General features: G+C 65.0%; 96 protein-coding genes, 1 tRNA gene and 3 pseudogenes (2 of these 100 cut by a window edge). 47 read left to right on the top strand and 53 right to left on the bottom strand.

Going from position 1 to position 115343, the window contains the following annotated elements; genetic code table 11:
- Nucleotides 1-1299, top strand: partial view of an MFS transporter gene (locus tag QF047_RS02905; protein WP_307273726.1) — the 3' portion only. The gene continues 9 nt to the left of window position 1, outside the view; only the last 1299 of its 1308 coding nucleotides appear in the window; its start codon lies off the left edge, out of view; its stop codon occupies nucleotides 1297-1299.
- The gene (locus QF047_RS02900; protein WP_307273723.1) at nucleotides 1300-3795 is read left to right on the top strand and encodes a glycoside hydrolase family 3 protein; all 2496 of its coding nucleotides are present in this window, start codon (nucleotides 1300-1302) and stop codon (nucleotides 3793-3795) included.
- Between the two features lie 28 nt (nucleotides 3796-3823).
- Here QF047_RS02900 and QF047_RS02895 read toward each other — a convergent pair whose 3' ends face one another.
- Nucleotides 3824-4534: a FadR/GntR family transcriptional regulator gene (locus tag QF047_RS02895; protein WP_307273720.1), complete on the bottom strand. Its 711-nt coding sequence runs from the start codon at nucleotides 4532-4534 to the stop codon at nucleotides 3824-3826.
- Nucleotides 4535-4639: 105 nt separating this feature from the next.
- Between QF047_RS02895 and QF047_RS02890 the strand changes: the two genes are divergently transcribed.
- Complete coding sequence (locus tag QF047_RS02890; RefSeq protein ID WP_307273717.1) at nucleotides 4640-5986, top strand: alpha-hydroxy acid oxidase; 1347 nt, start codon at nucleotides 4640-4642, stop codon at nucleotides 5984-5986.
- 81 nt (nucleotides 5987-6067) lie between these two features.
- Here the strand turns inward: QF047_RS02890 and QF047_RS02885 are convergent, their stop codons facing one another.
- Entirely contained in the window at nucleotides 6068-6670 is a 603-nt protein-coding gene (locus QF047_RS02885; protein ID WP_307273715.1) for a helix-turn-helix transcriptional regulator, read from the bottom strand.
- 89 nt (nucleotides 6671-6759) lie between these two features.
- Nucleotides 6760-7971 carry an acetoin utilization protein AcuC gene (locus QF047_RS02880; protein ID WP_307273713.1) on the bottom strand — a complete coding sequence of 404 codons (1212 nt, stop codon included), beginning with the start codon at nucleotides 7969-7971 and terminating at the stop codon, nucleotides 6760-6762.
- A gap of 104 nt (nucleotides 7972-8075) precedes the next feature.
- On the opposite strand from QF047_RS02880, the gene QF047_RS02875 reads away from it, so the two are divergent.
- Both QF047_RS02875 and QF047_RS02870 read left to right on the top strand, forming a co-directional pair.
- Nucleotides 8076-9509, top strand: a complete 1434-nt coding sequence (locus tag QF047_RS02875) for a TrkH family potassium uptake protein (RefSeq protein ID WP_307273710.1) — start codon at nucleotides 8076-8078, stop codon at nucleotides 9507-9509.
- Nucleotides 9502-10188 (top strand): TrkA family potassium uptake protein, encoded by a 687-nt coding sequence (locus tag QF047_RS02870; RefSeq protein ID WP_091422541.1) that lies wholly within the window; start codon nucleotides 9502-9504, stop codon nucleotides 10186-10188. Before QF047_RS02875 ends, QF047_RS02870 begins: the two co-directional genes overlap by 8 nt.
- A gap of 89 nt (nucleotides 10189-10277) precedes the next feature.
- On the opposite strand, the gene proC is transcribed toward QF047_RS02870, so the two are convergent.
- The 5 genes from proC to QF047_RS02845 form a co-directional block, all read right to left on the bottom strand.
- Nucleotides 10278-11111, bottom strand: a complete 834-nt coding sequence (gene proC / locus QF047_RS02865; protein WP_306635609.1) for a pyrroline-5-carboxylate reductase — start codon at nucleotides 11109-11111, stop codon at nucleotides 10278-10280.
- A 387-nt stretch (nucleotides 11112-11498) separates the two neighbouring features.
- Entirely contained in the window at nucleotides 11499-12485 is a 987-nt protein-coding gene (locus QF047_RS02860; protein WP_307273706.1) for a Ppx/GppA phosphatase family protein, read from the bottom strand.
- A gap of 7 nt (nucleotides 12486-12492) precedes the next feature.
- Nucleotides 12493-12912, bottom strand: coding sequence for an SseB family protein (locus QF047_RS02855; RefSeq protein WP_306635613.1), 420 nt, complete (start codon nucleotides 12910-12912; stop codon nucleotides 12493-12495).
- Nucleotides 12913-13109: 197 nt separating this feature from the next.
- Nucleotides 13110-15836 (bottom strand): type I DNA topoisomerase, encoded by a 2727-nt coding sequence (gene topA / locus QF047_RS02850; RefSeq protein ID WP_307273701.1) that lies wholly within the window; start codon nucleotides 15834-15836, stop codon nucleotides 13110-13112.
- A 136-nt stretch (nucleotides 15837-15972) separates the two neighbouring features.
- Nucleotides 15973-17658 (bottom strand): methyltransferase, encoded by a 1686-nt coding sequence (locus QF047_RS02845; protein WP_307273698.1) that lies wholly within the window; start codon nucleotides 17656-17658, stop codon nucleotides 15973-15975.
- A gap of 101 nt (nucleotides 17659-17759) precedes the next feature.
- Between QF047_RS02845 and QF047_RS02840 the strand changes: the two genes are divergently transcribed.
- Both QF047_RS02840 and QF047_RS02835 read left to right on the top strand, forming a co-directional pair.
- Nucleotides 17760-18236, top strand: coding sequence for a hypothetical protein (locus QF047_RS02840; RefSeq protein WP_307273695.1), 477 nt, complete (start codon nucleotides 17760-17762; stop codon nucleotides 18234-18236).
- Between the two features lie 38 nt (nucleotides 18237-18274).
- Complete coding sequence (locus tag QF047_RS02835; protein ID WP_307273692.1) at nucleotides 18275-18844, top strand: hypothetical protein; 570 nt, start codon at nucleotides 18275-18277, stop codon at nucleotides 18842-18844.
- Nucleotides 18845-18867: 23 nt separating this feature from the next.
- On the opposite strand, the gene QF047_RS02830 is transcribed toward QF047_RS02835, so the two are convergent.
- On the bottom strand, nucleotides 18868-19761 hold the full coding sequence (locus tag QF047_RS02830; RefSeq protein WP_307273690.1) for a rhodanese-related sulfurtransferase: 894 nt from the start codon (nucleotides 19759-19761) through the stop codon (nucleotides 18868-18870).
- A 151-nt stretch (nucleotides 19762-19912) separates the two neighbouring features.
- On the opposite strand from QF047_RS02830, the gene QF047_RS02825 reads away from it, so the two are divergent.
- Both QF047_RS02825 and QF047_RS02820 read left to right on the top strand, forming a co-directional pair.
- On the top strand, nucleotides 19913-20605 hold the full coding sequence (locus QF047_RS02825) for a GNAT family N-acetyltransferase (protein ID WP_306635625.1): 693 nt from the start codon (nucleotides 19913-19915) through the stop codon (nucleotides 20603-20605).
- 90 nt (nucleotides 20606-20695) lie between these two features.
- On the top strand, nucleotides 20696-23071 hold the full coding sequence (locus QF047_RS02820) for a DEAD/DEAH box helicase (RefSeq protein WP_307273685.1): 2376 nt from the start codon (nucleotides 20696-20698) through the stop codon (nucleotides 23069-23071).
- A gap of 18 nt (nucleotides 23072-23089) precedes the next feature.
- On the opposite strand, the gene QF047_RS02815 is transcribed toward QF047_RS02820, so the two are convergent.
- The 7 genes from QF047_RS02815 to ssd all read right to left on the bottom strand — a co-directional run bounded on the left by QF047_RS02815 (nucleotide 23090) and on the right by ssd (nucleotide 28398).
- On the bottom strand, nucleotides 23090-23464 hold the full coding sequence (locus QF047_RS02815; RefSeq protein WP_306635629.1) for an Rv3654c family TadE-like protein: 375 nt from the start codon (nucleotides 23462-23464) through the stop codon (nucleotides 23090-23092).
- Between the two features lie 92 nt (nucleotides 23465-23556).
- Nucleotides 23557-23982 (bottom strand): TadE family type IV pilus minor pilin, encoded by a 426-nt coding sequence (locus QF047_RS02810; RefSeq protein WP_306635631.1) that lies wholly within the window; start codon nucleotides 23980-23982, stop codon nucleotides 23557-23559.
- Nucleotides 23979-24368: a DUF4244 domain-containing protein gene (locus tag QF047_RS02805; protein WP_307273677.1), complete on the bottom strand. Its 390-nt coding sequence runs from the start codon at nucleotides 24366-24368 to the stop codon at nucleotides 23979-23981. The genes QF047_RS02810 and QF047_RS02805 overlap by 4 nt, the downstream gene beginning before the upstream one ends.
- 262 nt (nucleotides 24369-24630) lie before the next feature.
- A complete protein-coding gene (locus QF047_RS02800; RefSeq protein WP_306635635.1) occupies nucleotides 24631-25245 on the bottom strand; it encodes a type II secretion system F family protein in 615 nt (204 codons plus the stop codon).
- A complete protein-coding gene (locus QF047_RS02795; protein ID WP_307273674.1) occupies nucleotides 25242-26048 on the bottom strand; it encodes a type II secretion system F family protein in 807 nt (268 codons plus the stop codon). The genes QF047_RS02800 and QF047_RS02795 overlap by 4 nt, the downstream gene beginning before the upstream one ends.
- Nucleotides 26045-27337: a TadA family conjugal transfer-associated ATPase gene (locus QF047_RS02790; protein ID WP_307273672.1), complete on the bottom strand. Its 1293-nt coding sequence runs from the start codon at nucleotides 27335-27337 to the stop codon at nucleotides 26045-26047. Before QF047_RS02790 ends, QF047_RS02795 begins: the two co-directional genes overlap by 4 nt.
- Nucleotides 27334-28398, bottom strand: a complete 1065-nt coding sequence (gene ssd / locus QF047_RS02785) for a septum site-determining protein Ssd (RefSeq protein WP_307281730.1) — start codon at nucleotides 28396-28398, stop codon at nucleotides 27334-27336. The genes QF047_RS02790 and ssd overlap by 4 nt, the downstream gene beginning before the upstream one ends.
- A gap of 280 nt (nucleotides 28399-28678) precedes the next feature.
- Here ssd and QF047_RS02780 point away from each other — a divergent pair, with 280 nt between their 5' ends.
- Together QF047_RS02780 and QF047_RS02775 are read left to right on the top strand one after the other, a co-directional pair.
- Entirely contained in the window at nucleotides 28679-30397 is a 1719-nt protein-coding gene (locus QF047_RS02780) for a bifunctional 3'-5' exonuclease/DNA polymerase (protein WP_307273669.1), read from the top strand.
- Between the two features lie 186 nt (nucleotides 30398-30583).
- Nucleotides 30584-30775 (top strand): DUF1508 domain-containing protein, encoded by a 192-nt coding sequence (locus QF047_RS02775; RefSeq protein WP_307273666.1) that lies wholly within the window; start codon nucleotides 30584-30586, stop codon nucleotides 30773-30775.
- Between the two features lie 29 nt (nucleotides 30776-30804).
- Here the strand turns inward: QF047_RS02775 and QF047_RS02770 are convergent, their stop codons facing one another.
- The 3 genes from QF047_RS02770 to QF047_RS02760 all read right to left on the bottom strand — a co-directional run bounded on the left by QF047_RS02770 (nucleotide 30805) and on the right by QF047_RS02760 (nucleotide 33725).
- Complete coding sequence (locus QF047_RS02770; RefSeq protein WP_307273665.1) at nucleotides 30805-31482, bottom strand: CoA pyrophosphatase; 678 nt, start codon at nucleotides 31480-31482, stop codon at nucleotides 30805-30807.
- Complete coding sequence (nth, locus tag QF047_RS02765; RefSeq protein ID WP_307281726.1) at nucleotides 31479-32273, bottom strand: endonuclease III; 795 nt, start codon at nucleotides 32271-32273, stop codon at nucleotides 31479-31481. The genes QF047_RS02770 and nth overlap by 4 nt, the downstream gene beginning before the upstream one ends.
- A 102-nt stretch (nucleotides 32274-32375) precedes the next feature.
- The gene (locus tag QF047_RS02760; RefSeq protein WP_307273664.1) at nucleotides 32376-33725 is read right to left on the bottom strand and encodes a hypothetical protein; all 1350 of its coding nucleotides are present in this window, start codon (nucleotides 33723-33725) and stop codon (nucleotides 32376-32378) included.
- Nucleotides 33726-34122: 397 nt separating this feature from the next.
- Between QF047_RS02760 and acs the strand changes: the two genes are divergently transcribed.
- Together acs and QF047_RS02750 are read left to right on the top strand one after the other, a co-directional pair.
- Complete coding sequence (gene acs, locus QF047_RS02755; RefSeq protein ID WP_307281723.1) at nucleotides 34123-36141, top strand: acetate--CoA ligase; 2019 nt, start codon at nucleotides 34123-34125, stop codon at nucleotides 36139-36141.
- A gap of 102 nt (nucleotides 36142-36243) precedes the next feature.
- Nucleotides 36244-37032: a DeoR/GlpR family DNA-binding transcription regulator gene (locus QF047_RS02750; protein WP_307273661.1), complete on the top strand. Its 789-nt coding sequence runs from the start codon at nucleotides 36244-36246 to the stop codon at nucleotides 37030-37032.
- Nucleotides 37033-37042: 10 nt separating this feature from the next.
- Here the strand turns inward: QF047_RS02750 and QF047_RS02745 are convergent.
- Nucleotides 37043-37162: pseudogene (locus tag QF047_RS02745) on the bottom strand (LacI family transcriptional regulator); the annotation flags it as partial.
- Nucleotides 37163-37449: 287 nt separating this feature from the next.
- Between QF047_RS02745 and aroQ the strand changes: the two are divergent.
- Entirely contained in the window at nucleotides 37450-37908 is a 459-nt protein-coding gene (gene aroQ, locus QF047_RS02740; protein WP_307273658.1) for a type II 3-dehydroquinate dehydratase, read from the top strand.
- Nucleotides 37909-37921: 13 nt separating this feature from the next.
- On the opposite strand, the gene QF047_RS02735 is transcribed toward aroQ, so the two are convergent.
- On the bottom strand, nucleotides 37922-39106 hold the full coding sequence (locus tag QF047_RS02735; protein WP_306635658.1) for a MarP family serine protease: 1185 nt from the start codon (nucleotides 39104-39106) through the stop codon (nucleotides 37922-37924).
- Nucleotides 39107-39290: 184 nt separating this feature from the next.
- On the opposite strand from QF047_RS02735, the gene QF047_RS02730 reads away from it, so the two are divergent.
- Both QF047_RS02730 and QF047_RS02725 read left to right on the top strand, forming a co-directional pair.
- Nucleotides 39291-39968, top strand: a complete 678-nt coding sequence (locus QF047_RS02730; RefSeq protein ID WP_009359192.1) for a Crp/Fnr family transcriptional regulator — start codon at nucleotides 39291-39293, stop codon at nucleotides 39966-39968.
- 520 nt (nucleotides 39969-40488) lie between these two features.
- A complete protein-coding gene (locus QF047_RS02725) occupies nucleotides 40489-40671 on the top strand; it encodes a hypothetical protein (protein WP_307273655.1) in 183 nt (60 codons plus the stop codon).
- Nucleotides 40672-40682: 11 nt separating this feature from the next.
- Here QF047_RS02725 and QF047_RS02720 read toward each other — a convergent pair whose 3' ends face one another.
- Genes QF047_RS02720 through QF047_RS02710 form a run of 3 tightly spaced genes read right to left on the bottom strand, consistent with a single transcriptional unit; the run spans nucleotide 40683 to nucleotide 42300 of the window.
- Nucleotides 40683-41594, bottom strand: coding sequence for an NUDIX hydrolase (locus QF047_RS02720; RefSeq protein WP_306635662.1), 912 nt, complete (start codon nucleotides 41592-41594; stop codon nucleotides 40683-40685).
- A 15-nt stretch (nucleotides 41595-41609) separates the two neighbouring features.
- Nucleotides 41610-42143, bottom strand: a complete 534-nt coding sequence (locus QF047_RS02715) for a RidA family protein (protein WP_306635664.1) — start codon at nucleotides 42141-42143, stop codon at nucleotides 41610-41612.
- A 1-nt stretch (nucleotide 42144) separates the two neighbouring features.
- Nucleotides 42145-42300, bottom strand: a complete 156-nt coding sequence (locus QF047_RS02710; protein WP_003797879.1) for a DUF4177 domain-containing protein — start codon at nucleotides 42298-42300, stop codon at nucleotides 42145-42147.
- A 37-nt stretch (nucleotides 42301-42337) separates the two neighbouring features.
- Here QF047_RS02710 and QF047_RS02705 point away from each other — a divergent pair, with 37 nt between their 5' ends.
- The 5 genes from QF047_RS02705 to QF047_RS02685 all read left to right on the top strand — a co-directional run bounded on the left by QF047_RS02705 (nucleotide 42338) and on the right by QF047_RS02685 (nucleotide 49608).
- Nucleotides 42338-44650 carry a transglycosylase domain-containing protein gene (locus QF047_RS02705; protein WP_306635667.1) on the top strand — a complete coding sequence of 771 codons (2313 nt, stop codon included), beginning with the start codon at nucleotides 42338-42340 and terminating at the stop codon, nucleotides 44648-44650.
- Between the two features lie 6 nt (nucleotides 44651-44656).
- Nucleotides 44657-45604, top strand: a complete 948-nt coding sequence (locus QF047_RS02700; RefSeq protein WP_307273648.1) for a metallophosphoesterase — start codon at nucleotides 44657-44659, stop codon at nucleotides 45602-45604.
- Nucleotides 45605-45815: 211 nt separating this feature from the next.
- Entirely contained in the window at nucleotides 45816-47624 is a 1809-nt protein-coding gene (locus tag QF047_RS02695) for an ABC transporter ATP-binding protein (RefSeq protein WP_307273646.1), read from the top strand.
- Nucleotides 47621-49447 carry an ABC transporter ATP-binding protein gene (locus QF047_RS02690; protein ID WP_307273643.1) on the top strand — a complete coding sequence of 609 codons (1827 nt, stop codon included), beginning with the start codon at nucleotides 47621-47623 and terminating at the stop codon, nucleotides 49445-49447. Before QF047_RS02695 ends, QF047_RS02690 begins: the two co-directional genes overlap by 4 nt.
- A gap of 84 nt (nucleotides 49448-49531) precedes the next feature.
- A tRNA-Pro gene (locus tag QF047_RS02685) sits at nucleotides 49532-49608 on the top strand.
- Nucleotides 49609-49743: 135 nt separating this feature from the next.
- On the opposite strand, the gene QF047_RS02680 is transcribed toward QF047_RS02685, so the two are convergent.
- A complete protein-coding gene (locus QF047_RS02680) occupies nucleotides 49744-50070 on the bottom strand; it encodes a hypothetical protein (protein WP_307273641.1) in 327 nt (108 codons plus the stop codon).
- A gap of 641 nt (nucleotides 50071-50711) precedes the next feature.
- Here QF047_RS02680 and QF047_RS02675 point away from each other — a divergent pair.
- Genes QF047_RS02675 through QF047_RS02655 form a run of 5 tightly spaced genes read left to right on the top strand, consistent with a single transcriptional unit; the run spans nucleotide 50712 to nucleotide 62749 of the window.
- Nucleotides 50712-53147, top strand: a complete 2436-nt coding sequence (locus tag QF047_RS02675) for a type I restriction-modification system subunit M (protein ID WP_307273638.1) — start codon at nucleotides 50712-50714, stop codon at nucleotides 53145-53147.
- A 20-nt stretch (nucleotides 53148-53167) separates the two neighbouring features.
- Complete coding sequence (locus QF047_RS02670) at nucleotides 53168-54391, top strand: restriction endonuclease subunit S (protein WP_307273635.1); 1224 nt, start codon at nucleotides 53168-53170, stop codon at nucleotides 54389-54391.
- Between the two features lie 37 nt (nucleotides 54392-54428).
- The gene (locus tag QF047_RS02665) at nucleotides 54429-57527 is read left to right on the top strand and encodes a type I restriction endonuclease subunit R (RefSeq protein WP_307273631.1); all 3099 of its coding nucleotides are present in this window, start codon (nucleotides 54429-54431) and stop codon (nucleotides 57525-57527) included.
- Nucleotides 57514-58233: a M48 family metallopeptidase gene (locus tag QF047_RS02660; protein ID WP_307273628.1), complete on the top strand. Its 720-nt coding sequence runs from the start codon at nucleotides 57514-57516 to the stop codon at nucleotides 58231-58233. The genes QF047_RS02665 and QF047_RS02660 overlap by 14 nt, the downstream gene beginning before the upstream one ends.
- Before the next feature lie 55 nt (nucleotides 58234-58288).
- Nucleotides 58289-62749 (top strand): hypothetical protein, encoded by a 4461-nt coding sequence (locus tag QF047_RS02655; RefSeq protein ID WP_307273626.1) that lies wholly within the window; start codon nucleotides 58289-58291, stop codon nucleotides 62747-62749.
- A gap of 78 nt (nucleotides 62750-62827) precedes the next feature.
- On the opposite strand, the gene QF047_RS02650 is transcribed toward QF047_RS02655, so the two are convergent.
- Entirely contained in the window at nucleotides 62828-63316 is a 489-nt protein-coding gene (locus QF047_RS02650) for a hypothetical protein (protein ID WP_307273624.1), read from the bottom strand.
- Between the two features lie 102 nt (nucleotides 63317-63418).
- On the bottom strand, nucleotides 63419-63637 hold the full coding sequence (locus tag QF047_RS02645; RefSeq protein ID WP_307273622.1) for a hypothetical protein: 219 nt from the start codon (nucleotides 63635-63637) through the stop codon (nucleotides 63419-63421).
- Nucleotides 63638-63767: 130 nt separating this feature from the next.
- Between QF047_RS02645 and QF047_RS02640 the strand changes: the two genes are divergently transcribed.
- Entirely contained in the window at nucleotides 63768-65030 is a 1263-nt protein-coding gene (locus QF047_RS02640) for a helix-turn-helix transcriptional regulator (protein ID WP_306635677.1), read from the top strand.
- 52 nt (nucleotides 65031-65082) lie between these two features.
- On the opposite strand, the gene QF047_RS02635 is transcribed toward QF047_RS02640, so the two are convergent.
- Both QF047_RS02635 and purD read right to left on the bottom strand, forming a co-directional pair.
- The gene (locus QF047_RS02635; protein ID WP_307273617.1) at nucleotides 65083-66021 is read right to left on the bottom strand and encodes a phosphoribosylaminoimidazolesuccinocarboxamide synthase; all 939 of its coding nucleotides are present in this window, start codon (nucleotides 66019-66021) and stop codon (nucleotides 65083-65085) included.
- A 1-nt stretch (nucleotide 66022) separates the two neighbouring features.
- Entirely contained in the window at nucleotides 66023-67339 is a 1317-nt protein-coding gene (gene purD, locus QF047_RS02630) for a phosphoribosylamine--glycine ligase (protein ID WP_307281720.1), read from the bottom strand.
- Nucleotides 67340-67432: 93 nt separating this feature from the next.
- Here purD and QF047_RS02625 point away from each other — a divergent pair, with 93 nt between their 5' ends.
- The 3 genes from QF047_RS02625 to QF047_RS02615 are packed head-to-tail and all read left to right on the top strand — an operon-like array spanning nucleotide 67433 to nucleotide 70472.
- A complete protein-coding gene (locus QF047_RS02625; protein ID WP_307273615.1) occupies nucleotides 67433-68998 on the top strand; it encodes a molybdopterin-dependent oxidoreductase in 1566 nt (521 codons plus the stop codon).
- Between the two features lie 36 nt (nucleotides 68999-69034).
- Nucleotides 69035-70051, top strand: coding sequence for an asparaginase (locus QF047_RS02620; protein WP_306635684.1), 1017 nt, complete (start codon nucleotides 69035-69037; stop codon nucleotides 70049-70051).
- Between the two features lie 40 nt (nucleotides 70052-70091).
- Nucleotides 70092-70472, top strand: coding sequence for a sterol carrier family protein (locus tag QF047_RS02615; RefSeq protein WP_307273608.1), 381 nt, complete (start codon nucleotides 70092-70094; stop codon nucleotides 70470-70472).
- A 21-nt stretch (nucleotides 70473-70493) separates the two neighbouring features.
- Here QF047_RS02615 and QF047_RS02610 read toward each other — a convergent pair whose 3' ends face one another.
- From QF047_RS02610 to QF047_RS02600, 3 genes are read right to left on the bottom strand one after another with little or no spacing between them, the layout of a single operon-like run.
- Nucleotides 70494-71255, bottom strand: coding sequence for an SDR family oxidoreductase (locus QF047_RS02610; protein ID WP_307273605.1), 762 nt, complete (start codon nucleotides 71253-71255; stop codon nucleotides 70494-70496).
- A 44-nt stretch (nucleotides 71256-71299) separates the two neighbouring features.
- Nucleotides 71300-72043 carry an aspartate/glutamate racemase family protein gene (locus tag QF047_RS02605; protein WP_307273602.1) on the bottom strand — a complete coding sequence of 248 codons (744 nt, stop codon included), beginning with the start codon at nucleotides 72041-72043 and terminating at the stop codon, nucleotides 71300-71302.
- A gap of 24 nt (nucleotides 72044-72067) precedes the next feature.
- Nucleotides 72068-73636: an NCS1 family nucleobase:cation symporter-1 gene (locus tag QF047_RS02600; RefSeq protein ID WP_307273601.1), complete on the bottom strand. Its 1569-nt coding sequence runs from the start codon at nucleotides 73634-73636 to the stop codon at nucleotides 72068-72070.
- 314 nt (nucleotides 73637-73950) lie between these two features.
- On the opposite strand from QF047_RS02600, the gene aceE reads away from it, so the two are divergent.
- Together aceE and nboR are read left to right on the top strand one after the other, a co-directional pair.
- Nucleotides 73951-76713: a pyruvate dehydrogenase (acetyl-transferring), homodimeric type gene (aceE, locus tag QF047_RS02595; RefSeq protein ID WP_307273599.1), complete on the top strand. Its 2763-nt coding sequence runs from the start codon at nucleotides 73951-73953 to the stop codon at nucleotides 76711-76713.
- A gap of 83 nt (nucleotides 76714-76796) precedes the next feature.
- On the top strand, nucleotides 76797-77426 hold the full coding sequence (nboR, locus tag QF047_RS02590) for a nicotine blue oxidoreductase (protein WP_307273595.1): 630 nt from the start codon (nucleotides 76797-76799) through the stop codon (nucleotides 77424-77426).
- On the opposite strand, the gene QF047_RS02585 is transcribed toward nboR, so the two are convergent.
- The 7 genes from QF047_RS02585 to QF047_RS02555 all read right to left on the bottom strand — a co-directional run bounded on the left by QF047_RS02585 (nucleotide 77423) and on the right by QF047_RS02555 (nucleotide 86374).
- Nucleotides 77423-78073 carry a uracil-DNA glycosylase gene (locus QF047_RS02585; RefSeq protein ID WP_307273593.1) on the bottom strand — a complete coding sequence of 217 codons (651 nt, stop codon included), beginning with the start codon at nucleotides 78071-78073 and terminating at the stop codon, nucleotides 77423-77425. The genes nboR and QF047_RS02585 overlap by 4 nt on opposite strands.
- Before the next feature lie 76 nt (nucleotides 78074-78149).
- On the bottom strand, nucleotides 78150-79130 hold the full coding sequence (locus tag QF047_RS02580) for an aldo/keto reductase (protein WP_307273590.1): 981 nt from the start codon (nucleotides 79128-79130) through the stop codon (nucleotides 78150-78152).
- Nucleotides 79131-79225: 95 nt separating this feature from the next.
- Nucleotides 79226-82057, bottom strand: a complete 2832-nt coding sequence (locus QF047_RS02575) for a molybdopterin-dependent oxidoreductase (RefSeq protein WP_307273588.1) — start codon at nucleotides 82055-82057, stop codon at nucleotides 79226-79228.
- 2 nt (nucleotides 82058-82059) lie between these two features.
- Nucleotides 82060-82995: an FAD binding domain-containing protein gene (locus tag QF047_RS02570; RefSeq protein WP_307273586.1), complete on the bottom strand. Its 936-nt coding sequence runs from the start codon at nucleotides 82993-82995 to the stop codon at nucleotides 82060-82062.
- Nucleotides 82986-84245 carry an XdhC family protein gene (locus tag QF047_RS02565; protein WP_307273583.1) on the bottom strand — a complete coding sequence of 420 codons (1260 nt, stop codon included), beginning with the start codon at nucleotides 84243-84245 and terminating at the stop codon, nucleotides 82986-82988. The genes QF047_RS02570 and QF047_RS02565 overlap by 10 nt, the downstream gene beginning before the upstream one ends.
- Before the next feature lie 99 nt (nucleotides 84246-84344).
- Nucleotides 84345-85865 carry an NCS2 family permease gene (locus tag QF047_RS02560; RefSeq protein WP_307273580.1) on the bottom strand — a complete coding sequence of 507 codons (1521 nt, stop codon included), beginning with the start codon at nucleotides 85863-85865 and terminating at the stop codon, nucleotides 84345-84347.
- Nucleotides 85866-85879: 14 nt separating this feature from the next.
- Nucleotides 85880-86374, bottom strand: a complete 495-nt coding sequence (locus QF047_RS02555; RefSeq protein WP_306635713.1) for a nucleoside deaminase — start codon at nucleotides 86372-86374, stop codon at nucleotides 85880-85882.
- A gap of 410 nt (nucleotides 86375-86784) precedes the next feature.
- On the opposite strand from QF047_RS02555, the gene QF047_RS02550 reads away from it, so the two are divergent.
- On the top strand, nucleotides 86785-88146 hold the full coding sequence (locus tag QF047_RS02550; protein ID WP_307273578.1) for an 8-oxoguanine deaminase: 1362 nt from the start codon (nucleotides 86785-86787) through the stop codon (nucleotides 88144-88146).
- Nucleotides 88147-88280: 134 nt separating this feature from the next.
- Here QF047_RS02550 and QF047_RS02545 read toward each other — a convergent pair whose 3' ends face one another.
- Nucleotides 88281-88466: a hypothetical protein gene (locus QF047_RS02545; RefSeq protein WP_307273575.1), complete on the bottom strand. Its 186-nt coding sequence runs from the start codon at nucleotides 88464-88466 to the stop codon at nucleotides 88281-88283.
- A 351-nt stretch (nucleotides 88467-88817) separates the two neighbouring features.
- Between QF047_RS02545 and pucL the strand changes: the two genes are divergently transcribed.
- Nucleotides 88818-89726: a factor-independent urate hydroxylase gene (gene pucL, locus QF047_RS02540; protein ID WP_307273573.1), complete on the top strand. Its 909-nt coding sequence runs from the start codon at nucleotides 88818-88820 to the stop codon at nucleotides 89724-89726.
- Between the two features lie 137 nt (nucleotides 89727-89863).
- Nucleotides 89864-91369 (top strand): nucleobase:cation symporter-2 family protein, encoded by a 1506-nt coding sequence (locus tag QF047_RS02535; RefSeq protein WP_307273570.1) that lies wholly within the window; start codon nucleotides 89864-89866, stop codon nucleotides 91367-91369.
- A 73-nt stretch (nucleotides 91370-91442) separates the two neighbouring features.
- On the opposite strand, the gene QF047_RS02530 is transcribed toward QF047_RS02535, so the two are convergent.
- Entirely contained in the window at nucleotides 91443-92198 is a 756-nt protein-coding gene (locus QF047_RS02530; protein WP_307273568.1) for an IclR family transcriptional regulator, read from the bottom strand.
- 233 nt (nucleotides 92199-92431) lie between these two features.
- On the opposite strand from QF047_RS02530, the pseudogene QF047_RS02525 reads away from it, so the two are divergent.
- From QF047_RS02525 to QF047_RS02505, 5 genes and pseudogenes are all read left to right on the top strand, one after another.
- Nucleotides 92432-93875 (top strand): annotated as a pseudogene (locus QF047_RS02525) (NAD-dependent malic enzyme).
- Nucleotides 93876-93912: 37 nt separating this feature from the next.
- Nucleotides 93913-95511, top strand: coding sequence for a malate synthase A (aceB, locus tag QF047_RS02520; RefSeq protein WP_307273565.1), 1599 nt, complete (start codon nucleotides 93913-93915; stop codon nucleotides 95509-95511).
- A gap of 3 nt (nucleotides 95512-95514) precedes the next feature.
- On the top strand, nucleotides 95515-96792 hold the full coding sequence (locus QF047_RS02515; protein ID WP_307273564.1) for an aldolase: 1278 nt from the start codon (nucleotides 95515-95517) through the stop codon (nucleotides 96790-96792).
- Nucleotides 96793-96807: 15 nt separating this feature from the next.
- On the top strand, nucleotides 96808-97620 hold the full coding sequence (locus tag QF047_RS02510; RefSeq protein WP_307273561.1) for a bifunctional allantoicase/(S)-ureidoglycine aminohydrolase: 813 nt from the start codon (nucleotides 96808-96810) through the stop codon (nucleotides 97618-97620).
- 89 nt (nucleotides 97621-97709) lie between these two features.
- Nucleotides 97710-98864, top strand: coding sequence for a serine hydrolase (locus tag QF047_RS02505; protein ID WP_307273558.1), 1155 nt, complete (start codon nucleotides 97710-97712; stop codon nucleotides 98862-98864).
- Here QF047_RS02505 and QF047_RS02500 read toward each other — a convergent pair.
- Nucleotides 98861-100038, bottom strand: a pseudogene (locus tag QF047_RS02500) (zinc-dependent alcohol dehydrogenase). The gene QF047_RS02505 and the pseudogene QF047_RS02500 sit on opposite strands and share 4 nt — an antisense overlap.
- A 162-nt stretch (nucleotides 100039-100200) precedes the next feature.
- On the opposite strand from QF047_RS02500, the gene QF047_RS02495 reads away from it, so the two are divergent.
- Nucleotides 100201-100449, top strand: coding sequence for a hypothetical protein (locus QF047_RS02495; RefSeq protein ID WP_306635732.1), 249 nt, complete (start codon nucleotides 100201-100203; stop codon nucleotides 100447-100449).
- 7 nt (nucleotides 100450-100456) lie between these two features.
- On the opposite strand, the gene QF047_RS02490 is transcribed toward QF047_RS02495, so the two are convergent.
- The 3 genes from QF047_RS02490 to QF047_RS02480 form a co-directional block, all read right to left on the bottom strand.
- Nucleotides 100457-101170, bottom strand: coding sequence for an HAD family hydrolase (locus QF047_RS02490; protein WP_307273554.1), 714 nt, complete (start codon nucleotides 101168-101170; stop codon nucleotides 100457-100459).
- The gene (locus tag QF047_RS02485) at nucleotides 101170-101460 is read right to left on the bottom strand and encodes a hypothetical protein (RefSeq protein ID WP_306635736.1); all 291 of its coding nucleotides are present in this window, start codon (nucleotides 101458-101460) and stop codon (nucleotides 101170-101172) included. Before QF047_RS02485 ends, QF047_RS02490 begins: the two co-directional genes overlap by 1 nt.
- A 116-nt stretch (nucleotides 101461-101576) precedes the next feature.
- Nucleotides 101577-103565: a glycoside hydrolase family 15 protein gene (locus QF047_RS02480; protein WP_307273551.1), complete on the bottom strand. Its 1989-nt coding sequence runs from the start codon at nucleotides 103563-103565 to the stop codon at nucleotides 101577-101579.
- Between QF047_RS02480 and QF047_RS02475 the strand changes: the two genes are divergently transcribed.
- Complete coding sequence (locus tag QF047_RS02475; RefSeq protein ID WP_307273549.1) at nucleotides 103470-104201, top strand: DUF72 domain-containing protein; 732 nt, start codon at nucleotides 103470-103472, stop codon at nucleotides 104199-104201. The two genes, QF047_RS02480 and QF047_RS02475, sit on opposite strands and share 96 nt — an antisense overlap.
- A gap of 67 nt (nucleotides 104202-104268) precedes the next feature.
- On the top strand, nucleotides 104269-105366 hold the full coding sequence (locus QF047_RS02470; protein WP_373427791.1) for an App1 family protein: 1098 nt from the start codon (nucleotides 104269-104271) through the stop codon (nucleotides 105364-105366).
- Between the two features lie 52 nt (nucleotides 105367-105418).
- Here QF047_RS02470 and QF047_RS02465 read toward each other — a convergent pair whose 3' ends face one another.
- The 4 genes from QF047_RS02465 to QF047_RS02450 form a co-directional block, all read right to left on the bottom strand.
- Entirely contained in the window at nucleotides 105419-106981 is a 1563-nt protein-coding gene (locus QF047_RS02465) for a GH1 family beta-glucosidase (RefSeq protein ID WP_306635741.1), read from the bottom strand.
- Nucleotides 106982-107154: 173 nt separating this feature from the next.
- Nucleotides 107155-107532: a hypothetical protein gene (locus tag QF047_RS02460; protein WP_306635744.1), complete on the bottom strand. Its 378-nt coding sequence runs from the start codon at nucleotides 107530-107532 to the stop codon at nucleotides 107155-107157.
- A 100-nt stretch (nucleotides 107533-107632) separates the two neighbouring features.
- Nucleotides 107633-108016: a J domain-containing protein gene (locus QF047_RS02455; RefSeq protein WP_307273542.1), complete on the bottom strand. Its 384-nt coding sequence runs from the start codon at nucleotides 108014-108016 to the stop codon at nucleotides 107633-107635.
- A gap of 85 nt (nucleotides 108017-108101) precedes the next feature.
- The gene (locus tag QF047_RS02450) at nucleotides 108102-108527 is read right to left on the bottom strand and encodes an Hsp20/alpha crystallin family protein (protein WP_307281717.1); all 426 of its coding nucleotides are present in this window, start codon (nucleotides 108525-108527) and stop codon (nucleotides 108102-108104) included.
- 140 nt (nucleotides 108528-108667) lie between these two features.
- Between QF047_RS02450 and QF047_RS02445 the strand changes: the two genes are divergently transcribed.
- Nucleotides 108668-108988 (top strand): MerR family transcriptional regulator, encoded by a 321-nt coding sequence (locus tag QF047_RS02445; protein ID WP_307273540.1) that lies wholly within the window; start codon nucleotides 108668-108670, stop codon nucleotides 108986-108988.
- A gap of 9 nt (nucleotides 108989-108997) precedes the next feature.
- Here QF047_RS02445 and QF047_RS02440 read toward each other — a convergent pair whose 3' ends face one another.
- Nucleotides 108998-109810, bottom strand: coding sequence for a phosphatase PAP2 family protein (locus QF047_RS02440; RefSeq protein WP_307281714.1), 813 nt, complete (start codon nucleotides 109808-109810; stop codon nucleotides 108998-109000).
- Nucleotides 109811-109952: 142 nt separating this feature from the next.
- On the opposite strand from QF047_RS02440, the gene QF047_RS02435 reads away from it, so the two are divergent.
- Nucleotides 109953-110327, top strand: coding sequence for a DNA alkylation repair protein (locus tag QF047_RS02435; RefSeq protein ID WP_307273537.1), 375 nt, complete (start codon nucleotides 109953-109955; stop codon nucleotides 110325-110327).
- 174 nt (nucleotides 110328-110501) lie between these two features.
- On the opposite strand, the gene QF047_RS02430 is transcribed toward QF047_RS02435, so the two are convergent.
- The 3 genes from QF047_RS02430 to QF047_RS02420 all read right to left on the bottom strand — a co-directional run bounded on the left by QF047_RS02430 (nucleotide 110502) and on the right by QF047_RS02420 (nucleotide 113944).
- On the bottom strand, nucleotides 110502-112376 hold the full coding sequence (locus QF047_RS02430; protein ID WP_307273535.1) for a S8 family serine peptidase: 1875 nt from the start codon (nucleotides 112374-112376) through the stop codon (nucleotides 110502-110504).
- 105 nt (nucleotides 112377-112481) lie between these two features.
- Nucleotides 112482-113354: an NAD(P)-dependent oxidoreductase gene (locus QF047_RS02425; RefSeq protein ID WP_307273532.1), complete on the bottom strand. Its 873-nt coding sequence runs from the start codon at nucleotides 113352-113354 to the stop codon at nucleotides 112482-112484.
- A complete protein-coding gene (locus QF047_RS02420) occupies nucleotides 113351-113944 on the bottom strand; it encodes an adenylate kinase (protein WP_307273530.1) in 594 nt (197 codons plus the stop codon). The genes QF047_RS02425 and QF047_RS02420 overlap by 4 nt, the downstream gene beginning before the upstream one ends.
- Before the next feature lie 342 nt (nucleotides 113945-114286).
- On the opposite strand from QF047_RS02420, the gene QF047_RS02415 reads away from it, so the two are divergent.
- Both QF047_RS02415 and QF047_RS02410 read left to right on the top strand, forming a co-directional pair.
- Entirely contained in the window at nucleotides 114287-115030 is a 744-nt protein-coding gene (locus QF047_RS02415) for a GAF and ANTAR domain-containing protein (RefSeq protein ID WP_307273528.1), read from the top strand.
- A 103-nt stretch (nucleotides 115031-115133) separates the two neighbouring features.
- Nucleotides 115134-115343: the 5' portion of a response regulator transcription factor gene (locus QF047_RS02410; protein WP_307273525.1), read on the top strand. 204 nt of this gene lie beyond the right edge of the window; the window shows 210 of its 414 coding nt (coding positions 1-210); it begins with the start codon at nucleotides 115134-115136; its stop codon lies off the right edge, out of view.

Raw genomic sequence — 115343 nt, 5'->3', positions numbered from 1 at the left:
AAGACCATCACCGGGGATTCCGCAGGGCTGCCAGCCCGTGGAACTTCATCCAGCAACACCGCTAAATCCGCTCCCGCCCTGGGAGCGCCCACCAGTACACCCCGCGCCTACGTCGTCGGCATGCCGATCGCCAGCGCCGGCCTGTGGATGGCTGTCCTGGCGCCGGCCCTGGTGGTGCTGGCCATCAAGGTTTCGGAGATCACCACTCCGGAAACCCGAGCCGGAGCCCTGAGCCTGGTGGCAGGTGTGGGCGCACTGATCGCCCTTTTGGCCAACCCCCTTTTCGGCCGCCTGAGCGACCGGACCACGTCCCGGTTCGGCATGCGCAAGCCCTGGATAGTCGGTGGCTCCATCGTGGGGATGGGCTCGCTGATCCTGCTCGGGTCAGCCACCGACGTTGCCGGCGTGCTGGTGGCCTGGGTCCTTGCCCAGCTCAGCTTCAACGCGGCCCTGGCAGCACTGGTGGCAACCCTCCCGGACCAAACAGCACCCGCTGAGCGCGGGCGCCTGTCCGGGCTGATCGGAATGACCTTGCCGGTTGGCCTGGTTGCCGCCGCCTATTTCGCCCAACTCTTCGACAACGCCTTCCAGATGGCCGTGGTCCCCGGCGCTGTTGGAACAGCAGTAGCCATCGCCTTCGCCTTCACCTTCAAGGACCGGGTCCTCACCGAGAAGCCGGCCCCGCTGAGCCTGAAGGAAATCGGCGGGTCCTTCTACTTCAACCCACGCACCTACCCGGGCCTGGGCTGGGCCTGGTTCACCAAATTCCTGGTGTACATCGGCTATTGCGCCGGCTTGCTCTACCTGCCCTACTTCTTCGCCGACCACCTCCGCGTCGCGGAGACCGAAGTGGCATCACTGGTCTTCCAGGCAACGTTGGTCAGCTCCCTGGGAACTGTGATTACCAGCCTCGCCGGCGGTTGGATCAGCGACAAGATCGGCAAGCGCAAAGGGATGGTTATTGCCTCCGCCATCATCATGATGGCCGGCCTGATCGTCATTGCCACCAGCACCACCACTGACCAGGTCCTCGTGGGTCAGGCTATCGCCGGTCTCGGCCTGGGCTGCTTCGGAGCTGTGGACGTAGCCCTCATCGCCGATCTCCTGCCCGGCAGCCAGAGCGAGAACGCCAAAACGTTCGGCGTCTTCAACATCGCCCAGGCACTGCCGCAGTCCCTGGTCCCCGCGCTCGCATTCCCAGTCATCACGCTCGGCGGTTACCCCGCGCTCTTCATCGGCGGGGCGGTCGTCGGCATCATCGGCGCCGTCCTCGTCACCCGCATCAAAGGAGTCAAGTAAATGAACCCCGCCCTTGCCCCAGCCGTCACGGTTCCAGCCGCCGGTTCCCCGGATGCAGAAGCGCGCATCCGGGAACTCGCCGAAAACCTTCCCCTGGAACAGCAGATCCAGCTGCTGACCGGCGCGGACGTGTGGGCCACCCACGCCCTCCCCTCCATTGGCCTCTCCCGGGTTGTCCTGTCAGATGGTCCGTCGGGCGTACGGGGCGAAGACTTCGACGAGCGGCATGACTCAGTCTCCCTGCCGTCGTCGTCAGCGCTGTCGGCCACGTGGAGCGTGGAAATGGCACAACGCTACGGCCAGGTCCTGGGCCAGGAGGCGCGCCGCAAGGGCGTGCACGCGGTGCTGGGACCCACCATCAACCTTCACCGCTCCCCGCTGGGCGGCCGGCACTTCGAGTGCATGAGCGAAGACCCGCGCCTCACCGCCACCCTGGCGGCCGGCTACGTGGCCGGCGTGCAGTCCATGGGCGTCGGCGCCACGCCCAAGCACTACCTGGCCAACGAGGCGGAGACGGAGCGTTTCACGGCGGATTCGGTGGTGGACGAGCGTCCGCTGCGCGAGCTCTACCTGGCGGCCTTCGAGGACGCGATCACCGAGGCCCGTGCATGGCTGGTCATGAGCTCCTACAACTCCATCAACGGCACCACGGCCAGTGAGAACAAGCTTCTGAAGACGCCGCTGTCCACCGAATGGGGCTTTGACGGTGTGGTTGTCTCGGACTGGACCGGGGTCCGCTCCGTGGAAGCGGCGAACGCGAACCAGGACCTGGAGATGCCGGGGCCGGTAGGACACTGGGGCCCCAAGCTGCTGGCCGCCGTGAATGACGGCCGCGTCAGCCACTCTGCGATCCTCGAAAAAGTTATCCGCATCCTCCGCCTCGCGGCCCGTGTGGGCTCGCTGGAGGGCGTAGCTCCTGCAGTGACCGAACTTCCGGCAGCCCTCAACGCCACCGCCGTGGCGCGTGAAGTGGCCGTGCGCGGTGCGGTCCTGGTCCGCAACAGGGACGGACTCCTGCCCCTTGACCCGGCCGCGCTGCAAAGCGTCGCGGTCAGCGGGCACAACGCGGAGGAAGCCCGCACGCAGGGCGGCGGCAGCGCCACGGTCATGCCCAAATACACGGTCTCACCCCTCGAGGGCCTGCGTGAGGCGCTCCCGGACGTCAGCGTCAGCTACGCCCGTGGGGCCAAGGTGGCCGAAGGCCTGCAGGCCTTCCCGCGCACCTCGCTCCACAACCCTGTCACGAACGTGCCCGGGATGCGGGTGACCTTCCTGGCTGAAGACGGCTCGGAAATCTCGGGCGAGGACCGGCTCGCGTCGCACCTGATCTGGTTTGGCGTCGGCATCCCGGAGGGCGCGGCCGCCATCCGCATGGAGGCGGACTGGACTGCTCCGACTGCCGGCGTCCATCACCTGGGCGTCGGAACCGTTGGCCAGATCCAGCTCTCCTTGCAGGGTGAGGAGGTGTTCAACGGTGAGATTAAGGACGACACCGACGTGCTGGGCGCCGCCCTCTTCGACCCGCCCAAGACCGTCCACCGCGTGGAAACCATTGCCGGCGAACCGTTCCGCATCGAGGCGGTCTACCAGCTGCCGAAGGAACAGGTTATTCCCTTCACCGCCATCCTCCTGGGCGAGGAAACCGTGGTGGAGGACCCGCAGGCCGAGATCGATGCGGCCGTGGAAGCGGCAAAGGCTGCGGACGTGGCAATCGTGGTGGTGGGAACCAGCGCCGCCATCGAATCCGAGGGCTTCGACCGCCAGGACCTGGATCTCCCCGGGTTGCAGAACCAGCTGGTGGAGGCAGTCGCCGCGGTGAACAGGCGCACTGTGGTTGTGGTCAACTCCGGTTCACCGGTCCTCATGCCGTGGCTCGACAAGGTGGGTGCCGTCCTGCTGGGTTGGTTCGGCGGCCAGGAATTCGGCCGGGCCATCGCCGACATCCTGCTGGGTGTGGAGGAACCGGGCGGCCGTTTGCCCACCACCTGGCCCGCCGCACTTGAGAACGTGCCGGTGCTGAAAACCACCCCCGTCAACGGCAAGGTTGTGTACTCCGAGGGCATCCACGTGGGCTACCGTGCCTGGCTCAAGCAGCAGGCCGAAGGAGGCGCGGCCCCGGCTCTCCCGTTTGGCTTCGGGTTGGGTTACACCACCTTCGAGCTGGGCGCGCCGCACGCCCCGCAGTCGGTCCTGGCGGGCAAGGACGTGGTGGTACATGTGCCGGTGCGCAACACGGGCAGCCGTTCCGGCCGCGAGGTGGTCCAGGTGTACCTGGAGCGGGCTGAGTCGTTAGTGGACCGTCCCGTCCAGTGGCTGGCGGGCTATGCGGGGACGCACCTGGCCCCCGGCGGCACCGAAAGCGTGGCGGTCCGGATTCCGGCCAGGTCCTTCGGGCATTACGACGGCGGCTGGCAGTTTGAGTCAGGGACGTTCCGGATCCTGGTGGGCCGCCATTCCGCCGATGACTTCCAGTCGGTGGAGATAGAGCTGCGCTAGCAGACTCCGTCACCGACGCAAACCCGACCTACGGCCGGGCTGGCTCCGTTCTATCGGCGGCCAGCCCGGCTTCTTTGTAGTAGCCCTCGATGTGCGCTGCGACAAGCTTGGCCGCCCGTTCGCCGTCGTTATGCTGCACGGCGGCCAGGATGTCACGGTGCTCCGCCCGCAGCCGCGCCGCCGTGGAGTCCCAGTCCGGCAGGTTGGCCGTAAGCCGGGACGCGTAGCCGGTGATGGATTCGCGCAACGATCCCATCATGGCGCTGACCACCACGTTGCCGGCAGCGTCTGCGAGCGCCAGGTGGAAGCGGACGTCCAGCGCCAGGAACTCATCCACCTCCACCTCTTCGGCATCCATCTCAGCAAGGAGCCGGGCGGCGCCGGCCAGCTCAGGCGAATCCGGCCTGGCGTGGGACACCGCCCATGACTCCAGCAGCACGCGGGTTTCCACGATGTCCGCCACAGGAAGGTGCTGCGTGGCCACGTGCAGCCGCAGGGCTGAGCCGAGTGCCGCCGTCGGATCCGAGATGACAACCGTCCCGGCTTCGGGGCCGGACCCAACTCCCGCCCGCACCACGCCCATCGCCTCAAGGATCCTGACCGCCTCACGGACAGACGTGCGGGACACCTTCAGCTGCTCGGCGAGGGAACGTTCGGCGGGAAGCCGCCCGCCCACTGCCAGCCGCCCCTCCGAGAGCTCGGCCTCAATCCAGGCGAGGACAAGTTGATGGGTCTTCATGGAGCAATAGTAGTTGATGTGGTTGGACCACATGCCCTAGAGTGTGGTTAGACCACAGCTGGTCGCTGCACCCAGGACCTTGTCACCGGCCCAACGGAGGACGCCATGACCCACACTATCCAGCCCAACAACCCGGAAGCCACGCCGGCACCGGACGCCACGGATATCCCGGCGGCGCCCTCAGCCACGGCTCCCGACGCTGGCGGCGCCTCGTCCGCCGTGCCCGCGGCGCTGAAACGCCGCATCCCCAAGTACTCGGACCTCGCTCCCCTGATGCAGTTCAAGAAGCCCGGGTTCAGCAAGGAAGCCCGGCTCAAGCGGGCCAGCACCATCTGGGAGCTGCGGGACATGGCCAAGCGCCGCACCCCGCAGGCACCCTTCGACTACACCGATGGCGCAGCGGAAGAAGAAATCACCCTCCGCCGCGCCCGCCAGGCCTTCCTGGACATCGAATTCCGCCCCGGAATCCTGCGGAACGTCTCCGCTATCGACCTGAGCACCGAAATCCTGGGCAAGCCCTCCCGTCTCCCCGTGGGCATCGCCCCCACGGGTTTCACCCGGATGATGCAGTCCGAAGGCGAGTACGCCGGATCCCAGGCAGCTGAGGCAGCCGGCATCCCCTACACCCTCTCCACCATGGGCACGGCCTCCATCGAGGACGTCGCCGCCGCCGCACCCAATGGCCGCAACTGGTTCCAGCTGTACCTGTGGACGGACCGCGACCGCTCGCTGGAGCTGATTGAACGTGCCGCCAGGGCCGGCAACGATACGCTCATGGTCACCGTGGACACGGCAGTGGCGGGCGCCCGCCTCCGCGACGTCCGCAATGGGATGACCATCCCGCCGGCGCTGACCGTCAAGACGGTACTGGACGCGTCGTACCGCCCCGCCTGGTGGTTCAACTTCCTCACCCACGAGCCGCTCACGTTCGCCTCGCTGTCCCGTTACACCGGCACTGTGGCGGACCTGATCAACTCCATGTTCGATCCCACGCTCACCTTCGAGGACCTGGACTGGCTGCGCGAAACCTGGAAGGGCAAGCTGGTGGTCAAGGGCATCCAGACGCTGGAGGACGCCCGCCGCGTGGTGGACCACGGCGCCGACGGTGTGGTCCTGTCCAACCACGGCGGCCGCCAGCTGGACCGTGCCCCCATCCCGTTCCACCTCCTCCCCGAGGTCAAGCAGGCGTTCACCACGGACAACACCAACGCCGCGATCATGCTCGATACCGGCATCATGAGCGGGGCCGATATCGTGGCTGCGCTGGCCCTCGGCGCCGACTTCACACTGATCGGTCGCGCCTACCTGTACGGCCTGATGGCTGGCGGGCGTGCCGGTGTGGACCGCGCCCTCCAGATCCTCGAAAAAGACATGGCGCGCACCATGGCGCTGCTGGGCGTCAGCAAGCTCTCCGAGCTCACCCCGGACCACGTCCGCCTGCTCAACAAGTAGGGCGGACCCCAACTGAGTAGCGCCAAGTGTCGTTTTGACGGGTCAGAACGACACTTGGCGCTACCTACTTGGGTTAACGGGCTATTTTTTGCGGCCGAACTTCGGCAGGTTGGGGAGGTTCGCCAGCAGGTCGGCTGCTTTGGTGGCCGCGCGGCCCACGGTCCGGCCGATCTGCTGGGGCACGCTGTCATCGCTGAGCGGCGCAGCTGTTCCGCCGGGAATAACGACGGCGGGACCCAGGTCTGCGCCATCGGGCGCCAGGACGCCGGCGGAGACAGCATCCGCTGCCACGGCATCGACGGTTGCGTGTTCCTTCGCCGGCGCTACCTGCAGCGCTTCCGCCAGGGATGGGGCCGGCGCCTCGTCCCGGCTCACGACGGCGGAGGCAGGGGCGGCAGGTGACGTCACCGCGGCGGCTGCCGAGCCGACGTCGAACGTTTCCAGCCAGCTGGCGATCCCCTCCAGCGGCTTGCGGTTCAGCGCGTAATAGCGCTTCTGGCCCTGCGCCCGCATGCTCACCAGCTGCGCTTCACGCAGGACTTTCAGGTGCTTGGAAATGGTGGGCTGGCTTGCCGCCAGTTCCTCCACCAGCTCCCCCACTGCCTTGTCTCCGGAGCGGAGGGAGGTCAGGATGTCCCGCCGGGTCGATTCCGCTATGACGGCAAATACGTCGTCTGTCACCATGCCTCCCACCCTAGCGACATATACGCCGAAAGGCATCAACTATTTCGCCGGGCCAAGCCGTTGGGACGAGCGTGGGAGGGAGCGGGGTTCTAGTCGAACCAGGGGTCCAGTCCGTGCAGCGGAAAGACTGCCTTGCGGGTAGCCATCACGGTCCGGTCCACGGCGTCGTTGGGGTCGAATCCCACTTCCCAGGACCGCCACCACAGCTCCACGTCGTCGCCCATCAGGTCAGGCGCCGACGCACCGAATTTCTCCTCAACGTACCTGCGCCAGTCCTCCGGGACCGCCGTGCGCAGCGGCACCGGCCGGCCTGCCGCGATGGCAATGAGGTGGCTCCAGGACCGCGGAACCACCTGCAGCACGTTGTACCCGCCGCCGCCGGTGGCAATCCAGCGGTTGTCGCAGTAACGGGCGGCAAGATTGCCGACGGCGGTGGCCGCCTCCCGCTGTCCGTCAACGCTGAGGTTGAGGTGCGTGAGCGGATCGGTCCGGTGCGAGTCACAGCCGTGCTGGCTCACGATCACCTCCGGCTGGAACGCCGCCACAAGCTGGGGCACCACCGCGTGGAAGGCGCGCAGCCACCCGGCATCGCCTGTTCCTGAGGGCAGGGCGATGTTGACCGCGCTCCCTTCGGCTTTGGGTCCGCCGATTTCGTTGGCGAACCCAGTGCCGGGGAAGAGGGTGAGCCCGCTTTCGTGCAGGGATACCGTGAGCACCCGGGGATCATCCCAGAAAATACTCTCCGTGCCGTCCCCGTGGTGGGCATCGACGTCGAGGTATGCCACCTTGCCGACCCCGCCGTCGAGCAGCTTTTGCACGGCGAGTGCGGCGTCGTTGTAGATGCAGAACCCGCTGGCCCGGTCGCGGGAGGCGTGGTGCATGCCGCCGCCGAAGTTGACCGCGTGCAGGGCCGAGCCGTCCAGGATCTTTGCAGCGGCCAGCAGCGAGCCGCCGGCCAGCCTGGCGGCAGCCTCATGCATCCCGGCGAACGCAGGATCATCCTCGGTACCCAGGCCGCGGGCTTCGTCCGTCGCGTACGGGTCACCGCTGACGCGGCGGACCGCTGCCACGAACTCAGCCGAGTGCACCGACTCGAGTTCGGCGTCCGTGGCGACGTAAGGGGCTTCGACGGAAACGTGGTCGAGGTCGAAGAGTCCCAGGCTGCGGGCCAGTCGTGCCGTGAGGTCCATCCGCTCGGGTGCCATGGGGTGGCCCGGACCGAAATTGTAGGCGGTCATGTCGGCGCCCCACGCCACCGTCGTTGGCGGCGCGGGCTTGCTGAGACCGGGCAGATATGTCATCAATCACAGGCTACCCGAGCCCGTTGCCCTTCCCGCCCGGCCATTACGCGGACATAAGTGGTTTACTACTGAGGGAAGAAGAGTCAACCGAGGAAAAGCCACACATGACGCAAAGCCAGTCGAGGCCCCGGAACCCGGCCAGCTGGCATCCCCCGGAGCAGGAGCGGGAGGGCCTCTGGGTTTTCACGCGGGTGCGTGACTTCATTGACGACATTGCAAACACCTCGCCGGCCCGGCTCGCGCTGAGCGCCTTCGCCGCCGTGTGCCTGGTGTTCACGTTCCTGCTCTCCCTGCCCATCTCCTCCGCCACCGGCACGGCCACCCCGTTGCACGAGTCGATGTTCACGGCCGTCTCCGCCGTGTGCGTCACGGGCCTCACCGTGGTGTCCACTGCGGTGCACTGGTCCTTCTTCGGCCAAATGGTGATCCTGATCGGCATCTTCATCGGCGGCCTCGGCACGCTGACCCTGGCGTCGCTGCTGGCGCTGATGGTGAGCAAACGGCTTGGCGTGCGCGGCAAGATCATCGCCGCCGAATCCATGAACAACGCAGGCCGCCTTGGAGAGGTGGGTACCCTGCTGCGGATCGTTATCACCACGTCGGTGGTCATCGAAGGGACCCTGGCGCTGGCCCTGATCCCCCGCTTCCTCACCCTGGGCGAGCCCTTCTGGCAGTCCGTCTGGCACGGCATCTTTTATTCAATCTCGTCCTTCAACAACGCCGGTTTCACCCCGCACTCGGATGGCATTGTGCCGTACGAGACCGACCTGTGGATCCTGGTCCCCCTGATGCTGGGCGTGTTCCTGGGCAGCCTCGGATTTCCTGTGGTGATGGTCCTGCAGCAGAACGGCCTGAACTGGCGCAAGTGGAACCTGCACACCAAGCTCACCATCCAGGTGTCCTTCATCCTGCTGGCGGCGGGAACCGTGCTGTGGGGCCTGATGGAGTGGGACAACGCCCGGACCATTGGCCCCATGGAACTCGGCGACAAGATCACCCACTCACTTTTCGCCTCGGTGATGACCAGATCCGGGGGATTCAACCTGGTGGACCAGAACCAGATGGAGTCCACCACGATGCTCCTGACGGACGCACTGATGTTCGCGGGCGGCGGCTCGGCTTCCACTGCAGGCGGCATCAAGGTCACCACCATTGCCGTGATGTTCCTGGCCATCATTGCCGAGGCCCGGGGCGACGCGGACGTCAAGGTCTACGGGCGGACCATCCCCCAAGGCAGCATGCGCGTAGCCATCTCCGTGATCGTGGCCGGTGCCACCCTTGTTTCAGTGTCCGCGTTCCTGCTGCTCCACATCAGCGGCGCCTCCCTGGACCGGGTGCTGTTCGAAACCATTTCCGCCTTCGCCACCGTGGGGCTCAGCACCAACCTCAGCGCCGAACTGCCGCCGTCGGGCGTTTATGTCCTCACGGCGCTGATGTTCGCTGGCCGCGTTGGCACCGTTACCCTTGCAGCCGGCCTGGCCCTGCGCCAGCGCAGCCAGCTGTACCACTACCCGGAAGAGAGGCCAATCATTGGCTAGTTCCCCAGACGCCCCACGTCGGCCCGCCCACAATGCTCCGGTTCTGGTGATCGGGCTGGGCCGGTTCGGTTCCTCCACGGCCGAGCAGCTGGTCAAACAGGGCCGGGAAGTACTCGCCATTGAGCGTGACCGCAGCCTGGTGCAGAAGTTCGCCCCGCTGCTGACTCACGTGGTGGAGGCCGACGCCACCAACATCGACGCGCTCCGCCAGCTGGGGGCACAGGAGTTCAGCTCGGCTGTGGTGGGCGTTGGCACGTCCATCGAATCCTCGGTATTGATTACCGTCAACCTCGTGGATCTGGGCATCGAGCACCTGTGGGTGAAGGCGATTACGCCCTCGCACGGCAAAATCCTCACCCGCATCGGCGCCAACCACGTGATCTACCCGGAGGCCGATGCCGGTGTCCGGGCCGCCCACCTGGTTTCCGGGCGCATGTTGGACTTCATCGAGTTCGACGACGACTTCGCCATCGTGAAGATGTACCCGCCGCGCGAAACGGTGGGGTTCACCCTGGACGAGTCCAAGGTCCGGTCGAAGTACGGCGTCACGATCGTGGGCGTCAAATCCCCGGGCGAGGACTTCACCTACGCGCGGCCCGAAACCAAGGTGTCCTCCCGGGACATGCTGATCGTGTCCGGCCACGTGGACCTGCTGGAACGCTTCGCCGCCCGTCCGTAATCCCCACCGGCTCCCAGCCTTCGCAAGCTCAGGCAGGGTCCCTCGCCGGCGTGGGCCCCGGCCACGGAACCCCGCGATTGTGGGCCCAGTCAGCCCAGCTGTTTGGTGATCTCTGCTGCCCGGTCCGCCGCTGCGCGGGCGCCCGCGGCGATGATGGACGGGATGCCCCGCTCGTCGAAGGTTGCGATAGCCCTCTCGGTAGTACCGTTCGGGCTGGTCACGGCTTTGCGCAGGGACGCCGGGTCAGCCCCAGGCTCGGCGAGCATAAATCCGGCGCCGGCCACGGTTTCCCTTGCCAGGAGCAGGGACAGTTCAGCGTCCAGGCCCAGCTCCTGCCCTGCCGCTGCCATGGCCTCGGCAAGATAGAAGGCGTACGCCGGTCCTGAGCCGCTGATGGCGGAAAGGGCATCCACCTGTTCCTCCGGCACCTCGACAACGGTTCCCGCGCCCTGCAGGATGTCCTTGACCTTCTGCAACTGTTCCTGCGTGCAGCTGGTGCCCGGCGAGACCGAGACAACACCGCGCCCGAGCTTGGCGGGAGTATTGGGCATGGTGCGGATCACGGGCTGTCCGGCGGGGAGGGCAGCCTCCAGCTGGGCGATCGAAACCGCAGCAGCCACACTCACCACTACCGTTTCCGGCGCCAGTGCCGGGCTGATCTCACGGGCGAGATCCGCGATGCCAACCGGCTTGACGCCCAGAATCACGACGGCTGCGCCCTTGCTGGCCTGCTTGTTGTTGTCCGGTTCCTCCTCGCCGGCGATCGCGGTGATGCCGTGGTGGCGCTCCGCCAGTTCCGCGGCCCGTTCTGCACGCCGGACGGTGGCCACGATGTCCGCCGGATCCGTCCCGGCTTCCAGCAGACCTCCGAGGATGGCTTCGTTCATGGACCCACAGCCAAGGAATGCGATTCGGTTGCTCATGGCTCCATCATTGCAGTTTGATCCTGCAGGCGCAGAAATGCGTTAAGCGCAGCGTTCCCGCCGGTCCAGGCAAGAATTCCTGCCGGCCGGGAACTTCCCGAAACACACTCACAGCTGACTCACATGTTGGATGCAGGTACTTCCCAACTAGCGCCCCTACTGTAGTTACTACCTCATTGAGGGTGCGAGTGATGCGGCAGGCATGGGGATGTCTGCCAGGGCACCGGCGTACGCAACAGGTTTTCCCCCATTTTCCTGTCGCGGCCGCCGGTGCTTCCGCTTTTAACGCGCACTTTGACCCATTAGGCGCCTTTGACCATTAGCTGCCTTCTTGCCCTCGGCCTGTCCCTGTACCTGAAACTGACTGATTGGCCTATGCTGCTGCGCTCAGACGGCGGCCTGGACGGCGGGCGGCGTAACGTGCGGGGCCAGCTCCAGGGGCCCGGAGAACACCAGTTGGTCGAGCCGCCGGAGAATTAGGCCTTCCCTCAGTGCCCACGGACAAATCTTGATCTTCTTGAACTTGAACAACTCCAGGGCCGCTTCCGCCACCAGCGCCCCGGCCAACAGCTGGTGGGCCCGGGCTTCGGAAACGCCGGGCAGATGGAGGCGGTCTTCGGCTTTCATGGCGGAGATGCGCTGCGCCCACACCCCCAGGTCGGAGCCGTGCAGCTCGCGCTTAACGTAAGGGCCGGCCGCGCTGGGGGCGGCTCCCGCAATCCGCGCAAGGGACCGGAAGGTCTTGGAAGTTCCTGCGACGACGTTTGCCCGGCCCAGTCCGTCGAATTCGCGGACCGCGGGCTTCAGGGTGGCCCGGATGTAGCGGCGGACTTCCTTGACGCTCCTGGCCGAGGGCGGGTCCTCGGCAAGCCAGTCCCGGGTAAGCCGGCTGGCGCCCAGCGGCACGGACGTGGCAACTTCGGGCAGCTCGTCCTGGCCAAAAGCCATTTCGAAAGAGCCGCCGCCGATGTCCAGGTTGAGGATGGGTCCGGCGCCCCAGCCGTGCCAGCGCCGGACGGCGAAGAAGGTCATGGACGCTTCTTCGCTTCCCGTCAGTTCCTGCAGCGTGACGGTGGTTTCGTGCTTGACGCGGGCCAGGACTTCGGGCCCGTTGGTGGCTTCGCGGATGGCGGAGGTACAGAACGCCAGAAGGTCCTCGGCCTTGTGCCGTGCCGCGAATTCCCAGGCTTCCAGGACGAATTCCGTGAGTTCGTGTTGGCCTGCGTCACTGATGCTGCCGTCCCGCTCCAGGTACTGGACCAGGGAAAGCGGACGCTTGTGCGAGGCGAAGGGCACTGGCCGCGCGCCGGGGTGGGCATCCACCAGCAGGAGATGGACAGTGTTGGACCCGATATCGAGGACGCCTAGCCGCATGCTGACATTATTCCCCGTCGGCGCGCTTGAAGTCGCGTTTGATGTTGGCCACGCCTTCGGGATTGATCTCAAAGCCGTAGGCTGCCCCCGGGTTGATGACCATCCCGAGCTCGTCACCGATGTTGGCGATGATTGCCGCGCCCTGCGTTCCGAGCACGTTGGGTGCTGCCTCCAGATACTGCTGGTCAACCCGGCTGGGGTGCGAGAAGACGGCCAGGACGGGGTCGCCGTCGGCGTTGGCGAGGACCAGCGGCTCCACTTGGGAATCGACGCCCTCGATATTGTCCGGGCTGACGATGTAGACCTCACTGTTCAGGAAGGACAGGATGACGTCCACAGGATTGGCATCAGGCTGTCCGCCCGTGGCGAGCTTCTCCTCGAGGTCATTGAGGGGAGTCTGGTCGGCAATGCCTGGCTGTTCAGTCATATACCTACTCGACCACGTTGGGCTCTCCACTGCAATTCGGCCAATGCTTGCTGACGGCCGACTGGGAGGAATCCGGCAGCGTAGCGTCAAGCGTGGGCCCACACCGTCCGGGTTCCCTGGCCGAGCTTGCGAGGCGAGGGGGACGGTGGGGCGAACGAGCGAGCACGCAGAGGATTTCTTCCAGTCGGGCCAACCACTTACTTCTTGGCCGTTGCCTTCTTCTTGGCAGGAGCCTTGCGGGTGGGTGTGCGCTTGACCGGGCCCTTGGCGCGCTTCTCGGCGAGGAGCTCAACAGCCTGTTCACGGGTGAGTTCCTCCAGGGAGGTGGCGCGGGGAACCGTGATGTTGGTGATCCCGTCAGTGATGTAGGGGCCGAAGCGGCCTTCCTTCACCACGATGTTTTTCTCCGACACCGGGTCCGGGCCGAACTCCGCCAGCGGCGGGACGGCGGCACGGGCGCCGCGCTGCTTCGGCTGCGAATAGATCTCCAATGCCTGTTCCAGCGTGATGGTGAAGATCTCCTCCTCCGATCCGATCGAGCGGGAGTCGGTGCCCTTCTTCAGGTACGGACCGAACCGGCCGTTCTGCACAGTGATGAGGTTGCCTTCGGCGTCCTCCCCCAGCACCCGGGGCAGGCTCATGAGCTGAAGTGCCTCGTCCAGGGTCACGGACTCAACGGTCATGGACGTGAACAGCGAGCCCGTGCGCGGCTTGGCCTTGACCGGCTTCTTCGGCGGCTTGGGCTTGCCGTTCTTGTAGTACTCCACCGGCTGGTTGGCGATCTGTTCCTCGGTCATCTCAGGGATGATCTCGGTAACGTACGCACCGTAGCGGCCGTTCTTGGCGACGATGGTGTGCCCGGTGTGCGGATCGGTACCCAGCACGCGCTCCTCGGGAGCAGCCGTTTCCATCAGCTCAATGGCCTTGGCGGCGGTCAGTTCATCGGGGGCGAGGTCCTCCGGCACGTTCGCACGCGCCGACTCCACAATCTCCCCCGTCTTTGCGTCCACGGTGGCCGCGGAGCTTTCCAGGTACGGGCCGAACTTGCCCACCCGGAGCGTGATCTCGTCCGTGATGGGAATGGAGTTGATTTCCCGCGCGTCGATCTCGCCGAGGTTGTTGACGATGCTCAGCAGGCCCGGATCGGAGTCCTCGCCGAAGTAGAAGTGCCGAAGCCAGGAGGCGCCGACGGCCTGGCCGTTGGCGATCTTGTCGAGGTCGCCTTCCATGTCAGCGGTGAACTCATAGTCCACATAGTCGCTGAAGTGCTGTTCCAGCAGCCGGATCACGGAGAAGGCGATCCAGCTCGGCACCAGGGCCGAGCCCTGCTTCCGGACGTAGCCGCGGTCCTGGATGGTGGAGATGGTGGAGGCATAGGTGGACGGGCGGCCGATGCCTTTCTTTTCCAGCTCCGCGGTGAGCGATGCTTCGGTGTAGCGCGGCGGCGGTGACGTTTCGTGGCCGATGGCGATGATGTCCGCGGCGGTGAGTGCGTCGCCCTTGGCAACGTTGGGAAGGCGGCGGGCCTCATCGGAATCGTCGTCGCCGCGGGTCTCGTCCTTGCCTTCCTCGTAGGCTGCCAGGAAACCGGGGAACGTGATCACGGTGCCGGAGGCCGAGAACTCGGCGTCACGCCCGTCAGTAGCCACGGCGCCCAGGCGGATGGTCGCCGTCGAACCCTTGGCGTCAGCCATCTGCGAGGCGACCGTCCGCTTCCAGATGAGCTCGTAGAGCCGGAATTCGTCGCCGGACAGCTGCTTGGCCACCTGCGCGGGTGTGCGGAAGGAGTCTCCGGCGGGGCGGATGGCCTCGTGGGCTTCCTGGGCGTTCGCGGCCTTGCCGGTGTACACGCGCGGCGACTGCGGGATGTACTCGGGGCCGTACAGCTCGGAGGCCTGGCGCCGGGCGGCGGTGACGGCTTCGTCGCTCAATGAGGAGGAGTCCGTACGCATATAGGTGATGTAGCCGTTTTCGTACAGGCGCTGGGCCACCTGCATGGTGCTCTTGGAGGAGAACCGCAGCTTGCGGCCCGCCTCCTGCTGCAGCGTGGAGGTGGTGAAGGGCGCCGCCGGGCGGCGGGTGTAGGGCTTGGTGTCGACGGAGCGAACGCGGAACTCGGCGTTCTGCAGCCCGGCGGCCAGGGACGTAGCCAGCTCTTCGTTGAGGTGGGCGACGTTCTTCGAGGTGAGGACGCCGTCGTCGTTGAAGTCACGGCCGCTGGCAACCTTGGCACCGTCGACGGAGGCGAGCTTGGCTTTGAAGGAGCCGGCGTCTGCGCCGAACTGGCCGGTGAGGTCCCAGTAGGAGGCGGCCCTGAACGCCATGCGCTCGCGTTCGCGGTCCACCACCATGCGCGTCACCACTGACTGCACGCGGCCGGCGGACAGGCCCCGGGCCACTTTGCGCCAGAGCACCGGGGAAATCTCGTAGCCGTACAGGCGGTCCAGGACACGGCGGGTTTCCTGCGCGTCCACCAGGGCAGTATCGACGTCGCGTAGGTTGCCCATGGCGCGCTGGATAGCTTCCTTGGTGATTTCCCCGAACGTCATCCGGTACACCGGGACCTTTGGTTTGAGTACTTCCAGCAGGTGCCACGCGATGGCTTCGCCCTCGCGGTCCCCATCGGTTGCGAGGTAAAGTTCGTCGGCGTCCTTGAGCGCAGCCTTGAGCTCGGTCACCTTTTTCTTTTTGTCCGGGGACACCACGTAATACGGCTTGAAGTCGTGGTCAATGTCGACGGCGAACTTGCCCACGGAGGTTTTCTTCAGCTCGGCGGGGAGTTCGGACGGCTGCGGCAGGTCGCGGATGTGACCAATGGAGGCCTCTACGATGAAGCCCTCGCCCAGGTACTTGGCGATGGTCTTGCTCTTGGCCGGAGACTCCACAATCACGAGTTTCTTGCCGGTTTTGGCCTTGCTTGGCACGGTGCTCCTACAGAAAAAGGTTGCTCGGGCAGATGCGCCCATACTGGCCTAGTTCACCATATTTTGCAGAAATGTGCGCATCCATGTGGAAAAGAGGGGGCTTGGCCGGGCTGCCTTCCGCCCCTCAGTCCCTGCCTTAATCCGTGGCTGGAATCAGGAAGCCGTCCCGGACCAGGTTGGCTGCTTCGGCGAGCAATGCGCTCCGGAACGTGCCGGCGTCGAACGCTTCTTCCCGGATGCCGTCGGCGTCCGGACTGACGCCCGAACTACCCCCGAAACCGCCGCCCAGCAGCGCCTCCAGCGCCCCGGCGATCTGGCCGGCGGTGAGGTCACCGTCGCAGGCGGAGACGAACCCGGCAAGTTCGGTGCTGAGCAGGTTGGTCCGGCGCAGGCCGGCTCCCTGGCGCAGCAGGATCACGCCCGGGTGTTCGGCGCCGGGCCGCTGGTGGCGCTCCTCGGTCACGTCGTCCGCCACCAGCAGGTGCGCGTCCTCGATAGTGTTGGCGGCCAGCCAGTCCTGGCGTTCCAGGGCCGCGCCCAGGTGCGGGCCGATGGGCTGCTCGATGGGGTAGGTGATTTCCTCGAACCGGGTGAAGGGACCCTGCCCTGGCGAAAGGGGCCGGCGCAGCAGCACCATGCCGAAGCCGATCCCCGCCACGTTCCTGGACTCGAAGTCCGCGAGGTACGCCGCGTACGCGTCCTGGTAGTGTTCCCGGTCCCGGCCCTCTGAGGCGTCGCGCAGCCACGTTTCGGCGTACTCCTCCGGGCTGACCAGCTCCCGCTGGATGAACCAGGCGTCCAGGCCTGTGTCCACCCAGGACTGGGGGCGCTCCTGCCAGGCGGTACCTTCGGCCACTTCCCAGTTGCCCAGCATCTGGGCCGTTCCGCCGGGAGCCAGGACCGCCGGAAGATCCGCCACGAGGGCCGCCACGATGCCGTCGCCCGGCATGCCGCCGTCGCGGTAGGTGAACTGTTCGGAGGCGTCCTCCCCCGCGCTGCGCGGCGTGATGACGAAAGGCGGGTTGGAGACCACCAGCCCGAATTCCTCGCCGGCAACCGGTTCCAGCAGCGAGCCGAGGCGCAGGCTCACCCGGTCCCCCAGCCGGTCCGGGTCCACGGACAGGGCCTCCGCGTTCAGCAGGATGTTGAAACGGGTAAAGGCGAGCGCGCGTTCGGAAATGTCTGTCGCCGTCACGTGCTCGCAGTGGTGCAGCAGGTGGAAAGCCTGGATGCCGCAGCCCGTGCCAAGATCCAGTGCCCGTTCGGTGTGGCGGCGGAACGTTGTCTGCACCAGGGTGGTGGAGGCCTGGCCGATGCCGAGGACGTGGTCGTGGCAGAGGACGCCTTCCTGCTGGTGCGCCGCGAGGTCGCTGGCCACCCACAGTTCGGCGCCGCCGCTGCCGTCCTCATTAACGTCCCAGCCGTAGGGCCGCAGGTCGGCTTTGGCGGCCAGGAGCGCGGTGCCGGGAACGGGCTCCACCAGCCCCAGTGCCAGCAGGCCTTCTGCGCGGATGCCTGGCAGCGCGGCGTCGAGCGTTTCCTCCGGCTGCGGCTCGGCGAGCAGCCACAGGCGGACGACGGCGGCAAGCGCCTTCGCGCCGTCATCCCGCCGGACGGCGCGCTCGGCAGCCAGCAGCCCGGGAATGGTCTGGTCCCGGTTCAAGGCCGTGTAGGCCGGTTCGCCCAGGAGGTTCGCTACGCCGTCGAGCGTGTACTCCACGGCGCGCAGGTCCGCGGCAAGTGCGGTGAGCAGGTCCGGAAGGTCGCTGCGGGGCGCGTCGGGGGTGTTGCCGGCGGTGAACTCGTACAGGGAATTAGGCACCGCTCAAGTTTAGTGCGGCGGCTTCGGTCAGCCGGCAGGTCCGGCTTCGGTCCGGCGGCAGGTGGAACGTTGCGGCCGGCCGGACGGGGTAGCGTTGAGGTATGCCAACACCGCTTTCCGTCCTTCCGCGCGCCCGGAAGCAGCCCGCCCACCGGAGGCGCCTCGCCCTCAAAGCATGTGCGCCGGCAGGCCTGGCGGCTCTTGCCTTGGCGGGGTGCTCGCCCGTGGTGTCGATTGAGAACGCTGACGTTCCCGGATGGCGGGCCACCGCGCTGCCAACAACCCCGGGGGCCCTACTGGAGGACGCCGGAAAAATCCTCAACCGGAACCGGATCATCCAGGAGGCTACCAACGTCAGCGCCGGCCGCTACACCTTGACGGCGACCTGCGAGGGCGGGGGCAAAGTGTTCTTCGCGGTGTCCCTGGACGGGGAAGACGTTGTGGACGCCGGAGCGGCCTGCAACGGCAGCAAAGAGGTCACCGGGATCACGCTGCCGCGGTCAGGGACCCTGGAAATCAGCACTTCCAGTGTGGACGCGCCCCTCATCTACGCCTACCGGCTGGCGCCCGCCGAATAGCTATGGCCCGCAGGGGCGTGCGGGCTTAAAGTCGGACTATGCCCAGTGTGCGGAAATCCTCCGCGCCCCGTCCGGTGCGGACAGCCCCGGCGCCGCTGACGCGAAAACCTGCGGCCGCCGTCGTCTTCGGCCTTGTGCTCACGGCGGGGCTGGCGCTGGGCGGCTGTGAATACACATACGACGACGGCCGGTTTGCTGATCCCGCTGATGCGGAGCAGACAGTGGCCCCGGCTCCGGCATTTACCCGCGATCCCCTGCAGCGCGAGCCTGTCAGCGAGGCGGAACTGGATTCCTGGGTGGCCCGCACCCTGCCCGATACGGATGATCCTGTGGTTGATGCGGCGGCCGGGCTGCTGGCCGCGGGCGAGGTGCGCAGCGAAACCACTCCCGTGGTGGGGACGGGAACCTATGCCTTGGCGTTGACCTGCCGGAGCCAGCGCAGGGTGAACTTCACCGTGCGCAGCAACGCGCTCACACTGGTTGACCTTGGGTTGCGGTGCGGCATCAACCGGGAGAACGTCATTTATCTCTCGGCCGAAACGGCGCTGACCATCACGGTAGAGGCCAGGACGGGCGCCAACTACGCCTACCGCCTCCGGCGCCTGTGATGGCTGTTGCCGGTGCCTGGACTTTAGGCCGCGCAGCCTTCGGGGCACCTCAGGGTGTCCGGGCTGGAGGCGCACTCAGCGCAGTACAGGGTGAGGGTGCGGCAGCTCGGGTTGGAGCAGTTCTCGAATTTGCTGGTGGGGGCGGCGCAGCGGGTGCATTGGCCGATGGTTTTGGCGTCCTCGCTGAACTCGAGGTGCATACGCTTGTCGAACACGTAGAGCGAGCCTTCCCAGAGGCCCTGGTCCTTGAAGGTTTCGCCGTAGCGGACGATTCCGCCGTCGAGCTGGTACACCTCTTTAAAGCCGCGGTTGACCATCAGGCTGGAGAGCACCTCGCAGCGGATACCGCCGGTGCAGTAAGTGACCACCGGTTTGTCCTTGAGGGAGTCGTACTTCCCGGACTCGAGTTCCTTGATGAAGTCGTGGGTGGTGGCGACGTCCGGGACGATGGCGTCCTTGAAGCGGCCGATCTGTGCTTCGAAGGCGTTCCGGCCGTCGAAAAAGACCACGTCTTCGCCGCCCTGTTTCCTGGCGTCGACGAGTTCGTGCAGCTCTTCGGGTTTAAGGTGCCTGCCGCCGCCCACCACACCGTTGGCGTCCACCTTGAGTTCGCCGGGGGCGCCGAAGGAGACGATCTCATCGCGCACCTTGACGCTGAGCCGGGGGAACTCTTCCGCGCCGCCGTCGGACCATTTGACGTCGATGCCGTGGAAGCCTTTGTACTCACGGGTGGTCTTGACGTACTGCTTCACGGCGCCGATCTCGCCGCCGACCGTTGCGTTGATGCCGTCCTTGGAGATGAGGATGCGGCCGGTCAGTCCCAGCTTTTCGCAGAGGGCACGCTGCCAGAGCCGCACGGCGTCGGGATCAGCGATGGGGGTAAAGCCGTAAAAAAGGACGATTCGGTTCAAAGCCACGTATTTAAGGGTACCGGCTTGGATTCGGGCGGCCTGACCCGGTTCCGCCGCCCCTGGCCGCTGGATGGTGCTGCATCACAATTGCATAAGCAGCGGACTTCTGGCCTGCCACCCCCTGTTGCTTGTGATCCGGGTGGAATAGTCTCATCGCATGAGCCCGGAAACCATGGTTAACGACATCACTGGCCTTCTCGAAGTATGGGTGGCCGGCTGGGCAGGCTGTCGCGGTTACCGGACATCCTCCGAAGGCCGCTTCCCCGCCGCACTCCGGTCCGATACCACCGGTGAATGGGAATTTTTCGCCTCCGAGCCAACGGACACCGAGTTTGCCGTTCTCGCGGCCAAAACGGCGGAAGTGCCGGCCAGGGTCCTCACGATCCTGACCAACGACACCGCCCGTTATTCGGAACTTGCCCGCCAGCACGGGCTGAACGTGACCTCCGACTCCCAAGCCATGATGATCGTGGACATGGAAACCCAGGATGCCGAGGATCCCTGGCTTTCAGATGACGATCTTTCCCTGGCGACCTCCGAGCAGGACGGCGTGCACTATGCGGAGGTGCGTTCCGGTGACACCGTGGCCGCCAGCGGCCGGGTCTATGTGGTGGGCGATACCGCCGTGTTCGACAAAATCATCACCGAACCGGCCTTCCAGCGGCGCGGCCTTGGCAGCTTCATCATGCGGGCACTGGCAGCGCAGGCGTTTGGCCATGACGTCCAGAGCGGGCTGCTGCTGGCATCCCTTGACGGCCAGAAGCTCTATTCCCATCTCGGCTGGACCACTGTTTCCCGTGTGCTGATGCTTTCGGCATCCCACGACGGGTCCGATCTGTCCCTGAGCTGAGCGCCCGGCGGTACGTCCGTATCGGGTTCCCGGTTTACCCCGACGGCGAACCCGGCGCGTCCGGCTCCTGGCGGGTGAAACAATATTGGGGTGAACCCCCATGACTCCCTGATTCCCTTGCTGGGCCGCGGCCCGGACCCGGAACAGCTGCGTCATGTCCGCACCATCCCTGCCCGCGAGGCCGTGCACGAACCGTGGCCGTCGTGGGTCCACCCGGATCTGGTTGCTGCTTACGGTTCGCTCGGCGTCCGGCAGCCCTACCGCCATCAGGTGGCAGCCGCTGACATTGCCCACGGCGGCGAACACGTTGTGGTGGCCACCGGGACGGCGTCCGGAAAGTCGCTCGCCTACCAGCTGCCGGCGCTGGATGCCATCCACCGCTCCGAGCTTCGGGTTCTTGCCGAGCCAGGAAAGATCCACGACGACGGCGCGGTCACCCTTTACCTGTCCCCCACCAAGGCCCTCGCGGCCGACCAGCTGAACGCCATCCGGGCGTTGCAATTGCCAACCGTCCGCGCGGAAACCTACGACGGCGACACCGACCCGGCCTCCCGGCGGTGGATCCGCGACCACGCCAATTTCATCCTGGCCAACCCGGACATGCTGCACTTCGGTATCCTTCCCAACCACGCCTGGTGGGCGGGGTTCTTTCGACGCCTTCGCTACGTGATCGTGGACGAGGCGCACAGCTACCGGGGCGTTTTCGGCTCGCACGTGGCCAACCTGATGCGCCGGCTCCGGCGGATCTGCGCCTACTACGGAGCCGGCTCCTCATTCCCCGAGCCGGTGTTCATTGCCGCTTCAGCCACTGCCTCTGAACCGGATGCCTCCTTCGCCCGGCTCATCGGCGCCCCCGTCAAGGCCGTGTCGGAGGACGGCTCCCCGCACGGCGCAACCACCGTGGCGTTCTGGGAACCGGCGCTGACCGAAACCCGCGGCGAGAACGGCGCTAAGCAACGGCGGACGGCCGTGGCCGAAACGTCGGACCTCCTGGCCAACCTGGTGTCGGCACACGTCCGCACCATTGCCTTCATCAAGTCGCGGCGCGGAGCGGAGACCATCTCCTCGATCACGAAGCGCCTCCTGGACGAGGTGGACCCCAGCCTCCCGCAGCGGGTGGCGGCCTACCGTTCCGGATATCTGCCCGAGGAACGCCGGGCCGTGGAGAAGGCACTGCGCTCCGGCCGGCTGCTGGGAGTTTCCAGCACCTCCGCGCTGGAGCTGGGGATCGACATCTCCGGGCTCGATGCTGTCCTGGTAGCCGGCTGGCCCGGCACCAGGGCCTCACTGTTCCAGCAGATCGGGCGGGCCGGCAGGGCAGGACAGGACGCCATCGCGGCCTTTGTTGCCAGTGACGATCCGCTGGACACCTTCCTGGTGAACCATCCGGAGGCCATCTTCGACGTCTCGGTGGAAGCCACTGTTTTCGACCCGTCCAACCCATACGTGCTGGGGCCCCATCTGTGCGCCGCGGCCGCCGAACTGCCGCTCGGACCGGCAGAGCTGGGCCTCTTCGGGAGTACGGCCGAGACACTTCTCGACCGGCTGGTGGCCCAGGGGTATCTCCGGCGCCGCCCTGCGGGATGGTTCTGGACCCATTCCCAGAGTGCGGCCGCCATGGTGAACCTGCGGGCCGACGGCGGCGGGCCGGTCAGTATTGTGGATGCCGATACCGGCTCCCTCCTGGGGACGATGGACTCGCCGCAGACCCACTACCAGGCGCACACCGGCGCCGTTTACATCCACCAGGGCGACAGTTACGTGGTGGAGGACCTCAACGAAGACGATCACTGCGTAGTGGTCCGCCGCGCCAATCCGGACTACTACACCACGGCCCGGGACGTCACCCAGATCGAGGTGCTGGAAACCCAGCGCAGCGCCAGGTGGGGTGAGGTTTCCCTGCACTTCGGCGACGTGAAGGTCACCACCCAGGTGGTTTCCTTCCAGCGCAAGGCCCTGATTTCCAACGAGATCCTCGGCGAGGAACCCCTCGACCTCGGCGCCCGGGAGCTGTTTACCAAGGCAGTGTGGTTTGAGGTGGACAACCGGTCGCTCACTGCCGCCGGCCTGATCGAAGCCCAGTTCCCTGGTGCCCTGCACGCCGCGGAGCATGCGGCAATCGGCCTGCTTCCGCTGGTGGCTTCGAGCGACCGGTGGGACATCGGAGGCGTTTCGACTGCCTTGCATGCCGACACCGGAGTGCCCACCATTTTTGTCTATGACGGGCACCCTGGCGGAGCCGGTTTTGCCGAGCGCGGTTTCGACAAGGCAAAGGTGTGGCTGGCCGCGACCCGGGACGCCATCAAGGCCTGCGAATGCGAATCGGGCTGTCCCTCCTGCGTCCAGTCGCCCAAATGCGGGAACAAGAACAATCCGTTGGACAAGGCGGCCGCGGTCACCCTGCTCGATGTCCTGCTGAAAGACGCCACCGAGGCCAGCTCCAAGAGCGCGGAAGCCCTGCTCTGAGGCCCGTCCTTCGCCTGCTCAGGGTGGAGGCCCGGCCCGGGCGTGCCCGCTTGCCGTCCCAAGCATGGTCCCTTCGATCAGCTCGGTCTGGACCTCCACGGTCTGGCCTCCGCCCTCGGAGCAGCTGACGACTGTGGCGGCGTGCCGCGCCGCGACTTCCGCAGCTACACCACACGGTTCCCCGTCCGTGACCCCGCGCAGGGCGTCCGCCGCGGCGAGTGCAGCAAGATCCGCAGCTGCGGCGGCCCTGCTGGCCAGAACAGCCGACTGTGCCAGGAGCAGCAGAAGTGCCATCACCGTCATCACCATCAACGCGAGGCCCGCTGCCAGAACGGTGCCCGAGCCGCGCTCCGTGCCCTCCCGGCTGTGCTTGGCCTGAACAGTGGCTTTCACCTGAGGCCGCTCCTTCCTGCTGTGTTTGCTTGGTTGCAGCGGGCGAGCCCGACCATCCGCTGTACCGGGTTGACTGCGGCGGGCCGGTCCGGTCATCCGGCACCTGCCGCAGCCGCAACTGCCGACGGAATGGCAGGGCCCGCTGCCACTGTCTCGCTGCGGGTTGAGGCCCGGGCCGTCAGGGTCCACGGGATCGATGACCCGAGCGGACCCCCTACCCGACCGGTGACAGTGACGCTGAGCCATTCGCCCTCCGCTGCAACAGCTGCGGACGCCGACGCCCCCGAAAGGGTCCTGACGATCCTTTCCACGGCCGCAGAATCGTCTCCGCGGGCCAGTGCGCGGGCACCCGCCCTGGCTCCTTCCTCCAGCCGCAACTGGGTGACTCCGGCCGCCGCACCTGTAAGCAGCATGGCCAGCAGCAGCAGGACGGCAGGCAGTGCCACGGCAAACTCTGCGGTAACGGCGCCCCGGTCCTCCGCCCGCCGAAGGTACACCGCCTCCGGGGCATTGGTCATGGCAACGCCAGCGCCGTGCGGATCAGGTTGAGCAGGAAGCCGCGCACTTCCTCGCTGCGAAGGATGAAGACCAGCAGCCCGGCAAAACCGACGGCCGCCAAGGTGGCGATGGCATACTCGGCAGTTGCCATGCCTGCTTCTGATCCCGACAGCCTGCCGATGCCGGTGCGACGCCCGCGGATGCCGGTGCGACGCCCGCGGATGCCGGTGCGACGCCCGCCGGTGGCGCCCGGGTAGGGCTCCACCACATTGGCCGGCAACGATGCAGCGCCGGCCGGGGGTGCACCCGCGGATCGAGCTGTGGCGGCGCCCCGTCGGATGTTCGGCCGGGCTGCTGCGAGCGCTGCTTTTCCGGCGGCATATTGGCGGTCCTGGTTGATGGTCATGCGGTGGTTCCTTTCGATGGGCCGGCACGGTTGCCGGCTGGTTTGACTCTTCCCGGCCCTGCCTCAAGCGGTAAGGCCGGCTGGTGCGTAAGTGGAAAAGTTGAGGTGGTTTGGCTGCTGTGGAGGGAAAGAGCAGGACGCGGGGTCCTGCCGGAATCCGTGGTGATAACCCCGTGCTGGGAAGGCCAACGCGGCGAGGAGAGCATTTCCGGCGGGGGCAGCCGCAGGTCTCGTAGCCTGCGCCGACGGGGTCGCCCCAGGGCTAGGAGCCGGACGGGACCAGGGCGAGTAAAACGGGCACTACACCCAGGCAGATAAAGGCCGGGAGTGAACACAGTCCCAGCGGTACCACCAGCTTGACGCCGAGGGACGCAGCCCGCTTTTCGGCTGCCCGGAACCTCTCCCGGCGAAGCCTTGCAGCCTGGGCGTAGAGGATCGCCGACGACGGTGCACCTGTCAGCGCCGCGAACCCTAGGGCATCCCGCAACTCCAGAATCCCCGGCAACCGGACGGCAGAGCTTCGCCACGCAGTTTCCCAGTCCGCTCCGATGGCCAGTGCGGAAACGACGGGACGGAGCGACTCCCGGTACTGGGAAGACGCGGAAGCAGACACGAGATCGAGGGAACGGCCGATGCCGCAACCGGCGTCCAGCATTGCGGCGACGAGTTCAAGCATCATGGCGGTGTCCTGCAGGCCGTCGGGACCATCCCGGTTGCGGGGCCCCGCGGACCATGGATAGGCCACCTCATCAGGGCGGCGCACCGTGGACAGGGCATTCAGCCGCTTCCGGACGCCGCCCTTCCCGGTGCATAAGAGGCAGGCCGCGGCGGCCAATATGGCTAAGAGCGCGAGCGCCTGCGGCAGTGGTTCGGTCATGGGACACCCGCACCTGCTGCTGCCGCCACCAGCCGGGCGGACCAGAACCGGCCGGCAACGGTAAGGACAATCCCGGCAGCGAGCGCTGCCAGGCCCAGCGGCGTGCCCAGCAGAATGGCCAGCGGATCCACGCCGAGGGCTATTCCGAGGCCCAGCCCCATCAGCGGAAGCCAGGTCAGCAGCCGGACGGTGGCTTTGGGGCCTGCCAGTGCCGTCTGCCGGGCGGCGTCGGCATCGTCCTCTACTTCCAGTTGCGCCGCGAACCTCGTCAGCACGTCGGCCAGGGGGCAGCCGCTTGCTTCTGCGATGTCTAAGCAGGCGGCCAGTTGGGACCAGATCCGGCACTCCCTGTCCGCCCGCGGAAAAGCCGCGGGCAGGGAGCGCGTGATGGCCTCCGATACGGGAGCCCCCGTTGCCGCAGCCGAGCGGGCCGCAGCAAGGGTGGCGGCTGACCCCTGGGTAAGCCCATTAGCCTTCTGCGCCGGAGTTGCTCCATCCGGCCGTGTTTGGCTCTTGGCGCCGTACATAAACCACAGCTCGTCCCACAGCCGGGCCGGCGTCCGCCCACCTTTGAGCAGCGCGGCCAGTTGCTGCACCACCAGGGTCATGGCTACCGCCGAGCCAGCCGCAGCCGGCTTTCCGGTTTCAGGCCTGACCCAGCCCGGCAGGCGCGCCCACGGGCTGCCAGCCGATGCGTGAGCAACGCCTCCGGTTGCCCGGCGGAACCTCACCGCTGCACTCTGCGGCGGGCGAAGAATCAACAGCGCAGCCAGCACCAATGCGGCTGCCAGGAAGAAGTTCACAGGCCTTGCCCGGGTTCAAGTCCAAGCCTGCCCGCCAACGCGCCCCATGCCGGACCCGCAACGGCCGCGCCTTCCACAACCTGCAGGGCGGACAGGACGCGAAGCCCGTCAGGGCCGTCCCCGATAACGCCGATGCAGGTCACCTCCCGGCCGCGGCTGGTCCGTTCGACATGGATCACCACGTCAAGCGCGCTGGCCGCCTGGAGCCGGACACCGTCCGGGCCCATTCCGGCGAGCGCGCCCAGCGCCGTGAGCCGGGCAGGCACAGCGCCCGCAGTATTGGCGTGAATCGTTCCGCCTCCTCCGCTGTGGCCGGTGTTCATCGCCGTCAGCAATTCGCGGACCTCCGCGCCGCGGCACTCACCGACCACCAGCCGGTCGGGCCTCATCCGCAAGGCCTGCCGGACGAGCTCGCCGAGCCCCACTTCCCCGCCGCCTTCAAGGTTTCCGTGCCGCGATTCGAGGGAAACCACATGCGGATGGACGGGATTCAGCTCGGACGCATCCTGAATGAGGACCAGCCGCTCCTCCGGCGCGCACAGCCCCAGCAGGGTGGACAGCAGCGTGGTCTTCCCGGAACCGGTGGCACCGCTGATCAAAAAGCTCAACCGAAGTTCCAGCACCCGTTCCAGGACGTCCTTAACCAGGGGGCCGAACATTCCGGCTGACTCCAACTCGTCCATGGTGAACACCCGCTCCCGGCGGATCCTGACGCTCAGAAGTGTTCCCGACGTGGAAACCGGCGGCAGTACTGCATGGACGCGGTAACCGCCCGCCAGCCGCACATCCACGCAGGGTGAGCCGTCATCCAGGCGACGCCCTCCCGCGGCAACCAGCCTGCAGGCCAGGGCCCGCAGTTGGGCTTCATCGCCGAATGCCACCGGAACGCGCTCGATGCCCCGACCGCGGTCAACCCATACCGAGTCCGGAGCATTGACGAAGATGTCCGTGACGGCCGGATCCCGGGTCAGCGACTGGAGCGGTCCCAGCCCGTTAAGCTCGGCGCTGATGCGTTCCACCGCAGCGAGCGCGCCGGCCGTGCCCAGCAACTTGCCGGTGGCCTGTACGGCGGCTGCTACCCGCGAAGGCGTGACAACCCCGGCTTCAGCCATCATGGACTCGCGTACCGATTCCAGCAGCCCGGCGTCAACAACCTGCCGCTCCGCCTGGCGCGGGTCCGGGCGCCGGCCCGCCGGGCGTTGGCCTGCCAGTCCTTGGCCATCTATGAGCCGGGCACGCCGCCGGAGCCCGTCGGCTGCTCCCGAACCCCGTGCCGGTTGCTGCTTCATCCAAACTCCCCAGCGGGCAACTCATCACCGAGTGAATCGAGCACCGAGGCGGCAAAATGCCGGACGCTGCGCCGCTTGCCGAGGTCCAGGAGGCGGCCGGACTCCATGGCAGCGCCAACACCGCGGAGCTCAGGGACGCGGCCCTGCACGGGAAGTCCGATTGCCTCGGAAATGAGCGGGCCATCCAGGGCGGCCCCCGGCCGGCCCCGCACTAAGAGCCCGGCCTCAACTGGCGGGAACTCATGGAGCAACCGCACCGCCGCCACGGCCGCCTTCAGCTGCGCGGGAACCACCACCATGATGCGGTCGCAGTCCCAGGCATAAGACTGAAGCGGCCCGGCGCCCCTGCCGATGTCCAGCACCACCAGTTCGTATCCCCGCCGGGCGGCATCGAGCACGACGGTGGTGGTTGGTGTGGCTACGGGCACGGGCTGTTCACGGCTGGCGGGCCAGGAGAGGAAAGAGAATCCCCCGGCGACGGGCAGTGAGTCGGACAGCTGGCTCGAATCAATGCTGCCCCGCGCCTCGGAAAGGTCGGGCCAGCGCAGGCCCGGGTTTTCCTCTGCGGCGATGGCGAGTTCCAGCCCGCCGCCCCATGGGTCGCCGTCAACGAGCAGTACCCGGGCTCCCATCCCTGCCGCCGCCTGGGCTATCCAGATTGCAGCCGTGGTGGCTCCGGCCCCGCCGCACCCGCCGGTGACCCCCAGGATAATCCCGCCGGGGCCGGGCGCCCGGGAGCGGCTGAGGTGGTCCGCCAGCCAGGCCGCGGCATCCGGAAGTACGGCCACCCGCTCCGCCCCGAGCGCCGCAGCCAGGTGCCACAGGCTGTCGCCTTCACCGTCCAAACCCACGAGGACGGCCGGTGCCCGCCGCCGGGGCGGCAGCTCCCGGATGTCGCTGCCCACCAGGACCGCGGCCGAGCCATCCCAGTACCTGGCCCCTTCCGGCGCATCGGCAACAACGCGAAGATGGGCACCGGCCGCCGCCACGATGCGCTCCACCTCTGCGCGAACAACAGCAGAGGAAGTTACCAGCAGCACCTCTTCCTTGCTGTCCGGCAGCCACGCATCGGCTGGCCCGCCTAACCCCGGGGCGAAACCCGCCGTGACACCTGGGGCGCCGGACCGCAGCTCCTCATCCGGACTCCGGGGCAAACGCCCGGCAAGGACTGGAACCGAGTGGGAGGGGGTCGACTGGTGCCTGCTCATGAAGCCACTGTCCACCCCCGTTCAGGCAAGGATAAGCAAGCCCCGTCCGTATGTGGACAAGTCGGGTTTCAACAATCCTGTGCAGGAAGAGTCCGCGACAGAACAGCCTGGAAAGACAAGGCAGAATTGGAGCATGTACCTCCTGCTCGGCCCCCACCCCTCCGGCGCGGTCCTGCAGGAACTCACCCAAGCTGGCCACCCCCACCCCGCCAATCCGGAACCCCGGCCGGTCTCCGCAGGCGAACTGGCCGACGTCGTCCTCGAACTGGAACGAAGGCCGCGCGGCGGGCAACCTCCCCGCTGGATCTGGCACCGCACGCAGGACTGGTATCCGTCCCTGCTGGCACGCGGGGTGGAACTGGAGCGCTGCTATGACCTCAGCCTCTGCGGGAACATCCTGGCCCTCTCCCAGTTCACCGCCCACACTGGCTATGCCCGGAACGCCGAAAAGATCACCCTGGATGACCCGCAGCAGCCACAGCGGGCGCTCCAGCCGCCACCTCCGCCGCCGGAACAGGACGCCCTGTTCGATAATCCCCATTCGGGTTCCGAACCCCGGCTCAGCCTTGAAGACCTCCGCGCGGAATACGCCGCCCAGCAGGAAGCCCTGGCCGCCGTCAGCCCGGAGGAGAACCGCCGGCACCGGCTTCAGCTCCTGCTGGCCGCCGAATCCGCCGGCGCGATGATCGCGGCTGAAATGCAGCACACCGGAGTTCCCTGGCGGGAGGACCTGCACGAAGAAATCCTGGCCGATTACCTCGGCCCGCGCCCGCCCGTGGGCCACCGCCCGGCAAAACTTGAAGCGCTGAACCTCGAACTGCGCGGGCTGTTGAACGCTCCAACGCTAAACCCGGATTCCCCGCAGGAACTCATCCGCGCCCTGCACCGGAACGGCATAGAGGTGAAAAGCACCCGGCAGTGGGAGCTGAAGGAGTCAACCCACCCCGCCATCGGGCCGCTCCTGGCCTACAAAAAGCTTTCACGCCTGCACACGGCGAACGGCTGGGCCTGGCTCGACGCCTGGGTGGCCGGCGGCAGGTTCCGGCCTGAATACGTGGTGGGCGGGGTGGTCTCGGGCCGCTGGGCATCGCGCGGCGGAGGCGCACTGCAGATTCCCCGCCAGATCCGCGGCGCCGTCCATGCCGATCCCGGACACAAGCTGGTTGTGGCGGACGCTTCCCAGCTTGAGCCGCGCGTTTTGGTGGCCCTGGCCCAGGACTCAATCATGGCCGAAGCTGCCCGTGACCAGGACCTGTACGCGGGAATCGCTGCGAAGGGCTTCGGCGGCGACCGGGCCAAGGCGAAGGTGGCCTTGCTGGGTGCCATGTACGGCGCCACGTCGGGTGAGGCCGGGCGCCTTATGCCGCAGCTCACCAGGACGTATCCGCGGGCAGTGGGTTTCGTCGAGCAGGCAGCCCGCGCCGGTGAGTCCGGCGGGACGGTAACCACCCGGTTGGGCCGCAGCAGCCCTCCCCCGTCGGAGCGGTGGTTCCAGAGCCAGCGTGCGGCGTCGGCCGAAGAGCAGCGGCGGGCCGAATCGATAGCCCGTTCCAGGGGGCGTTTCACGCGCAACTTTGTTGTCCAGGGTTCCGCCGCGGACTGGGCGGCCTGCTGGCTGGCGGAATTACGACGGCGGCTGCGCACCTTACGCACGGAGGGACAGGCGGGCGCGGAACTGGTTTTCTTCCTCCACGACGAGGTGATGATTCACGCTCCTGTGCAGCAGGTGGACGCGTGCATCATGGCGATCGAGGACGCCGCAAGTGCCGCAAAGGAGCTGCTGTTCGGACGCATCCCGGTCGAGTTCCCGGTGAGCGTGGCAGTGGTGGATTCCTACAACCATGCCAAGTAGGAGCAGCGTTCTTGAAGGCGCGCAGCGTGCCCTCCGGCGCGTCCAGCGCGACGTTTGTCGAGGAAAGTAACCTACCCGGCAGTAGCTCGCAAGGGTCCCGTGACGCGGGTTACAGTCTTATGGTGACTGAAACAGATCGGTCCAGAGGTTGATGCAAGGGCGCAAACACCAGGGGAGGTCCGGCGCATGGCGGGCAGGTTTGAAATACATCGGGTTGGGGACGAGTCGTACAGGCTTCGGCTTACGGACGGGGAGGGCAACATCGTTGCCGTTTCACCGAACTTCAAGTCGCTGAACACACTTGTGGAAGGCATCAACGCGATGCGTGAGAACGCGGCGACGGGGATAGTAGTGGATCTGCGCCACCAACAGGCCTAGGGCACAGGAATTAACGCGATCCACAAAAATTAAACGTTTATCGGGTGCACCCGGCTCCGATCCCACGGGACGGCCCAGCCGAGCTGTTCAAAGAGGCCGTTCAGGACGATTCCGGTAAAGCCCCAGACCACCACGCCGTTGACGGTGAATGCCGGGCTGTCGAAGGTCCGCCCGGCCCGGTGGACCGTGGCCATGACCCTGTTGTCCGGGTCCAGCAGGTCGCGGACGGGGACCCGGAATACCTGCGCGGACTCGGCATAATCCACCACCCGGACGGGTGACGGCGAGCGCCACCATCCCAGGACAGGGGTGACGAGGAAGTTGCTGTGGGCCAGGCCCAGTTCCTGCAGTGTGCCCAGAACTTCGACGCCGTTCGTGTCCAGTCCCGTTTCCTCTACGGCCTCGCGCAGTGCTGCCTGCACCGGCGTTTCCGGCGCGTCAATGCTGCCGCCGGGAAACGCCACCTGCCCGGGGTGGGAACCCAGCGTGTGGGCGCGCTCCAGGAGCAGTACGTCCAGGTCTGCCGGGGCCAGCGGTTTGTCCGACGCAGCCGGGACCTCGTCGAGGGCCCCGAACAACATCAGGACCGCCGCCCTCCGCGCCGTTTGGGCATCAACGGTCAGGGCTGCCCAGAGCGGGTCAGGGGGCGATGCCGATCCTGACGCCGCCCGTCCCGCCAGCCGGATCAGGTCTTCGCGGGCGCTCACCGGGTCCTCTTTTGGGATTCCATCCGGATTTCAGCTGCCCTGTGGGTTTCAGCCAGCAGTTGGGCGAGGAGGGCTTCATTGCCGGGAGCGAGTTCGTACTTTAACAGCTTGGCCGCCTTGGCCGGGTCTGTTTCGCCCATTCCGTAGCTGGGGCACCAGTTGGCCACGGGGCACGCGCCGCACGCCGGTTTGCGGGAGTGGCACACCCGCCGGCCGTGGAACACCACCCGGTGGGACAGCATGGTCCAGTCCCTCTTCTCGAAGAGCTCCGCGACGTCGTATTCGATCTGGACCGGGTCCTCGGACTGCGTCCAGCCGAACCGGCGGGCCAGGCGGCCGAAGTGGGTGTCCACCGTGATGCCCGGGACGCCGAAGGCGTTGCCCAGCACCACGTTGGCGGTCTTCCGGCCAACCCCCGGCAGCGTGACGAGATCCTCCAGCCGGCCGGGAACCACTCCGTTGTACTCATCCACCAGTCGGGTGCACAACGCGACGAGGCTTCGCGTCTTGGCCCGGAAGAAACCCGTGGGCTTGATGATTTCTTCGATCGTGGCAGGATCCGCTTCGGCCATGGACCGTGGGTCCGGATAGCGTGCGAACAGCAGCGGGGTGATCTGGTTGACGGTGACGTCGGTGGTCTGGGCCGACAGGACGGTGGCCACCAGCAGTTCGAACGGATTGCGGAAATCAAGTTCCGCATGGGCGTAGGGATACTTCTCCGCCAGCGCCCTGTTGATCCGGCGCGCCCGCCGCTTCAGCCCGAGCATGGACTCAGAGGAAACCACGGGCATGCCTGCGGCCTGGCCGGCGGCTGCCGTCACACCGCCGGCGTTGGGCGCCTGCGGTGCAGTAGCGGCCCGTGGGGCTTTGGCCGCCCGGGGCGGGGCCATGTGCTAGCCGCGCTCGATATTGCTGAGGTCGCGCAGCACGCCCAGCCGCCCGTCGGTGTGCTGGACGAGGAACTCGTGCCCGCGGTCCTCCAAGGCCAGCACCCAGCCGCCCGGTTCGATAACGAACGCCGGGGCACCGGTGCGGGGATCGAACGCGGTGCGGTGCTGTGCGACGGCGAACCAGAAGGCTTCGTGGATGGGCTGCTCGTCCGATTCCTCGGGCCGGCTTGCCGGGTCCACAGTTGCCCCGATCGGAACATCGGCACGGACCTGGGGGTGGACAGCGGTAGCGGCAGGCGGCTCCCAGGAGTCCTGCGCAGCGGAGGCAGCGGAGGCAGCCGTACCGCCGTCGTGATTGCCCGCGGCAGCCTGCCCTGCACCCGACCCAGCGCCCACAGCCGGTGAAGCACCGGCACCGGAGGCAGGACCGGTCGCAGCAGTGCCGGCGGAAGGAACGTCCCCCAGCTGCGTCTCCTCCGCGGCGGGCGCCGAAGCAGGGCGGACGACGTCGGAGGCCTGGGTTGCGGGGCCCTGGCCACCCGCCGAGTTGGCATCGGAGGCTTCGGGGGCGGTGGAAACGGGTGCGGGCCCCGCGGCCGGTGCACCGGCAGCAGCAGCACTGGTGGTGGGAACTGCTGCCGTGGCAGGCGTGTGGTGCGCAGCATTGGGCTGGACAGCGGAAGATCCGGCACCGGCACCGCTGAACAGGCCTCCGCCGGCAGCAGGTTTGGCAGCGCCGGACTCGGCCTTGGGCTTTTTGGGAGCGCGAGGTTTGTGTACAGGAACAGCGGCTTCCCGCGCCACCACATGCGCCGGGGCTTCCGCGCGCCCCTGGAAGTCGGGTGAGACGTAGGGAAGGAAGCGGCCCAGGACGGTCGCGGCGAACAGGACCAGGGCGCCGATCAGGCCCACCAACAGGCTGGGAACATAAGCGCCCGCAACGGAGAGGAAGAAGAAGGCGACCGCGAAGGACGCCACCACGGAGGCGAACTGGTCAATGGACAGCGACCCGATCCGGATTTTTGTGCCGGGCGCCAGCCTGCGTGCGGCGAAAAGCGCGCTCACCACAAGGGGCAGGACAATGCCCAAGCCCAGGAAGAAGAGGTTGTTCAGGTTCCAAAGGTTGTAGCGGCCACCGAAAATGGGCAGCAGGGACGCGATGAACAAAATGAGGGTAGCGCCAAACACGGCCAGGTCCCGGATGGTGAACGGACCCAGCACCGCCTGGTGGGCGCTGGCGCCCTTGCCTTCGGACGTGGCCGGCTTGCCTGCCCCGGCTGCCGGAGCACTGGTGCTGCCGGAACCCGCCGCGGTGCCAGGGCCTGTCTTCTGGCCGACGATCTGCTGGTTCATTCTGTTCTCCTTAGCGTGGCGGCACCGGGGCCAGGGCGGCCCCGAAACCGTGCCGTCGTACAGCGGTCCCTCCCGTCCCGGGCGCTTGCGCGGCCCGGACGGGAGGGTCCAAAGTGAAGTCACAATTCCATCTCAGCCTAGCTAAGAGCCTGACTGATCACTAGCTGGGCGCGGACAACCGGCTGCCGCAGCATATCCATTCACCGCTTAATAAATGCCGCTCGCGGGCCTATCTGTGACAGCGCACACATGCACCGCCGGGCAAGCATTAGTCTTGGTTGCGGAACAGCTCTTTGCGGAAATCCGTGACCAGCCGGTGCCCGGAGCCGTGCAGGCGGCGGAGCCCGGCCGGCGGCGGATGCCCGCGCAGCAAAGATCGATGAATGATGAGGTTCACATGTCCCAGGACACTTCAAGCTCCACAGCCACCGCTTCCACCGGCTCCGGACAAGGCGGACAGGCCGGCCAGCAGGGCGATGCCTTCGAAAACCTGCTGCACGAGACCCGGACGTTTCCGCCCACTCCCGAGTTCGCCGCTGACGCCGTGGTCAAGGCATCGGAATATGAGGAGGCCGCCGCCGACCGGCCCGCTTTCTGGGCGAAGCAGGCGCGCGAGCTGCTGACCTGGAGCAAGGACTTCGACCAGGCCCTGGACTGGTCCAACCCGCCCTTTGCCAAATGGTTCGTGGGCGGGGAAGTCAACGCCGCCTACAACGCCCTGGACCGGCACGTCGAGGCCGGCAACGGGGACCGGGTAGCCATCTACTTCGAGGGCGAGCCCGGCGACACCCGCACCTACACCTACGCCCAGCTCACCGAAGAGGTGAAGAAGGCTGCGAATGCGTTCGAGTCCCTGGGCGTGGCCAAGGGCGACAGGGTGGCGGTGTACCTGCCCATGATCCCCGAAGCCGTGATCACGCTCCTGGCGTGCGCCCGGATCGGCGCCGTGCACTCGGTGGTGTTCGGCGGCTTCTCCGCGGACGCGCTCCGGTCCAGGATCGAGGACGCCGAGGCCAAGCTCGTGGTCACCGCGGACGGCACGTACCGCCGCGGGAAGCCCAGCGCTTTGAAGAGCGCCGTGGACGAGGCCCTCGCGAACGACGGCCACAGCGTGCAGAACGTGGTGGTGGTCAAGCGCAACGGCCAGGACGTGGACTGGCACGAGGGCCGGGACCACTGGTGGGCGGACACGGTGGAGACCGCATCGGCCGAGCACACGGCCGTGGGGCACGATTCCGAGCACCCGCTGTTCATCCTCTACACCTCCGGCACCACCGGCAAGCCCAAGGGCATCCTGCACACCACCGGCGGGTACCTCACCCAGAACGCGTACACCCACAAGGCCGTCTTCGACCTGCACCCCGAGACGGACGTGTACTGGTGCACGGCCGACGTCGGCTGGGTCACCGGCCACTCCTACGTCACTTACGCCCCGCTCATCAACGGCGCCACCCAAGTGATGTACGAGGGCACGCCGGATTCCCCGCACCAGGGCCGCTGGTGGGAGATCGTGGAGAAGTACAAGGTCTCCATCCTCTACACCGCCCCCACCGCGATCAGGACCTTCATGAAGTGGGGCCGGGAGATCCCGGACAAGTACGACCTGACTTCCCTCCGCGTGCTCGGTTCCGTGGGCGAACCCATCAACCCCGAAGCCTGGATGTGGTACCGGAACGTCATCGGCGGGGACAAAGCCCCCATCGTGGACACCTGGTGGCAAACCGAGACCGGCGCCCAAATGATCGCCCCGCTCCCCGGCGTCACCGCCGCCAAGCCGGGCTCCGCCCAGGTCCCCCTGCCCGGCATCGCCGTGGACGTCGTGGACGAAAACGGCGCCTCAGTCCCCAACGGGCACGGCGGCTTCCTGGTGATCCGCGAACCCTGGCCGGCCATGCTCCGCGGCATCTGGGGCGACCCGGAACGGTACAAGGACACCTACTGGTCCCGGTTCGACAACATCTACTTCGCCGGGGACGGCGCGAAGAAGGACGAGGACGGCGACATCTGGCTGCTCGGCCGGGTGGACGACGTCATGAACGTCTCCGGGCACCGGCTCTCCACCACCGAAATCGAGTCCGCCCTGGTCTCCCACCCCGCCGTGGCCGAAGCAGCCGTCGTCGGCGCGGCCGACGAAACCACCGGCCAGGCCGTCGTCGCGTTCGTCATCCTCCGCGGCGACGCCGTGGACTCCGGCGATGACATCGTCCAGGAACTCCGCAACCACGTGGGCAAGGAAATCGGCCCCATCGCCAAGCCGAAGAACATCCTCGTGGTCCCCGAGCTGCCCAAGACCCGCTCCGGCAAGATCATGCGGCGCCTGCTCAAGGACGTCGCCGAAGGCCGCGACCCGGGTGACGCCACCACCCTCTCAGACCCCACCATCATGCAGCAGATCGCGCAGTCGCTCAGAAAGTAACAGGACTCCGGATTACGACGGCGGCGCCGCCCACCTTGGGCAGCGCCGCCGTCGCCGTATGCTGGGAGCAGTCCTGCTCCCTGCCCCGAAGGAACCGCCCAGATGCTCGCCGTCGCCCGCCACCAGGCCATTTTGGACGCTCTCCAGCGCGAACGGGTTGTCCGGATCTCGGACTTGGCCCAGCAGCTGGGAGTGTCCCTGATGACGGTGCGGCGGGACATCGAGGTGCTGGAGGAAGGCGGGCGCCTCGAGCGGATCCACGGCGGCGCCAAGATGCCGGGCGACACCAGCACCCACGAGCCCGGATTCGACCTGAAGTCCACACAGCTCACCGCCGAGAAGCGTGCCATAGCGGTCGAGGCGGCCGGCCTGGTGCAGGAGGGCATGGCTGTGGGGCTCAGCGCCGGAACCACTACATGGGCTCTGGCGAAGGAACTCACCAACGGGCCCAGGATCACCGTGGTCACCAACTCGGTACGAATCGCTGACCTTTTCCACCACGGCGCCTCCGCCGGCGCCGCCCGCTTCGCTTCCACCGTCATCCTGATTGGCGGCGAGCGCACGCCGTCGGACGCCCTGGTGGGTCCCATCGCCACAGGTGCGCTGAAACAGCTGTACCTCGACGTGCTGTTTCTCGGCGTCCATGGAATGGACGCCGACGCGGGATTCACGACGCCCAACCTGCTGGAGGCGGAAACGGACCGGGCTTTCGTGGCGGCTGCGCGAAAAACCGTAGTCCTGGCGGATCACACCAAGTGGGGCATGCTGGGCATCAGCTCCATCGCCTCACTGGAGGAAGTGGACGAAGTCATCAGCGATCCGGGCCTTGGGACCGAAGCGCAGCGCATCCTGCAGGAAAAGGTGGGCCGGCTGAGGCTCGCCGCCCTCTAGTCGACAAATCCTAGGGACAGCCGCAGGATTGCCGGACATGCAGCTTGGTGGGGAAGATCCGGTGTCGGGGCTTCTCGCCGCGGCTGGCTCCCACCAGCGCTTCCACCGCAGCTTCCGCCATGGCGGCCACGGATCTTCCCGGCCCCGGGTGATGCCGACTACGGCCACACCTTCGCACAGGTCCAGCCGCTGGCCTGGCTGGAGAATGGTGCTGTTGCCAATGGCCGCTTCCTGGCCGAGGTGGGCCCGCCCATGCCCATTCTCAACCCTGAACACGCGCTGCTGCTGCGCTTCACCGCGCTCTAGAAGTCCCCTTGCGGTGGTTGAGCCTGTCGAAACCCAATGACAAGCTCAACCACCGGGGGCTGTTGGGCGTAAGAAATGCGCCCGGGCCCCCGCCGCACTAGATTTGCATGCATGACTGAAGCCACCACCACAGCCAGCCGCGGCACCATCCTGGTAATCAACGGACCCAACCTTAACCTGCTGGGCACCCGCGAACCCGAGAAATACGGAACGTCCACCCTGGCTGATGTGGAGGACCTTGCTGCGCGCACTGCAAAGGCACACGGCTTTGGGGCCGAATGCGTGCAGTCAAACCACGAGGGCGTGCTGCTGGACGCCATCCACGCCGCCCGGGAATCCGCCGTGGGAATTGTCCTTAACGCCGGCGCCTTCACGCACACGTCCGTGGCACTTCGCGATGCCCTCGCCGCCGTGCAGCTTCCCGCCGTCGAGGTTCACATCACCAATGTGCACCAGCGCGAGGAATTCCGGCACCACTCATTCTTGTCGCCGGTATGCTCCGCGGTGATCGTCGGCGCGGGGGTGTTCGGCTACAAGCTGGCCATCGACTACCTCGCGGAAGTCCTCTGAGGCCCGGTTCCGGCTACTTCTGGATGCACTGCCCCGAGGAGACCTGTGCGCTCAATGAGGCCGCCTGTGAAGCAACCGGGTTCAGGTCGTCCATCGTGATGGCGAAGCCCATCTCGGCGTCGGACGTCGCTTTCGCGAAGATCACGCCGGCTACCTGCCCTTCCGTGGTCAAGAGCGGGCCGCCGGAGTTGCCGGGCTGAACATTTCCGGCCAGCCGGTAAATCTCTTCGGGCGACGGGTTGCTGCCGTAGATGTCCGGCACCAGCACGGTGGTGATGTCTTGGATGGTGGCGGGCCGGGACTGGAAGGGGCCACCGTGCGGATAGCCTGCGAACGCTGCGGGGCTGCCGTTGGGCAAATCAGGGCTTAGCGGCAGTGGCTGGACGGGGAGGTCCTCCACGGCAAGCACGGCGAGGTCATGTTTGGTGTCAAAGTAAACAACCCGCCCGGGCATCGCTCCGCCGTCGGGCATTTCCACTACCGGCTCCGACACGCCCGCCACGACATGCGCGTTTGTGACTACACGGTCCTCGGAAACGACGAAGCCGGTACCTGTCTGGTTTTGGCCGCACTGGTACGCCGTTCCGGCAATTTTGAGCACGGATCCGGCGGCGCGGTTCAAGGCGGGGGTGTCAGTGCTCGCGTCCGGCACCGGAACGGCCTGCCCCTGGTCCAAGCCTTCAATCAAGGTGGGAATGCCGTTGCCGATCACTTCCGACCGCAGCTCGGCCATGGTGGCCTTCACAGGGTCCGGCGTCATGCCGTCGATGAAGCGGATGACCTTCGATTCGGCGAGCTGCTGGGAAACAAACGGCACGCCCAGGGAGCCGATGCTGAAGGCCAGCATGGACATGACCAGGGCGGAAACCACTAAGTTCACGGCGCCGCCCACGAGGCGATCGACAGCCCGCAGGGGCCTGATCCGCATAGCCCCGCGGATTTGCCGGCCGATCATGGTTCCGAGGCCGTGGCCAAGAACCACCAGGGCGACGGCGGCGGCCACGATGGCTGTCAGCCTCCATCCGGAGTCCGCCACGAAGCCGCTCACCAAGGGGACTGCGAAAAAGGCGGCGATGGCTCCGGCAGCAAAGCCGGCAATGCCGCCGACGGTGACGAGGAAGCCGTTGCGCAGGCCGTAGGCCAGGTAGGACAGCAGCGCCAGGATCAGGACGAGGTCCAGGACAGTCAAGCCGACCACTAAGGCTCCTTATAAGCAGTTGTAGGCCCATTCTAATGGCGCAGGCTGACAATCTTCTGAGGGTTGGCGCCGCCCCTCCTGCCCGTCGTTTGGGCGTTTTGGCTGCCAAGTTCGTCACAGAACCTTGAAAATTCTGAAACAATGGCACAAGCGCCACAGCCGAAACTTTTATTCAGGAGATTTTATGGACATCGAGGTACTGCGCCGAGCACCACTTTTCGCCACGCTCGACGACGACGCATTCCGCCTGTTGACGGACGAGCTCACCGAGGTGGACCTTTCCCGCGGTGCGTCGGTTTTCCGTGAGGGCGACCAGGGCGATCAGCTTTACTTCATCGTTTCCGGCAAGGTAAAGCTGGGGCGCACTTCCCCGGACGGCCGTGAATCGCTCCTTGCCATCCTCGGCCCGGGTGAGCTTTTCGGCGAAATGGCCCTGTTCGATCCCAGCCCCCGCACCGCCACCGCCACCGCAGTGTCGGAAACCCGCCTGGCCGGGCTTAAGAACGAAAGCCTGAACAACCTGCTCCGCACCCGGCCCGAGGTTTCCGCGCAGCTTCTGCAGGCTCTTGCCCGCCGGCTCCGCCGCACCAACGACTCCCTCTCGGACCTGGTGTTCTCCGACGTGCCCGGCCGCGTCGCCAAGGCACTCCTGGACCTGGCAGACCGCTTCGGCCGCCCGGCCACCGACGGCGTGCTCGTAGCCCACGAGCTCACCCAGGAAGAACTCGCCCAGCTGGTTGGCGCTTCACGCGAGACCGTCAACAAGGCCCTCGCCGAGTTCGTCCAGCGCGGCTGGCTCCGCCTGGAAGCCCGCGCCGTGGTCATCCTGGACATGCAGCGCCTCCGCCAGCGCTCCCGCTAGCCCTTACAGCACAAAGGCCGCCCCAAGGGGCGGCCTTTTGCATGCCCCCTTGGTGTTGGGCCCGAGGCCGACATCCTCCGCGTGCTGCTCCTTCGTCGCTCTGACGCACACTTCCCGATGCCGGACCTCGGGCCTTTTGCTTGACGCCCCATCACATCCTGCAGCTTTCCAGGCAACGCCCCATCAGCATGGAACGTGATAGAGCGTTCGCCCAAAAGCCGCGAAAAGTGATGGAGCGTTCGCCCAAAAGCCGCGAAAAGTGATGGAGCGTCCTAGCTGGGTGGCAGACTTTCGCGTAGGAGCGCATCGCGACGCATCGGGAGCCGGAGGTCGCCCAGCGACCGGGGGCTCCCCTATGCGGTGTGTCTAAGCGACGGCGAAAGGCGGCGGGACAGCGAAGTAAACCACCGGCCCGGCTCCCGTCAGGCCAACCACCGTCAGCTCAACCACCGGATCGAGTTCGGTCAGCTCAACCAGCGGGCCGGGAGCGGCGTAAAATTGAGCTTAGAGGTGCATGGCGATGTCCGTGGCTATGGTTGTTGTTTTGATCCTGCTGGGCCTGGCTTCTGTTGCAGCGATTTTGGGCACGGTGGTCCTGGTGATCCGCGACGGCCGCGGGCAGATTCCGCTGGAACCGCCGGTTCAGGCGTGGACCGCCGGGAACCTCCCCAGCCGCCCGTACTCAACGCTCCGGCGCATCTAGCGTTTCCGGGGTCAGCGTTCCCGCTGGTGATCCCCCGCCACCGTCTTGGCGGCCTCGACCTCGAGCAGCAACTTGCCGCCTTCCTCCACGAGCTGCGGCTGGTAGACGTGGGCCTTGCGTTTGTAGCTGAGGTACGCGATGCAGCCGTTGGCCATGGCCATTTTTTCGAGCATGATCTCCGAGCCGGGAACCAGGAGCTCGCCGAGGGTGCGGCCTACCGTGTTTTCCTGGCCCACCTCGTCGCCCAGTGCGGTGGTATCCCGGCCGGCAATGACGTCGTGCGCGTTCACCCACCGCCCCCAGACGCCCTTGCCTTCCAGCAGGGCGGGCTGCTGGTTCAGCGGAACGGTGGCGGCGAAGTACCGGGTATCGAACCGGCGGTGGGCGAAGTCCGGGCTGCGCCAGTTGACGAGGGACTTCAGCAGGTCGGTCCGGAGGGACAGCCCCCGTTTGCCGAGGACCTCCGGGAAGGTCTTTTCCTGGTCGGCCACGGCGAGGCGGGCACGCATCCATTCAGATGTGGACGTCGCTTCAAACGTGGTGGACATATCCGGGCCGGCAAGGAGCACGCCGGTTTCCTCGAAGAGTTCCCGGATGGCGCCCACCACATGACGGCGAGCCAGCCCGACGTCGTCCGTTCCCATCTGCTCGGCCCAGTGCTGTGGTGAAGGGCCCAGCCAGCCGACGGGGTCGTCGTCGGCGGCGTCCAGGGAGCCACCGGGGAAGGCGAGGACCCCCAGCGGCGAGGAACCGGGCCGGTAAGCAAGCCAGGTTTCGAGGCCGGTGGGGGAATCACGCAGCAGGACAACAGATGATGCTAAGCGAGCGGCCCGGGGGCTCCTCTCGCCATGTTCAAGCCAGCTCTGCGCTGCCCCTTCAAGGTCCTGAGGGAGTGCGAACAGGCGTCGGGCGAGTTGAGGCAAAGGAAGCGACCGGTCCTAGCTGAATTCAGCGATCAGTTCGACCTCTACGGGAGAGTCGAGCGGCAGCACGGAAACGCCGACGGCGGAACGGGCGTGCTGGCCTGCGTCACCGAGGACGCGGCCCAACAATTCCGAAGCACCGTTGATGACGCCGGGCTGTCCGGTGAACGACGGGTCCGAAGAGACGAATCCCACAACCTTGACGATGCGGGTGATGCGGTCGAGGTCGCCGATGACGCTCTTGACGGCTGCCAGGGCGTTGACGGCGCAGACCGCGGCGTACTGCTGTGCGTCTTCGGGCGAAACAGTGGGCTCGTCGGCGTAGCCTTCGGTGCCGGCGGAAACTTTCCCGGTTGCTGGGAGTTTGCCATTAATAAAGGGCAGCTGGCCCGAGGTGTAAACGTGGTTGCCGGAGATCACGGCGGGAACGTAGGCCGCCACCGGGGCGGCAACGTCGGGGAGGGTCAGTCCAAGATCCGCCAGGCGCTGCTCAACAGCGGAAACGGGGGCGGCTGCGGTGCCGGACGGGGCTTCTGCGGAGGTGCTCATGCTACTGCTTCTCCCTCTTCAGGTAGGCAACCAGACCGTTTCCGTCCGGTCCGGGGACTACCTGGACGAGCTCCCAGCCGTCATCTCCCCACTGGTCCAGGATCTGTTTTGTGGCATGGATAATGAGCGGAATCGTGGCGTACTCCCATTTGGTCATGAGAGAAAGACTAGTCCTTGCCGGTAAAGTGGAAAACATGGCTCCTCGTAAGAACCCATTATTCGACACTGCCACCACCCTTGGAAAGATCCTCGTTTTCCTTGGCGTGAGTGCAATTTGTGGTGTCCTGGTAGCAGGCCTGCTGGTCCCCGCGGCGGCAGTCTCAGGCAGCGCGGCCAGTGGTTCGATCGAGTTCTTCGACACCCTTCCGGCAGAGCTGAAGGTTGACCCGCCCAACCAGACCACCAGGATCCTGGCAGCAGACGGTAGCGAGATTGCCAACGTCTACACCGAGAACCGGACCAAGGTTGCGCTGGACCAGATTTCGCCATTCATGAAGGAAGCTGTCATCGCGGTCGAGGACAGCCGTTTCTATGAACACGGCGGTGTGGACACCACCGGCATCCTGCGTGCCCTGGTCAGCACAGCGCGCGGCAACAAGCAGGGTGCCTCCACCGTCACGCAGCAGTACGTCAACAACGTCCTCAACGCCAACCTCGCCGCCGAGGGCAACGAGGACCAGATCAAGCTCAACGGTGTGAACAAGGGCGTGGGCGACAAGCTCCGCGAAATGAAGCTGGCCATCGCCATGGAGAAGGAGTTCAGCAAGGAGCAAATCCTTGAGGGCTACCTGAACATCGTGTTCTTCAACCGTGACGCGTACGGGGTCGAGGCTGCCTCCAAGTTCTTCTTCAGCACCTCTGCCAAGGACCTCAGCCTTCCGCAGGCTGCACTGCTGGCCGGCCTGGTCAACAGCCCCTCCGCGTTCGACCCCATCACCAACCCTGAGAGCTCGAAAGAGCGCCGCGACCTGGTCCTTGGCCTGATGCTGAACCAGCGCAAGATCACCCAGGAGGAACACGACGCTGCCGTCGCCACTCCCGTGGAGACCAAGGTGACCCAGCCCAAGCAGGGCTGCGCCTACGCGTCCACCGCACCGTACTTCTGCGACTACATCCTGCACCTGCTGGAGAACAACACCGCTTACGGCGCGGACCTCAAGGAGCGCCAGCGCCTGATCTACGGCGGCGGCCTCACCATCACCACCACCCTGGACCCGAACGCCCAGGCCGTGGCCCAGGAGCAGGTCAACGCCTCCGCCGGCGCCAACCCGGACAAGTGGGGTGCCGCCATGGTTTCGGTGCAGCCCAACACGGGCAAGATCATTTCCATGGCCCAGAACACATCGTTCCTGCCCGGCAAGGCCAGCTTCGATTCCCAGTTGAACTTCAACGTGGACAAGCTGGACAAGGACGGCAACGACCTCAACGGTATGGGCGGCGCCCAGCCCGGCTCCACCATGAAGCCGTTCACGTTCGCGGAGTGGCTCAATGAGGGCAAGTCCATGAACACCGTGGTCAACGCCGCCCAGCGCATCTACCCGCTCAACTTCCCGTGGCGGAACACCTGCGGCAAGGTGACCGGCGGCTACAGCACCGCCCAGAAGAACCAGGGCCTCGGCACGGCAGACGACCTGCAGAACGCCGAACCCCAGTGGTACCGGAACCTGTCCGTCCTCGAGGGCCTGTACAACTCCATCAACACGGTGACCTTCGCCTCAGCAGCCCAGCTCGACTTCTGCGGCATCCAGAAGGTGGTTGACGCCGTCGGACTCCACAGCGGCCTGCCGTCGGCAGACGAGCCGAACCCCAAGGTCAACATGTCCACGCTGGGCAACCTCCTGGGTTCCACCCAGACGTCCCCGCTGACCATGGCCAGCGCGTTCGCCACGTTCGCGAACGACGGCAAGTTCTGCGAGGCCATCGCCATCACCTCGGTGACGGATGCAACGGGGAAGCAGCTGCCTGCGCAGTCCACCAGCTGCCGGGACGCCATCAAGCCCGAGGTGGCCCGCGGCGTGAACTACGCACTGCAGGAAGTCCTCAACCGGGGCTCCGGCTCGCTCATCCAGCCTAGGATTTCCACCCGGACCAGCTTCCCCATCGGCGCCAAGACCGGTACGTCCAACAACAACGGCTCCACCTGGGTTGTCGGCCACACCACCGGCCTGGCCACCGCTGCCTGGTTCGGTGACGCACTGGGCGCCCAGGACCGCGCCGGGCAGAACATCACGGTCAACGGGAAGTTCTACCCGGGCATCGACGGTTACATGATCGCCGGGCCGATGTTCTCCAACTTCATGTCGAAGATCGCTCCTGCCTACGGCACTAATCCGTTCCCGGCGCCGCCCAGCAACCTGCTGAACGGCACCACTACACGGACCACTCCCTCCACGCCGCAGGCCACCCAGGCCCCGGCTGCGCCGGTCGCCCCCCAGCCAGCACCGCAGCCAAGCAGTAACGGCAACGGAAACGGGAACAATAGTGGCAATGGAAACGGGAACGGCTAGCCGCCGATGATTTCAACCAGCGCTTTGGCCAGCCGCGCCCGGACTATCGGGCGCGGCTTTGCCGTCACCGCGGGGGCCGGGGCAGCGGCAGGACTGGCGGCCTTCGGGTACGGCCTGTGGGAGAAAAACCAGTTTGTCCTCCGCGAAGAGACACTGGACATCCTCCCGCCCGGACAGGCACCGTTCCGGATCCTGCACCTGAGCGATATCCACTTTGTCCCGGGGCAGGACAAGAAGGCAGCCTGGCTGCAGTCCCTTGCGGGCCTTGAACCGGACCTGGTGGTCAACACCGGCGACAACCTCAGCCACGTTAGAGCGGTGGACCCGCTGCTGGCGGCGCTCCGCCCCCTCATGGAGTTCCCGGGCGTGTTTGTCCCCGGTTCCAACGACTACTTCGCTCCCAGCCCGAAGAACCCGGCATCGTACCTTCTGGGCCCGTCCCAGGTGAAGCCAAAACCGGCCCGGCTGGACTGGCCGCGCCTGCGCTCGGGCTTTGGCATGGGCGGCTGGATAGACCTGACCAACCGGCACCAGTCGGTGGTCCTGAAGGGCATCCGCTTCGACTTTTCCGGCGTGGATGATCCCCACCTGAACCGGGAACGGTATGCCGGCTGGCCGCGCGGCACCGTCAACCAGGACGCCACTCCGCACCTCCGCGTCGCGGTTATCCACGCCCCCTATCAGCGCGTGCTCGATCACTTTACGGAGGACGGCGCGGACCTCCTGCTCGCCGGACACACCCATGGCGGCCAACTGTGCCTCCCCGGGTACGGCGCCCTGGTCTCCAACTGCGACCTCCCCACCTGGCGGGCCAAAGGCCTGAACGACTGGCAGAGCAACGGCAGTACGACGCCGGTGAACGTATCGGGCGGTATCGGCACCTCGCGCTTCACCCCGATCCGCATCGCGTGCAAGCCCGAAGCGGTCCTGCTCACCCTCACCCCGCCCCATTAGTCCCCCTTGCCCTATCACTCGTGGTTCCCAACCATCGCTTTTGGGGACCATAACTGATGGCGCACGGGCGGGCAGGGCCGGCCGTCCATTGCGCAACGCAATAACTCGCCAAGCTTCACGGGGAGTAGGGAAGCCTGTGAATCGCCTCACGCCATGGCATAGGGTAGTTGCTACGGGAAACTACATTCGTTTTAGAGCTTGAGAAGCAGGCATGGCCAAGCAAACTCCATTTTTTCGATCCATCAGTCGCCTCTACCCCCACGTCCGGCCGATCCTCCCGCGGCTTTTGCTGGGACTTCTCTGCGCGTTACTGGCCAGCGTTGTTGCACTCGCCATCCCGCAGGTCCTCCGGGTGCTGGTCAACGAATCACTGAAGCCCGGCGGCGCATCGGAAGCGGTCTGGATTTCCGCGGGCGTCATCCTGGTACTGGGCGTGGCCGAAGCCGGACTGGTGGCCCTCCGCCGGCAGTTCGTCATCAACCCCGCCACGACGGTGGAAACCAAAATGCGGGTTTCGCTGTACGGCCATCTCCAGGATCTGACCGTCTCCTTCCACGACCGCTGGGGATCCGGCCAGTTGTTGTCGCGTGCCATGACGGACCTGAACTTCCTGCGACGCTGGATGGCGTTCGGTGCCATCATGCTGGTGGTCACCACCCTTACGGTGATCATCGGCATCACAGTGATGTTTGTGATGAGCTGGCAGCTTGCCCTCATCTTCCTTGCCGCGGCGGTGCCTATCATGGCTTACAGCTTCCGGTTCCGCACCCGCTTCAGCAGGGTGGCCCGCCGCAGCCAGGACCAGGCCGGTGATCTCGCCACCACCGTTGAGGAATCAGTCCACGGCATCCGCGTGCTCAAAGCGTTCGGGCGAAGCCGGGAGGCGCTCGAAAACTTCAACGAGCAGGCCGAGGAGCTCCGCCAGACGGAGATCGAAAAGGCACGCCACCAGGCAACCTTCACCATGGTGGTCACCCTGCTTCCCGAACTCGCCCTCGGCGCCGGCCTGGTGGTCGGCGTGATGCTGTGCGCCAGCGGGCAACTCAGCATCGGCGCGCTCGTGGCGTTTTTCGCCACCGCCGCGGTGATGGCCTCACCCGTGGAATTTTCCGGCATGCTGCTGGCCATGGCACTCACCGCCAAGACCGCCGTCGACCGCCACTTCGAAGTGATGGACTCCCCCAACACCATCACCAGTCCTGCGGAGTCCCGGCGGCCCGGTCAACTCGCCGGTGGGCTCCGTTTCAATAAGGCCACGTTCGCTTTTGAGGATGCCCCGGACAAGCCCATCCTGAAGGAAATCAACCTCGATGTCCGGCCTGGCGAAACCATGGCGCTGGTGGGAATCACCGGCAGCGGCAAAAGTGCGCTGATCCAGCTCGTTCCGCGCCTGTACGACGTCTCCGGCGGGGCCATCACCATCGACGGCGTGGACCTGAGGGACTTCGAGGTTGAGGAGCTCCGCCGGATCGTCGCGGTTGCCTTCGAGGACACCACCCTGTTCTCCAATTCGGTCCGGGACAACGTCCTGCTCGGCGCCCCCGTGCGGACGGACGCCGTCCTCGATGAGGCCCTGGACGTGGCCCAGGCGCACTTCGCCTACTCCCTGCCCGAGGGGGTGGACACGCTGATTGGCGACGAAGGGCTCAGCCTTTCCGGCGGGCAGCGGCAGCGGATCGCGCTGGCGCGGGCCATCGCTGCGCGCCCCAGGGTACTGGTGCTGGACGATCCGCTGTCTGCCCTGGATGTCCAGACCGAGGAACTTGTGGAAACGCGGCTCCGGGCCGTACTGAAGGAGACCACAACACTGATCGTGGCCCACCGCCCGTCCACCGTGGCGCTGGCGGACCGTGTGGCGCTGCTGGAGGACGGCAGCATCACCGCCGTCGGCACGCACACCGAACTGCTGGCGGGCAACCACCACTACCGCTACGTCATCGCCAGCCTGGACCAGGAACCACGAGACCTCGACTCCGAGCTGTCCGCCCTTGAGGACCAGGCAGAGGAAGTGACCCGATGAGCACCACAACCTTCGGCACGGCCAACGAGGACAATGCCCACCTCAGCAAGAGTGACAGCAGGGCCGTCCGACGGCGGTCGCTGGCGCTGCTGCGCAGCCTGATCCGGCCGGTGCAGCTCCGGTTCTGGCTGACCATAGCCACGGTGGTCCTTTCGCAGGCGGCCCGCGTGGCCGGCCCGGCACTGATCGCCTTCGGCATCGACCACGCGCTGCCCGCCCTGCAGGCCGGAGACAACCTGCCCCTGGTGCTTACCGGCGTCGCCTATCTGCTGGCGGCTTTTGCGACGGCGGGACTGACCGCCCTATACGTGACGTCCACCGCGAAGCTGAGCCAGGCCATGCTCCTGGACCTGCGTCTTCGGGTGTTCCGCCAGACACAGCGGCTGAGCCTGGAGTTCCACGAAAAATACACGTCCGGGCGGATCATCGCGCGGCAGACCTCGGACCTGGAGGCCCTTCGCGAACTCCTGGACTCCGGCGTCAGTTCACTGGCCTCCGGCCTTCTGTTCATGATCTTTACCGCCGTCACCGTGTTCGCCCTGGACTGGCGCAGCGGCCTGCTGGTGCTGGCCGCAGGTGTCCCCATGTTCTTCCTGGCCCGCTGGTACCAGAAGCACTCCCAGATCGTGTTCCGTGAATCCCGGGTGGTCTCCGCGCGGCTGATCGTGCACTTCGTGGAAACCATGACCGGCATCCGTGCCGTGAAGGCTTTCCGCAAGGAACAGGAAAATGCTGACCGGTACGGGAAGCTCGCCGAGGACTACCGGTTGGTCACCGTCCGCTCCATCAACCTCAACGGCATCTTCCAGCCGGGGCTGGTACTGATCGGGAACGTCTGCGTGGCCGTGGTGCTGCTCTTTGGCGGTTTCCGCACCCTCACCGGCGACCTCGCGGTGGGGGTGCTGCTGGCGCTCATCCTGTCCACCAAGCGGTTCTTCCAGCCCGTCGACCAGATGGCGATGTTCTACAACTCCTTCCAGAGCGCCCAGGCGGCCCTGGAAAAGGTGTCCGGGCTCCTCGAGGAAGTGCCCACCGTCCGCCCGCCCAGGAACCCGGTAGCACTGGACAACGCCAGGGGGTCGATCGACTTCAAGGATGTGGAGTTCCGGTACGGCGACGGCCCGCTCATCGTGCCGCGGCTGAACCTGCACATCCCCGCCGGCCATACGGTGGCCCTGGTGGGCCAGACCGGTGCCGGGAAATCCACCCTCGCCAAGCTGATCGCCCGCTTCTACGATGTTTCCGCCGGGTCCCTGACCCTGGACGACGTGGACCTGCGCAACCTCAGCACCACCGACCTGAGGCGGAACATCGTGATGGTCACCCAGGAAGCCTTCCTGTTCAGTGGATCCGTTGCCGACAACATCGCCCTGGGCCGGCCGGAGGCCTCCCGCACCGAAATCGAGGAAGCAGCGAAGGCAGTGGGCGCGCATGACTTCATCCTGGAGCTTCCCGAAGGATATGACACGGATGTCAATAAACGCGGCGGCCGGGTGTCGTCCGGGCAGCGCCAGCTCATCAGCTTCGCCCGGGCGTTCCTGGCCCGCCCCGCCGTGCTGATCCTGGATGAGGCCACGTCCTCACTGGACATCCCCTCCGAAAGGCTGGTGCAGCACGGGCTGGCCCGGCTGCTGGCGGGGACGGACGCCGGCAGCAGGACGGCGCTGATCATTGCGCACCGGCTGTCCACGGTGGAAACCGCGGACCGGGTACTGGTGGTCCATGACGGCCGGATCGTCGAGGACGGCTCGCCCGCGGAACTGATCGGCGGCGGCGGACGATTCGCCGACCTGCACGGTGCGTGGAAAGACTCCCTGGTCTGACGCAGGAAAACGACCGCGGGCTTTCAGGATTTCGCATCGGGGACCCGCATCGGCTATCCTTGTAAAGTTGCTTTTGCAGCGGATCGGGATGTAGCGCAGCTTGGTAGCGCGCTTCGTTCGGGACGAAGAGGTCGCAGGTTCAAATCCTGTCATCCCGACCAGAGTCGCTTTATTCGAACCATGGTTTGAATAAAGCGACTTTAGTTTGAACAACAGAGATGGCGTCGAGAAATCGGCGCCATTTTTGGTTCCCCGGAATTGCGGGGCGAGTACGCCTGAATCGCCCGAAAACGACCCTATTTGGGACGATTGGGACGATCCTGGACCAAAGGTACCGTATGCGGCGTCTTGGACGCGCGGAAGGCGGTCTGGGCGGCGAAGATGTCGTCAAACGGTTCGTTAAGATCCGCACCAACCGCGCCGTCTTGATAGACAAAGAATCGCAGGAAGAAGGATTCGTTAAGGAGCCTCCGAACCTTGTCCGTTGCCTTCTCGTAGTACGCCTTCGGGTCGGCAATCTGATCGAGCGCCTTGGTAAGCAGCTGACCACCTACGGCAATCTCTTCACCGATATTGGCGAGACTATCTTCAATACGGGAACGCTGTACAGGCAGCTCGTGCATCTTCTCGCGAACCTTCGACGCAGGCAGGATGCCGTCAGCGGCAACGTCGACGAGGCGACCTCTTTGGCTTCGACTTCCTTCAGCTGATTGGTGTACCGCGCATACATCTCCTTGATGTCCTTTTGTTCACCCAGGAGGGCATCTTCCAGTCGCCTGCGCACATCCTGTTTGAAGTCTTCGTCGAGAACGAGTCGGCTGTAAGAATCAGCCACGCTGTCCTCGACGAGGTAAGCCGGCAGATACGGAAGGTCGCACTTGCCTTCCTGACGAGCCCGGCAGAAGAAGTATTCGTGAATGGTGCCACCCCTCCCCTTTGCCTCCGTATAGATGACACGGCTCTGTCGGCCGAGCTTAAGACACTTGCCGCAGTAGAGCATGCCCCTTGAGAAAGTGGTTGTGGATACGGTCACGCGAACCCGCACCACTCCGCGAGCTCAAAACCTCCTGCACTTGCAGCCAGTTAGCGGGCCCGGTTGAGGCTTCTCCCACCCGCGGACCTATCTCCCGATATCCGGCCTAATCTGATTGGCCGCCTCTCCCCGGTAGATTGAGATCAACACTAAGTAGCTGCCGTCGTGCGGCTGGAGACTGACCGCATGACAAGTTCTACTGAACCAGGATCAACGCAAGGGGTACGAACCGTGGCGCTCAAGAAATCAGACCTTTACAGCTCACTCTGGAAGAGCTGTGACGAGCTGCGAGGCGGCATGGATGCTAGCCAATACAAGGACTACATCCTGACGATGTTGTTCATGAAGTATGTGTCCGATAAAGCCAAGACGGACCCAAACTCCCTTATCGAGGTCCCAGTCGGCGGCTCCTTCGACGACATGGTCGCTCTGAAGGGTGATAAGGAGATCGGCGACAAGATCAACAAAATCATCTCCAAGCTGGCAGAAGCCAATAATTTGGAGAATGTCATCGATCTCGCCAACTTCAACGATGATGAAAAGCTCGGTAAAGCTAAGGAGATGGTCGACCGACTCTCCAAACTAGTCACCATATTCCAAGAACTCGACTTCCGCGGCTCCCGCGCAGAGGGAGATGACCTTCTGGGCGACGCCTATGAGTACCTCATGCGCCACTTTGCCACCGAATCCGGCAAGTCAAAAGGGCAGTTCTACACCCCCGCCGAGGTCTCCCGTGTGCTAGCCAAACTAATCGGCGTCACCGATGAAACCCCGCGGTCAGCCACTGTGTACGATCCGACCTGTGGCTCAGGCTCCCTGCTACTGAAGGTGGCTGCAGAGTCCCGCCACGGCCTGACCATCTATGGCCAAGAAAAGGACAACGCGACCTGGGCTCTATCTAAGATGAATATGATCCTCCACGGCAACGAGATCGCCGACATTCGCAAGGGCGATACCATCACCAACCCGCAGTTTACAGTTGCTGATACCCTCGACACCTTCAATTTCATCGTGGCTAACCCGCCGTTCTCTATCAAGTCCTGGAGTAACGGTCTCGAGAACGAGTTCGGTCGTTTTGAATACGGCATGCCTCCGGAAAAGAACGGCGACTATGCGTTCTTACTGCATATTCTCAAATCAATGAAGAGTACCGGTAAGGCCGCTGTGATCCTTCCCCACGGAGTGCTGTTCCGCGGCAATGCCGAGGGAGTAATACGTAAGCAGCTACTAAAACACGGCTTCATTAAGGGAATCATTGGACTGCCCGCGAACCTGTTCTACGGTACTGGCATCCCGGCCTGCGTGATCGTGCTGGACAAAGAAAACGCTCAGTCCCGAACCGGCGTATTCATGATCGACGCTTCTAAGGGCTTCCTCAAGGACGGAAACAAGAACCGGCTGCGCTCTCAAGACATGCACAAGATAGTCGACACCTTCACTAATCAGCTGGAGATCGAGCGCTATTCACGCATGGTGCCACTGACTGAAATAAGCAACGCCGCGAACGATTTCAACCTCAACATCGCCCGCTACATTGACTCGTCCGAGCCCGACGATATGCAAGACCTATACGCTCACCTGCACGGCGGCATCCCCAATCGGGACATCGAGGCACTCAGCGACAGCTGGGACGCGTTCCCAAACCTGCGCGAAAAGCTCTTCCGTGGCAGCAGCCAGGATGGCTACAGCGAGTTGACTGTGGATATTTCCCACGTGCAGCAGGCCATCCTAGATGCAGCTGAATTCACCAACTTCTCGGAGAAAATTCGTGCCCAAGTTGCTGATTGGTTCAGCGACCACCGATCGGAATTGGAGTCGATCGACGAAACAACCAAGCCCAACGAGCTGATCACCATCCTAGGTGACGACCTTCTTGACAGGTTCAAGAACACCCCTCTGCTCAACGAGTACGACGTCTACGAACGGCTCATGACGTACTGGCACAGCACCATGCACGATGATGTCTTCCTGATCATGAATGAAGGTTGGAGGGCTGCAGCTAACCCTCGTAAGACCATAGAGGACAAAGACCGCAAGATAACCGAAACTCCCGACCTAGTCCTTGGTTCAGGGCGAAGCTCAATCAAATACAAGATGGACCTCATCCCGCCAGCGTTGATTATTTCGCGATACTTTGCCAGCGAACAGACCCAGACTGTCGAGCTCACAGCCAAGGCGGATCTCTGCACAATTCAGATCGAGGAATACACCGAAGAGCACGCCGTTGAGGACGGACTCCTTGCTGACGCCATGGACGAGGGCAAGATCACCAAGGCTCTCGTCGCAGCTCGACTCAGAGATGTAAGGCGCGGAGACGCCAACGATGACGAAGTTCAAGCGCTTAACTATCTACTCGAACTGTTCAATGCCGAGGCTAGCGCCAAGAAGCTAGCTAAGGATGGACAGGCAAAACTCGATGCTGCAGCACTAGCCCAGTACGGGCACCTTACGGAACAAGATGTCAGATCACTGGTTCTTGAGGATAAGTGGCATGCGTCAATCACCGCCGGCATCACCAGTGAAATAGCGAAGCTGGCGCACAACCTCGTGGCTCGTATTCGGGAACTTGGCGAGAGATATGACGAGACCGTGGCAGACCTGGAGTCAGAACTCGAAGAGTACAGCGCAAAAGTTGCCGTTCATCTAACCGAAATGGGGGTCAAGTGAATTTCTCACATGATGAAGCCATGACTACCGCTGCCACGTGGCCAACCCGTCGTCTTCGCGAAATTTCAACGAAGATCCAAGATGGAACTCACTTCTCCCCCCAACTCGGAGGCTCGGAGTATCGATACATCACGTCGAAAAATATCGGACCCGGACACCTAAAGCTTGACTCCGTCGACATGATCTCCGAATCAGAGCATCGAAAAATATACGAGCGATGCGATGTCAAGTTCGGTGATCTCCTCTTAACTAAAGATGGCGCCAATACTGGCAATGCAGCACTCAGTACTTTTCATGACGAAATAAGCTTGCTATCAAGCGTGGCCTTCATCCGCGCCAATCGCGCCGTAGCGCTGGAACGCTACATTCTCCATTACTTTCTTTCGCGTCCTGGTCGAAAGCAGATCCAAGATGCTATGGCCGGAAATGCCATTACGCGTTTAACGCTGCAGAAAATCAATGATCTGACAATCGAGCTACCTCCAATTGAGGAGCAAGGGCGCATTGCTGACGCCTTAGACGCTGCAGACGGCATGATTAATGCCCTTGACTTGCTGATTGCCAAGAAGCGGGCTATCAAGCAAGGGATGATGCAAAAGCTTCTCATCGGCAAGACGCGACTCGCTGGCTTTACCCAACCGTGGCGGACGGTACACCTTGGTGATGTCGCTCAGTTTGGCAAGGGCATGGGCCTTCCCAAGTCTGACATGGAAGCTACTGGTAAGTACTCGTGCGTGCACTATGGCGAGCTATTTACGCGCTATGGCGCTGAGATCAAGGCAGTCATAAGCCGAACAAACAATGCCAGCTTGGGCGTGCGCTCGTCAGCCTTGGATGTGTTGATGCCGACCTCTGACGTCACACCTAGGGGCCTGGCCAAGGCCAGTGCCATCCACGACGCGGGCGTCATCCTGGGGGGAGACATATTGATTATTCGACCCGACCCACGCCAACTTTACGGTCCTTTCCTGGCCCACGCCATTCGACAAGATGCCAATCAGATTCTTCAGCTAGTTCGAGGGTCTACCGTGTTCCATATTTACGCAACCGACATGAGGAGCTTCGCCTTCCAAGCACCGGCAGCGGATGAACAACGAGCTATTTGCAACGTACTTGGAGACGTACAGCAGGAAATTGAACTACTGGGTCAGAGGGTCAGGAAAGCTCGTGCGATGAAGCAAGGGATGATGCAACAGCTACTTACCGGCAGCGTCCGCTTGCAATCAACGGAAGTTTCGGCATGACATTGACTAGGGACATTAATTTTGGGGGAGATGAATAATGAGCGACGTTGGACAGATTGAACGTAAAACACAGAACCGCGTTGTCGATCTGTTTCAGCATGAGCTTGATTACGAATACATAGGTAACTGGGAGTACCGAGATAACAACTCTCACATCGAGGCCAGCTTACTGAAGCAAAACCTCCAGGCCCGCGGCTACGACACTAATCTGATCAACAAAGCCGTTGAACAGTTCAAGAAGACTGCATCTCTCGGTGGTGGCCGCAATCTGTACGAAGCTAACCACGAGGTCTACAACCTGCTCCGCTACGGCGTGAAGGTCAAGCCTGGGGTCGGCGAACAGACGGAGACTGTCTGGCTTGTCGATTGGCACAACCCAGAGGCGAACCACTTTGTTATTGCCGAAGAAGTCTCGATCAAGGGCGAGCATAACAAGCGGCCAGATGTCGTTCTATACGTCAACGGCCTAGCGCTTGGCGTCATCGAATTGAAGCGTTCGAAAGTTGCTGTCTCTGAAGGCATCCGACAGAACATTGGCAACCAGAAGAAAGACTTCATCCGTCCGTTCTTCTCTACCGTGCAACTGGTCATGGCTGGTAACGACGTCGAAGGCCTGCGCTACGGTGTCATCGACACTGCCGAGAAGTACTGGCTGGAATGGAAAGAGCCGTCTGACGTCGAGGAACCCCTCGATCGTGCTCTCATGCAGATGTGTTCAAAGAGCCGTTTCCTGGAAATTATCCACGACTTCATGGTGTTCGATGGTGGAGTCAAAAAGACCTGCCGTCACAACCAGTTCTTCGGCGTTAAGGCGGCCCAGGATCGCATCGCCAGGCGCGAAGGCGGCATTATCTGGCACACCCAGGGCTCCGGGAAGTCACTCACTATGGTCTGGTTGGCGAAGTGGATTCGCGAGCATCAGACTCATGGAGAGAATCAGGCGCGCGTCCTCATTATCACCGACCGCACCGAGCTGGATGACCAAATCAAGCGAGTCTTCAATGGCGTCAACGAAGACATCTACCGCACGAAGAGTGGCGCCGACCTTATCGCTTCCCTGAACAGCAATGATCCGTGGCTAATGTGCTCGTTAGTACACAAGTTCCGGGGCGGCGACGACGAGTCGGCTCAGACCGAGGCCAGCCGAGACTTCATTGCCGAACTGAACTCCAAGATTCCTGCCGGATTTAGTGCCAAGGGCAACATCTTTGTCTTCGTTGACGAGGCCCACCGCACGCAGTCCGGCAAGATGCACAGAGCCATGAAGGAGTTGCTACCTGGAGCCATGTTCATCGGTTTCACGGGTACCCCATTGCTCAAGGCCGACAAAGCCACCAGTATCGAAACATTCGGCAGCTTCATCCACACATACAAGTTCAATGAAGCGGTCGAAGACGGGGTCGTACTCGACCTGCGTTACGAAGCCCGCAACATCGACCAGGATCTGATTTCGCCCGCCAAAATCGACCAGTGGTTTGATGCTAAAACCAAAGGCATGACTGACCTTTCTAAAGCCGAGCTGAAAAAGCGGTGGGGCACCATGCAGAAGGTCGTCAGCTCCGAGCCACGCTCTAAGCAGATCGTCAACGACATTTTGCTCGACATGGAAACGAAACCACGCCTAATGGACAACCAGGGCAACGCCATGCTCGTTGGCTCTAGCATTTATCAAGCTTGCAAGTTCTACGAAATGTTCTGCCAGGCGGGGTTCAAGGGCAAGTGCGCCATCGTGACAAGCTACGTCCCTCAAGCGAGCGACATTTCCAAGGAAGACTCAGGGCACGGCGCGACTGAAAAGCTGCGCCAATACGACATCTATCGGCAGATGTTGGCGGACCATTTCGATGAACCTGCCGACCAAGCCGTAACGAAAATTGAGCAGTTCGAGAAGGAAGTCAAAGACCGGTTCATCAAGGAACCCGGTCAGATGCGTCTCCTCATCGTCGTAGATAAGCTCCTGACTGGCTTTGATGCACCGTCTGCCACATACCTATACATCGACAAGAAGATGCGGGACCACGGTCTCTTCCAAGCCATTTGCCGCGTCAACCGGCTGGATGGAGATGACAAGGACTACGGCTACATCGTCGACTACCAGGACCTGTTTAACTCCCTAGAGGACGCCATTACCGATTACACATCCGGGGCCCTTGACGGCTACGAAAAAACCGACATCGAAGGCCTGCTCAAGGATCGAGTACAGCAGGCCCGCGAAGAGCTCGATGAAGCGCTCGAGCGTATTCGGGCGCTCTGTGAGGCTGTCGAACCGCCTAAGGGAACGCTGCAGTACCAGCACTACTTCTGCGCCAAAGAACAGGGCAATGCGCAGCAGATCAAGAGCAATGAAGCCAAGCGCGTCGAGCTCTACAAGTCTGTTGCGGCTCTCGTGCGCACCTACGGTGCCATTGCTAATGATATGACTGAAGCTGGCTACGACGAAAATGAAACATCGTCAATCGCCAAGGAAGTAGCCCATTACGTTGCCGTTCGAGACGAGGTCAAGCTAGGTGCTGGCGAGAACGTCGACTTCAAGCAATACGAAGCCGGCATGCGGTTCCTACTCGATACTTACATCCGTGCCGATGCCTCCGAAGTGGTCGCCGACTTCCAGGATGTCGGGCTTGTGCAGCTCATTGTTGAGCAGGGATCGGCCGCCCTCGACAAGCTGCCCAGCGGTATCAAGAAGGACCCTGAGGCCGTCGCCGAAACCATCGCCAATAACATCCGCAAAGTCATCATCGATGAAAATGCGATGAACCCGAAGTACTACGAGAACATGTCTAGCTTGCTTGACGCGATCATCGAGCAACGCCGACAAGGTGCTCTCGATTACAAGCAGTACCTCGAGCAATTGATTGCACACGCAAAAAAGGTCGGTTCAAAGGAATCCGACACCATCTACCCCACTTGGGCAGTAAACGGTGCACAGCGAGCCATAGTCGACTTCGGTTGGGCAGATCCTGCGACACCAATCCAAGTTGATACAGCTATCACGACCAGCAAACCGCATGGATGGGTCGGCAACACCTTCAAAGAAAAGGAAGTCGCCCGGGCCATCCGCCGCGTCCTACCGGCTGACTTCGATCGCTTCGATGAACTTTTTGAGTTGGTAAAGGCCCGAAATGAGTACCGCTAGCGCCTATCTCAAGGTTTCAGGCATCGATGTCGATATCATCTATAAGAACATCAAGAATCTGCATATCGCCGTCTACCCTCCCCTAGGCCGCGTCCGCGTGGCAGCGCCAACGCGACTGGATGACGACGCTGTCAGACTCGCAGTGGTACAGCGACTGCCTTGGATCAAGAAGCAGCGGGAGCAGCTTCGCAATGCTGTTCGTCAATCTGAACGTGAGATGGTCACCGGTGAGTCCCACTACATCTGGGGGCGGCGGTATCGGCTGAAGGTGGTCGAACGACCGGGCCGCACCCATTTCGAAATCGATGGTGAACGACTTGTGCTGTACACGACGAGCCATTCAACGGCCGAACAGCGCCGCGCTGCACTCGACCTATGGCACCGACAGCAACTACGCGAAGCCATTCCTACCATCGTCGATACCTGGGAACAGAACTTCGAAGTGTCAGTGCCCAAATGGACGATCCGCCGCATGAAGACCAAATGGGGTTCATGCAACCGCGAGACGCGTCATCTGTGGGTTAACGTTGAGCTAGCCAAGAAGCACCCCGACTGTCTGGAGTACATCGTGGTCCACGAGATGGCTCATTACTTCGAGCGCAACCACGGCGAGCGCTTCACCAGCCTGATGGACAAGCACCTCCCCGATTGGCGCAGCCGACGCGATTTGCTCAACGGTGCGCCCTTGGCTGAGGAGGCCTGGTGATGCCTGAGCGCATGGAGTACGCGGAAACACGGACCACCGGCAGGTTGGAGTCGCTGTGAGTCCGAGGCCGGGAGGTGAAGCCGACAAGCTGGGCAACAAGTACGAGGCTGCATGGGCAATTCGGCATGCGCTCTACTGCATCGCCGATGACCGCCATTCACTGACGCTAGAAGACGTGGATATCGAAGTCGGCAAGGGTTCGGAGTTCACCTTTGAAAGCGGTACATCCACCGAGGTTCATCAGCTCAAGCGCCAGAACGGAAGCAGTAATAGCTGGACTGTGAAGTCCCTTGCTGACCTCCACGTCTTCGATGCGGCGGCCAATCATGTGGCGGCAGGTCGCGAGTTTCACTTCGTATCGCTGGTCCCTTACCGTCCACTACAGGAACTGACGGAGCGAGCCCGTAGGTCGTCTGACCTGACGTCATTCACCCAGTCCTGGCTGACAGAAAAGCTCCGCGATATCTTTGATCAGTTGTCCGCCGCGAGCATTCTTGGCAGTCCACAAAGGACATGGGACACCTTGCGGGGCATGTGGTTCTCGGTGCAGGACGAACACGATATCGTCCGAATGAACGCGATGTTCGCCGGAAGTCACTTGGGTGGAGCTACGGGACATTTGATTGCGCTCGCGATCGGAGACATCCTTCTCGAAAACCTAGGCCGCCGTCTTTCCGGCACTGATCTTCGGGAGATGCTCGCCCGGCAAGGCATCCATCCCATTGAGGCTACCTCCCACCAGAGCGCACGCGAGCAGGTACATGCCCTCACCAACAGTTGGCGCGAGTCGATCCGTCGCGAACTATTGCAGCCCACCATCACGCGTGCAGAGGCCGGTCAGCTAATAGACGTGCTTCGCGATTATCGGATGGGCTTTGTCACCGGTACGGCGGGTGGTGGCAAGAGTTCCGTTTTGGAGCAGTCCATCGCTTTACTTGAAGCGACAGGCGCAGAAGTACTCGCGATTCGGCTTGACCGCCTAGACTCGTTCGCGTCGACGACGGACTTAGGCCGACAAATTGGATTAGAAACCTCCCCGGCTGTTGCGTTAGCGAGGGCCGCCGAGAACCGGGACGCGACTCTTGTCATCGACCAGCTTGATGCGGTCAGCCTCGCGTCGGGACGAATGCCCGAGAGTTTTGATGTCATTGCAGACCTCATCAAAGAGGCATTGTCGGTGTCGAACGTCAACGTCGTCCTCGCCTGCCGGGAGTTCGACATCGACAACGACTATCGGATCCGATCGTTAACTGACCGACCAGATACGGCAAAGGTGTTGGTTGGCCCTCTCTCTGATGAAGTAGTCAACACTGCCGTCACTGACATGGGTCTCGATCCCACAGGCTTGACTGCTTCGCAGCGATCGATCCTTCGAACTCCAATGCACCTCGTTCTACTCAAAACTATCGCTGGGCAAGATGGAGCGTTGGCGTTTCAATCCAAGGGCTCGCTGTTTGAGGCTTACTGGGAACGTAAACGACAAACTTCTCGCGCAAGGCGAGCTGATGTGCGATTCAACGAGGTCCTAAGCCGGGTCGCGAACGCGGCGAGTGACCGCCAGACGCTTTCCGTTCCAGTCGAGATCCTTGATGACGGTGAACTGATCGAGGATGCGAACGTACTCGTTTCGGAGCACGTCCTGGCACGTGAAGGAGACCGTATCGCATTCTTCCACGAGACGTTCTTCGACTACGCCTTTGCTCGACAATGGGTGTCGCGATCAGAATCATTGGTCGACTTTCTGCTTCGGGACGAGCAAGAGCTGTTCCGCAGAGCTCAGGTTCGTCAGATCCTTCATCACCTATATGAACGCGAACCCGAACGTTTCCGAGTTGAAGCATCGGCCGTGTTGACGAGTGAACAGATACGCTTTCACATCAAGGCGACAGCGCTGGCAGTCCTTTCGAACCTGAGCGCTCCAACCAGCGAGGACGCCGAAGCGGTCTTCGAGATTGCCACAACGGCGCCGCAGCTCGCGGAGCAACTTTGGTTGCATACACGCCGAGCTCCGTGGTTCAAAAGGTTTTACGAAGACCACACGATCGCCGCCTGGCTTGATAGCGGAAAGCCAGCTCTTCAGCAACGCGCAGTAAATCTGATGGCAAGCACTATCAAGGAAGCACCGGGCGAAGTCGCTGAGCTTCTACGTGCACGTCGAACTGCGCCAGAGTATCTCAACTGGCTGCGCTGGATCACCCGGTTCTCTGATGCCCACGAGAGTCGTGCGCTATTCGACCTAGTACTCGCGGCGGTCGTCGAAGGTGGCTTCGATGCCGCTGATCATGAGTTATGGCTATCGGTCCATGACCTCGCGAAGCACAAGCCACTTTGGGCGATTGAGTTGCTCCAAGCACGTGTTGTTAACCACGCAGAAGGTTCAATGCTTGAGAACAGCGGGAAGGTGGCTCTCCTCAATCTTCGCGAGTACGGCGCAGCAGAGCTGGTGCGTGAATCCGCCGCAGCCGAGCCTCTAGCTTTCGCCCAGGCGGTCGTACCGTATCTACTTAGGGTCATGGCCGCCACGGCCTATGAGCCGCGGCGCGGTGCCCCCATTCGTGACCGACACTTCTCCGCGCGGTTTGATGTCGACGATCCAAATGACAGAGAGCTTGACGATGCGCTCTTCAACGGCTCAATCCGTGCACTCGAAGCGCTTGCTCGGACCCCACCTCGGGAAGTTCAAGCGCTACTTGAGGAACTTGCCGCCGATCCTCACGATGCGGCACAGTTCTTGCTATACCGCGCGCTTACTGCCGGTGCTGCCAACTTCGCTGACTGGGCAGCGACCCTGATCTTTGAAGGCGGCGCTCGTCTTGATTGTGGCTACATGTCAGACTCGGACTGGGCCGCGCGTGAATTGGTCAAAGCCATTGCTCCGCACCTTAGCGATGAATTTCATCGGCAGCTTGAAGACCAGTTCCGCGACCTGCGTAATGAACACGAGAGTCGACTCAGCTCCGGACGGTGTGCGTTCACCTTCCTTTCGGCCCTTGAGGAGCGGCGACTAAGCCCAGCCGGTGTGCGTCGGCTGGGCGAGTATCGCCGAAGGTTCCAGGAAGACGAACCTTCAAAGCCACAGGGCATTATTAGCGGCACTATCGGGTCGCCAATCGGGTCGGAAGCGGCCAGCAAGATGACCGATGAGCAGTGGCTCAAAGCCATGGTCAAGTACAAATCTGACGAAACGAATTGGGGTACCTTCACTGGTGGAGCCCGCGAATTGTCGCATGTTCTACGGCAGCAAACTGCTGCCAACCCAAACCGCTTCGCACGTCTGGCACTCAGGCTGACACCAGAACACAATGCAGCCTATGCCGATGGCATCCTCATGGGCTTCGCGGATGCCAACCACGCGGACGAGACGGCACCTCTGATTTATGACGCTGTTCGACACATCGCGTCCCTGGGGCATAATGACGTCGACCGTTGGCTTGGTAACGCGCTGCGACACTACTACCGGGACGTGCCGATTGATCTAGTCGAACTTCTCCGCGATCGCGCACTTCAGTCCTCAGACCCCGAAGACGACTCGCCAATTTTCACTCGCGAGGGAGACGACGGCAGAAGTGCTGCCGATATGCACAACAACGCCATCAACACGGCGAGGGGCAGTCTTGCCGAGACGCTTGGCGATCTGCTGGTCTATGACGCTGATGGCGAGCGAACCGAGATCGTCCGACCGCATCTCGACACCCTCGCTAGCGACCCAGTGCTCTTCGTCCGCTCTTGTGTAGCACATACGGTGGCCGCATCACTTCGACACGCTCGTCCGGATGCCGTCGCGGCGTTCGAGAAGTTGATCGATGCCGACGATCGAATCTTGGCGGCGGTGATGGTGCAGCGGTTAATGCTCTACATTGGCAATGTCGATCCAGAGATCATCGCCCCAGTCATTCAACGGATGCTCGAGTCTCGCGACGCAGAAGCGCGGGAGGCGGGTGGGGCCCTCGCCGCATTCGCTGCCCTTGAATGGAGCCGTCCGGACTTGATGAGGCAAGTGTTGGCGGGTGACGCCAAGACGCGCAAGGGGGCCGCGGAGATGTGCGCCAATCGAGTTGACCGCACATTGAACGCTGAGCTTGCAAGTTCTACTCTCATCGACCTAATGAATGATGACGATGAAGAAGTCCTAAAGGCGGCCGCGAATGTTGCTCCTCATCTACGCGACCGTCCACTACGCCCCTTCGCTGGCCTGCTGACCGCACTCATTGAATCGCCGGCCTACAACCATGCCACGCCGCAGCTACTGATCACACTGCAGCACGCGCCAGACAAGATTGATGAACTCGTTTTGAAAGCGTCGCAACGGTTCATTTCCGTCTTTGGCAGTGATGCCAAAGACATCAGGACCGGTGCCGCTGGCGACGCGCATTACATCAGCGAGCTTGTAGTCCGTGGCTTGGCCCAATCTCGTAGCAGAGGCCATCGCGCGGCACTGCTCGACGTGCTTGACACCCTCCTTGAGCTCGGCGTATACGGCGTAGATACCGCAATTGCAGAAGCTGAGCGGCTGTAGAAACCGTAGACAAACAAACCTGTGCTTGCATGCGCGTCACATATGCTGCGCAGGGATCTTTAACGACCGATCGGAGCGCTAGTCGGCTCTACTGGCCAGGAGAAACAGTCGGGCAGTGTCATAGCTACAGCCAACGCGCTTAGCGATTTCGCGGATAACCATCCCCTGCTTACGGAGCCGGAGAATCTCTTTCTCTTTGGCCGGGGTCAGGCCGCGAGGTCTAGTGTCGACGCCATACTCGGCGAGCAGTCGGAGGAATGTCGATTTGGCGATACCCTGCTCCCGAGCCAGCGTCGTGCTCATTTCACCGGCTTGGTAGCGAGCGACAAGCTGACGGAGTTCGTCAGCCGTGAAGCGATCCGTCAGGCGATAGCGCTGAGTGGGACGAGGTTTCTTAGCGGCAGGACGGTGGAGCTTCCCTGCATCGATCTGATCCAAGGCGTGGTGAATGGCATCGAACTTGTCGATGGTCCATCTGGCCCGGTTCGAGTAACATCCTAGGACCTCGACCAAAAACAAAAGGGGGCCTCCCACCGGAGGCCCTCTTTTGCGCTGTCCGGCCGTCATAGGAGTTAGCCTGTCATTGCGAAAGATAACTTTCCGGTAAAGGGAAAGGCCCCGGAGCAGTAGCTCCGGGGCCTCCCTCGCCTCCTGTGATGAGGAAGCTATTTAGGCAGGGTCAGGCCAGTTACCGATGTAGGTGGTGACCGTGGCGTCGGTGCTCGTGTTCTTCTTGACCTTCTGGGAAGCCGGATCAGGCCAGTTCCCAATGGCTACGGAAGTCTGAGAGTTATCAGCCAGCGAACCTGCAGACAGTACGGCCGGAGCCGCTGCGGAAAATGCCAGCGCCCCCGCCAGTACGGCGGCGGCAGCAATTTTCTTAAACATATGAGTTCCTCAATACGAGTCGGATTCGTTACAAAGCCAGCACTGTCCTTGTTGACACCCATTGTAAAATGTTTTCCACAGAGACTGTCAAGCATTCGTCAACTGACTGTCCGGAAAAGGAGGAAATCCCGTGGGCAACGGATTCGGGGAGAAGCTCCGGGCGGAGCGGCTCGAACGGGGCTTAACACAGGCCGAACTGGGCAAAGACCTGTATTCACCCAGCTACATTTCATTGCTTGAGACAGGCCGCAGGGAACCCACGGCCGAGGTCATCGAGGAACTGGCGCGGCGCCTTGAACTGGCGCCAAAGGCCCTGGAAGCGTGGAGCCAGCCAATTACCGTCAGCGACGCAGAGTACGTCCTAGCCGGCCTTTACGCCCGCCAGGCCTGGGACCTGCGCGACTACCCCTTGGCCGCCAGCCACGCTGCCACTGCAGCGCAAATTGCCCTGGAGGGCAAAAACACCAGCGCCTGGTGGAACATGACCTACATGCAGGCCGAGTGCCTGATGAAACAAGGCGAACTGCGCGAATGCCAGAAAATCGTCGAGCGGCTCCTTGAGCACCCGATGGCGACGGAATCAGTGGGCCTGGGCGTGCGCGCGCGGCAAATGCTGGCGGCCGTCTGCCATGGACAGGGGCAACTGGCTGTGGCAGTCCAGCACGGGCTTGAGGCTGTAGAACTTTCAGCCAGGTTGCCGCGCAATTCAACAGTGCTCATTGGTGCCCACCGGATTCTCATCGGCGCACTGGCTGAAAGCGGGCGGCTCGACGAAGCCTGGAAGTACTGCATGGCCCTCTACGAACAGGTGGACGAACACGCCATGTCGCAGCTGGCCGGGGAGGTGGCCTGGGTTATCGGCAACGTCGCCTTCATGCGGCATGACTACACCGAAGGCGTCAGGCACCACGAGCGGGCAGCCAAGCTCCTCTCCCCTGCCAACGACATCGAGCTCTGGGCGCGCTTCAACAAGGCGTCCGCCGCCGTCAGGCTGTCCTCGGGAATTGTCGAGCCCGAGACCCTGTCCTCGATCGAACGGGCTGAGCTCGCCTTCTCCATCGTGGGCGGGACGAAGAGCGATGAGCTGGAGGTCGCCTTCATCCGCGCGCGCTGGCTGTACCTGACCGGGGACATTGTTGCCGCCGTCGAGAAGCTGCGGGAAATCCACGCCGAACGCAAGGCCCTGGCCAAGCACACGGCGGGCGAGGTTTCACTTCTCCTGGGCAAGTCCCTGAAGGCCGCCGGCGAAGCCGACGAAGCACTGGTCCACCTGGAGGAAGCCCAGAAGGCCTTCAGTGCGGCAGGAGCAGCGGACCGGGTCCAGCAAGCCCTGGACGCGGTGCTGGAAATCCGCCTGGCCCAGCAACGGGCCGCGGCCTCCACGGCCAGCTAAGCTGCACGCCACTTGCCGGAGCCGCTGGGGCTCCGTACAAGCGGGGCATCAATCAGGCGAAGCTTTTCCCGGTCAGTTTCTCGTACGCCTCAACGTAGCGGCTGCGGGTCCGGTCCACAACGTCAGCAGGCAGTACCGGCGGAGGCGTGTCGGAAGCCCTGTCCCAGCCCGATTCGGCCGATGTAAGCCAGTCGCGGACGTACTGCTTGTCATAGGACGGCTGTGCCTGTCCCGGCTGGTAGGTGCCGGCGTCCCAGAACCGTGAAGAGTCCGGCGTCAGAACCTCATCACCAAGGGTGATGGAACCCGAGACGGCGTCGTAGCCGAACTCCACCTTGGTATCGGCGAGGATGATCCCGCGCTCCCGGGCGATTGCCTCGGCGGTGGTGTAGATCTGCAAAGTCAGTTCGCTCAGCCGGCCGGCAATGTCGTCACCCACCATGGCCACCACGGCGTCATAGGTGATGTTCTCATCATGCTCGCCCACTGCGGCCTTGGCCGACGGTGTGAAGATGGCGTGCTCCAGCCGCGACCCGTCCAGCAGGCCCTCCGGGAGCGGGATGCTGCACACTGTTCCGGACACCCGGTATTCCTGCAGGCCGGAGCCGGTGAGGTACCCGCGGGCGATGCACTCCACCGGAAACATGTCCAGCTTCTTGCAGATCATGGCCCGGCCTTCCACGGCCGCAGGCACCCCGTCCGCCACGGTGGAGCCCAGCACGTGGTGCTCCACGTCCAGCTGGTCGAACCACCACAGGCTCAGCTGGGTGAGGATGCGCCCCTTGTCTGGAATCTCGCTGGCCAGGACGTGATCGAAGGCGCTGATGCGGTCGCTTGCCACCACCAGCACGCACTCCTGGCCCACGCGTTCGACGATGGAATCGTCGGCGGGCTCGTAAAGGTCGCGCACCTTGCCGGAGTAGACGTGCTTCCAGCCCGGCAGGTCCAGGGTGGCGGTGTTGAGGCCTCGTGCTGCGGGAGTTTCGCTCATGCTATGCCTTCGCCTTCGTGATCGGCAGGGATCCGGTAGCGCCGGACGATACCCTGATCTCGCCGCGGGCGGCCTTGCGGCCGATGTCCGTACGGAACTGCGAGCCTTCAAGCTGAACCAGTTCCACGCCGTCGTACGCCTTTTCGCGCGCCTCCACCAGGTCGCTGCCCAGCGCAACCACGGCCAGGACGCGCCCGCCCGCGGAGATCACCTTGCCGTCCTCGTCCACGGAGGTCCCGGCGTGGATCACGTGCACGCCTTCGAGTTCCTCCACCTTCTTCAGCCCGCGGATGCGGTCACCGGTGCGGGGAGTGTCGGGGTAGTTTTCAGAAGCGACGACGACGGCGACAGCCGTTTCCTTCGACCAGCGCAGCTCTTCCGCCTGGTCCAGTTCGCCCTTGGCAGCTGCCAGCAGCAGGGCACCGAGGGGGGTCTGGAGCCGGGCCAGCACGGCCTGGGTTTCGGGGTCGCCGAAGCGGACGTTGAATTCGATCACCCGGGTGCCGCGCGAGGTGAGGGCCAGCCCCACGAACAGCACGCCCACAAAGGGGGTGCCGCGGCGGGCCATCTCGTTGACGGTGGGCTGGGCCACACGGCCGATGACTTCCTGGACCAGGCCTTCGGGGGCCCACTCGAGGGGGGTGTAGGCGCCCATGCCGCCGGTGTTGGGTCCTTCGTCGTTGTCGAAGATCCGCTTGAAGTCCTGGGCCGGTGACAGCGGAACGGTGTTCTGCCCGTCGCAGAGGACAAAGAGGGAAACCTCGGGGCCGTCGAGGAACTCCTCGATCACCACGGAGCCGCCGGCATCAAAGCAGGACTGTGCGTGGGCCAGGGCTTCATCTCGGTTCTTGGTGACCACGACGCCCTTGCCGGCCGCCAGCCCGTCGTCCTTGACCACATACGGCGCACCGAAGGTGTCCAGGGCTGATGCGGCCTCGTCGGCGTTGGTGGCCACCAGGGCCATGGCCGTGGGGACACCGGCTTCGGCCATGATCTCCTTGGCGAATGCCTTGGAAGCCTCGAGCTGGGCGGCAGCCTTGCTGGGACCGAACACCGGAATCCCGGCGTCGCGGACGGCGTCGGAAACACCTGCCGCGAGCGGCGCCTCCGGACCCACCACCACCAGGTCCACGGCGAGCCTGGCGGCCAGGGCGGCTACGGCCTCGGGATCATTGGCATTGACCGGGTGGGTGGGGACCAGCTTGCTGATCCCGGCATTGCCGGGTGCTGCGTGGACCTCGGAGACGTTGGGGTCGGCGAGCAGGGAGCGGACAATGGCGTGTTCGCGGCCTCCGGGGCCGATGACGAGTACCTTCACAGTCTCCAAGGGTACTTTGTGCACCCTGCCCGCTCCTAAGCTGTGTCAGCCCCGAAGAACAATCCAGGGGGCGCTCCGCTCCGAATGAATGACATGGAAAAGCTTCGGAACTTGCTCAAGGGTCCCCCTGCCATGGCCGCACTGGCAGGTGTGGTGGCGGCCGCCGTCGTGCTTGCCGTGGCCGAGCTGGCGGGAGCGTTTTTCACGGCCCGCGCCACCCCTGTGTTCGCCCTCGGATCCACGTTCATCGACTTCACGCCGTCGTGGATGAAGGACTTCGCGATTGCCACGTTCGGCACCAATGACAAGGCTGCACTATTTGTGGGCATGGGACTGACCATCGCGGTGCTGGCGTGCGTGCTGGGCGTGGTGGCGTACCGGCGGTGGGCATTGGGCGTGCTGGGTGTCCTGTTGATGGGCGCCGTCATCGTGACGAGCGTGGTGACCAGGGCGGGCGTAGGGCCGGCGGACGCCATCCCCTCTGTTGTGGGTACCATCGCCGGCTTGATGGTGCTGCGGCTCCTGGTGAACCGCTTGCGGGGCTTGAAGGCCTGGCCCGACGCACCGGCAGACTCTGCCGTGCCTGGCGGTTCTACCCGCCGCCGCTTCTTCGCCGCCGCCGGGATCACTGCGGCCGCTGCCGGCATCGCCGCGACGGGTGGCCGGCTCCTGGGCGCGGCACGCAGCAACATCGCCCGGGCGCGGGACGCCATGCAACTGCCCGCACCGGCCATGGCAGCGGCTGCTGTTCCGGACGGGGTCCAGTCCCCGGTAGCGGGCGTCCCGCCATGGCTGACCCCCAATGGTGAGTTCTACCGCATCGATACCGCCCTCAGCGTCCCGGAAATCAACGCCGGCGAGTGGGAGCTCCGGGTGCACGGGCTGGTGGAGGAAGAAGTGCGGCTCACCTTCCAGGACCTGCTCGACGCCGACCTGATCGAATCGCACGTCACGCTCACCTGTGTCTCCAATCCAGTGGGCGGCAACCTCGCCGGCAACGCCAAATGGCTGGGCTTGCCCATCCGTGAGGTACTGGCGCGGGCCAGGCCCAGGGACGGGGCGGACATGGTGCTGTCCACCTCCATCGACGGTTTCAGCGCTTCCACACCGCTGGAGGTCCTCCAGGATGACCGCGACGCCATGCTGGCGATCGGGATGAACGGCGAGCCGCTGCCCCTGGAGCACGGCTACCCGGTGCGGATGGTGGTTCCGGGCCTGTACGGCTTCGTCTCCGCCACCAAGTGGGTGGTGGACCTCGAGGTAACGAGGTTTGCAGACAACAAGGCCTACTGGACGGAACGCGGTTGGTCCGAGCGGGGGCCCATCAAGACCATGGCGCGGGTAGACGTTCCCCGGTCCTTCGCAAAGGTGCCCGCCGGGAAGGTGGCCGTCGGCGGCACCGCCTGGGCCCAGACCCGTGGCATCAGCAAGGTGGAGCTCCAGATCGACAACGGCGACTGGGCGGAGGTGGATCTCTCCGCTGAGGCGTCGCTGGTCACCTGGCGCCAATGGTCCTATGAGTGGGACGCCGCGCCGGGCCCGCACTACCTGAAAGTCCGCGCCACTGACGGCACGGGCGAGGTGCAGACTGAGCAGCGCGCAGATCCGGTTCCCGACGGTGCGTCCGGCTGGCAGTCGGTGATGGTCACCGTGGAGTAGCCGGGCATCCGTGATGCTGGCCCCTAGACTGGCAGAATGCCGCATAACCCGCATGCCACCTTTACCGTGGACTCCGCCGTCGAACTGGCCGTGATCGAACGCAGTGGGTTTGTGGAATCCCGGCACATCGGCTCCGCCGTGCTGCTCGCCGCCGACGGGTCCGTGGTCACCGAACTTGGCGACATCAACACGCCCATCTATGCAAGGTCCGCCCTGAAGCCTTTCCAGGCGCTGGCGTCGATGCAGTCGGGCGTGCCCCTCCGCGGCGCCCAGGTGGCGCTGGCGTGCGCCAGCCACGTGGGCTCCCTGGACCATATGGACGTGGTGTCCGGCATGCTGAAGGCGGCCGGGGTGCGCGAGGACCAGCTGCAGTGCCCGGAAGCCTGGCCGCAGGATGAAACAGCCCGGAACTGGCTGGTGCGTTCCGAACGCGGCAAATCCAAGCTGGCCTTCAACTGTTCAGGAAAGCACGCCGCCTTCCTGTGGGCGTGCACCGAGAACGGCTGGGATACGCACAGCTACCTGGAGCCCAACCATCCGCTGCAGCAACGGGTCCGCAGCGTCATTGAAGAGTACACGGGCGAGAAGATCGCGCACCTGGGAATCGACGGGTGCGGTGCGCCGGTGGCAGCCGTCTCCCTGAAGGGCCTGGCGCGGGGCTTCTCGCAGCTGGCCAAGGCGCCCGGTGACCAGAGCTTCAGCGCCCGGGCCGCCACCATCGCAACATCGATGCTGGACTACCCGTGGGCGGTGCAGGGCCGCGGCGAGGCGAACACCGTGGTGATGGATGAGCTGGAAATCATCGCCAAAATAGGGGCGGAAGGCGTCCTGGCCATGGCCACGCAGCAGGGTGTTTCCGTGGCCGTCAAGATCCTGGACGGGAACCTCCGGGCCACCTCGCTGGTGGCGCTGACCCTGCTCGCCGCTGCCGGCGCCGTGGAAATTCCCGGTGTTGCCAGTGTGCTCGAGAAGGTAGTTGAGCCGGTGCTGGGCGGTGGCCAGCCCGTGGGAAAGATCCGGCTCGGCCCGGCTGTCTCGGCGCTCCTGGACTGAATCCCCGCCATCCGATCCATCACCAACGGAAGACCTAACCATGCCTGTAGCCCGCCGTCGTATTGACGTTCAAGAAGGCGCCGCGGCGGTTGCGGCATGGCGGAAAGCTGCCAATCCGCCGTCGGACGGTCCTCCAGTTCCTCGGGCCGTCCTGGCCACCGCTGTGCGGTACACCCTGGAGGAAGTCACGGCCCGGGCGCCGGGGAATTCGGTGGAGGTGCGCGTGCCGCCCTTCGGCGTCACGCAGTGCGTGGAAGGGCCCCGCCACACGCGCGGAACACCGCCCAACGTGATCGAGTGCGACGCCGCCACCTGGCTTGCGATGGCTACCGGCGAGTTGAGCTGGGCGGAGGCAGTCGCGGCCGGCAAGGTGGCCGCCTCGGGCCTGCGTGCTGACCTCTCGGCCCTCCTGCCGCTGTAGTCCGGGAGTTTATGCGCCGGGTCAGCCGCGGCCGATGAACGGCATGCCGGCGGCGGTGATCACCACGGACCCCACACTTGCCGACGGCGGCATGTTGGCCATCATCAGCACTGCGCGGGCTGCATCCTCCACCGGAAAGGTGGGCTCAACCCGGCGGCTGCCGTCGGCCTGGAGCGCGCCCGCCCCAACGCCGATGGTGTCCATGATGTCGGTGGCGGTGTTGCCGATGTCGATCTGCCCGCAGGTGATGCCGAAGTCCCGGCCGTCGAGCTCGATGCTTTTGGTCAGCCCGGTCATGGCGTGCTTGGTGACGGCGTAGGCCACTGTCCTGGGCCGGGGCGAGTGCGCTGAGATGGAACCGTTGTTGATGATCCGGCCGCCCTGCGGATCCTGCGCCTTCATGGCCCGGACGGCGGCCGCGGCACAGAGCATGGATCCGGTCAGGTTCACTGCCAGGGTGGCATCCCAGTCGGCCAGGGAGATCTCGTCCACGCTGGCCGCCGGGCCGAACACGCCGGCGTTGTTGAACAGCAGGTCCAGCCGCCCCCACCTTTGGCGGGTTGCCTCGAAAAGGCGCTCGACGTCGTCGGGCCGGGTGATGTCGCAGGTGACCGGAAGAGCGTGCGGATAGCCGTCCGCGGTCTCCACCAGCTGCTGTTCGCGCCGCCCGGCGAGGGCAACGGCATAGCCGTCGGTCAGGAGAAGGCGGGCCACCGCCCGGCCGATGCCGGAACCCGCTCCGGTGACCACTGCGATGCGGCCCGGGGCCTGGGGATGGTTCAAACTGTTCTCCTGTTGTGCCTGTTGCCGCCGCGCAAGGCCGTGCGTTAGAGGGAGGCCGGCACGCCCGCGCTGTTCAGCGGCCAGCCTACGACGGTCTTGGGCCGCGGCGCAGCGTAGGTCCGGACCTTGGATGTGGAAAGGCGCATGCGGACCAGGGATTCGGCGATGGTTACGGCGGAGGCAACACCATCCACAACCGGCACGCCGGCACGCCGCCTGATCTGCTCATCCAGGCCGGCCATCCCGCCGCAGCCGAGCACAATCACCTCGGCTTTGTCCTGGCTGACGGCCAGCATGGCCTGGCTGATGATGGCTTCCACGGCGCGGTCCGGTTCCTCCTCGAGTTCCAGGACGGCCATGCCGCTGGCCCGGACTGATGCGCAGCGGGCATCAAGGCCGGCAAGTTTGAGCCGGTCCTCGATCAGCGGGACGGTCCGGTCCAGGGTAGTGACCACCGAATACTTGTGGCCCAGGAACATCGCGGTGCTGGCCGCCGCCTCGGTGATATCCACTACCGGGACGTCGAGCAGCTCCTGGAGCCCCTCGCGACCCTGCTCGCCGTACCCGGCCTGGACGACGGCGTCGAACGGCTCGGGATAGCGGGTCACCGCATCCATCACGGCGATGGCCGCAAGGTAGCTTTCGAAGTTCCCCTCGCAGGAGTCCGCCCCGAAGCGCGGCGTGATGCCGACGATTTCCGTTCCCGGGGACGCGATGCTGCGGGCCTGGGCGGCGATGGAGTCCGTCATGGACCCGGTGGTGTTGACGTTGGCGACGAGTATGCGCATGGGAATCCTTTGTGGGTGCTGGAGTTAGTGGGTGCTGGCGACGGCGATGGTCTCGCCATCGCGGTCTTCCAGCCGCTGCGAGCGGTCCGCGATGAAGAAGTACATCACTGCTGCGATGCCGGCGGCGAAGAACCAGGCGAACGGTGCCGCCGGCGCCAGCGCGGGGACGAACGCAATGAGGAGGGCGACGGCGGCGGCCGGCACCAGTGCGGTAATCGCCTTGGGGTTGACGCCGTTTTTGTAGTGGTAGGCACCTTCCGGGGAGGCGGTGTAAAGCTCCGGAACGTTGACCTTGCCGCGGCGGATGAGCCAGTAGTCGGCCATGACCACCCCGAACAGCGGGCCGAGGAGGGCACCGAGGCCGCCCAGGAAGTACACGATCACCAAGGGGTTGTTGTAGAGGTTCCAGGGCAGGATGACCAGGCCGATAACGGCGCTGACGATCGCTGCCTTGCGGAAGTTCAGGTGCTTGGGGAACAGGTTGGTCAGCGCATAGACAGGGGCCACGAAGTTGGCCATGAGGTTGACCGCGATGGTCAGGATGAGCAGCGCCAGGCAGGCCAGCACCAGGAACAGCGTGTTGGGGATGGTCCGGACAATGTCCGAAGGGCTCTCGATGATGGTGCCGTTAATCTTGAACTGCCCGCCCGCCAGGACCACCACAATGGCGCCGAACACGAGCATGTTGATGGGGATGCCCCAGAAGTTTCCCCGCACGATGGCCTTTTTGGAGACCGCGGAGCGGGTGAAGTCGCAGAAATTCAGGACGAACGTTCCGTAGATCGAGACCCAGAGGGCGCCGCCGGCGAAGATGGTGAGCCACATCTGGGGCCCTTCCAGGGCGTTGTCCGAGGACCAGGCGATGGCGCCGCCGGCTTCGATGAAGATCCAGATTGCGATGGCCGCCATGGTGGCCAGGATGACCGGCCCGGCAAACGCCTCATACTTGCGGATCATCTCCATGCCGAAGCTGACAATGACCAGCTGGACGATCCAGAGGATGACGAAAGCGATCCATCCGAGGGTGGACAGGCCGAGGATGGAGTTTTTGTCCAGCTCCACCAGCGCGGGGAACATCGCCACGAGCATTACGCGGAAGACCACGGAGGCGAGGTAGGTCTGGATGCCGAACCAGGCCACGGCCACGGCGCCGCGCAGGAGGCTGGCGATTTGTGCTCCGCGGATTCCGAAACTGATCCGGCTCATCACGGGGAAGGGGACGCCGGTTTTGACTCCCATAAACCCGGAAAGGGTCAGGAGCCCGAAGAGGAGCGCTGCGCCGATGCCCAGGGCGAGGAGGATCTGCCAGCCACCGAGGCCCAGGGCGAAGAGCCCGATGGCGAAGGCATAGTTGCCGAGGCTGTGGACGTCGTTGGCCCAGAGGGTGAAGATGCTGTAGCCGGACCAGCTGCGGCCGGCCCGTTTGGTGGGGGCGAGGTCTGCGTTGTAGAGGGTGGGGCTGATGGCCTGGCCTGACGCCGCACTTGCTGATGCGCAAAGAGCGTCAATGCCTGTTGCCGGGTGTGCGGAAGAATCTGACGGCGCTGTCAGGTCAGGAGCCGCGTCAACGCCCGCCGGTGGAGGGGTCTGCATAGGGGGATCTCCAGTTCTAGGTATTCCGCCGTGGTGAGCTCACGGCCCCTAGGGCCGGTTCTGTTATTCCACATTGCGAAATGAAGATATTGAATCGTGAAAACAGCTTATGATGTGGATCACCTTCGGTCAAGGAGTGTCGCCTGCATAGCCGGTCATAATTCGCTGGTTCGCCCCAGTCCACCGGTGCAGTCAGGCGGCGGAAGAACCTGCTTTGACCGGGAACATTAGCCGCAGCTATTCTCATAAGGCAATAATGTTTTCTCACAATACGAAAACGTAGAGCCAGTATTCAACGACGAAAAGAGGCTGCCGTGGCTGCAGGAGAAGATACCTCCCATATCCTCAGCGGGTTGACTAACCAGCTGCCTGATCGTGATCCGGAAGAGACCGCCGAGTGGGTTGAGTCCCTGGATTCGTTGATCAGGGAACAGGGTACTGAGCGTGCCCAATACATCATGCGGAGCCTGCTGCAGCGCGCGGGTGCGCAGAGCGTGGGCGTGCCGATGGTGACCACCACCGATTACGTGAACACCATCCCGGTGGACCAGGAAGCAGAGTTCCCGGGCAACGAGGAATACGAGCGCCGGTACCGGGCGTACATGCGGTGGAACGCCGCGGTGATGGTGCACCGGTCCCAGCGGCCCAACATCGGCGTGGGCGGGCACATCTCCACCTACGCCGGGGCTGCGACCCTGTACGAGGTGGGCTTCAACCACTTCTTCCGCGGCAAGGACCACCCCGGCGGCGGGGACCAGGTCTTCTTCCAGGGCCACGCCTCCCCCGGCATGTACGCCCGGGCGTTCATGGAAGGCCGCCTCAGTGAGGAGGACCTGGACGGGTTCCGGCAGGAAAAATCCCGCGAAGGCCACGCCCTGTCCTCCTACCCGCACCCGCGGCTGATGCCGCACTTCTGGGAATTCCCCACCGTGTCCATGGGCATCGGGCCGATGAACGCGATCTACCAGGCCCAGTCCAACCGGTACCTGCACAACCGGGGCCTGAAAGACACCTCCGACCAGCAGGTCTGGGCGTTCCTGGGCGACGGGGAAATGGACGAGCCCGAATCCCGCGGCCTGCTCCAGCTCGCCGCGAACGAGAACCTGGACAACCTGAACTTCGTGATCAACTGCAACCTCCAGCGCCTGGACGGGCCGGTGCGCGGCAACGGCAAGATCATGCAGGAACTCGAAGCGTTCTTCCGCGGCGCCGGCTGGAACGTCATCAAGGTCGTCTGGGGCCGGGAATGGGATGACCTGCTCACCCGCGACACCGACGGGTCGCTGGTGAAAATCATGAACGAAACCCCCGACGGGGACTACCAGACCTACAAGGCCGAATCCGGCGGGTTCGTCCGCGAACACTTCTTCGGCAAGGATCCCGCCACCAAAGACCTCGTCGCGGACCTCACCGATGACCAGATCTGGAACCTCAAACGCGGCGGCCACGACTACCGCAAGGTCTACGCCGCGTACAAGGCCGCCACCGAGTTCAAGGGCAAACCCACCGTCATCCTCGCCAAAACCGTCAAGGGCTACGGACTGGGACCCCACTTCGAGGGCCGCAACGCGACCCACCAAATGAAAAAACTCACCCTCGACGACCTCAAGGAATTCCGGGATTATCTTCGCATCCCGATTTCCGATGCCCGGCTGGAGGAAGACCCTTACGGCCCGCCCTACTTCCATCCCGGCCATGACGCACCAGAGATTGCCTATCTCCACGAGCGGCGCCGTGCACTGGGCGGTCCCGTGCCGGAACGCCGGCCTAACCACGAAACCGTTGAGCTGCCCGAGGCCAAGACGTTTGACATCGCCAAACGCGGCACGGGCAAGCAGCAGGCCGCCACCACCATGGCCTTCGTCAGGCTCCTGAAGGACCTGATGCGGGACAAGAAGTTCGGGCACCGGATTGTGCCCATTGTTCCGGATGAATCCCGGACCTTCGGTATGGATGCGTTCTTCCCTACGGCGAAGATCTACAACCCGGGCGGACAGAACTACCTGTCCGTGGACCGGGACCTCGTCCTGGCCTACAAGGAATCCGCGCAGGGCCAGCTCATCCACCCCGGCATCAACGAAGCCGGCGCCGTGGCAGCCTTCACCGCCGCCGGCACCGCGTACGCCACCCACGGCGTGCCCCTGGTCCCCGTCTACGTGTTCTACTCCATGTTCGGCTTCCAGCGCACCGGCGACGCCTTCTGGGCAGCAGCAGACCAAATGACCCGCGGCTTCATCATCGGCGCCACCGCAGGACGGACCACCCTCACCGGCGAAGGCCTCCAGCACGCCGACGGCCACTCCCCGCTCCTGGCCTCCACCAACCCGGCAGTGGTCACCTACGACCCCGCCTTCGGCTACGAAATGGGCCACATCATTCGCGACGGCATTGAACGCATGTACGGGGAGCATTCCGACGGCGGCCCGGCAGGTCCCGCAGACCGGAACCTCATGTATTACCTCACGGTGTACAACGAGCCGATCACCCAGCCCGCCGAACCGGAGAACCTTGACGTGGAAGGTGTACTGAAAGGCATCTACCGGGTCTCGGCGTCGGACCTGGAAGGCCCGAAGGCCCAGATCCTGGCGTCCGGCGTCTCCGTGCCGTGGGCCCTCGAAGCCCAACGAATCCTGGCCGACGACTGGAACGTCTCCGCCGACGTCTGGTCCGTGACCTCCTGGAACGAACTGCGCCGCGACGGCATGGCCGCCGAAGAGGAAGCCTTCCTCATCCCCGGCCAGCCGGCCCGCGTCCCGTTCGTCACCAAGCAGCTCGAAGGCGCCACCGGCCCCGTCGTCGCCGTCTCGGACTACATGAAGGCCGTCCCGGACCAGATCCGCCAATTCGTCCCCAACGAATTCGCCACCCTCGGTGCCGACGGCTTCGGCTTCTCCGACACCCGCGCCGCAGCCCGCCGCTTCTTCAAAAACGATATCCACTCGATCATCGTGAAAACGCTGCAGATGCTCGCGGCGAGGGGTGACGTGGAGGAGGGCGCGCCGTCGTACGCCATGGACCGCTACAAACTCCTGGACGTGAACGCCGGGACCACCGGCGGGGCCGGCGGCGACGCCTGACCAGCCATCCAGATGACAGTTGGCGGCAGTCCCAGCGTGTGACACTGCTGCCAACTGGCATCCCGCGTGGATAGTGTGAGGCTATGGGGAACATGGAGGAGGTCCGGACCACGGGGATTGTGCTTGCAGCCGGCGCCGGCACCAGGCTGGGCAAAGGTCCCAAGGCACTGCTCCCGTACCGTGGCCGGCCGCTGGTGGAATCCGTCGCAGGGGCGCTGCTCGACGGCGGCTGCCGGGAGGTGGTGGTGGTGCTCGGCGCCGGCGCTCCGGACGTGGCGGCCATCGCCGAACTGGACCGCTACCGGACGGTGGTGAACCACGAATGGCAGTCAGGGATGGGCAGTTCCCTGCTGCTCGGCAACGCCAGCGCGGATCCCAGGGACCATCTGATGGTGGCACTCGTGGACCAGCCCGGCCTGACTCCCCGGGCAGTGGGGCGGCTGCTTGCGGCCCACCGTGCGGGCCGGGTCACCGCGGCTGCCTACGACGGCGGGGCTGCCGCAACAGAGGGTGCAGGCGGCGGGTTCCGGCGCGGTCATCCGCTGGTCATCGACGCCGGCCTGCGGGACGCTGTGGCCGGTACAGTTACGGGCGACTCCGGGGCGCGCGGCTTCCTGCAGGCCCATCCGGAGCTGGTGGACGAGGTGGACTGCAGCGACCTTTCCACCGGACTGGACGTTGACACGCCGGAGCAGCTGTACCTCCTGGGCTAGCGGCGGATCACGCCGGTGCTGAACAGTTCCTCCAGGCCCCGCTTGAAACCGGACCTCCCGCCGTGGGAAGGGTGCCGGACTTTTGGCACGTCCATTCCGCTGGACAGCAGGCTGCGGTGTGCCACGTTGCCCACCGCCACCACGGTTTCGATGCCGAACAGCTCCGCGAGCGACTGCCAGAACGGCGTCCCGGCCCTGGCGTCGGCAACCGTTGGCGTCCGGTTGGTCTGGGGCTTTCCGGGCACGTGGGTATGCCACGGGCAGGCGCTCCACAGCAGGGGCAGGAACTGTAATTCGGCCAGGACCTCCCACATCACGGTTGCAGTCGGCTCGGCCGCGACCTCCGCTGCCTCCGGCGGCAGCGAGTAGCCCTTGCCCGGGCCGAACAAGCCGAAGCTGTTGGGCGGCCCTTGGAACATGGTGCGGTTGGTGAACGGAACTCCGGTGATCCTCATGCCCCGGAAACCCGGAGCCTCGCCCAGGAGCAGTACCGAGGGCGGCCGGTTCAGCATCTCCTCGAGGTACAGCTCCAGGTTCCGCCGGCGCCCTGCATTGCCGGGGCTGCTGTGGTCAAAGAAGTTGTTGCGCCCCGGAACCGTGGGCACGGCAGCGAGCCGCTCCACAAAGTCGTTGACAGAGGCATTCACCGGCGTGCTCCCATGCGGACGTGTGTAAGAGAGCCGCCCGGGCGAGCGCAGCGAGGCATGGGGCAGGCGGCGAACGCTACCAGCGCGGGTGGATAACCTCACGGAAGTAGTGGTCGTAGATCCAGCGGACGCCGCCGTCGAACTCTTCATTGACTGCCACGGAAGCCGCGGCAGCATTTGCCGCAGTCTGTTCCACGTTGCGCGCCCCGGGGATTACGGTAGTGACGCCGTCCTGCGCCGCGATCCAGGCGATAGCTGCCTGGGCAGTGCTGGCACCTTCCGGAACGATCTGCTCAAACTCGGCCACGGCCTTCAGGCCCAGCTCGTAGTCCACGCCGGAGAACGTCTCGCCGACGTCGAAGGAGTCGCCGTTGCGGTTGTAGTTCCGGTGGTCGTTCTCCGCGAAAGAGGTCTCCTTCGTGTACTTGCCGGAGAGCAGGCCGGACGCGAGCGGCACCCGCGCGATGATGCCCACGTTGGCTGCCTTCGCATCGGGTAGGACCTCGTCCAGGGGCTTGAGCCGGAAGGCGTTCAGGATGATCTGGACGGAGGCGGTGCCCTCATGGCGGATCGCTTCCAGGGCCTCGTCGGTGCGCTCCACGCTGACGCCGTAGTTGCGGATGGCGCCCTCAGACACCAGGGTGTCCAGGGCGTCATAGACCTCCGCGTTGCTGTACACCGGGGTGGGCGGGCAGTGCAGCTGGACCAGGTCCAGGGTGTCGGTGCCCAGGTTTTTCCGGGACCGGTCCACCCATTGGCGGAAGTTGGCCAGCGTGTAGTGCTCCGGCTTCTGGTCCACGCGGCGGCCCATCTTCGTGGCCACCGTGATGTCCAGTCCGGGGTTGTCCGCGAGGAACTGACCGATGGCCTGCTCGCTCTTGCCGTCACCGTAGACGTCGGCGGTGTCGAAGAAATTCACTCCCGCTTCAACGGAAGCAGCCAGGATTGCCTGCGCCTGGGCGGGGTCCACGTTGCCCCAGTCCGCGCCTAGCTGCCAGGTTCCCAGCCCCACAATGGAGACGTTCCGTCCGGTCTTGCCTAAAATCCGCTGTTCCATCCCTTGACTATAGGGGGCGGTTGCGCAGCCGCCGGAATTTTACGGCCCCCGCCGCGCCGGTCATGCCGCCGCCGGGCAAGGGGCACGCGCCGCCCTCAGAGAGCCGAGCGCTGCAGGTTGGGCACCAGCCCCGCTTCCTTAAGTCCCAGGTAGATCTTGTCCCGGGCAATCGGCAGGGTGCCGAATCGCACTCCGGTGGCGTTGCGGATGGCGTTCGCGAGGGCGGGTGCCACGGGATTGAAGGGGCTTTCGCTCATGGACTTGGCACCGAGCGGGCCCAGCTTGTCGTTGGTATCCGCGAAGTACACTTCGCTGCGCGGCACGTCCGCAAAGGTGGGGATGTGGTACTGCCGCAGGATGTCCGTGGTGACCCTGCCGTCGTCGTCAATCACCACCTCCTCATACAGAGCGGCGCCGATGGCCTGGGCAATCCCGCCCTCGATCTGGCCGCGGCACTGGCGCGGATTCACCACCACACCGGCGTCCGCCGCCTGCACGCTCTGCAGGATTTTCAGCTCGCCCGTCCCGCGGTTCACCGCCACCCGGAAACCGTGCACGTTGAAGGCCACGGACCGAGGCGTCCCGCCCCAGCGGCCTTCCGCTGCGAGTTCGACGCCGGCTTCCGCAGCCGCCTGCGCGAGTTCAGCGAGCGGCACGGGCATTCCGTCGATGATGATGGCATCCCCGTCGAGCACGCAGGCGGAGGCCTGGGTCTGGTGGATCCCCGCGGCGAACGCGCGGACGCGTACGGCCAGTTCCTCGGCGGCGGCCAGCGTTGCCTTGCCTGCCACCACAGTGCCCGCGGAGCCGAAGGCCCCGGTATCGTGTTCCACCAGGTCGGTATCCGATTGCCGCACCGCTACCCGCACCGCTTCCGTGGACAACGCCGTGGCCGCCAGCTGGGCGTGGACGGTGGTGGTGCCGTTGCCGAACTCGGCGGTCCCGACGTCGGCCTGGTACGTTCCGTCCAACAGGAGCCGGAGCCGGGAATGGGCAAAGTGGCCGCGCGGGGGCACGGTGTCAATCATGGAGAGCGCGGTCCCCTCGCCGGTGAGCCACTCCGGCCCCAGTTCGTCCAGGCCGGCAGCCCGGTAGCGTTCCCGGCCGCGGGCCAGGGCGTCACGGACCAGGCTCAGGCACTGGTCCAGCCCGTAGCTGCCATAGTGGACGTCCTCCTCGGGCTCCGGCTGGGTGGACAGCATCCGGTCCCCTTCGCGCACCATGTTCCGGCGGCGGAATTCGGACGCGTCCATGCCGATGCCGGCCGCGAGCTCGTCCATAGCCGACTCGATGGCGAAGATCATCTGGCTCAACCCGTAACCCCGGAATGCCCCGGCTGGAACCGTGTGGGTGTACATCGCGTGGGCGTCCACCTTCTTGTTGGTGCAGTTGTACACGCTCAGGGATTCGCCGCAGCCGTGGAACATCACACCCGGCCCGTGGTTGCCGTAGGCGCCGGTGTTGGTCAGGACATCCAGTTCCAGGGCCGTGAGCCGGCCGTCATTGCTGGTGCCGGCCTTGAGCTTGATGGTGAACGGATGGCGGGTGGTGGTGGCGGTGAACTGCTCGGTCCTGGTCAGTTCGAGCTGGACGGGCCGCCCCAGCTTGAGGGCTGCGAGCGCCACGATGTCCTCGGTCAGGACCTCCTGCTTCCCGCCGAAACCGCCGCCCACCCGGCCGGCCACCACGTGGACCTGCTTCTCCGGAAGCCCGAAAACTCGGCACAGGGTCCGCCGGACCAGGAACGGCACCTGGCTGGAGGTCCGGACCTGCAGCCGGCCTTCGCCGTCCACCGACGCGATGGCGGCGTGGGTTTCCAGGGCCACGTGCTGGACGCGCTGGGTGCGGTAGGTGTGTTCGTGGATGAAGTCCGCGGCGGCGAAGCCCTCGGCAACGCTCCCCAGTTCGGAGTGGAGCTCGGCCACCACATTGCGGTCCGGGCGGGAGATGCGGGCCACCGTTCCGTCCTTGTCCCCGTGGACCAGCGGAGCGCCGGGAAGGAGCGCGTCCTGCGGTGAGAAGACCGCGGGCAGTTCCTCGTACTCAACCTCCAGTGCCCGCACCCCTGCTTCGGCGGCGGCTACTGTTTCAGCCACCACCGCGGCGACGCGCTGGCCCCGGAACCGCACCATGTCATCGAGCACGCGGGTATCGTCAGGGTCATCGGTGAACAGTTCGTGCTGGGCCGTGGAGAACAGCTGTTCCGGTGCGTCCTGGTGGGTGAAAACCGCCGCCACGCCGGGGACCTTCAACGCTGCGTCGGTGTTGATGGACAGCACCCGGGCATGCGCGTGCGGCGAGCGCAGGAGTTTGAGGTGGAGCAGGCCCTGGAGTTGGTCTGCGGGGACGTCCAGAGTGTAGCGTGCGGTGCCGGTGACCACTGCCCGGCTGGCAGGTGCGGGGACGTCGTCGCCCAGCTGCCCCGGCTCCGGGTCCGGCTGCCCCTCCCCCGCAATTCCGGAGCCCTGACCTTTGGGAGCCGGGTGGCCGGCAGCCCCGCAGACGGCATCCGAAATGGCCCGGTATCCGGTGCACCGGCAGAGGTTTCCCTTCAGGTTCCGGGGCAGGTTCTCCTTCTGTTCGTCATCGAACGTTGCGGCCGTCATCACCATCCCCGCAGTGCAGAACCCGCACTGGAAGCCCTGCCGCTCCATGAACTGCTGCTGGACGGGGTGGAGGTCCGCGCCGTCGCCTGCCGTTGAAGCCAGGCCCTCGATAGTGGTGACAGCGTGCCCCTCTGCCCGGACGGCGGGATAGATACAGCTGTGTACCGGAGTGCCGTCCACGTGCACGGTGCAGGCTCCGCAGTCGCCACCGTCGCAGCCCTTCTTGACGCCCAGGCTGCCTTGTTCGCGCAGGTAGGTGCGCAGGCACTGGCCGGGCCGCGGGGCAGTTTCAGCCGGTTCGCCGTTGATCTCGATGGCCATGCTCAGGCCCCTTCCTGCTGTGCGCGGAGTCCTGGTGCATGGTGTCCCCGGTCCGATGGCGGCCAGAAGTCGCCGGAGACCCGGAGCCCGGGCGCCCCTTCAGAGGCAGTGAGCTCGGCCCGGATCTCGTCGGCCAGGCGGTACGTCATATCCCGGCGCCAAACAGGCAGGCCATGGATATCGTTGTGGTAAAGGCCGGCGGGGATCGCCTCGTCGAGTGCCGCGGCCAGGGCATCGGTGTCCGGCAGGGCGTCGAAGCGCAGCTGCACCGGCCGTTTGGTGGCGGCGGTGACGGTGAGGACAAAGGACGTACCGGCGTCGAGCCTTCCAATCAGCAGCACCCCGGACCTGCCGAGGTTGCTCAGCGACAGCCGGCGGAACGCCACCCGGGAGGCAAGGGCCGACGCCGGGAGGCGGATGCTGCGCAGGAGCTCGCCGGGTGCCAGGCAGTTCGTCGCGTCGCCCGTGACGAAGTCGCTCACCGGCACGCTGCGGCTGGCGCCACCGGGGCCAAGGATGGTGGCGGTGCCGTCCAGTCCGGCGCAGAGCGAGATGACGGGGCCCGCGGGCAGGGACGTACACAGGTTGCCGCCCACTGTGGACATGTTCCACACCTTGAAGGAGGCCACGAAGGAGTCGCAGCAGGGACGGATGAGGTCCAATGCGGGCCAGGTTTCCTGAAAGACGCCCGGCTGCCCGGGGAGGTTATAGAGCTCCGCGATGGTGCAGGTGGCGGCGAGCTCGATGCCGGCATCTGTCACGCTGACCGGCGTCCAGCCGGCCGAGCCCAGGTCCAGGAGGCGCTTCAACGGCTGGGGCCCAAAGGCGAAGCTGCCGTAGGAGAACAACACCGTGCCGCCGGCCAGCCAGGCGTCGCCGTCGCGCCATTGTGCGGGGTCGGTGGTGGGGACCACCGCCTCGATGGTGTTCATGTCCATACGATCTCCTGGTGCTTAACGTTGATGGGGGCCGGGGCGGGTGTGTCCGCCGATGGCGCGGCCTGCTGGTGGATGGGGCCGGAGGTCTCCCTCAACGGCTGGTGCGATGCTGCCTTGTTGCGGGCGGCGATGAGCTCGGCCAGGACGGAGACCGCCACTTCCGCGGGGGTTACTGCTCCGAGGTCCAGGCCGAGCGGTGAGTGGAGCCCGGCGATCCGCTCGGGGGGCACACCCCGGTCCAGAAGCGCGTCCACCCGTTGGACATGGCTGCGCCGTGACCCGAGTGCTCCGATGAAAGCGGTGTCCAGTCCCAGCGCGGTTTCGAGCAGGGGAAGATCAAACTTGGGGTCGTGGGTGAGGACGCAGATGACTGTCCTGCCGTCCACGCGTCCTGCGGCCGCTTCTGCCGCGAGGTAGTGGTGCGGCCAGGCGGTGACGACTTCATCGGCGGTTCCGAACCGTGCCTGGCGGGTAAAGGCCGGGCGGGCGTCCACCAGGGTGACGTGGTAGCCCAGCGGTTTGGCGGCCGGTACCAAAGCTGCGCTGAAGTCGTTGGCGCCGAAGACCAGCAGGCGGGGCGCCGCGAGCCGGGACTCCACCAGCACGGCGGCTTCCCCCAGGCATAGGCCGGCACCGGCCAGATTCAGGACGCCAGTCGCCCCGCTGTGCAGGAAGGACTCAAGCCGGGCGGCCCGCGCCCTTCCTGCTTCAACGTGTCCGCCCATGTCCGGCATGGTATCCGGCAACATGTCCAGCAGGGCAGCCAGTTCGGGATGTCCGGAGACACTGGCGGAACCAGGTTCGGGAAGGACGACGGCGCTGCTGCCGCCACCGTCGGGCCGCAGGTCCAGTTTGCGGACCAGCGCCACCGGTTCATCCGGCGCGTAAGCCGCCAGCTGCCGCAGAGCCTCACCCAGCGGGCAGCCCTGGGTTTTGTTGGCCGGTTCAATGTGCACGTCCAGCTCTCCCCCGCAGGTGAGGCCGGCAGCGAACGCATCTTCGGCGCTGAAGCCGAACGTCTCAAGGCGAGTGACGCCGTCGTCCAGTGACTCAAGCGCCGCCGCCACGACTGCTCCTTCCACGCAGCCGCCGGACAGGCTGCCCAGGACAGCGCCGCCGTCGGCCACGAGCATGGAGGTGCCCACCGGCCGGGGAACCGAGCCGCTGGCCCGGACGATGGTGGCCACCGCAAACCGCTGGCGGGCAAGGGCCGGGGCCCAGCCGTTCAGTGAAGGGATCAGGTCAAGCATGGCGGCACTCCTTCTTCCGCGCTGCGGTGGTGTCCATATTGTCGTTCCTATCGGGGGCCGGGCCAAGCCTTGGCCCGGCCCCCAATGTTTCGGGCGCGGTCAGGCGCCCAGCAGCAGGTTGATGGGGCCGCGGGCGAAGTACACCAGGAAGCCCGCGCTGACCACCCACATCAGCGGGTGGATCTTCTTGGCTTTCCCGGATGAGGCACCGATGACCGCCCAGCTGATGAAGCCCACGCCGATGCCGTTGGCGATCGAGTAGCTCAGCGGCATGGTGACGATGGTGAGGAAGGCCGGCAGCGCAACGGTGAACTTGCTGAACTTGATCTCGCGGATCTGCGCCATCATCATCGCGCCCACCACCACCAGCGCTGCGGCCGCCACCTCGAGCGGAACCACGCTGGTGAGCGGCGTGAGGAACATCGAGCCCAGGAACAGGACGCCGGTCACCACTGATGCGAGGCCGGTCCGGGCGCCTTCGCCGATACCGGCGGCGGAGTCGATGTACACCGTGTTGGACGAGCCCGAGGTGGCCCCGCCTGCCACTGCGCCGAAGCCTTCTACGATGAAGGCGGACTTCAGCCGGGGGAACGTGCCGTCCTTGTGGGCGACGCCGGCGCTCTTGGCCAGGCCGGTCATGGTGCCCATGGCATCGAAGAAGTTGGTGAACACCAGGGTGAACACCAGCATGGTGGCAGCCAGTCCGCCGATCCGGCCGAAGGCGCCGAACAGGTCGAAGTGTCCCACCAGGCCCAGGTCCGGTGCGGACACCAGCTGGCCCGAGAGAACGGGGGTGTTCAGGTGCCAGCCGCCGGGGTTGGTATCGCTGGCCGGGCCGATCTTCAGGACTGCTTCGACGACGGCGGCCAGGACCGTGGTGGCCACGATCCCGATCAGCAGCCCGCCCTGGACCTTGCGGGCCACCAGGATGCCCATGGCCAGCAGGCCGACGACGAACACCAGGGTGGGGATGGAGGTGATGGAGCCGCCGTCGCCCAGCTGGACAGGCGGGCCGCCCGCCGTCGCCCGGACGAAGCCGGAGTCCACGAAGCCGATGAAGGCGATGAACAGGCCGATGCCCACCGTGATGGCGGCCTTCAGCTCCTTGGGCACTGCGCGGAAGATGGCGGTGCGGGCGCCGGTGATCCCGAAGAGGACGATCAGGATGCCGTTGATGACCACCAGGCCCATCGCCTCCGCCCAGGTGACCTCGTGGATGACGGAAACGGCGAGGAAGGAGTTGATGCCCAGCCCGGCGGCCAGGCCGAACGGCAGGTTCGCAATGAGGCCGAAAAGGATGGTCATGACGCCGGCCGTGAGTCCGGTGACGGCGCCTATCTGTGCCGCTGAGAGCCAGCCCCCGGCGACGTCGGTGGGGGCGTTCTCCGCGGTGAAACCGCCCAGGATCAGGGGGTTGAGGATGACGATGTACGCCATGGTGAAGAAGGTGACCAGGCCGCCGCGGAATTCGCGGGCCAGGGTGGAGCCGCGCTGGGTGACCTGGAAGAACCGGTCCAGGAAAGAGTCCGGCGCCGGCGGTTGGGGAGTGCCCGTTGCGGGCTTGCGGGTGCGGGGACTTGGAGCCGAATGCTCCTCGTGGGAATTGTCCAGGATGGTCATGTCAGCCGCCGGGCCTAGTAGTCGATCCTGGATTCGAGTGTGTTCCAGGTGTTGAACGGTTCCAGCGGGGCGGGAGCCCCGGGATCGTCCAGCACCAGCTTCGAGACCGGCATCAGGGCGTCCCTGTCCTGGTTGTCGAAGTATTCGTAGAAAACGGCGTCATCGAAGCCAACGGAAGCGGCGTCATGCCGGTCCGCGGCGAAGACCACCTTTTCCACCCGGGCCCAGAGCGCGGAGGCCAGGCACATGGGGCATGGCTCGCAGCTGGTGTAGAGGACGGCGCCGCTGAGGTCGAAGGTGCCGAGTTCGCGGCAGGCCGTGCGGATTGCGGTGACTTCTGCGTGTGCGGTGGGATCGTTGTCTGCGGTGACGCGGTTGACGCCGTCGAACGCCCGGCCGTCAGCCGTAACGATCATGGCGCCGAAGGGGCCTCCGCTGTTCAGGACGTTGGCCGTGGCCAACCTGATGGATCTGGCCAGAAACTGTTCGGCCGTGACGGTGGTACTCATGATGCGACTTCCTTTTGCCGGGAAGCCTGATGCCGAGTGCAGGACCAGTAGAACCAGGTGCGAACGGTTACCAGGCTTCAGCATGTGCTGTGAAGGTTAAGTTGCGCCTGGTAGATAGCTTCCCGGTGACCCGGTGCCCGCCTTTGGCAAGATCGAGATTAGCACCGGAATGTGGGCTGCGCCATAGTTTCCTGGAATTTTAATTTCGCAATGTGAAATCCATGTTTCGCGGTTTTCACGGCTCCAGTCACATTCTGAAGGCATTGACGCCCGTTGGCCGCTCCACCTAGCCTAGGTGCCAGCCGCAATGCTGCCGGGCACCTGAACCGGCACGGAGCGGCCACCTGGATCAGCAGACAGGGTCTCACTGAGCTGGAATGAAACCTCCAGCGCTCAGAAGAAGGACAACTGTGACGCCCTCCCCCGCTTCCCGTTTGTGGATCAAAAACCCGCAGGCGGCTTTCACCGCCAACCATCTCGACGCCTCGGGCGGCCTGGTGGTCAGCGGCGGTGTCATCACCGAGGTCCTCGCAGCCGGGCAGGCGCCCTCGCAGCCGGGCCAGGAGATCTTCGACGCGCGAAACCATGTGCTGCTTCCGGGCCTGATCAACACGCACCACCACTTCTACCAGACCCTCACGCGCGCCTGGGGCCCCGTGGCGAACGCCTCCTTGTTTCCCTGGCTGCAGAACCTGTATCCAGTGTGGGCCCGGCTCACTCCGAGGGACCTTGAGCTCGCCACCACGGTTGCACTGGCGGAACTTCTGCTGTCCGGCTGCACCACGGCTGCCGACCACCACTACCTCTTCCCGGCGGGCCTGGAGGATGCGGTCGACATCCAGGTGGAGGCCGTCCGCCGGCTGGGCATGCGGGCCACCCTCACGCGGGGGTCCATGACACTGGGAACGGACGACGGCGGCCTGCCGCCGCAGTCGACAGTGCAGGCAGCAGAGGTGGTACTCGCCGACAGCGAACGGCTGGTGCACCAGTACCACGAGCGCGGGGACGATGCCGTCATCCAGATTGCCCTGGCACCGTGCTCGCCGTTCTCGGTTACCAAGGAGATCATGGCCGAAAGCGCCGCGCTCGCCGAACGCCTGGACGTCCGGCTGCACACCCACCTGGCGGAGACCCTGGACGAGGAGGACTTTTGCCGGGAGATGTTCGGGCTTCGGACCGTGGACTACCTGGACAGCGTGGGCTGGCTGACGGACCGCACCTGGCTCGGCCACGGCATCCACTTCAGCGACGCGGAGATTGCCAGGCTGGGAGCTGCGGGCACCGCCGTCGCGCACTGCCCAACCTCCAACATGCGCCTGGCCTCAGGAACTGCCCGGGTGCTGGAACTGGAGGACGCCGGAGTCCCCGTGGGGCTGGGCGTGGACGGCTCGGCGTCGAACGATGCCTCGAACATGATCCTGGAAGCGCGCCAGGCGCTCTACCTCCAGCGGCTGCGCTACGGCGCCGATGTTCCGGTGGAGCGGGCTCTTGGCTGGGCCACCCGCGGCTCGGCTGCAGCGCTGGGCCGGTCCGGGCTCGGCCAGCTGGCTCCGGGAATGCAGGCGGACCTTGCCCTCTTCCGGCTGGATGACCTGCGGTTCTCGGGCAGCCACGATCCGGTGGCCGCACTGCTGCTGTGCGCCGCGGACCGGGCCGACCGGGTAATGGTTGGCGGGCAGTGGCGGGTGGTGGACGGCCAGATCCCCGGACTCGATGTCGCCGGGCTGATCGCGGAGCACTCCGCGGCTGCGCGGCGGCTGGTGCACGGGTAGCCGGTTTCCCCCGGCACCTTATGCGACGCGCAGATTCAGCTGGGACGCAGCAAAGGACTGGTGAGACCCGAATAGGAGTCTCGCCAGTCCTTTTGAGCCGCGAAAACGAACGTGCGCGTCGCCGGCCCGGCAGCCTAGGAGCGCGGGGCGAACCCCGGCAGCGCCTGGACCCAGCGCGAGAAGCGGCCGGGAACGTGCTCACGATCTGCGGGCAGGTAGAAGTCCGGATCCGTTCCGCCGCCGAGGGGGACGTAGAACTCCTGGACCGAGGGTGCCGCCGCGGGTGCCGGTGAAACCGGGGTGCTGTCCTGCTGGTACATCTGATCCTCCTTCGAGGCTGTTGGGAATAGTTCCGCAAAATGGAAAAGAATTTTTGCTATGTGGAATAGCCTAGGCTGTGGCCAACGGCTTCGTCAATGGTTCGGATGCCTCGCGGTCACAAACCGAATTTTCGCTTTGTGATGTACACCACCGATTTCCGGAGGTACGCTGATGTCAATTCGTGGTGTATGTCACGTAACCTGGGAGCAGCAGGCAGGGTTGTAATGAGCTGGCATCAATGGATGCCGGCTCTTTTTTGTTGGGTCGGCTCCACCGGAAACGCGCTTGAAACGCGCGCTTAATCTCAGTGATGGAACCTAGGTTCCACATACCGGAAGTTGGGACAGACCATGAGCAGCAAATTCATCCTCGGCGAAAACCAGTACGGAAAGGCCGAGGTCCGGGTCGTCAAGATCACCCGCGACAGCGACCGTCACGAAATCGAAGACCTGAACGTCACCTCGCAGCTGCGCGGCGACTTCGCAGCCGCCCACCTCGAAGGCGACAACGCCCACGTGGTGGCCACGGACACCCAGAAGAACACCATCTACGCGTTCGCCCGGGACGGCGTCGGCTCCCCCGAGGCGTTCCTGCTTCGCCTCGGCGAGCACTTCACCTCCAGCTTCGACTGGGTCACCGGTGGCCGCTGGGAAGCTGAGTCCTACAGCTGGGACCGGATCCAGGCCCACGGCGCCGAGCACGATCACTCCTTCGTGCGCAACGGCCAGGAAGTCCGCACCGCGGTCCTGGTCCGCGACGGCGCCACCACCCACCTCATCTCCGGGCTCAAGGACCTGACCGTCCTGAAATCCACCCAATCCGGCTTCGTGGGCTACCCGAAGGACAAGTACACCACCCTGCCCGAGACCACCGACCGCATCCTGGCCACCGACGTCTCGGCCCGCTGGCGCTTCAAGACCGGCACCGACTTCAGCGCCCTGGACTTCAACAAGAACTACGACGACGTCAAGGGACTCCTGCTCGAAGGCTTCACGGAGAAGTACTCCCACGCCCTCCAGCAGACCCTGTTCGACATGGGCACCAAGGTACTGGAAGCCCACAGCGAGATCGACGAGATCAAGTTCTCGATGCCCAACAAGCACCACTTCCTGGTGGACCTCTCGCCGTTCGGCCTCGACAACCCCAATGAGGTCTTCTTCGCCGCGGACCGCCCCTACGGCCTGATCGAGGCCACCGTCCAGCGCGAGGACGCTACCCCTGCGGACATCGCCTGGTCCGGCATCGCCGGCTTCTGCTAAACCCGCTGCCGCACTTCCCGTTTTCCGGGGCCGCTCCTTCTCGAGGAGCGGCCCCGCCCTAGCAACGTCTTTCAACACCGTTAGCCAGACCCCGTTAGCCAGACAATGTCGTCTGCCATGAACCAAGAAAGTCTGCCATGAACACCAGAAAGAAACCGGCCGCTGCTGCCGCCGGAAAAGGCACCCGCTCAAGCCGCCCGGAGGACCAGCGCCTTCCCATTGCCAGCACCTTCGCCTACGGCTTCCAGCACGTCCTCACCATGTACGGCGGCATCATCGCCCCGCCCCTGATCATTGGCGCCGCGGCCGGGATGTCCTCGCAGGATATCGGCCTGCTGATCGCGGCCTGCCTCTTCGTCGGCGGGCTCGCGACCATCCTGCAGACCGTCGGCATCCGCTTCTTCGGCTCGCAGCTGCCGCTGGTCCAGGGTGTCTCCTTCGCGGGCGTTTCCACCATGGTGGCCATCGTGCACGGCGGCGGCGGGATCCAGGCGGTGTTCGGGTCGGTCATCGCGGCATCACTGATCGGCCTGCTGATCACACCGCTCTTTTCCAAGATCATCCGGTTCTTCCCGCCGGTGGTCACCGGAACGGTCATCACCACCATCGGGCTGACCCTGATGCCGGTGGCGGCCAATTGGGCCATGGGCGGCAACAACAAGGCCGACAACTACGGCAGCATGGCCAACATCGGACTGGCCGCAGCAACCATGGCCATCGTCCTGCTGCTCAGCAAAGTGGGCAGCGCCGCGATTTCCCGTCTCTCGATCCTGCTGGCCATGGTTCTGGGCACCGGGATCGCGTTCGCCTTCGGCATGGCCGACTTCTCGAAAGTGGGCCAGGGCGAAATCGTCGCCTTCCCCACCCCGTTCGCCTTCGGCCCGCCGGTCTTCGAGATCGCCGCCATCATCTCCATGCTTATCGTCATCCTGGTGACCCTGACCGAGACTTCAGCGGACATCATCGCGGTGGGCGAGATCGTGGGCACCAAAGTCGACTCCAAGAGGATCGGCGACGGCCTCCGGGCGGACATGCTCTCCAGCGCCATCTCCCCGCTGTTCAACTCCTTCACCCAAAGCGCCTTCGCCCAAAACGTGGGCCTGGTGGCCATCACGGGTGTCAAGAGCCGCTTCGTGGTCAGCGCCGGTGGCCTGATCCTCGTGATCCTGGGTCTGCTGCCGGTCCTTGGCCGGGTGGTCGCAGCAGTGCCGACGCCTGTGCTCGGAGGTGCCGGCATCGTACTCTTCGGCACGGTGGCCGCCAGCGGCATCCGCACGCTGTCCAAGGTGGAGTACCGGAACAACATGAACCTGATCATCGTTGCCGCCTCCATCGGGTTCGGCATGATCCCCATCGCCGCCCCGGCGTTCTACGACAAGTTCCCGTCCTGGTTCGGCACCATCTTCCACTCCGGCATCAGCTCAGCCGCCGTGATGGCCATCCTGCTGAACCTGCTCTTCAACCACCTCAAAGCCGGCAACTCCGAAAACCAGTCCGTGTTCGTGGCCGGCACCGAACGGGTTGTGCGGGAAGAGGACCTGAAATGCCTGGCCGACGGCGACCGCTATGAAGGCGGCAAGCTCATCGACTGCGAGGGCAAGGAAGTCCGGATCGAGTCGACCGAGAAGGCGTCAGAACACTAGCACCACCGAACCAAAGACGGCGGCCCGCTCCGGAAAGGAGGGGCCGCCGTCGTGGTCAGCGAAAGGAGTGGATTCAGGTGCGGTTCAGTTCCAGCGAGATGGCCTCGGCGGCTTCGCGGAGGACCGGCACCGCTTTGTCCGCAAAGTTCTCGTCCACCCGGGAGACGGGACCGGACACCGAGATTGCGGTGGGGGTGGGAGCGTTGGGCACCGCCATGGCGAAGCAGCGCACACCGAGCTCCTGCTCCTCCTCGTCAATGGAGTAGCCCCGCTCGCGGATGAGCTTCAGGTCGGCCAGGAGGTCCTCGACGTCGCCTATGCTCTTGACGGTGGGCGTCGGCATCCCGGCGCGGGTCACAATGCCGCGCACCGTCTCGTCATCCAGCTGGGCCAGGATGGCCTTCCCGACGCCGGTGGCATGGGTGTGGGCGCGCCGGCCCACCTCGGTAAACATGCGCATGGAGTGCAGCGAGGGCACCTGCGCCACGTAGATCACCATGTCCGAGTCCAGCACCGCCATGTTCGAGGTCTCCCCCAGCCGGTCCACCAGTGTTTTCAGCTGCGGGCGGGCCACGGCACCAAGCTGCTTGTTGGCTCCTTCGCCCAGCCGGATGAGCCGTGGGCCCAGTGCATAGCGGCGGTTTGGCAGCTGCCGGACATAGCCAAGGGACACCAGCGTCCTCAACAGGCGGTGGATGGTGGGCAGCGGAAGGTCTGTGGACGACGACAGTTCGCTGAGCGTAACGTCACCGCCCGCGTTCGTGATGAGCTCCAGCAGTTCGAAGACGCGCTCTACCGACTGCACGCCGCCCGAGGCTTTTTCTGCCATTCCGTTGTCTCCTACGGCTCGGAATCCGACAACTCTTATCCGCATCGTGAAAAGAGTTGCTTAGAACACCCAACATACCGCACCCCACCACGCACCGCGATGCATCCCTTTCAGTCTTATTCGGAGGGCTTGTATTTCCATCTTGTAGATAATAATATCCATAATACGAAAACATTGGTTTCGGGAGACAGACCGGACACGGCCCGATACGAGGCCCAACAGGAGGACATTCAATGGCGAACCCCAGCCCCGGAAATTCGATCACCCTGCGTGTGGAAGCACCGTCAAGCTTCAGCGCCACCAGCGAACTCGCTGCTGCCGTGGGAGCGGCCGGTGCCGCGATCACCGCACTGGACGTCAGCGAATCCCACCACGAGACACTCGTCGTGGACGTCACCTGCAACACCACCGACGACGAACACGCCGCCCGGGTCAAGGACGCCCTTAACGCGCTCGACGGCGTCACCGTCGAGCACGTCTCGGACCGCACCTTCCTGATGCACCTGGGCGGCAAGCTGGAAGTTGTCCCCAAAGTAGCCCTGCGCAACCGCGACGATCTTTCCCGCGCCTACACTCCCGGCGTCGCCCGCGTCTGCCTCGCCATCGCCGAGGACCCCGCGGCGGCCCGCAACCTGACCGTCAAGCGCAACACCATCGCCGTCGTCACCGACGGTTCTGCCGTGCTGGGCCTGGGCAACATCGGCCCCGCTGCAGCACTTCCCGTGATGGAGGGCAAGGCTGCCCTGTTCAAACAGTTCGCCAACGTGGACGCCTGGCCTGTCTGCCTGGATACCCAGGACACCGAAGAGATCATCAAAATCGTCAAGGCCCTCGCCCCGGTTTACGGCGGTGTGAACCTCGAGGACATCGCCGCCCCGCGCTGCTTCGAAATCGAGAACCGGCTCCGCGCGGAGCTGGACATCCCCGGTCTTCCACGACGACCAGCACGGCACCGCCATCGTCACCCTCGCGGCCCTGGTCAACGCACTGCGGGTGGTGGGCAAAAAACTGGACGAGGTGAAGATCGTGGTTTCGGGAGTTGGCGCGGCCGGCTCCGCCATCATCCAGCTCCTCAAGGCACAGGGCGCGCAGCACATCGTCGCCGCCGGCCGCTCCGGTGCCATTCACTCGGGTGAGACTTACGGGGACGAGCACCGCAGCTGGATCGCGGCGAATACGAACGAGGAAGGCTTCGCCGGCACGCTCCACGAGGCACTCGTCGGTGCGGATGTGTTCATCGGCGTCAGCGCCCCGCACGTCATCGGCGAGGAGCAGGTGGCCGCCATGGCCGCGGACGCCATCGTGTTCGCCATGGCCAATCCGACGCCGGAAATCGATCCGGTCGTCGCATCCCGGCACGCCGCCGTAGTAGCCACCGGCCGCAGCGACTTCCCCAACCAGATCAACAACGTACTGGCCTTCCCGGGCTTCTTCCGCGGCCTGCTCGACGCCGGCGCATCAGACATCACCCCGGAGATGCTGGTGGCCGCCGCGGAAGCGATCGCCAAGCGGGTAGCTGACGACGAGCTCAATGCCAGCTACATTATCCCCAGTGTCTTCGATCCCCACGTGGCCGCCGATGTTGCCTCAGCCGTTGCAGCTGCCGCCCACGCCGCAAACCTGGCAACCGCGGCCGAAGCAGCCGAGGAACCCGAAGCCGCCCTGGCCAGCGCCTGATTCACTGCCTGACTTCAGCACAAGGAAAGGACCAGAAATGGCCATCACCGTCACAGACCCCCGGCCCATTGAACGCGCGGAGGAAATTCTCACCCCCAAGGCACTTGCCTTCATCGAGGAACTCCACACGCGCTTCGCCGGCACCCGCAACGAGCTCCTGGCAGCCCGTGCCGTCAAGCGGCAGCGCGTGGCCGAAACCGGCAAGCTGGACTTCCTGCCGGAGACGCAGGACGTGCGCGACGACGACTGGAGGGTTGCGCCGGCACCGGCAGCCTTGCAGGACCGCCGGGTGGAGATGACCGGCCCCGCCTCGCCGGCAAAGATGGCCATCAACGCACTGAACTCGGGCGCCAAGGTGTGGCTCGCGGACCTTGAGGATGCCAGCACCCCCACATGGGGCAACGTCATCGACGCCATCCTGAACCTCCGCGACGCCGCCCAGGGCACCCTCAGCTATACGTCGGACGAAGGCAAGGAGTACAGGCTCCGCACGGACGCTCCGCTCGCCGTCGTGGTGGCCCGCCCCCGGGGCTGGCACATGCCGGAGAAGCACCTGCTCCTCAACGGTGAACCGGCGGTGGGCGCCCTGGTGGACTTCGGCCTGCACTTCTTCCACGTGGCCAAGCAGCTGGTGCTCAGCGGGCAGGGCCCGTACTACTACCTGCCCAAGATGGAGAGCCACCTCGAGGCCCGGCTGTGGAACGACGTTTTTGTCTTCGCCCAGGATTACCTGGGGTTGGGCCAGGGCACCATCCGCGCCACGGTGCTGATCGAGACCATCCCGGCCGCTTTCGAGATGGACGAGATCCTGTACGAGCTGCGGGACCACGCGTCCGGTCTCAACGCCGGCCGCTGGGACTACCTGTTCAGCATCATCAAGTACTTCCGGGACGCCGGCGAGGAGTTCGTACTTCCGGACCGCGCTTCGGTTGTGATGACCGCGCCGTTCATGCGCGCCTACACCGAACTATTGGTCAAGACCTGCCACAAGCGCGGAGCCTTCGCGATGGGCGGCATGGCGGCCGTCATCCCCAACCGCCGCCACCCGGAGGTTACCGAGGCGGCCTTCGCCAAGGTCCGCGCAGACAAGACCCGTGAGGCCAACGACGGGTTCGACGGTTCCTGGGTTGCGCACCCGGACCTGGTGCCCACCTGCCGCGAGGTGTTCGATGCGGTGCTAGGGGACAAGCCGAACCAGCTGGACAAGCAACGCCCCGAGGTTTCGGTAACGGCGGAGCAGCTGCTGGACGTCACCTCCGCCGGGGGCCAGGTCACCGAGGCCGGGCTGCGGCTCAACCTTTACGTGGCCGTCGCCTACACGGCGGTCTGGCTGTCCGGGAACGGTGCAGTGGCCATCCACAACCTGATGGAGGACGCCGCCACCGCCGAAATCTCCCGCTCACAGGTGTGGCAGCAGATCCGCAACAAGTCAGTCCTCGCAGACACCGGCAACACGGTGACAAAGGAACTCGTGGAGCGGATCCTGGGCGAGGAAACCGAACGGCTCCGCACGGAGGTGGGCGACGAAGCGTTCACCCGCTACTACCAGCCTGCCAGCGAACTGATCGCGGACATTTGCCTCTCCGAGGATTACACGGACTTCCTCACCACCCCGGCCTACGAACTGGTGGGCTGAGGCATGGCAGCAGCACCCAAACCGTCCTTGTCCCCGGGGGACTTGGCGCGCATCGACGGGCAGCTGGCCGCCACCGACCGCCTGCTGGAGCAGAACTACCCGGGCGACGATGGCTCCCGCCAGCCGGTCCATACGGTGTACGTGCCTGCGGACCGGTTCACGCCGTCGTTCGCTGCCGAGTGGGGCGCCGAAGCACTGGCGACGGCGGCCGCGTACGGCGGGCTGGAAAAGCTCGGCGTGCTGCTGGGCCAGGACGCCGCACTGGCCGGGGCGGTCGCTCCGCGCGTCGAAGCGAAGCTCGCCAGCGAACCGATCGAGGACCTGCGGCTCGATTTTGAGGATGGTTTCGGGGACAGGGGCGACGACACCGAGGACGCCGCCGCGGTTGCTGCAGCTTCCGCGGTGGCCGCCGCCGTCGCGGCCGGCTCCGCTCCCCCGTTCATCGGCATCCGGTTCAAGTGCTTTGAAGCGGCCACCCGTGCCCGCGGGCTGCGCACGCTGGACCTGTTCGTCTCCGGCCTCGCCTCAGCCGGTGAGTTGCCCGAGGGGCTGGTCCTCACCCTGCCCAAGGTGACCACTGTGGCCCAGGTCCAGGCCATGGACTACGCCGTGTCCAGGCTTGAGGAAGTCCACTCGCTCCCCGCGGGCCGGCTCCGCTTCGAGGTGCAGGTGGAAACGCCGCAACTCATCCTGGGGCCGGAAGGAACCTCGCCGGTGGCGCAGCTGCCGCACGCCGTTCCGGGCCGCATCAGCGGGCTGCACTACGGCACGTACGATTACTCGGCGTCCCTGCAGATTTCCGCCGAGTACCAGTCCATGGAGCACCCAGTGGCTGACTTCGCCAAGGAAGTGATGCAGCTGGCGGTGGCCGGTACCGGCATCCGGCTCTCCGACGGATCCACCAACATCATTCCCGTGGGCGACAACGTGGAGAACGCCTGGCAGCTGCACGGCCGCCTGGTCCGGCGGTCGCTGGAACGTGGCTTCTACCAGGGCTGGGACCTGCACCCGGCCCAGCTGCCCAGCCGCTTCGCCGCCACCTATGCCTTCTACCGGCAGGGCCTTCCGGCCTCTGCAGCCCGCCTGCGGAACTACGTGGAGCAGACCGCAGGCGGCGTCATGGACGAGCCAGCAACTGCCCGGGCCCTGGCAGCCTTCGTGCTGCGCGGCGTCCAGTGTGGCGCCGTCGGTGCGGAGGAAGTCCAGGCGCTTGCCGGCGTCGGCATCCCCCAGCTCACCGGACTGGCGCACCCGCGGCTCGCCATCACTTCCAACTCCTAGGTAAGGATCTCTTTTATGGGCAAGTACTACTCCCCCACCGGCGGTCTGCCGCCGCAGACCCACCTGACCACAGAGCGGGCCATCGTCACCGAGGCCTACACGGTGATCCCCAAGGGCGTCATGACGGACATCGTCACGTCCAACCTGCCGGGCTTTTCGAACACCCGCTCCTGGATCATCGCGCGCCCCATCTCCGGCTTCGCCACGACGTTCTCCCAGCTGATTGTGGAGATCAGCCCCGGGGGCGGCGCGCCCAAGGCCGAGTTCGAGGCCGGCGTCGAAGGCGTCATTTTTGTTACCCGCGGCAGGGTCAACCTCACCCTTGGCGGCGAGCTGCACCAGCTGGAGGAAGGCGGCTACGCCTACCTGGCTGCCGGTTCGGAGTGGGGCCTGGAGAACGTCTCCGACGATGTCGTGTCCTTCCACTGGATCCGCAAGGCCTACGAGCGCCTTGAGGGCTTCGAGGCCAAGTCCTTCGTCACCAACGAAAAGGACGTTGAGCCCACGTCGATGCCGGATACCAACGGCGCGTGGAAGACCACCCGCTTCACGGACTCCAGCGATCTGGCCCACGACATGCAGGTGAACATCGTGACCTTCCAGCCCGGCGGCGTCATCCCGTTCCCGGAAACCCACGTGATGGAACACGGCCTGTACGTCCTGGAGGGCAAGGCCATGTACCTGCTGAACAACGACTGGGTGGAGGTGGAGGCCGGCGACTTTATGTGGCTCCGCGCCTTCTGCCCGCAGGCCTGCTACGCCGGCGGCCCGGGCGAGTTCCGCTACCTGCTCTACAAGGACATGAACCGCCAGGTGCGCCTCACCTGAGCACCCTCCCCCAACCAGGTAGCGCCAAGTGTCGTTTTGGAGCCTCAAAACGACACTTGGCGCTACCCAGTTGGGGGAAAATGGGTGCTATGGGCACAACCCAGGGCCGGCCGTGGAAGCGGATCGCGGCCGCCCTGTGCACAGTCCTGCTGGTGGCGCCGTCAGCGGGCTGCACCGGGGAACCGCGTCCGCCCCAACCGGACAAACCGGCAGCCTTCACCCTCTTGGAGTCCTTCAGCTCCCGGATGCTGGAGGAAGGCGCGCCCGCGGTACTGATCGCCGTCCGGAACCAGGGCAACAGCTGGACGCACGCTGCCGGCGTCCGGAACCTGGAAACGCGCGAGGCCGCAACGGCGACTGATCCCGTCCACATCGGCGGCATCACCGAATCCATGGTTGCCGTTTCGGTCCTCAAACTGGTGGAGGAGGGCAAACTCAACCTGGACCGCCAGGCCAGCGACTACCTCCCGGAGTTCGGCAGCGTCCTCCATCCGCCCGGGCCGATCACCGTCCGCCAGCTCCTGACCCACGAATCCGGCCTTCCCGATTTCTCCGTCCCCCTTCTGGCCTCCGGTACCTGGGCGGAGACGATGAACCGGCCGCTCAGCCTTGAACACCAGCTGGCCCTGGCCGCCACCCTTCCCTGGGAACGGCGGCTGGCGCAGATTTTCAACTACTCCCGGTCCGATTACGCAGCCCTGGGGCTGATCATCGAACGGCTGCGCGGCCAAAGCCTCAGCCGCGTGCTGACGGCAGATATCGTGCAACCGCTGGGTCTGGCCGCAACCAGCCTTGGCGGCGGGCCTTCGGCCAGCATGGTGCACGGTTACGTCACGGTCGAGGGCAAGCAGCTGGACGTGGCGCGTCCTGCGTGGCAGGCCGAACTGCCCTCCGGCGGAGTTGTCTCAAGCGTGGAGGACGTAAACAGGTTCTACGCCGCCCTGTTGCAGGGCAGCCTGCTCCCGCCGGACCAGGTGACGGCCATGAAAGGCGGCTTCTCGCAGTATTACGGCTTTGCCCTGCGGCGGTGGAACAACACATGCAACAACCGTTTCTACTACGGCCTTCCCGGCGACACCGACGGCTACGGCATGGTCACCATGACCAGCGAGGACGGCAGCAGGCAGCTGACCTTGTCAGTTGCCTACCCGCCGGCCCCGCCAACGCTCCAGCTGAACCCGGTGATCTATGAGATGCAGGATGTGGCGCTGGAAGCCCTCAACAGCCTGTGCAGCGAAAACTAAGGGTTCAGGACCACCTTGATGCAGCCGTCCTCCTTCTTCTGGAACTTCTCGTACAGCGCCGGCGCCCCCTCCAGCCCTGAGCGGTGGGTGACCAGATCCATCACACCCAGCGGATCGGCGTCGTCCTCCACCAGGGGCAGCAGATAGTCCGTCCAGTGCCGCACGTTGCACTGGCCCATCCGGAACTGGATCTGCTTGTCGAACATGGTGAGCAAGGGCATGGGGCTGGCCTGGCCGCCATAGACCCCGCTCAGGGACACTGTGCCGCCCCGGCGCACGGCGTCAATGGACGCATGCAAAGCAGCCAGCCGGTCCACGCCTGCCGTCTCCATCGCCTTCTGCGCCAGCTTGTCCGGCAGCAGGCCCAGTGCCTGGTGCGCGAACCCGGCCACAGGGGATCCGTGCGCTTCCATGCCGACGGCGTCCACCACTGCGTCCGGTCCCCGTCCGGCAGTCATTTCCCTCAGCTGGTCTGCCACATCCTTGGTGTAATCGAGAGTTTCCACCCCATGCCGTGCTGCCATCTCCCGCCGTTCGGGGACCGGGTCCACGCCAACTACCCGGAAACCACGGTTGACGCCGATCCTGGCGGAAAACTGCCCTACGGGTCCCAAGCCGAAAACGGCCAGGGTGCCGCCAGGCGGGACGTTGGCGTATTCAACGGCCTGCCAGGCAGTAGGAAGGATGTCGGAGAGGAACAGGTACCGTTCGTCCGGAAGTTCTGTTCCCACCTTGATTGGACCGTAGTCGGCATGCGCGGGACGCGCAGGTACTCAGCCTGGCCGCCGGGGACGGAACCGTACAGTTCCGAATAGCCAAAGAGGGCGGCGCCGGAGCCTTTGTCCTTGACCTGGGTGGTCTCGCACTGGGACTGCAGGCCTTGGGCACAGAAGTAGCAGTGGCCGCAGGCGATGTTAAAGGGGACCACCACGCGGTCGCCCTTGCGCAGGTTGGTGACGCCGCTGCCCACTTCCTCCACGATGCCCATGGGTTCGTGCCCTATGACGTCACCCTTGTGCATGTACGGGCCCAGCACCTCATACAGGTGGAGGTCCGAGCCGCAAATAGCGGTGGAGGTGATCCGGACAATGGCGTCCGTGGGCTCCTGGATTACCGGATCAGGCACCTCTGCCACGCTTACCGAGCGTTTTCCCTGCCACGTCAGTGCTTTCACAGTCTCCCTTTCTCTGGATCCGGGCGTCATGCCCTTTCTTCGACGCTAGCGGCTGGCAGGCAAAAAAGTAAGCAGGCTGATGAAAGTCTTGTCGTCCCGGCCCGCTGCTCCTAGCGTAGGAAGGGCCAGACCACCAGAGATGACGAATGAAAGAGGAACATCATGTCGCTCTACCAGCCGGAACCCGTTGAGATCTCCACGCGGATGCGTCCCGGAGAATGGTCGGAGGCCAGCCTGGAGGAGCTCGTGCGCACCTACCGGCAGAGGATCGTGGAGATGGGAGCGAGCGTCACCGACGTGGTGACGGACATTGAGCGGGGCGACGACGGCTCCGTGCGGGTGGCGGTTTCCTGGGACAAGCCAGCCAATGCCGGTGGCGAGGACGCCGTCACCGGCGGGCAGACGCTCTAAGGCAGGATCAGGAGGCCGGCGACAGGAGCCGGCCCACGGCGCTGGCAACCAGGTTATCCAGCAGGTCGCGCGGCCCTTCGTAGACTTCTACAGCACCCGCCTCCCGAAGTTCGGCGGCATTGACCCCGCCGCAGGTGACGCCGATGGCCGGGATACCCAGCGCGGCGGCGGCCTTCATGTCCCACACGGCATCGCCCACGAACACGGCGTCCGCCGCCTCCACGCCCAGGGCTTCCAGCGCAGCGGAAAGGATATCGGGGGAAGGTTTGCTTTCCTCGGCGTCATTGGCACTGGTGGCGGCATCAATGAATGCGTCGGCGTCCAGGGTGGCCTTCATGACCTCCAGGTCCTGGTTGCGCGCGGAGGATGCAAGCGCGACGGCGAGGCCCACCGCATGGCACTGGGCCAGCAGTTCCTTGGCGCCGTCGAACCTGCGCAGTGCCGGCCAATGGGAGGCGTAGAGAGCGGCATGGCTGGCCATGATTTCAGAATCAAGGGACTTGTCCCGATCGCCCGGCAGGAGGTTGTCCACCAGCCGGTCGCCGCCCATGCCCACAAAGTGGTGGATCGACGCCATCGGGATGTCGTAGCCCTGCTGGCGGAAGGCACCCCACCAGGAGATGGTGTGGATGTACGAGGAATCGATCAAGGTGCCGTCAACGTCAAAGAGAATCCCCCGGCGGCGTCCGCTGTCAGGGGACTCGTATCCTTGCGGCACCATCAGCTGACCGCAGCCCGCTTGGCATCCGCGGCTTTCCGGGCCCGGGACGCATCCTCCTTGGGGCTGCTCACAGGACGCACGCGTTCCCTGATGACCGTACCGGCACCGTCATGGCTCTTGTCCCTGATGAGGCCCGTGCCGGCAATCTCCCGGGCCATTGCCACCCCGGCAACGGCGGCCCTTTTCGTGGGAAAGGTGACCGAGATGGCCATCAGGTTCCCGGTACCGTCCATCATCCGGACCCTATAGCCGCCGTCGGGCGCGTCCACGAGCTCAAAATACCCGGCCATTGCAATCACTCCTCCATCAGTCACGGCTTGTGCTTTTTGGGGGCACTCCATGAAGTGTTAGTAAGTATACTTATCTATTTCGCGAAGGAGAAGCCGGATGCCCCGGATGCGCCGCCTCAGCGCGTTTCTGCCGTTTCCGGTGGAATGGGGGTGTCACTTCGCCGAACCGTATCCTGATGCAGCTCCAAAGCGCTAGTCACAAGGGCGAAGTGACTGAAGGCCTGGGGTGTATTTCCGAGCTGCCGGCCAAGCCGGACGCCCCATTCCTCACTCAGGAGCCCCACGTCGTTGCGCAGGTCCAGGAGCCGCTCGAACAGCTTCCGGGATTCTTCGTGGCGGCCGGCACCCAGCAGCGCTTCCACCAGCCAGAACGAACAAGCCAGGAAGACGCCCTCATCGCCCGGCAGCCCGTCGTCCGAATCGGCCGGGCGGTAGCGGAGCACAAATCCGTCCTCGGTCAGCTCCCGCTGGATGGCCTCGATGGTCCCGATCACCCGGGGATCGTCCGCCGGCAGGAAGCCCACCCGCGGAATCAGCAGCAGGCTGGCGTCCAGTTCCGGCCGCCCGTAGGACTGCACAAAAGTGTTGCGTTTGGCGTCGAACCCGTTGGCCATCACATCCCGGCGGATGGTGTCCCGCAGTTTTTCCCAGCGCTCCACCGGCCCGGGCAGCCCTGAGTCGCGCACGCCCTTCACCATCCGGTCCGCTGCAACCCAGGCCATCACCTTCGAGTGCGTGAAGTGCCGGCGCGGCCCCCGCATTTCCCAGAGCCCGTTGTCGGGCTGGTCCCAGATGGTCTCCAGGTGCTCCATCAGCGCAATCTGGAGGTCCCACGCCTCATCGGAGTGCGTCAGCAGGGAGTTGCGGGTGAGCGCAAGGCAGTCCAGCACCTCACCCCACACATCCAGCTGGAGCTGTTCGGCAGCGCCGTTGCCAATGCGCACCGGCGTGGAGTTCTCGTAGCCCTTCAGCCAGGGCAGCTCCATTTCCGGAAGGCGCCGTTCACCGTGGATCCCGTACATGATCTGGAGGTCTGACGGGTCGCCGGCCACGGCCCGGAGCAGCCAGTCCCGCCAAGCGGCCGCTTCGGCGGTGTAGCCGGCAGCCAGGAGCGCCTGGAGCGTCATGGTGGCATCCCGGAGCCAGCAGTAGCGGTAGTCCCAGTTACGGGGCCCGCCCGGTTGTTCCGGCAGCGACGTGGTCACGGCCGCCACGATCCCGCCCGTGGGAGCGTAGGTCAGGGCCTTCAGCGTCACCAGCGAACGGAGCACGGCTTCCTTGTACTGGCCCTCCACTGTGCATTGCGAGGCCCAGCCCCGCCAATACGCGTAAGTGGTGCCCAGTACTTCTGCGGCGTCGACAGTATGCGGCCGCCCCACGTGGCTCGGAGCCCAGGTGAGGACAAACGGAACCCGTTCGCCCGCATTGACCGTGAAGTCGCTGACGGTGTGCATGTTCTCTCCGCGCAGCGGGGCAGGGGTCACAAAATAGACGGCGTCCGGACCTGCGATCGCGTGCAGGCCGTACTCGTCTTTACGCACCCAGGGGATGATGTGGCCGTAATCGAAGCGGAGGGTCAGTTCGCTGTGCATCTCCACGCTTCCGGTGACGCCTTCGACGATGCGGACGATGTCAGCCACCGAGTCGCGCGGCGGCATGAAGTCGATGACCCGCACCGTACCGTCCGGGGTTTCCCACTCCGTTTCCAGGATCAGGCTGCCGTCCCGGTAGCCGCGGCGGGTGCACGGGCCGCCGCTGGCCGGCGCCAAAAGCCACCGTCCGGCGTCAGGTGTGTCCAGCAGCGCGTTGAAGCAGGCAGGAGAATCGAACCGGGGAAGGCAAAGCCAGTCGATGGAGCCTTCCTTGTTGACAAGTGCCCCGGTATGGAGGTCACCGACAACCGCATAGTCTTCAATTCGCGCCATGACCTTACCCTGCCACAGCCGGTGCCGGAGTGGACCAGCCCGCCGGGTGTAGCCTCGAAGAACGGCAGCGGTGACGGGAGGCACATGGCAATCCACATCGGAACCTCCGGATGGAGCTACGACCACTGGGAAAACGTCCTGTATCCGCCCAAGCTGCCCGTGAAGGACAGGCTGCAGCATTACGTGGCCCGGTTCCATACGGTTGAACTCAACGCCAGCTTCTACCGCTGGCCCCGCGACACCACCTTTGCCGGCTGGAACCAGCGGCTTCCCGCCGGGTTCAGCATGTCTGTCAAGGCACCCCGCGGACTGACCCACGCCAGGAAGCTGAACGAACCGGAGGTCTGGCTGGAGCGCATCACCCGGTGCTGGCACGAGCTCGGTGACAAGCGGGCAGTCCTGCTGGTCCAGCTGCCGCCCGGCATGGAACGGGACGATGCCCGGCTGGACTACTTCCTCGCCGCAGTGCCGGACTGGATCCGGGTGACCGTGGAGTTCCGGCACCCGAGCTGGGAATGTTCCGAGGTGTTTGCCCTGCTGGAGCGGCATCAGGCAGCGTACTGCATCATGAGCGGCGCCAACCTACCCTGCATCCTTCGGACCACCGCCCCCTTCGCCTACGTGCGGCTGCACGGCCCGGACCACCAGCACCTCTACGCGGGCTCCTACTCCGATGCGGACCTGCAGTGGTGGGCGGACCGGATCCGCGAGTGGGCGGGCAACGGCCTGGACGTCTACGCCTATTTCAATAACGACGGCGGCGGGAACGCCGTGCGGAACGCCGAGACCCTGCGCGGGATCCTTGGCGAAGGGTAACGTCATGAAGCGTCTGCGGACGTCCGGTTCCTCTCCCGCTCGTGCCGCCCTGTGGCAGAGTGGAGCCATGGACTCGGCTCCGAAGGATTCTCCACAGAACACAGCGCCCGCCTTTTCTCCGGACGCACTTTCCGGGAACCAGGTGTTCCGGCTCGCGCACTGGCTCTCGGACGCCGTTAACTCGGTTCGGATCCGGCTGGCCAGGCGCTGGAAGTTCGATCCCCAGACCGTGGTGTACCAGGGTTACGGCTCCACCAGCCAGGTGCGGGTGCTGGGCCGGGTGCTGCTCACGCAGAAGCCGCTGCCGGGGAGCAAAGCCGATCATGCGGCGCGCAATGGCAACCAGAACGTCCGCGGCTGGCGTGCCTTCACCAGTGTTCCGCTGCAATTTACCGACGTCGAAATCAGCATCGGCGATGTTGTCACCCATGTCCGGGCGGACCGGGGCGGACTGATCGACACGGAGGTGGACGTCCGGCTTTCGCCCGGCTGGCACACGGCCATCCTGCGGGCGGAAGGTACTGAGCCTGCCGAGGCGCTGATCCACGTCATCGCGCCGGACGTGAAGTTCGGCATCGTCTCGGATATCGATGACACCGTGATGGTGACGGCGCTGCCCCGGCCTTTCCTGGCCCTCTGGAATACTTTTGTGCTGAGCGAACGGGCCCGCATGGCCACGCCCGGCATGGCGGTGCTGCTGGACCGGCTTACCGTTGAGTACCCGGACGCACCGGTGGTCTACCTGTCCACCGGCCCCTGGAACGCAGCGCCCACGCTGGCCCGCTTCCTGAGCCGCAACATGTACCCGGCCGGAGCCCTGCTGCTGACGGACTGGGGCCTGACGCAGGACCGCTGGTTCCGCAGCGGCCAGGACCACAAGCTGCGCAACCTCGAGCGGCTCGCCAAGGAATTCCCGGACATGCGCTGGCTGCTCATCGGCGACAACGGCCAGCACGATGAAGCGATCTACTCACGCTTCGCGCAGGACAACCCGGACAAGGTTGCCGCCATCGCGATCCGCCAACTGTCCATCAGCGAGTCCGTATTCGCAGGTGGCCACTCCGAGGACGGGGACCACACCACGTCCCGGGTGCCGTGGATCTACTCCCCTGATGGCGCCGGGATCGCCAAACAGCTGGCCATGCTGGGCGTCCTCCAGCGTTGAGTTCCCACTGCAGGCCTGGCCCGGCAGCGCGCTGCCCTAACCCGCAGCCGGCCTAGGCGCTGGCACCCAACGGGGCCACGCCGTCGTCGGGCGATTCTGCATCCAGGACCTCCGGATCGAGCCCTTCGGGCGCGACGGCCGCCGCGATGGCAACGTCCGCCGCAGCGGCAAGGTCGCGCTCCTCGATGAGCTCCTGGTACCAGAAGTAGGAGGCCTTGGGGGTGCGCTCCAGGGTTTCGAAGTCCACGTGCAGCAGCCCGAACGGCTGGTTGTAGCCCGCGGACCACTCGAAATTGTCCATCAGGGACCACACGTAGTAGCCGCGCAGGTCAATCGACTCAGCCACACCACCCGGGGCGGTAGCGCGCAGCGCTGCGTCAAGGTGGTCGGAGAGGTATTTCAGGCGCCGCTCGTCGGGAATGAACCGGGTGTTGGTGGACTTGTCCCGGACGATGATGTCCTCGAAGCTGGCCCCGCCCTCGGTGAGGATGACGGGCGGCAGGTTTGGGTAGCGTTCGGCCATCTCCTTCAGCGCGACCGCCATGTATTCCGGTTTCACGGGCCAGCCATAGGACGTGATGTCCGCTTCCGGCCAGGTTTCCACGTGGAAGGGGGTGCCTCCACTGCCGGCTGCGTTGAGGTCGCTGCCCATGGCCTCGGCCATGCTCGCCGGCACCGCCCCGCCACCCGGGCCCACAGCCACCTTGGTTGGCATGTAGTAGTTGAGCCCGTAGAAATCGAGCGGCTGGGAAATGAGTTCCATGTCCTGTTCGGGGTGCTCGAACGAGCTGAAGAACTTGGCGGCCCGGATCACGTCCGGATATTTCCCGGTGAGCACGGGGTCGGCGTAGAGCCGGTTCTGGGCCAGGTCCATCAGGCCCGCACTGAGGTAGTCCAGCGGGTTGATGGAGTTGGGGACCATGGGCGAGTAGACATTCGTCATGCCGATTTCGCCCGGCACCTTCGCGGCGCGCAGCGCCTGCACGGCGAGCCCGTGCCCCAGCAGCTGGTGGTGGACGGTAGGGAAGGCACCCAGGAGGAGTTCCTTGCCCGGCGAATGCAGGCCGAGTGTGTATCCGTTGGTACTCACCGTGGCCGGCTCGTTGATGGTCACCCAGCGGGCGACGCGGTCGCCGAAGGCCTCGGCCAGGATGCCGGCGTACTCGCCCAGGCGGTATGCGGTGTCCCGGTTCATCCACCCGCCGTCCTCGTCCAAGGCCAGGGGTGTGTCCCAGTGGTAGATGGTGGCCATGGGCGAGATTCCGTTGGCCAGGAGTTCGTCCAGGAGCCGGTCGTAAAAGGCCAGGCCGGCCCGGTTTGCCGGACCGCTGCCGGTGGGCTGGATGCGCGGCCAGGCGAACGAGAACCGGTACGAGTCAACGCCCAGCTGCTTCATGAGGGCCACGTCCTGGGGCATTCGGTGGTAATGGTCGCAGGCCACTTTCGGGCTTTGGTCCTCTACGATGGCGCCGGGCTTGGCCGCAAACGCATCCCAGCCCGCGGGTCCGCGGCCGTCCTCCTCCAGTGCGCCTTCGATCTGGAACGCTGCCGTGGCAACCCCAAGCGTGAACCCCTGCGGGATGCGTGCGGCGAGGTCCCTGGCGGAGATGTGCATTGAATCAACCCTTACTACGGACAGGACGGTACGCGCGCCACTCCTTGGACCCGCGCGAGGTCAGGACCATATCCTCGCACGATTCCTGTGCTCCGTGCCGGGCGCCCTGCCAGTGTCCGGGGACTCAACACAATTCACCGCCGCCAGCGGGCAGCCGGTCCAGTCCCGCGCGGCTACTGCTCGCCGAACAGGAATTCCTTCGCGTGCGCCACGGCCTTGCGGAAGGCATCGTTGCGGAGCGTCACCAGGTGCTCCGTATCGCCGTCGGCCGGTTCAAGGTACCCCGTGTAGCCCGGCCGGAGGACCCAGATGTCTCCCCCGGGCGGAAGATAGAAGACGCCAAAAGACCGCTGCTGCTTTTCCTCCGATGTCCATACCGGCACCACGGCCAGGGCAGCGCCCGTTGTAGCGTTAATCCACTGGGCACGGGGCAGGGGCTCCTCGTGTTCTTCGGGGTCCAGGAACGGCGCGGTGCCTTCGCCCCAGCGCTGTTCGAAACGCTCATGGAACGCCGGCATCAGGTGCGAGTCGTAGCGGCGCCAATCGCTCATTCGGTTCTCCGCCTCTCAAGGTACTGCCGCAAGGGTTGGTTCCCGGGCGGCTGAAGGTATCCGTTGGATCAGGTGCCTGCGTAGGAGCGCTTCGGGGCCGCTACGCCCAGGGTCCGCTTTCCCAGTGCACGGGACTGATCCTGATGGTGGTCCCGGAAGGTCCGCTCCGGCGTTGGACTTTGCGCACCGGAATATCCCGCGCGGTTCCCGACGCCGATGCTGCCGGCACCGCCTTTGCCTCACGGTCGTAGGCTGCCCGCCGGGCCGGATCGCGCAGAACGGCGAAGGCCTGCATGATCCGCAGCAGTTCCCCGTCGGGTGCCGGCAGTTCCACCACCGGATCCTGCCCGCCTGCATTTGCCCTGCCCATATCCAGGTCCGGGTGGCGACTGCGCATCAGGGCCCGGTAGGCGCGCGAAATCTGTTGCTGCGTGGCGTCCCGCGGGACACGCAGCGCCGCGTAGTGGTCCGGGATCTCGCTCATCTCAGCCTTCCGGTTCCAGGCCTGTCCGGGCGTGGGTGGCGGCGCCGGGCAACCGCAAGGGTCGCCCGGCGCAGGCGGGAGGGTCCTAGCTTCCGATCTCCTGCATTTCACCCTGCTGGCTCTGGATTTCGATCTTGCGTGGCTTGGCCTGCTCCGCCACAGGGATCCTCAGCGTCAGGACTCCCTGGTCGTAGCTGGCCTTGATATTGTCCGTGTCCAGCGTGTCGCCCAGGATCAGCTGGCGGTTGAAAACACCGCGGGGACGCTCAGACGCCACCAGCTCCACGTTGGGCTGCGTGGGGTCCTGGCGTTCGGCGCGAACCGTAAGGACGTTGCGCTCAACGTTCAGGTCCAGCGAATCGAGCTTAACGCCCGGAAGATCAAAGGCAACAACAAACTCCCCGTCCTCCTGCCAGGCATCCATGGGCATGGCAGCCGGGCGGGCAGAGGTTCCGAAAACCTGCTGCGTGAGCCGGTCCAGCTCACGGAACGGGTCGGTGCGCATCAACATCATTTCCCACTCCTTCAGCTCGTCTGATGTTGGTTCGGTGACATATCCACCCACGTTATCTATGGTGGTGGATATAGATTTTTTATAGCACCCATGGGAAACTGAAACAAGATCGCCACAGAGGAAATTTTGGAGAACCGATGGCAGAGCAGGAAGCAGGACGGGGCCCGGCGCCTGCGAAGGTGCGTGCAGTGTATGCCATTTCAGTTGCGGCGGAACTGGCAGGCACCGGCCAGCAGAACATCCGCCTTTACGAGACGCGGGGCCTGCTGACTCCGTCCCGCACTTCCGGTGGCACCCGGCAGTACAGCGATGCCGACATCGCCGTGCTGCTAAGGATCGGCGAACTCCTTGAGCAGGGCCTGAACCTCGCCGGTGTCGCCAAAGTGCTGGAGTTGGAGGAAACCAACCTCAAACTCCACCGGGCCTTGAAACGGGCCCGGTCCCGGCCGCGCTCTTGATCGCGGCACTCATTCCCGCGGTGTTTCAGCCTTCGAGAGTTCGCCGGTAATCCGCTCGCCCGGAATCCTTGCCGTCCGCCAGGTGTCCAGGGCGATGACTGCGCCAAGGATCGCCAGTGACAACGAGACCGAGGCGAGCGCGTCGCTGAGCCAGTGATAGCCCAGGTACAACCGGCTGACGGAGGCCAGCACAACGCCGATCCCCGCCCCGATAAACCCGGAAACCGCGGCCTTCCTGTTCTTCCGCCGGGAGAAGATCAAAAACGTGCCCACCAGCAGGAAATCGCAGGCCCCGAGGACGTGTCCGGAGGGGAACGAAAAGGTGTGGTCGATGCCAAAAAGCATTTGCTCCACCGGCGGGCGGGACCGGCGCACAATCTGGAGAATGATCTGCGAAATGATCACGCCGGAGAGCATCGCGGACGCCAGGACGACGGGACGCCACGCATGCTTGGCCGCGAATCCCCACGCGACCACCACCACCAGCACGATGATAGGCAGGGCAATCGGACCAAAGACTATGGCCAGGAAGATCATGACTACTGTCAGCGTCTGGGACCTCAGCCCGAGCAGCCAGTCGCGCACGGGCCCGTCGGCAGCGGAGAGGCCGTCGGCCTGGACCACGCTGACGAGGGTGGCGAGGAAGATTGCCAGCCCCACCACCACCAGGATGGCAGCCGCGCGGTAGAGCCTGCGCCTGTCGGCCGGGTCCACATAGCGCTCCTCCACCACGAACTTGTCATGGAAGCTCTGCCATCTGCCCCTGCTTTTCCCGCTGCTTCCGGAGCCTGCTGATCCCTGCTGTCCCACCGGCACGTCCATCCCTCGGTAGTGAAGTTTGCCTAGGGTGAAGATTATCCCTGTTCCGCGGCGCTGGCGGAGGCAGCAAGCAGGGGCGCTTTCCGGCGGGTGATCGGCGACCGCCGGATACTGTCGTATCCCGGCGGTAGCCTGGATGGGCGTGATGACCGGCGAATTCGCCATCCGGCGCCTCCTCGCCAAGGACCCGGACCGCGCCCTGGAAGCAATCCGGGAGTTGACGGCGGACCCGGATGAGCATGTGCGCCGCCTGGCGAGCGAGGGCACCCGGCCCTATCTGCCGTGGGCGGTGCGCGTTCCCGTCCTCGTCGAGCGCCCGGAAGCCACCCTCCCCATTCTTGATGCCCTGTACCGGGATTCCTCACAGTACGTGCGGCGCTCGGTGGCGAACCACCTCAACGACCTCGCCCGGCATGCCCCGGATGCTGTTATTGCCACCGCCCGGCGCTGGCTCGCCGCAAGGGACAGCAACACAAAGTGGGTGGTAGGCCAACGGCAGCCAGTCCGCGAAGGTCTTTAAGATCTCCACCCTGACCCTTGCCCCGGGAGAGAGCCGGAGCCTGTCCAAACGCCACGCATTCCGGCAGATGACCACCCGGGTGCACCATCCGGGGCTGCATGCGCTGGAGCTGCAGATCAACGGCACAGTGCATGGGCGCACGGAGTTCCTGCTGGAAACGGTCCGGACCCGTACCTAGAAGGAACCCGTGGTGAACTGCCAGCTCCGGCCGGCGAAGGGGTTCCCTGCGAGGTCGCGCACTGCGGCACCGCCCCCGGTCACGGTCACGGTGTACTTGGTTTTGGCGCCCAGCGGCTGTGCGGGGTCAAGGATCCACTGGTTCGTGGTCCCGTTCCGGTATACGGAGGCCGGCACCAGGGTCCCGGTGGCAGCGTTCTTGATGGTGAAGGTGGTTCCGGTGACGCCCTGGACAGCCTCGTTGAAGGTGACGCTGATGTTGTTGGCCCGGCGCACCAGCAGCGCGTTGCTGCCGGGGGTGATGCTCGTGACTGCGGGCGCGGGCCCGGTGAGGAAGCTCCAACTGGTGGAGGCCAGCGGAGTGCCCGCGCTGTCCCGGATGGCCGAGGTTCCGCCCACCAGGGTCGCTGTGTAGCGTGTGTCGGTGGCCAGGCTGGCGGCCGGATCAAGGGTGGCTGTGCGGGTGGTTGCGTTGTAGGTGACGGTGGCGGGGATGGTGCTGCCTGCCGCGTTCTTGAGCAGGAACGTCCCGCTGGTGACACCCTGGACCGCGGCGCTGAAGGTGGCCGTGACGCTGGTTCCGGCCGTCACGGCTGTGGCATCGGCTCCCGGCGTGACAGCAGTGACGGTAGGCGCTGGGGCAACCGGTGCTGGAGCCGGTGCGGGCGCTGCAGCACCGGCGAAGAGCAGCCGGTTGGGCGTGCCGCTGGTTGCGCCGGTGATTACCCCGGCGGTGGCGTTGGATACCAGCGCTGCAGCCACCTGGGCCGGTGTGAGTGCCGGGTTCTGGGACAGCAGCAGCGCTGCGGCTCCTGCCACATGCGGCGAGGCCATTGAGGTCCCGGACATCGAGGCCGTGGCCGTGGCCGAGGTGTAGTAGGCGGAGGTGATTGCGACACCGGGCGCGTAGATGTCCACGCAGGAGCCGAAGTTGGAGAAGGAGGCCTGCCGGTCGGCAGAGTCGCTGGCCGCGACGGTTACGGCGGCGGGAACCCGGGCGGGAGAACTGGTGCAGGCGTCCACGGCAGAGTTGCCGGCGGCAACCACCGCGGTGACGCCGTCGTTTATTACTGCCTGGATGGCCGCGTCCACAGCGGTGCTCGCGCCGCCGCCCAGGCTCAGGTTGGCGACGGCCGGCGTCCCGGCGGCGTGGTTGGCGGCCACCCAGTCGAGCCCGGCCACCACATCGGAGTTGTAGCCGGAACCATTGCAGTCGAGCACCCGCACGGGCACTACGGTGGCAGCCTTCGCCACACCGTAGCTGGAGCCCGCCACTGAGCCGGCGACGTGCGTGCCGTGCCCGTTGCAGTCGCTCGAGCCGAGACCGTCGGCCACGGCAGACCAGCCTGCGGCCACCCGGCCGCCGAAATCGGTGTGCGAGGCCAGGACGCCCGTGTCCACCACGTAGGCCGTCACGCCAGCACCGGACGAGGTCCAGGAGTAGGACCCGGACAGGGGCAAGGACTTCTGGTCGATGCGGTCCAGGCCCCACGGTGCCGGCTGCTCGGTGGCAGAAACACTGGCGGGGAGGTCCATTTCCATCGAGACCACGCGGCCGGAGCGCGCCAGGGCCGCCGCCTGGGCGCTGCTGGCGGTGATCACGGCGCCACGGACGGCATGCGAGAAGGTACGCCCCACGGCGACGCCCTGGGCCCGGAGTCCGGCCGCCTCTGCTGCCACGTCCGCGTTCGCGGCGTACTGGACGATGTAGCGGGCGGCACCGGTATCAGCCGGCGGAGCTGCCGAGGCAGGCACGGTAGAGACGGAGAGCGCGACGGCGGAAACCAGCACTGCTGCGGCGGACAGCATAAAGGCGGGAGTACGAATTTTGGGGTCCTTGTTTTGGCGTTGTGGGCAGCGCGGGTGAAACATCCATCCGCCCTTACCAAAAGATTAGGACCCCAAAACGGGCGGGGTCCGGGTCCTTGCCGGATCCTGTGCCAACCTTGGGTGATTCCTGCGCCCGGCAGGAATCCGTTAGTTTGTGCCGCCTCCAGGCGTACCCGGCAGGTGGCTCCGCCAGGAGTGTTCGGGCTCGAAGCCGAGCAGCCGGCGGGCCTTGTCGATGGACAGCATTGTCTCGTGCTCGGCCAACTCCTTGGTGACTTTGACTCCGGGGAACACCTCCGCAGCGAGGCCTGCGCTTGACCGGCTCATCACGGTGTCCGCGTTTGCGATGATGTACGCCTCGAAACCGGGTTTGCCGTTTTCCAGGGCGCGGGCCACGGCCTGTGCCCCGTCGCGGCCGTCGATGTAGCCCCAGAGGTTCCACTTCCGCAAGGACGCGTCGGCGTCGAAGTCCGGGAACCTGGCATAGTCCCCGGGATCCATGACGTTGGAAAACCGCAGGCCGGAGATGCTCAGCTCCGGGTCCCAACGGGTCAGCTCCACCGCCATCTGCTCTTCGAGGTGCTTCACCAGGGAGTAGGTGCTTTCCGGCCGCGCCGGGTACTCCTCGTCCACGGGAATGTAGGGCGGGTCGACGTCGAACGGCAGTCCCAGCACCGTCTCGCTGGAGGCGTACACCACCTTCTTGATCCCGGCCCGGCGGGCTGCCTGGAAGACGTTATAGGTGGCGAGCATGTTGTTCTCGAACGTGGCCGCGTCCGGGATGATGCCCGGCGCGGGAACGGCGCCGAGGTGGACCACGGCATCAAAGCCGGTGTGCCGGTCATCGACGCCCAGCAGGACGTCCAGGACCTGGCCGTAATTGCGCAGGTCCACCACCACAAGCCCGGGGTTCCGCTCCCCTGCCCGGTCGAGGTTCAGTACCTCGTGTCCGTCATCCGCCAGCCGCCGGACAACATGCCGTCCGAGCTTTCCGCTTCCCCCGGTTACTGCTACCCTCATGCGCGTTCTCCCTTTCCGTTGATGAAGCGTTCGACGGCGGTAATCGCCAGTTCGGTGATCTCGCCCGGGTCGCCGCTGCCGTTCACAGGCACCAGCAGTCCCCTGCCCGCGTAGACAGACACCACCTCATGGGTCTCCCGGTGATACAGGTCGAGGCGGCGCCGGAACACGTCCACGGTATCGTCCTTGCGGCCCTCTTGTTGGGCACGCTGCAGCATCCGCTGTTCCAGTTCGGAGTCGGGGGCCCGCAGTTCGATCACCGCATCGAGGGAGCCGCCCTGCGAGGCCAGGAAGTTGTCCAGTTCCACCACCTGGGGTGCGGTGCGGGGGTACCCGTCCAACAGAAAACCGGAACGGACATCGGCGTCCTGGAGGCGGTCCTTGACCAACGCGTTGGTGAGGTGGTCGGGCACAAAATCGCCGCCGTCGAGATACCTGGCAGCTTCGTTGCCGAGGTCGGTCTCCCTGCTCACGTTGCTCCGGAAGATCTCACCGGTGGACACCGCGGGGATCCCGAAGTGGCGGGCCAGGCGTTCGGCCTGGGTTCCCTTGCCGGAGCCGGGCGGACCGATGATGAGCAGCCTTGTCATGTTCCTGTCCCTCCGCGGCGCAGCAACCGCTGGTTTCCGGGTCGGCCGCCGGCAGCCCCGGCGCTGCCCCATTCTGCCCACAACGGGCACCACATTGCCAGCCTCCGGGAGGGGGCCGGAGGCCGGGACTGGCCTACAGTTGTGCTGGCAGCCCGTTGCCGCGCCGACCCGAAAGCGACGGCTCCACAGGCAAGAGCTGTATATACTTCTGCATATCGGTTTAGCAGCAGGCCGTTGGAAAGTTCTTCGATCCAGCGACTTCAGCCGCTTGCCGCCCCTTCGGGTGGAAGGGGTATGGTGCCGCCGGGTCGTTTTACCCTGAGCGAATGACACCGAGAAACCGTGGCCCGCGAGTCAACAGCAAAAACCGACACTTCAATAACTGAGCACCTGCATGAACTCGTCCTCAACAGCTCTGACGTTGAGGACTTCCTTAACGAACTGGCGCAGGTGTCCGCCCGTAATCTTTCCGAGCCCGGCGACGAGGTGCTGTGCGCCATCACCCTGCTGCGGCAGCGGAAGGCTGCCACTGTGACCAGCAGCAGCCCGGCCGCCGCGGCCGTCGCGCGGCTCGAGTACGAGTTCAGCCAGACACCCAGCATGGAGGCCTCCACGTCCCAGGCCACGGTCTCCGTACCGGACGTCCGGGAGGACGGCCGCTGGCCGGAGTACTCCGCGTCCCTGCTGGGCCAGGGCGTCCGTTCCGTCCTGGCCGTCCCGTTCGAGCTGGAGGGCGAGACGAAAGCGGCGCTGTTGCTGTACTCGAGCCGCCCCAACCGCTTTGAGTCCCGCGTGCTTGAGTTTGCCGAAGACTTCGTCGGCCAGACGTCCCTGGCACTGCGGCTTGCGGTGCGCTTCGCAAATCACAGCGAGACTGCGGCCAACCTGCGGGCAACCCTGGAATCACGGACAGTGATCGATATGGCGGTGGGCATCATCATGGCCCAGAACAGGTGCAGCCAGCAGGACGCGTTTGAGATCCTGAAGACGGCGTCGAGCACCCGGAATTCCAAGCTGCATGACGTGGCAGCCTCCGTGGTCAACTCACTCGGGCAGGGCCCTGCCCGTACCCATTACGACGGGTAGGCAACGGCTTCCCGGCATTATTACCCGCCCACCACCTGCGCCTAAGCCCGGGCGGAGCTCCACGGCGGTAGACTCATTCCAACTTTCGCCCGGGGGGGCTCCAATGGAAAAGAAACGCGTCTGCGTGGTGGTTGAAGACGACTACGATATCCGCGGATTGATTACCGTCGTCCTGCGACGCGCAGGATTTGAGGTCAAGGCTGTGGCCACCGGCGCGGAGGGCATCGCCGCCGCGGCAGACCCTGCCGTCTCACTGGTCACCCTGGACCTGGGCCTGCCGGACATGGACGGGCACGTGGTGGCCCGAGCCGTA

This window comes from Arthrobacter sp. W4I7, from assembly GCF_030816215.1.
GTDB lineage: Bacteria > Actinomycetota > Actinomycetes > Actinomycetales > Micrococcaceae > Arthrobacter > Arthrobacter siccitolerans_A.
The sequence above is the reverse complement of the archived record's forward strand: the minus strand, read 5'-3'. Positions and strand labels throughout refer to the sequence as shown.

Bases quoted from the DNA above. Each gene is read 5' to 3' on its own strand.
- QF047_RS02580 (WP_307273590.1), bottom strand. From the start codon at position 79,130: ATGGAACAGCGGATTTTAGGCAAGACCGGACGGAACGTCTCCATTGTG.
- QF047_RS02700 (WP_307273648.1), top strand. From the start codon at position 44,657: ATGATTTCAACCAGCGCTTTGGCCAGCCGCGCCCGGACTATCGGGCGC.
- QF047_RS02780 (WP_307273669.1), top strand. From the start codon at position 28,679: ATGTACCTCCTGCTCGGCCCCCACCCCTCCGGCGCGGTCCTGCAGGAA.
- QF047_RS02485 (WP_306635736.1), bottom strand. From the start codon at position 101,460: ATGGCCGGGTATTTTGAGCTCGTGGACGCGCCCGACGGCGGCTATAGG.
- QF047_RS02725 (WP_307273655.1), top strand. From the start codon at position 40,489: ATGTCCGTGGCTATGGTTGTTGTTTTGATCCTGCTGGGCCTGGCTTCT.
- QF047_RS02460 (WP_306635744.1), bottom strand. From the start codon at position 107,532: ATGAGCGATTGGCGCCGCTACGACTCGCACCTGATGCCGGCGTTCCAT.
- pucL (WP_307273573.1), top strand. From the start codon at position 88,818: ATGAGCAGCAAATTCATCCTCGGCGAAAACCAGTACGGAAAGGCCGAG.
- QF047_RS02440 (WP_307281714.1), bottom strand. From the start codon at position 109,810: ATGGACGTGCCGGTGGGACAGCAGGGATCAGCAGGCTCCGGAAGCAGC.
- QF047_RS02635 (WP_307273617.1), bottom strand. From the start codon at position 66,021: ATGAGCGAAACTCCCGCAGCACGAGGCCTCAACACCGCCACCCTGGAC.
- QF047_RS02690 (WP_307273643.1), top strand. From the start codon at position 47,621: ATGAGCACCACAACCTTCGGCACGGCCAACGAGGACAATGCCCACCTC.
- QF047_RS02670 (WP_307273635.1), top strand. From the start codon at position 53,168: ATGACTACCGCTGCCACGTGGCCAACCCGTCGTCTTCGCGAAATTTCA.
- QF047_RS02645 (WP_307273622.1), bottom strand. From the start codon at position 63,637: ATGTTTAAGAAAATTGCTGCCGCCGCCGTACTGGCGGGGGCGCTGGCA.
- QF047_RS02480 (WP_307273551.1), bottom strand. From the start codon at position 103,565: ATGCTGCAGCCTGTCCTTCACGGGCAGCTTGGGCGGATACAGGACGTT.
- QF047_RS02450 (WP_307281717.1), bottom strand. From the start codon at position 108,527: ATGTTGATGCGCACCGACCCGTTCCGTGAGCTGGACCGGCTCACGCAG.
- QF047_RS02825 (WP_306635625.1), top strand. From the start codon at position 19,913: ATGAGCCCGGAAACCATGGTTAACGACATCACTGGCCTTCTCGAAGTA.
- QF047_RS02695 (WP_307273646.1), top strand. From the start codon at position 45,816: ATGGCCAAGCAAACTCCATTTTTTCGATCCATCAGTCGCCTCTACCCC.
- QF047_RS02880 (WP_307273713.1), bottom strand. From the start codon at position 7,971: ATGACATATCTGCCCGGTCTCAGCAAGCCCGCGCCGCCAACGACGGTG.
- QF047_RS02625 (WP_307273615.1), top strand. From the start codon at position 67,433: ATGGAAAAGCTTCGGAACTTGCTCAAGGGTCCCCCTGCCATGGCCGCA.
- QF047_RS02575 (WP_307273588.1), bottom strand. From the start codon at position 82,057: ATGGCCATCGAGATCAACGGCGAACCGGCTGAAACTGCCCCGCGGCCC.
- QF047_RS02570 (WP_307273586.1), bottom strand. From the start codon at position 82,995: ATGGACATGAACACCATCGAGGCGGTGGTCCCCACCACCGACCCCGCA.
- QF047_RS02800 (WP_306635635.1), bottom strand. From the start codon at position 25,245: ATGACCGAACCACTGCCGCAGGCGCTCGCGCTCTTAGCCATATTGGCC.
- QF047_RS02435 (WP_307273537.1), top strand. From the start codon at position 109,953: ATGACCGGCGAATTCGCCATCCGGCGCCTCCTCGCCAAGGACCCGGAC.
- QF047_RS02805 (WP_307273677.1), bottom strand. From the start codon at position 24,368: ATGACCATCAACCAGGACCGCCAATATGCCGCCGGAAAAGCAGCGCTC.
- QF047_RS02535 (WP_307273570.1), top strand. From the start codon at position 89,864: ATGAACACCAGAAAGAAACCGGCCGCTGCTGCCGCCGGAAAAGGCACC.
- QF047_RS02840 (WP_307273695.1), top strand. From the start codon at position 17,760: ATGCCAACACCGCTTTCCGTCCTTCCGCGCGCCCGGAAGCAGCCCGCC.
- QF047_RS02470 (WP_373427791.1), top strand. From the start codon at position 104,269: ATGGACTCGGCTCCGAAGGATTCTCCACAGAACACAGCGCCCGCCTTT.
- QF047_RS02860 (WP_307273706.1), bottom strand. From the start codon at position 12,485: ATGCGGCTAGGCGTCCTCGATATCGGGTCCAACACTGTCCATCTCCTG.
- QF047_RS02835 (WP_307273692.1), top strand. From the start codon at position 18,275: ATGCCCAGTGTGCGGAAATCCTCCGCGCCCCGTCCGGTGCGGACAGCC.
- QF047_RS02505 (WP_307273558.1), top strand. From the start codon at position 97,710: ATGGGCACAACCCAGGGCCGGCCGTGGAAGCGGATCGCGGCCGCCCTG.
- QF047_RS02455 (WP_307273542.1), bottom strand. From the start codon at position 108,016: ATGAGCGAGATCCCGGACCACTACGCGGCGCTGCGTGTCCCGCGGGAC.
- QF047_RS02430 (WP_307273535.1), bottom strand. From the start codon at position 112,376: ATGTTTCACCCGCGCTGCCCACAACGCCAAAACAAGGACCCCAAAATT.
- QF047_RS02420 (WP_307273530.1), bottom strand. From the start codon at position 113,944: ATGACAAGGCTGCTCATCATCGGTCCGCCCGGCTCCGGCAAGGGAACC.
- QF047_RS02730 (WP_009359192.1), top strand. From the start codon at position 39,291: ATGGACATCGAGGTACTGCGCCGAGCACCACTTTTCGCCACGCTCGAC.
- aceB (WP_307273565.1), top strand. From the start codon at position 93,913: ATGGCCATCACCGTCACAGACCCCCGGCCCATTGAACGCGCGGAGGAA.
- aroQ (WP_307273658.1), top strand. From the start codon at position 37,450: ATGACTGAAGCCACCACCACAGCCAGCCGCGGCACCATCCTGGTAATC.
- QF047_RS02465 (WP_306635741.1), bottom strand. From the start codon at position 106,981: ATGCACATCTCCGCCAGGGACCTCGCCGCACGCATCCCGCAGGGGTTC.
- QF047_RS02475 (WP_307273549.1), top strand. From the start codon at position 103,470: ATGGCAATCCACATCGGAACCTCCGGATGGAGCTACGACCACTGGGAA.
- QF047_RS02510 (WP_307273561.1), top strand. From the start codon at position 96,808: ATGGGCAAGTACTACTCCCCCACCGGCGGTCTGCCGCCGCAGACCCAC.
- QF047_RS02660 (WP_307273628.1), top strand. From the start codon at position 57,514: ATGAGTACCGCTAGCGCCTATCTCAAGGTTTCAGGCATCGATGTCGAT.
- QF047_RS02775 (WP_307273666.1), top strand. From the start codon at position 30,584: ATGGCGGGCAGGTTTGAAATACATCGGGTTGGGGACGAGTCGTACAGG.
- acs (WP_307281723.1), top strand. From the start codon at position 34,123: ATGTCCCAGGACACTTCAAGCTCCACAGCCACCGCTTCCACCGGCTCC.
- QF047_RS02560 (WP_307273580.1), bottom strand. From the start codon at position 85,865: ATGACCATCCTGGACAATTCCCACGAGGAGCATTCGGCTCCAAGTCCC.
- QF047_RS02875 (WP_307273710.1), top strand. From the start codon at position 8,076: ATGACGCAAAGCCAGTCGAGGCCCCGGAACCCGGCCAGCTGGCATCCC.
- QF047_RS02895 (WP_307273720.1), bottom strand. From the start codon at position 4,534: ATGAAGACCCATCAACTTGTCCTCGCCTGGATTGAGGCCGAGCTCTCG.
- QF047_RS02810 (WP_306635631.1), bottom strand. From the start codon at position 23,982: ATGACCAATGCCCCGGAGGCGGTGTACCTTCGGCGGGCGGAGGACCGG.
- QF047_RS02605 (WP_307273602.1), bottom strand. From the start codon at position 72,043: ATGCGCATACTCGTCGCCAACGTCAACACCACCGGGTCCATGACGGAC.
- QF047_RS02620 (WP_306635684.1), top strand. From the start codon at position 69,035: ATGCCGCATAACCCGCATGCCACCTTTACCGTGGACTCCGCCGTCGAA.
- QF047_RS02855 (WP_306635613.1), bottom strand. From the start codon at position 12,912: ATGACTGAACAGCCAGGCATTGCCGACCAGACTCCCCTCAATGACCTC.
- QF047_RS02515 (WP_307273564.1), top strand. From the start codon at position 95,515: ATGGCAGCAGCACCCAAACCGTCCTTGTCCCCGGGGGACTTGGCGCGC.
- QF047_RS02650 (WP_307273624.1), bottom strand. From the start codon at position 63,316: ATGACGGCCGGACAGCGCAAAAGAGGGCCTCCGGTGGGAGGCCCCCTT.
- QF047_RS02715 (WP_306635664.1), bottom strand. From the start codon at position 42,143: ATGAGCACCTCCGCAGAAGCCCCGTCCGGCACCGCAGCCGCCCCCGTT.
- QF047_RS02790 (WP_307273672.1), bottom strand. From the start codon at position 27,337: ATGAAGCAGCAACCGGCACGGGGTTCGGGAGCAGCCGACGGGCTCCGG.
- QF047_RS02750 (WP_307273661.1), top strand. From the start codon at position 36,244: ATGCTCGCCGTCGCCCGCCACCAGGCCATTTTGGACGCTCTCCAGCGC.
- QF047_RS02600 (WP_307273601.1), bottom strand. From the start codon at position 73,636: ATGCAGACCCCTCCACCGGCGGGCGTTGACGCGGCTCCTGACCTGACA.
- nboR (WP_307273595.1), top strand. From the start codon at position 76,797: ATGGGGAACATGGAGGAGGTCCGGACCACGGGGATTGTGCTTGCAGCC.
- QF047_RS02445 (WP_307273540.1), top strand. From the start codon at position 108,668: ATGGCAGAGCAGGAAGCAGGACGGGGCCCGGCGCCTGCGAAGGTGCGT.
- QF047_RS02425 (WP_307273532.1), bottom strand. From the start codon at position 113,354: ATGAGGGTAGCAGTAACCGGGGGAAGCGGAAAGCTCGGACGGCATGTT.
- QF047_RS02565 (WP_307273583.1), bottom strand. From the start codon at position 84,245: ATGCTTGACCTGATCCCTTCACTGAACGGCTGGGCCCCGGCCCTTGCC.
- QF047_RS02545 (WP_307273575.1), bottom strand. From the start codon at position 88,466: ATGTACCAGCAGGACAGCACCCCGGTTTCACCGGCACCCGCGGCGGCA.
- QF047_RS02890 (WP_307273717.1), top strand. From the start codon at position 4,640: ATGACCCACACTATCCAGCCCAACAACCCGGAAGCCACGCCGGCACCG.
- QF047_RS02530 (WP_307273568.1), bottom strand. From the start codon at position 92,198: ATGGCAGAAAAAGCCTCGGGCGGCGTGCAGTCGGTAGAGCGCGTCTTC.
- QF047_RS02760 (WP_307273664.1), bottom strand. From the start codon at position 33,725: ATGAACCAGCAGATCGTCGGCCAGAAGACAGGCCCTGGCACCGCGGCG.
- proC (WP_306635609.1), bottom strand. From the start codon at position 11,111: ATGAGCAACCGAATCGCATTCCTTGGCTGTGGGTCCATGAACGAAGCC.
- QF047_RS02665 (WP_307273631.1), top strand. From the start codon at position 54,429: ATGAGCGACGTTGGACAGATTGAACGTAAAACACAGAACCGCGTTGTC.
- QF047_RS02615 (WP_307273608.1), top strand. From the start codon at position 70,092: ATGCCTGTAGCCCGCCGTCGTATTGACGTTCAAGAAGGCGCCGCGGCG.
- QF047_RS02705 (WP_306635667.1), top strand. From the start codon at position 42,338: ATGGCTCCTCGTAAGAACCCATTATTCGACACTGCCACCACCCTTGGA.
- QF047_RS02555 (WP_306635713.1), bottom strand. From the start codon at position 86,374: ATGAGTACCACCGTCACGGCCGAACAGTTTCTGGCCAGATCCATCAGG.
- QF047_RS02885 (WP_307273715.1), bottom strand. From the start codon at position 6,670: ATGGTGACAGACGACGTATTTGCCGTCATAGCGGAATCGACCCGGCGG.
- QF047_RS02900 (WP_307273723.1), top strand. From the start codon at position 1,300: ATGAACCCCGCCCTTGCCCCAGCCGTCACGGTTCCAGCCGCCGGTTCC.
- QF047_RS02490 (WP_307273554.1), bottom strand. From the start codon at position 101,170: ATGGTGCCGCAAGGATACGAGTCCCCTGACAGCGGACGCCGCCGGGGG.
- QF047_RS02495 (WP_306635732.1), top strand. From the start codon at position 100,201: ATGTCGCTCTACCAGCCGGAACCCGTTGAGATCTCCACGCGGATGCGT.
- QF047_RS02710 (WP_003797879.1), bottom strand. From the start codon at position 42,300: ATGACCAAATGGGAGTACGCCACGATTCCGCTCATTATCCATGCCACA.
- QF047_RS02680 (WP_307273641.1), bottom strand. From the start codon at position 50,070: ATGCACGAGCTGCCTGTACAGCGTTCCCGTATTGAAGATAGTCTCGCC.
- nth (WP_307281726.1), bottom strand. From the start codon at position 32,273: ATGCCCGTGGTTTCCTCTGAGTCCATGCTCGGGCTGAAGCGGCGGGCG.